The following is a 109,819-nucleotide window of genomic DNA, read 5'->3' on the forward strand; positions in this document are numbered from 1 at the left end:
GCGGTCACTTCTTGATATCTCGCCAGAACTCCTTGTACAGGAGATAGAAGACACCGGTCATGACGATCAGGAAGAGGATCACCCAGACCCCCATCCGCTCGCGGTCCGCCCGGATGGGCTCACCGGCGTAGGACAGGAACGCCGTCAGCTGCGCGGTGACCTCGCGGTACTCCTCTTCGCTCAGCTTGCCCTCGGCACCCTCGATGATCTCGAAGTCGACGATGTTGCCATCGTCGTCCCTGACCGCTTTCTGATCACCCTGCAGGGCGAACAGGATGTGCGGCATGGAGGTGCCTTCCTGGACGTAGTTGTTGTAACCCACCTCGGCGTCTTCATCGACGTAGAAGGTGTTGAGGTAGGTGTAGATCCAGTCATCGCCCTCCACCCGGGAGGTCAGGGAGAGATCCGGCGGCGTCAGCCCGAACCAGTTCTCGCCGTCCTCGGGATCCATGGGCGAGATGATCGGCTCGTGCAACTCGAAGTTGCCGCGCATGATCTTCTCTTCGACCCAGTCCTCGTCCTGGCCGACGTCATCGGCCAGCCGCTGGTAGCGCAGGTACTCCACCGAGTGGCAGCCGACGCAGTAGTCGGCGAAGAGTTCGGCGCCCTTGCGGATGGACTCCCGGTCGTGATGGCTGATGTTCGGCTCCATCATCCCCACCTCGGCCTTCACCGCGCCGGTGAAGGCCAGGGTGAGGAATGCGCCCAGTGCGATTCCGGTCTTCTTTTTCATGCTCATGTCAGACGGTCACCCTTTCCGGAACAGGCTTCGTCTTCTCGAACCCGTAGTAGGTGTAGACCCAGAGGAAGACGAAGAACCCGAAGTAGATCACGGTCGAGATCTGGCTCAGCAGGATCGGCAGGCCCGTGGGCTCCTCCATCCCGGCCCAGGTCAGCACCAGGAAGGACACCGTGAAGGCGGTCAGCGCGATCTTGAAGCCGAGACCGCGATAGCGGATGGACTTCACCGGGCTGCGGTCGATCCAGGGCAGGAAGAGCAGGATGCCAGGCGCCGCCAGCATGACGATCACGCCCAGGGCCTCGCTCGGGATCGACTGCAGCATGGCGTACCACGCCGTGAAGTACCAGATCGGATGGATCACCTCGGGCGTCTGCAGCGGGTTGGCCTCCTGGAAGTTCGGCGCCTCGATGAAATAGCCGCCGAAGGTCGGCGCGAAGAACATCACCGCGCAGAACAGGATCAGGAAGATGCCCCAGCCGAACATGTCCTTGACCGTGACATACGGGTGGAACCCGACACCGTCGATCGGCTTGCCGTTCTTGTCCTTGTTCTGCTTGATCTCGACGCCGTCGGGGCTGCTGGAGCCGACATGGTGCAGGGCGACGATGTGGACGAAGACCAGCGCGATCAGGACCAGCGGCAGTGCCACCACATGGAGGGCGAAGAGCCGGCCCAGCGTCGCCTCGTTGACGACGAAGCCGCCCTGCAGCCAGATCACCAGCTCGTCACCGACCACCGGGATGACACCCGCCAGGGCGATGATCACCTGCGCCGCCCAGTACGACATCTGCCCCCAGGGCAGCACGTAGCCCATGAACGCCTCGGTCATCAAGACGAGGTAGATGAGCACGCCGGTGATCCAGAGGAGTTCGCGCGGCTTCTTATAGGAGCCGTAGAGCAGCCCCCGGAACATGTGCAGGTACACGACCAGGAAGAACGCCGATGCGCCCGTCGTGTGCATGTAGCGCATCAACCAGCCCCAGTCCACGTCGCGCATGATGAACTCCACTGAGGAGAATGCGCGCTCGACGGAGGGCTGGTAGTAGAACATCAGCCAGATGCCGGACACGATCTGGATCACAAGGACCAGGATCGAGAGCGATCCGAACAGGTACCACCAGTTGACGTTCTTGGGGACGTAGTACTCGGTCATGTGGTACCGCCAAGTACTCGTCATGGGATAGCGGTCATCCATCCACTGCTGCAGACCGCTGAGATTGAGACGGTTCATCACGCCGCGCCCTCCTCTTCGTCTTCGGTATCCTCGCCGATGACGAGCTTAGTGTCCTCCGGGAGCCGGTCCTGCGGCACCGACAGCTCCCCGGTCCTGGTCCCCCGCACCCGACACGCCCGCCCGTCGCGGCTCCCTGCCGTGTCCGGGGATACGGGGTATACAAGCAGCGCGTAAGCTTCGTACATCGCATCGCCGGGCGTCAAGGCAGCGACTGGCCGCCCGGACACCCCCGGGTTTGCCGATAGGCTATTACATTGACCGTGATACGTCATGTCTAGGCCGGGTTATCGATCTCCACGTAGTGGTGGTCCAGGCCGAGGGCTTCGGCCAGATGCGACCCCAGCGCCTGCACGCCGCTGCGCTCGGTGGCATGGTGCCCGGCGGCCAGATAATGGAGCCCCCGCTCCCGGGCGACGTGGGTGGTGGGCTCCGAGAGCTCGCCGGAGATAAAGGCGTCCACGCCGAGATCCGCCGCCTGGTCGATCAAGCCGTCGGCCCCGCCACTGCACCAGGCGACCCGGCGGATGGCCGCCGGCCCCCCGTCGACGTGAAGCGGCGCCCGACCCAGCGCCTGCTCGAGCCGCGCGGCGAAGGCCACCGGGGTTTCCGCCCCGGGCAGCGCCCCGGACCAGAGCAACCCGGGCACCCCCTTGGCAGCGTGCCGGCCGTCGGTCTGCAGCCCCAGCAGGCGCGCCAACCCGGCGTTGTTGCCCAGCTCGGGGTGCACGTCCAGGGGCAGATGGTAAGCGAAGAGGTTGACCCCCGCCCCGATAAGCCGCCGCAGACGGCGGGCCTTCATGCCCACCACCCGCGGATCCTCGCCCTTCCAGAAGTAGCCGTGGTGGACGATCAAGGCGTCGGCGTCGAGATCGCACGCCGCTTCCACCAGGGCGGCACTGGCGGTCACCCCGGTGACCACCGTGGCGATCTCCTCGCACCCTTCCACCTGCAGGCCATTGGGCGCGTAGTCGGTGTACTCAGCCGGGGTGAGCAGCTCGTTCAGGTATGCTTCAAGGCGGTTTCGATGCACCATGTTCCCGATTCTCAATGCAGGCGTTCTTCATGAGGCTAGCAGGACGATCCGGGTGGCGGCCATTGGGCCTGCAGGGGCCCGAGTGGATCCGCTTTCTTGTCGGCTACACCGGGCTGGGCCTGGTCTTGGCACTGGTCATCGTGTGGGTCAACCCCGACCTACTCGGGCCGCTGACGCCGCGCGTCGAGATCACTGCGGACGACGACCGCGAGACCCCGCCGCCGGCGCGACCAAATGACGCACCCGAGGCCATCCCCACCGGGCAGGGCCCGGTTTCCTATGCCGACGCCGTCGAGCGGGCCGCGCCCGCGGTGGTGAACATCTTCACCGTCAAGCAGGTCACCGAGCAGCTGGTACCGCCCGGGTTCGATGATCCGCTGTTCCGGCGCTTCTTCGGCGAGCCGCCCACCCGCGAGCGCCAGCGCACCGAAACCAGCCTCGGCTCCGGGGTCATCGTCGCCGAAGACGGTTACGTCGTCACCAATCACCACGTCATCGACGAGGCCGATCAGATCCAGGTACTGCTCGCCGACGGGCGCCAGAAGGCGGCCACGGTGGTCGGCCGGGACCCGGAGACCGACCTGGCGGTACTGCGCATCGAGGCCGAGCGGCTGCCGGTGATCACCTTCGCCCGGGACGAGCGGGTGCGCGTCGGCGATGTCGTGCTGGCCATCGGCAACCCCTTCGGCGTCGGGCAGACCGTGACCCACGGGATCATCAGCGCCACCGGACGCGACCAACTGGGGCTGTCGACCTTCGAGAACTTCCTGCAGACCGATGCCGCGATCAACCCGGGCAACTCCGGCGGCGCGCTGGTCGACGCCGAAGGCCGGCTGGTGGGGATCAACACCGCGATCTTCAGTGGCAGCGGCGGCTCCCAGGGCATCGGTTTTGCCATTCCAGCGGGGATCGCCCAGGCGGTGATGGCCGACCTGATCCAGTACGGCCGCGTGGTACGCGGCTGGCTCGGGGTGCAGGCGCAGCGACTGACGCCGGCGCTCGCCGAATCCTTCGGGCACCCGCCGGATACCGAGGGCGTGGCGATCACCCACGTCCTGCCCCGGGGCCCGGCGGATCAGGCCGGCCTGCAGGCCGGCGATATCATCATCCAACTCGGCGAACAGCGCATCCGCGACGTCCAGGACCTGCTGCAGGCCGCCAGCGAGGCGGCACCCGGTACCGAGATGGAGGTCGCCGGCTACCGCGACCAAGAGCCGTTCTCGACCTCCGTCACACTGGGCGAACGCCCCGACATGCAGCAGCCCAGCCGACCCGGCCGGCGCTGAGGGGCCCCGCCCGCCGCCCCCGAAGACGGGCGCGGCGGGCGCCCCTTACACCGCGACGGCAAACGTCTCGGCCAGCGCCTCGAGGAAGCGGTTGTTCTCCTCCGGCCGGCCAACGGTCACGCGCAGGCAGTCTTCCAGGCGCGGATGGCTGCCATGCAGGCGCTTGATCAGCACCCCTCGATCCAGCAGCCCGCGGTGAACGGCGTCGGCACTGCCCTGAGGAACGCGGAAGGTGAGGAAGTTGGTCTCGGTCGGGGCCACGTACTCCACCCCGGGCACCGCCGGCAGCTCCTCGACCAGACGGGCCCGCTCGGCGAGGACATGGGCCACGGCGCGGTCCAGTGCCTCCTGGTGCTCGACGGCGAAGGCGGCACTGGCCTGCGCCAGGCTGCCCAGATTGTAGGGCAGACGGCCTTTCTCCAGCTGCTCGATCCAGGCCGGATGACCGATCAGTACCCCGACCCGCAACCCGGCCAGGCCGACCTTGGAGAGGGTGCGTAGCACCATACAGTTGGGGAACTCGAGCACCCGCGGGAGGAAGCTGCTGTCGGCGTAGGGTGCGTAGGCCTCGTCGACCACCACCAACCCGTCGCTCTGCGCCACCAGCTCGGCCACGGCATCGAGGTCCAGGCCGTTGCCGGTGGGATTGTTGGGGTGGGCCAGGTAGGTGACCGCGGGACAATGCACCGAAGCGGTCTCCAGGGTGGCCGGGAGGTCGAGCCCGAACTCCGGCCCCAGGGGCACTTCCACGTACTCGGCCCCGGTGAGGTTGGCGATGATCCGGTACATGGCAAAGCTCGGCCCCGGCGCCATGACGGTGCGCCCGCTGCCGGCCACTGCCAAATCGATGAGCTGGATGAGTTCGTCGGAGCCATTGCCGAGCAGCAAATCGGCACCCTTCGGCACGCCCAGGCTCTCGCGCAACAGCGCCTTCAGCTGCCGCGCTGCCGGATCCGGGTAGCGGTTTACCGCCACCGAGCGCATCCGCTCGAGCCAGGCCTCCTCCAGGGCCCCGGGCCAGGCCCAGGGGCTCTCCATGGCGTCGAGCTTGATCGCCCTGCCCGGCTCGGCGACCTGATAGGCCTCCAGCGCCTGCACCTGCGGCCGCACCCAACGGGCGACCCGCGCCTCGACCTCAGTCACCGTTGCTCTCCTCCGCCTGACCACGATACTCCGCCGACCGGGCATGAGCGGTCAGCCCCTCGCCGCGGGCCATCACTGCGGCGGTTCCGGCCAGCGCCGCGGCGCCGGCGGGGGAGCAAGCCAGGGTGGTGGAACGCTTCTGGAAGTCATAAACCCCCAGGGGCGAAGCGAAGCGCGCTGTCCGCGAGGTCGGCAGCGTATGGTTGGGGCCGGCGCAGTAATCACCCAACGACTCGGCGCTGTAGTGCCCCAGGAAGATCGCCCCGGCGTGGCGGATCCCCTCGGCCAACCGGTCGGGCTCGGTAACGGACAGCTCTAGGTGCTCGGGGGCCACATAGTTGGCCACCCGCTGCGCCTCCTCAAGATCGCGGACGCAGATCAGCGCCCCGCGCTCGGCCAGCGAGGTGCGGATGATCTCGGAGCGTTCCATGTCCGGCAGCAGGCGCTCCATGGCCGCCTGCACCTGGTCGAGGAAGACGAAATCGGGGCAGACCAGCAGGGCCTGGGCCTCCTCATCGTGCTCGGCCTGGGAGAACAGGTCCATGGCGATCCACTCGGGGTCGGCCTGACCGTCGCTGATGATCAGCACCTCGGAGGGGCCGGCGATCATGTCGATGCCCACCACCCCGTAGACCCGTCGCTTGGCCTCGGCCACGTAAGCATTGCCGGGACCGACGACCTTGTCCACGGCGGGCACGGTCTCGGTGCCGTAAGCCAGCGCCGCCACCGCCTGCGCCCCGCCCAGGGTGAAGATGCGGTCGACCCCGGCGACGTGGGCAGCGGCCAGCACAAGCGGCGACAGCTCACCCCCCGGGGCCGGAACAGTCATGACGATCTCCTGCACCCCGGCCACCCGGGCGGGGACGGCATTCATCAGCACCGACGAGGGGTAGGCGGCCTTGCCGCCGGGGACGTAGACGCCGACCCGGTCGAGGGCCGTCACCTGCTGGCCGAGGCGATTGCCGTCGGCATCCTCGTAGACCCAGGACTCCAGGCGCTGGCGCCCGGCGTAGTCGCGAATCCGCGCGGCGGCCTGTTCCAGCGCCTCGCGCATCTCGGGGGCCACCTGCTCGTGGGCCGCCGCCACCTCCTCGGCTGGAATCTCCAGGGCCGCCATCGAGTCCACCTCCCGACCATCGAACCGCCGGGTATAGTCCAGCACGGCTGCGTCACCGCCGGTGCGCACGCCCTCGACCACCTCGGCGACCCGCTGCTCGATGGAAGCGCCCGGATGACTGCCCCAGCTCGTCAGGGCATCGAGGCTGTCCCAGAAGTCGGGTTGCGTGGTGCTCAGCCGCTTGATGTCGACCATGGTTCCCCCTCGCGATAAAGCTAACTGGTGTCCTTGGCGCGCGCCGCCGCAGCCAGATCGTCGATCAGCGTCCCCAGCCTGCGCGGGCTGGTCTTCAGCGACGCCTTGTTGACGACCAACCGCGAGCTGATCGGCATGATCTCCTCGAGCGGCGCCAGCCCGTTGGCGCGCAGGGTGTTCCCGGTGTCGACCAGGTCCACGATGAGATCGGCCATGCCAACCAACGGCGCCAGCTCCATGGAGCCGTAGAGTTTGATGATCTCGGCCTGGCGGCCCTGCGCAGCGAAGTGCTGGCGCGCCAGATGGACGAACTTGGTGGCCACGCGCGGACGACGCCCGGGGGGCGGACCGTCCGGCGGCCCGGCCACCATCAGCCGGCACCGGGCGATGCCCAGATCCACCGGGTCGTAGAGGCCGTCACCACCGTGCTCGAGGAGCACGTCCCGCCCGGCCACGCCGAGGTCGGCGCCGCCGTGCTCGACGTAGGTCGGCACGTCCGAGGCGCGCACCACGAGCAGCCGCACATCCTCGCGGTTGGTCCCGATGATCAGCTTGCGGCTGGCGTCCGGATCCTCGGCGGGCTCGATCCCGCAGCGGGCGAGCAGCGGCAGGGTCTCTTCCAGGATGCGTCCCTTGGACAGGGCCAGGGTCAGGATTCGGCTCATGGTATTCGGTCGGTCTCCGTCGTCAGTCGGGGACACGCTGGATATCGGCGCCGAGCTGCGCCAGCTTCTCCTCGATACACTCGTAGCCCCGGTCGATATGGTAGATCCGGTCCACCCGCGTCTCTCCCTCGGCCACCAGCCCGGCCAGCACCAGGCTTGCCGAGGCGCGCAGGTCGGTGGCGATCACCGGTGCTGCGGTCAGCTGCTCGACGCCGCGGATGCGCGCCCGGGGGCCTTCGATCTGGATGTCGGCACCCATGCGTTGCATCTCCAGGCAGTGCATGAAGCGATTCTCGAAGACGGTCTCGGTCACCGTCCCGACCCCGGTGGAGATCGCGTTCAGCGCGCAGAACTGCGCCTGCATGTCGGTGGGGAACCCGGGGTACGGAGCGGTCTCCAGGTTCACGGCGCGGGGGCGACCATCCATGCGCAGCGTCACCCAGTCGCGCCCGGTGGCCACCTCCGCTCCGCTCTCGCGGAGCTTGCCCAGGACCGACTCCACGAGCTCCGGTGCGGTATCCTTGAGCCGCACCTCACCACCGGTCATGGCCGCGGCCACCAGGTAAGTGCCGGTCTCGATGCGATCCGGCAGCACCCGGTGGTGCACCCCGCGCAGGGTCTCAACCCCTTCGATGGTCAGGGTCGACGTGCCCGCCCCCTGGACGTGCCCGCCCATGGCGTTGATGCAGTCCGCCAGATTGATCACCTCGGGCTCGCGGGCGGCGTTCTCCAGCACCGTGGTACCACGGGCCAGGGCGGCCGCCATCATCAGATTCTCCGTGCCGGTGACCGTCGAGACATCCATGCGGATGTGCGCCCCCCGGAGTCGGTCGGCGTGCCCCTTGATGTAGCCATCGCGCACCTCGATCTCGGCGCCCATGGCGCGCAGCCCATCCACGTGGATGTTGACCGGACGCGAGCCGATGGCGCAGCCGCCGGGCAGCGACACCTCGGCCCGGCCGAAACGCGCCAGCAACGGCCCGAGCACCAGGATCGAGGCACGCATCGTCTTGACCAGCTCGTAGGGGGCCCGAAAGCTGTCGATGGTCGCGGTGTTGACCTCGACCTCCATCCCCTCGTGCACGGTCAGCTCCACGCCCATGCGCCCGAGCAGCTCCATGGTGGTGGTGACGTCGTGCAGGTGCGGGATGTTACCGACGGTGGTCGGCCCGTCGGCCAGCAGGGTCGCCGCCATGACCGGCAGGGCCGCATTCTTCGCTCCGGAGATACGGATGTCGCCGCGCAGGGGGTTGCCGCCGCGGATGAGCAGTCGCTCCATCGGCCTACCCCGCCTTCTGCTGTTGCTCGTGCTCCGGGGGCGTCAGGGTCCGCATGGAGATGGCGTGCAGGGTATCGTCATCGATGTGGGCGCGCAGGGCGCGATTGACCAGGCGGTGGCGCTGGATGCGCGACAGCCCCTGGAAGTCGGGGCTGACGATGAAGGCACGGAAGTGGCGACCGTCACCACTGACCTCCACCCGAACATCGCTGAGCTGTTCCTGGATCAGGCGTTCGATCTCTTCTGGCTGCATCATGGGGCGATCCCCTCCGGAAACGGACCGCGGGCTCCCCGCGAAGGCGGACGATTATAGCGGATTCAGGCCGGGACGTCGGCGATTTCCAGCACCGACCCGGCCCCACTGGCCCGGACAATGGCCAGCATCTGCTCGGGAACATGGCAAAGGCGCAGCCGCCCGCCCCGCCCCCGGGCTTGCCGGGTCCAGTCGATCAGGAGCGCAACACCGGCGCTGTCGGTCCGCTCCACCTCGGCCAGATCGATCTCGCAGGCCCCGCCCTCAACGGCGAACCGCTCCATGCCCTGCGCCCACAGCTCCCCCACGGTATCGAGCTCCAGGCGCCCTGTAACCCGCCAGCGCCCGTCGGCACCGTTGACGAGGGCCGCGCGGGTCATTCGAAACCGATGTCCCGGTTGCGCTGTGCCATCTCCTCGATCACGGTCTCGAGATCCTTGTCCCGCAGGCGCGACCGGAAGTCCTCGCGGTAGTTGTGGATGAGGCTGACGCCCTCGGCGGTGACATCCACCAGCTTCCAGGCCTCCTCCCGCTCCTCCAGTCGATAGAGGATGCGCGCACGGCTGTCGCCGGAACCGACCTCCATGCCCACCTGGACACCGCCGTCGCGCTGCCGGCTGCCCAGGATGCGCACGTCGACGCCCGTGTAATCCTCCATGCTGGAGGCGTAAGTCCTCAGCAGGCTGCGCTGGAACTCGGTGACGAAGCGCTCGCGGGTCTGCGCGTCGGCGTCCCGCCAGTGCGGCCCGAGAATGCGCGCACCGATCCGGTCGTAATCGATGTGTGGTTCGACCACCGGGGCCAGCTTCTCGTAGAGGGCCACCGGATCGCCAACGATTTCCTCGCCGTGCTCATCGAGCACCCGCATCACCTCGTCGGTCACCTCCTGCACCACCTGCCGCGGGTCCGGCTTGGCCACCGCCTGCCCGGCAGCGAGCGCCAGCACCAGCACCAGCCCCAAGGCCAGTGCCAGATCCCGGGTCCACCGATTCGCCTTGAACATCGCTCCTGCCTCCATCGCGCTTGGCGAACTCAGTCCTGCATGCCGGTAACGAACTGGCCGATGATCCGCTCGAGAACCACGGCCGACTGGGTCTCGGTGATCCGGTCACCATCGGCCAGGGGCTCGGTCTCCCACCCCGGCTCCAGCCCCACGTACTGCTCGCCGAGCAGACCGGAGGTGTAGATGGCCGCCGCACTGTCCGCCGGGATGGCACCGAAGCGTTCGTTGATGCGCATCTTGACCTCGGCCTGGTGGCTGTCCGGATCGAGCCGAATCGCCTCGACCCGCCCCACCCGAACCCCGGCCATGCTCACCGGCGCCTTCTCGCGCAGGCCGCCGACATTGTCGAACTTGGCCGTAACGTGGTAGCCGGGCGGCTGGCGCAGCTCGGTCAGGCCGCTGACCTGCAGGGCCAGGACCATCATCGCCGCCAGGCCGATGGCCACGAACACCCCGACCCAGATCTCCACGAGCCGCTGACTCATACCCTTGCTCCGTCAGTCGAACATCAGTGCGGTGAGCAGGAAGTCGAGCCCGAGCACCGCCAGCGAGGCGTGCACCACACCGAGGGTCGTCGCCCGGCTGACGCCACTGGAGGTCGGCACCGCCATGTACCCCTTGTGCAGAGCGATCCAACCGACCAGAAAGCCGAAGACGACGCTCTTGATCACGCCGTTCAGGATATCATCCTGAATGGTGACGGCGTTCTGCATGTTGGACCAGAATGCCCCGCCATCCACTCCAACCATGCCCACCGCCACCAGATAGCCGCCGAAAACGCCCACGGCACTGAACACGGCGGCAAGCAGCGGCACCGCCAGCAGGGCGGCGAAAAAGCGCGGCGCCAGGATGCGTCGCTCCGGGTCCACCGCCATCATCTCCATGCTCGAGAGCTGCTCGGTGGCCTTCATCAGCCCCACTTCGGCGGTCAGCGACGAGCCGGCCCGCCCGGCGAAGAGAAGCGCAGTGACCACCGGGCCAAGCTCGCGGACCAGCGACAGGGCGACCATCGTGCCCACCGCCTCGGTGGCCCCAAAGTCCGACAGGGTGTAGTACCCCTGCAGGCCGAGCACCATGCCGACGAACAGCGCCGAGACCAGGATGATCACCAGCGACAACACGCCCACGGCGTAGATCTGTTCGACGAGCAACCGCGGACGCACCACCACCTCGGGAGCGGCCCGCAGGATCCGCCCCATCAGCAGCACCGCCTCACCCAGGCCACGCAGCCCGTTCAGGGTCCGCTGCCCCAACGCCTGGAACAGACCGGTCATCGCCGCCCCCCGCCGATCAGCTCGTCGGCCAGCCCGGGCGCCGGATAGTGGAACGGCACCGGCCCGTCCGGCCGGGCATCAATGAACTGGCGCAGCGACTCCGACTGCGCCTCCTGCAGGGCCGCCGGGGTGCCCTCGGCGATGACCGCCCCGTCGGCCAGTACGTAGACGTAATCCGCGATGGCCAGGGTCTCCTGGACGTCGTGGGAAACCACCACCGAGGTCAGGCCGAGGACATCGTTGAGCCGCCGAATCAGGTCCACCAGCACCCCCATGGTGATCGGGTCCTGGCCGGCGAAGGGCTCGTCGTACATCACCATCGCCGGATCCATGGCGATGGCCCGGGCCAGGGCCACCCGCCGGGCCATGCCGCCGGAGAGCTCCGCCGGCATCAGCTCCCGGGCGCCACGCAGCCCCACCGCCTCGAGCTTGAGCAGAACCAGGGTCTCGAGCAGGGATTCGGGGAGCCGGGTGTGCTCACGCAGCGGGAAAGCCACATTCTCGAAGACTGACAGGTGGGTGAACAGCGCCCCGCTCTGGAACAGCACCCCCATGCGCCGACGCAGGCGATAGAGCGCCTGGCGACCGAGGCGGGGCACCTCCTCGCCCATGACCTCCACCGAGCCGGCCCCGGGCCGGAGCTGACCGCCCAGCACGCGCAGGAGGGTGGTTTTGCCCGTGCCACTCGGGCCCATGATGGCGGTCACCCGACCCCGCCGGATGTCGAGGTCCACGCCATCGAAGATCGCCCGGCCGCCGCGCTCGACCCGCAGGCCACGCACCCGCGCCAAGATCTCGTCGCCGGTGTCTGCGACGCCCATCAGCCTACTCGGTTCTGGAAAAGGGACCGGCAGTATCCATCCCCGCGCCGGGGTGGTCAATTCTGCCCCGGGGGTTGTCCGATCCGGCGAACAGATGTCGTAGAATGGACGGATGACGCCCATGCGCACCCTGATCGAACGGCACCAAGGCGCCCCGGAAGAAGGCGACGAGCGACTCCGGGCCCTCGGTCGCGCCGTCCTGCAGCTCGAGGCCGATGCCGTCGCTGCCCTCGGCGAGCGCATCGACCAGCCTTTCAGCGAAGCGTGCCGGCACATGCTCGCCTGCCGTGGACGGGTGATCGTCACCGGGATGGGCAAGTCCGGGCACATCGGCTCGAAGATGGCCGCCACCCTGGCGAGCACCGGGACACCGGCGTTCTTTGTCCACCCCGGCGAGGCCAGCCACGGCGACCTGGGCATGGTCACCCCCGACGATGTGGTCATCGCGCTGTCGAACTCCGGCGAGACCGACGAGCTCACCGCCATCCTGCCGCTGATCAAGCGCCTCGGGGTGCCGCTGATCGCCCTCACCGGACGTCCGGAGTCGACCCTGGCCCGGGCTGCCTCGGTCCACCTGAACGTCGGCGTCGAACAGGAGGCCTGCCCTCTCGGGCTGGCGCCCACGGCAAGCACGACGGCCACCCTGGCCATGGGCGACGCCCTCGCCGTCGCACTGCTCGATGCGCGCGGCTTCACCGCCGAGGACTTTGCCCGTTCGCACCCCGGCGGCAAACTCGGACGCCGGCTGCTGCTCCATATCGAGGACATCATGCAGACCGGCGAGCGCATCCCCCGCGTCGCCCCCGGAACTGCTCTCCGTGACGCCCTGCTGGAGATCAGCCGCAAGGGGTTGGGCATGACCGCCATCGTCGACGAGGAGCAGCGGGTGCTGGGCATCTTCACCGACGGCGACCTGCGCCGGACCCTGGACCGCGGGGCCGACATCCACCAGACCCCCATCGAGGCGGTGATGAGCCTGAGCCCGCAGACCGCGTCACCGGATCTGCTCGCCGCCGAGGCCGCCGAGCGCATGGAGCGCCACCGCATCAATGCCCTGCTGGTCACCGACGCCGAGGACCGGCTGGTGGGCGCCCTGAACATGCACGACCTGCTGCGCGCCGGAGTCGTATGAGCACCACCCCGCCCCGCCCCTACTGCGACGCACCCACGCCGGACGTCCTGCGCCGGGCCGAGCCGGTGCGCCTCGCCCTGTTCGACGTCGATGGCGTCCTTACCGACGGGACCGTCTTCGTCGGCGGCAGCGGTGAGCCGCTGCAGGCGTTCCACATCCACGACGGGAAGGGGCTGCGCATGCTCCAGGACGCCGGTATCGAGGTGGGCTGGATCACCGCCCGCGGGGGGCACTCGGTCATGCGCCGGGCCGAGGAGCTCGGGGTCCGCCACGTCCTGCGTGGCCGCTCGGACAAGGGCGACGCCCTGACCGAGGTGGCCGAGCGCCTCGGGCTCGCCCCGGAGGCGTGCGCCTACACCGGTGACGACCTGATCGACCTGCCGGCGATCCGCCGGGCCGGTTTCGGGGTCGCCGTGGCCGACGGCCACCCCCAGCTGCACGCCCAGGCCGACTGGGTCACTGCACGCCCCGGGGGGCGCGGCGCCGTGCGCGAGGTGGCCGAGCTGATCCTGCACGCCCAGGGCCACCTTGAACCGATGCTGCGCCGGGCGGAAGGCTGAGCCATGCGCCGCGGCTCCCTCTACCCCCTTGCAGCCCTCGCCCTGACCGTCCTCCTCGGTCTGCTGCTTACCCGCGACCCGGCGCCGCCGGCCCCGGAGACCGCTGCCCCTCCCGAAGAGCGCCCGGACTTCTTCCTCGAGGGGTTTACCATGGTTGATTTCGACGAGCAGGGGCAGCGCCGTGCGGCCCTTTCCGGGCGCACCGGCGAGCACTTCCCCGGCCGCGGCGAACTCGAGATCATCGACCCCGACCTGCGCATGCGCTCTCGCGACGGCGTCCTCTGGGAGGCCCGTGCCCCCTTCGGCATCGCCGAACGCGAGGGCGGGGAAGTCCGCCTGTTCGAAGAGGTGGACATCCGTCGTCCGGCCCAGCAGGCGCGTCCGCCGCTGGATATCAACACCCACAACCTGCTGGTGGACCTGCGCGCCGGCGAGGCGCGCACCGTCGAGCCGGTCACCGCTCGCGAGCCGGCCGGCACCCTGCGCGGAACCGGGATGACCCTGGATTACCGCGCGGATCGCCTGCGCCTGCACGCCGACGTCCGGGGGTCGTATGGAGCGTACTGACGCCGCCAGCCGTATCCGCGTGGGACTGCTCGTCGCCGCGACCCTGCTCGCCGCTGCCCTGCCGGCAACGGCCGTGGGCCAGCGCGACGAGGCACCGATCGAACTGGAGGCCGACCGGGTGGATGTCGACGCGGTCGCCGGAGTCAGCGTCTACGAGGGCGACGCCGTGCTCACGCGGGGCGAGATGCGCATCACCGGGGATCGCATGGAGGTCTACACCGACGAGGACGGCGACCTGAGCCACGTCTACGTCGACGGCACGCCGGCCACCTACCGCTACCACCCCGAGAACCAGCCTCGCCCCGTGCATGCCGAGGCGAAACGCATGGAGTACTACTCCCGCGGTCCCGAACGTGCCCATTTCCAGGGCGATGCACATCTCTGGCAGGGGGATGCTCAAGTCACCGCCGAGACCATCGACGTCGACCTGGAGGGGCAGGTCATGAAGGCCCGCGGCGCCGAGGGGCAGCGGGCGCGGACCATCCTGTATCCGGCACGGCGCGAGGAGGAATGACCCGTTGGTGACGCTGCGCGCGGAGGGGCTGAGCAAGCGCTATCGCGGCCGCACCGTGGTCAACGGCGCGGGGCTGGAGGTCGCCGACGGTGAGATCGTCGGCCTGCTCGGCCCCAACGGGGCCGGCAAGACCACGTGCTTTTACATGGTCGTCGGCCTGGTGCAGGCCGACGAGGGGCGAATCACCCTGGAAGGCGACGACCTCACTCGGTTGCCCATTCACGCCCGGGCCCGATTGGGCATCGGCTACCTCCCCCAGGAACCCTCGGTCTTTCGTAAACTGAGCGTTGCGGATAACGTACGGGCCATCCTGCAGCTGCGCGACGACCTGGACGGCACTGAGCGCGAGCAGGAGCTGGATCGCCTGCTCGAGGAGTTCGGCGTGACCCACGTGCGCGACTCCCCGGGGATCGCCCTGTCCGGGGGCGAGCGCCGGCGCGTGGAGATCGCCCGCGCCCTCGCGGCGAATCCGCGGTTCATACTGCTTGATGAGCCATTCGCCGGGGTCGACCCCATCTCGGTGGGCGAGATCCAGCGGATCGTCCGCCAGCTGGCGCAACGGGGTATCGGCGTGCTGATCACCGACCATAACGTGCGCGAGACGCTGGGCATCGTGCAACGCGCCTACATCCTCAGTGACGGCGAGGTGCTGGCCGCCGGGGACGCCGAGAGCGTGCTGGCCAACCCGCGGGTACGCGAGGTGTACCTGGGCGAGGACTTCCGCCTGTGAGTGACGGACTACGGATGCTTCAAGCACAACGGACACGGCCATGAAGCAGTCGCTTCAGCTACGCATCGGTCAGCAGCTGACCATGACCCCGCAGCTGCAGCAGGCCATCCGGCTGCTGCAGCTCTCCAGCCTGGAGCTGCGCACCGAGATCCAGCAGGCCCTGGAGTCGAACTTCATGCTCGAGCTCGATGAGGAGGCCGAGCCCGGGCAGGAGCAGGAGCAGCAGGAAACGGAACCCCACGAGGACGAGGCACCGGCCAGCGAACCCGCCGGCGAGGACATCCCCGAAGACCTGCCCCTGGACACCTCCTGGGACGACATCTACGACGGCAGCACGGCACTGAGCGCCCCCGGCGACGAGGGTGCGCAGCGCGACACCCTCGACAACCGGCCGGCCGCCTCCGACAGCCTCCAGCAGCACCTGCACGCGCAGATCGAGCTCGAGGCCTTCTCCGCCCGGGAGCGCTCCATCGCCGAGGTCATCGTCGACGCCGTCGGCGACGACGGCTACCTGACCCAGAGCACCGAGGATCTGCTGGCCGGCTGTCCGGCCGACGAGCAAGTCAGCGCCGAGGAGCTAGAGGCGGTCCTGCAGCGTGTCCAGCGGCTCGACCCGACCGGCGTTGCCGCCCGCGACCCTCAGGAAGCGCTGTGCGTCCAGCTCGAGCAGCTTCCCGAGGACACGCCCTGGCGTGCGGAGGCGCAGCACGCCCTCCTCCACCACCTGGAGCTCATCGCCGAACGCCGCCATGACGACCTGGGCCGCGCCCTGGGGGTCGGCGAAGATGCCCTCGGCGGCATCCTCGGTCTGATCCAGAGCCTCGATCCACGCCCGGGCTCGCAGATCAGCGACACAACCCCGGACTACATCATCCCCGATGTCCTCGTCGTGCGCCGCGACGGCGTCTGGCAGGTGGAACTCAACGGCGAGACCGCCCCCCGCTTGCGCGTCAACGCGTATTACGCCAGCCTGATCCGCAGAGCGGACCGCAGCGCGGACAACCACTGCCTCCGCAACCATCTCCAAGAGGCGCGCTGGCTGATCAAGAGCCTGCGCAGCAGGAACGAGACCTTGCTGAAAGTGGCCAGCGCCATCGTAGAGCGGCAACAGGGGTTCCTCGACCACGGCGAGGAGGCGATGCAACCACTGGTTCTGCGCGAGATCGCCGAGGCGGTGGAGATGCACGAGTCCACCATCTCCCGCATCACCACCAACAAGTACATGCACACCCCGCGGGGCACCTTCGAGTTCAAGTACTTTTTCTCGAGCCACGTGCAGACCAGCGACGGCGGAGAGGCTTCGGCGACGGCGATCCGGGCGCGGATCCGCCGGCTGATCGCCGAGGAGGATCGGGCAAAACCGCTGAGTGACAGCGCGATTGCGCGTATCCTTCATGAGGAGGGGATCCAGGTGGCGCGTCGGACGGTCGCCAAGTACCGGGAGTCCCTGTCCATCGCATCGTCGGCGGAGCGCAGGGAGGCCCGGGGGCGCTGAGGCCCCCGGCTCCGCCGGCGGCAAAGGGGTTCAGGAGGCGGTATGCAGATCAAGCTCAGTGGGCATCATGTCGAGATCACCCCGGCCCTCCGGGCGCATGTGAACGAGAAGATGCAACGCATCCAGCGCCACTTCGACCACGTCATCGATACCGAGGTGATCCTCACGGTGGAGAAGAAGCAGCAGAAGGCCGAGTCGGTCATCCACATCGGGGGTGGCGGCGGGCGCGTTTTTGCCGATGCCATCGAGGAGGATCTCTATGCAGCCATTGACGTGCTCGTGGACAAGCTTGACCGTCAGGTCCTGAAACACAAAGAGAAGGCCGTCGATCAGCGACGGCAGGGCGCGTCCCTCAAGGCCAGCCTTTAAGGCGGCGGGACGCGGTTCAGCGGGCCAGCCGATCGGACACTCCATGGACATCGAGCAACTCATCACGCCGGAACGTGTTCGCTGCGAGAGCGGCATCGAGGACAAGGAGCAGGTGCTCCTGCGCATAGGCGAGCTGATCGGGGCCAGCGGCGACGGCCTCGACGCCCGGGAGATCAGCAACCGGTTGCTGGCCCGTGAGCGACTGGGCAGCACGGGCCTGGGGCACGGCGGCGCCGCGCCCCACGCCCGCATCGACGGGATCGACCGCGCCATCGGGGCCCTCATCCGCCTGGACCGGGGCATCGATTTCGACGCCTTCGACAAGGCACCGGTGGACCTGCTCTTCGCCCTCGTCGTACCCGAGCACTTCACCGACGAGCACCTGCAGATCCTCGCCAGCCTTGCCGAGATGTTCAGCGACAGCAGCCTGTGCGAGCGGCTGCGCCGCTCCTCGGACGGGGACGAGCTGCAGATGGCCCTGCGCGAATGGCAGTCGCACGCCGACCCATCGTGAACGCGGCCGAGAACCGGCCGGTCATCCCCGGCCTGCTGATGGCGGTCCACGGCCGCGGGATCCTGCTGGAGGGCCCCAGCGGCGTGGGCAAGAGCGACGCCGCCCTGGCGCTGCTCGACCGTGGTCACGCCCTGGTGGCCGACGACGCCGTACAGCTGCGCCGCGACGGTGATCGCCTGCTCGGCGCCGGTCCGCAGCAGGGGCGGGGCCTGCTCTGCCTGCGCGACCTCGGCCTGGTGGACATCACCGAACTCTACGGCCCCGCGGCGCTGCGCAGCGAGACCGCCGTGGCTCTGTGCATCCAGCTCCAGCGCGCTCCCGGCCCCACCGAAGCCGAGGCCGCCCTGCACGGCCGGCGCGATCACCGCGAACTGCTCGGCCTGGCCCTACCCCGGGTGACCCTGACCGACAGCGAACGCCGGCCGCTGGCGCCGCTGATCGAGGCCGCCGCCGGCCGCCTCGTCGCGGAGGTCGCAACACACCAGCGCAGCGGCCGGAACCACGGGGTGCCGGCATGAGCGAACTGCGCCTGATCGTGGTCAGCGGCCTGTCGGGCTCGGGCAAGAGCGTCGCCCTGCACACCCTGGAAGACGCCGGTTACTACTGCATCGATAACCTGCCAGTGAGCCTGATCGGCGAGCTGGCCCGCTACGCGCAGAATCGCGACGCACCCACCGGCGAGCGCTTCGCGGTGGGGCTGGACGCCCGCAACCCGCCCCGCGACCTGCAGCGCCTGCCCGAGACGCTGACTGCGCTGCGCGAGCAGGGCATCGCCACCGAGGTGCTGTTCCTCTACGCCGAAGACGCCATCCTCATGCGCCGCTATAGCGAGACCCGGCGGCGCCACCCCCTGGCCGAGGGCGATCAGCCGCTGGCCGACGCCCTGCGCGCCGAGCGCGCCCTGCTCGAACCGCTGCGCGAGGTGGCCGACTGGAGTATCGACACCTCGCGGACCACGGTCCACGACCTGCGCGGGCTGATCTCCGAGCGGGTCGCGGGCGAGCGCAGCGGTGTGTCGGTGCTGGTCCAGTCCTTCGGCTTTAAGCACGGCATCCCCACGGACGCCGACTACGTCTTCGACGCCCGCTGCCTGCCCAATCCACACTGGGAGCCTCGGCTGCGCGCCTACACCGGCCGCGATGACAGCGTCCGCGCCTTCCTGGAGGCGCAGCCCGAAACCGAGACCCTGTTCGACCAGATCGACACGATGATTCGCCACTGGCTGCCGGTCCATCAGCAGTCAGGGCGCAGCTACCTGACCGTGGCCATCGGCTGCACCGGCGGGCAGCACCGTTCGGTCTACCTCGCCGAGCGGCTGGCCGCAGCACTGCAGGCTGACTGCAGCCACGTGACCCTGCGCCACCGGGAGCTGTCATGAGGGTCGGACTGCTCATCGTCGCCCACCGACACATCGGCTCGGAGATCCTGGCCACGGCCTCGCGCACGCTCGGCATCTGCCCGCTGCAGACCGAGTCGCTGGAGGTCTTCAACGAGGACGAGCGCAACGAGCTACTCGAACGCGCCGGCGCCCTGATCACCCGGCTCGACCAGGGGGCCGGAGTCCTCATCCTCTCCGACGCCTACGGCTCCACCCCCTCCAACGTCGCCGTGGCGGCCGGCACCGACCGCCACTGCCGGGTGGTCACCGGCCTGAACCTGCCGATGCTCCTGCGCGTCTTCAACTACCCCGGGCGATCCCTCGACGAACTGGCCGAATCCGCCGCTGCCGGCGGCCGAGCCGGCATCATCGCGGTCGGTGAAGGAGCCCCGCCGTCATGATCGAGCAACAAGCCACCATCACCAACCGCCTCGGACTCCACGCCCGGGCCGCCGCCCGTTTCGTGACCATCGCCAGCGAGTACGAGAGCGAGATCCACGTCCGCTACGGGGACAAGCGCGTCAACGGCAAGAGCATCATGGGACTGATGATGCTCGCCGCCGGCCATCAGGCCACGATCACCATTGAGGCCGAGGGCGCGGACGCCGAGGCCGCCCTCGAGGCCCTAACCCGTCTGGTGGCCGAGGGCTTCGGCGAGACCGAGCACGGTTGACCCGCGCCCGGCACCGGACGCTCACTGCCCGGCGACGGTCATCTCCTCGACCAGGATCGAGCCACAGCGGATGTTGCCGCGCCGGTCCACGTCGCCGCCCACCGCCTGGATGCCGGCAAAAAGATCGCGCAGATGGCCGGCGATGGTGATCTCCTGGACCGGGCGGTCGATGGCCCCGTTCTCCACCCAGAAACCGGCGGCACCACGGGAGTAGTCGCCGGTGACCAGGTTGACCCCCTGGCCCATCAGCTCAGTGACCACCAACCCGCGGCCCATGCGCCGGAGCAGGGCGTCGAAGTCCTCATCGCCGCCGCTGACCTCCAGGTTGTGGACGCCGCCGGCGTTGGCTGTGGTCTCCAGGCCCAGACGGCGGGCGGAGTAGCTGTCCAGCACATAGCGCTGCAGCACCCCGTCCTGCACCAGCGCCGACTCGGTGGTGGCCACCCCTTCCGCATCGAACGCCGTGCTGCCCAGCGCCCGGCAAATGTGCGGCCGCTCGACCATATGCAGCCAGGCGGGGAAGAGCTGCTCGCCGGCGCTGTCGACCAGGAACGAAGCCTGCCGGTACAGGGCACTGCCCCGGACCGCCGAGACCAGATGGCCCACCAGCCCGCGGGCCACGGGAGCACGGAAGAGCACCGGTACCCGTTCGGTGTTGAGACTCTCGGCGCCAAGCCGGGCCACGGCGTGCTCTGCCGCCTGGCGCCCCACAGCCCGGGCCTCCTCCAGAGCCGCGGGGTCGCGGGCCACGCTGTACCAGTGGTCGCGCTGCATGGCCTCGCCGCGTCCGGCCACCGCCACGCAGTGGATACCGTGGCGCGACTCCGGCAGCACCGAAAAGAAACCGTGGCTATTGCCGTAGGCGTGCAGGCCGCGGTGGATGCTGACCCCGGCACCCTCGGTGTTCTCGATACGCCGATCGGCCTCCACCGCCGCCGCCTCGCAGTCGCGGGCGAGCTCCACGGCGTCGTCCGCCGACAGGGGCCAGGGGTGATCGAGGTCGAGGTCCGGCGGGTCCACCGCCATGCGCTCGGCCGGTGCCAGACCGTTCGCAGGGTCCTCGGAGGTGTAGCGGGCGATGTCGCAGGCCGCCTGCACGGCTTCGCGCACCGCCTGCTCGGACAGCTCCCCGGCCGAGGCACTGCCCTTGCGGCCACCGAAGTACACGGTGACCCCCATATCCCGGCCACGGTGGTGCTCCAGGGTATCGATCTCACCCTTGCGAACGTTCACCGAAAGGCCGATGTCGCCGGAGCAGGCCGCCTCGGCAGCATCGGCCCCGTGCCCGCGGGCCTCGTCGAGGGCCTGCTGCACCAGACCTTCCAGCGCTGCCGGGGCGGGTAGTTCGTTGCGGGGATCCGGCATGGATTCGCCTTCTCCGTTGTCAGTTGGGTTTCCAGGCGACGGCGCGGGGCGATCAGGCCTGGGTGCCGCCGACGGTCATGCCGTCGACCCTGAGCGTTGGTTGGCCGACCCCCACGGGGACGCTTTGCCCCTCCTTGCCGCAGACCCCGATACCGCCGTCGAGCTTCAGGTCGTTGCCCACCATACTCACCCGTGTGAGCACATCCGGCCCGTTGCCGATGAGGGTCGCGCCCTTGACCGGGTGCTGGATACGCCCGTTCTCGATCCAGTAGGCCTCGCTGGCCGAGAAGACGAACTTGCCCGAGGTGATGTCCACCTGGCCGCCGCCGAAGTTCACCGCGTACAGCCCCCGGTCCACCGAGGCGATGATCTCGTCGGGGTCGTGGGGACCGGCGAGCATGTAGGTATTGGTCATCCGCGGCATGGGCAGGTGGGCGTAGGACTCCCGGCGGGCATTACCGGTGCGCGCCATGCCCATCAGTCCGGCATTCTGCCGGTCCTGCATGTAGCCGGTGAGCACCCCGTCCTCGATCAGGGTGTTGCACTGGCTGGGGTGGCCCTCGTCATCGATGTTCAGCGACCCCCGCCGATGGGCGATGGTACCGTCGTCGACGACGGTGCACAGCGGAGAGGCCACCCGCTCGCCAATGCGGTCGGTGAATGCCGAGGTCCCCTTGCGGTTGAAATCCCCCTCCAGGCCATGGCCGACGGCCTCGTGCAGGAGCACCCCGGGCCACCCGGGACCGAGGACCACGGGCAGATTCCCCGCCGGCGCCTCTTCGGCCTCGAGGTTGACCAGCGCCTGACGGGCCGCCTCGCGGGCATAGGCCTCGACACGCTCCGGCTCGACGAAACGCGTGTAGTCGTAACGCCCGCCCCCACCGGAAGCCCCGCTCTCGCGGCGCTCGCCGGCGGCCGCCAGCACCGAGACGTTGAGCCGGACCAGCGGGCGGATATCCCCGGCCCAGCCGCCCTCGGAGTTCGCCACCAGGATGGTGTCGTGGGCACCGGCCAGGCTCACCACCACGTGGACGATGCGCGGGTCGACGGCACGCGCCGCGGCCTCGGCACGGTGCAGCAGGGCCACTTTGTCGTCCGCGCTGAGGCTCGCCAGCGGATCATCGCCGTGGTAGAGCCCGCCCACGGCACCGCTGCGGAAGGCGGCCAGGCTGCGGCTCTGTCCGCTGCGCGCCACCGCACCAGCAGCCGAGGAGGCATCCAGCAACGCCTCCAGACCAATCTCGTCGCAGTAGGCGAACCCGGTCTTCTCGCCGCTGACGGCACGTACACCCACACCGCGGTCGATGCTATGGCTGCCCTCGCGGACGATGCCGTCCTCAAGCACCCAGGCCTCGCGCCGGGCGGCCTGGAAATAGAGATCGGCGAAGTCCACGCCTGGGCGCAGCAGGCGGCTGAACACCTGACCGAGGCGCGCCTCGTCGAGTGCGGCCGGCGCCAGCAACCGCTCCTCGGCTTGACGAAGCGGGTCCGGGGTCGCAGTAGCGGCTTCGGCGTGGTTCATCATTCGGTCACCTACAACTTGCGGTGAAGGAGGGCCGGGAAACGCTCCCGGATCTCGTGCAGGCGGCTCAGGCTCACCTCCACGGTGATCACCCCGGCGCCGCGTTCCAGGCTCTTCATGACGCGCCCCCACGGGTCGACGATCATGCTCTCACCGTGGGTCTCACGGCCATTGACGTGGTAGCCGCCCTGATCCGACGCCACCACGTAGCAGAGATTCTCGATGGCCCGGGCACGGACCAGCACGCTCCAGTGCGCCTCGCCGGTCACGGCGGTGAAGGCCGATGGAACCGCTAGGATCTCTGCCCCCTGGGCGGCCAGCTCGCGGAATAGCTCCGGGAAGCGCAGGTCGTAGCAGACTGCCACGCCGAGCCGCCCGAGCGGCGTCTCCACCACCAACGGGGTCTCCCCGGGCTGCTGGGTGTTCGATTCCCGATAGGCCTCGCCTGGAGCCACCTCTACATCGAATAGATGAATCTTATCGTAGCAGGCCAGGCGGCTGCCATCGGGACCGTAGACCGTCGCCGCCGGCCGGATGCGCTCAGGAGTCGCGCCCTGCAGCGGGATGGTGCCGCCGACCAGCACGATTCGGTGGCGACGGGCCTGCTCGGCTAGGAACGCCTGGATGGGACCGTTGCCCTCGGCCTCGGCGTGCTTGAGCTTGTCGGTGTCCTGGTAGCCCATGATGGCGAAGTTCTCGGGCAGGACCACCAGCTCGGCCCCGGCCTCGGCGGCCTCGCCGATGAGCCGTTCGGCCTCCTGGAGGTTGGCCTCGACGTGGGGGCCCGAGGCCATCTGCACCGCCGCCAGGTTGTGACGCCGGGACTGGCCGTTCTCGGAGAGCCCTCGGGCTCGATTAGCGCTGTGTTGCATCCTCGACTCCAAGCCTGATGACGCGGGGCTCGTGCCACGGCCCCGCCACGCGATAGCGCACCGCCGCTGCCCGGTCCACCCCCTCGCCCAGCAGTTGATCGGCCAGGAAACCGCCGGCAGCCCCCACCCCGCCGCCGAGCAGCGCCCCGAGTAGCGGCAACGTCGCCCCGAGGCGCGGCTCGACAACGACATGATTATCGTAGACACGCTGCGCCAGATTCATGTTCCCCGATATGGTAACGCGCGCCGCCGGTCCGGCGATGCGCAGATCATCGACGTGGGCGTAGCCACCGGCAGCGGTCACCCGGCCGCTGATGCGATCGAAGGCAAAACCCTGCCCGGAGAGGTCGGCGAAGTCGAGCAGGATCCGCCTCGGCAGCATACGCAGCCCCAGCAGCCCCACCACGCGCCCGGCGCCCGGATCCACGTCGGTGATGCGCCCGTCGTTCATGCGCACCCGCACCGCGCCCACCAGATCGGCCAGCTCCACCCCCCACGGAGCCTGGGGCCAGCCGAGCTCGGCGGAGATGTCGACGTCCGCCACTGTCACCGCCCGCGGTGCCTGCAGCAATCCGAGCAGATCCCCCACATCGCCGCTGCGCAGCCGGCCCCGCAGTGCCGTTCCGGTGGGCCGCCACTCCCCGCTGGTCACCAGGTGCAGCGTGGGCCCGCGGATACTGGCTTCATCCATGTACAGCACCTCGCCGCGGGGGCGCAGCCGGACTCGACCGGCACCGGCCACGCGGCCGGCGAGACGCACACTGGCCACGTCGATATCCACCTCGGGCCAAGCCGCCGCGCCGGGCCCGGCCATGCGGGGACGGGGGTCAGCCAGGTCCGGCCCGGCATCCGGGGCAGCCTGCGGCACCGGCAGATCCAGGTGATCCAGGTCGGCCCGGACCCGCCGCAACGCCTCGTCCCAGGTGACCTGACCGCTGATCAGATCGCCGCGCAGGGCCAGCTGCCCGGGCTGATCGGCATACCACTCCGCCGCCAGCGTCTGGTCGCCGTACCCCCGTGCGCCGACGGTCAGATCGCCGACGCGCAAGTGGCCACGCAGCGGCAGCGGCGGCCGCCAGGCCGCGCCCTGCGCACCCAGACCGGACAGACCGTCGCCGGCCTGCCCGATCAGCCAGCGCCGCCAGGCATCGAGGTCCAGCTCGTCGATCCGGCCCTCGACGACACTCCCGCGGGTCGGCAACCTCAACGCACCGGGGCCGAAGCGCAGGGCCAGCGACCGCGGCAGGCCGTCTTCGCCCGCCGCCGCCCCGGCGCGCATCAGCTCCTCACCGTAGCTCAGCCAGTACGACTCGAGCCCCCCGGCCGAGAAGCCCAAGTCCGCCTGCACGTGGCGGCGCTCGTCGCGCTCGACCCCGAACGGTGCCGGCAGGGCCATCTGCGTGCCTGCGAGGCTCGAGCGCACCCGCAGGCTCATCTCCGGCCTCTGGAGGTGCGGCTGGAAGGCTGGCAGGCGGGCACGGACCGACCACGGGGCGGCACCGCTCAGCCAGGCCGGATCCTCGGCCAGCCCCTCGAGCAGGCTCGCTGGCGTGCCATGACCGGCGGCGTCGAGGAGGATGCGCGACCGCCCTTCCACGGTGGCGGTACGCACCCCAATCGACAGCGGTTCGCCGCCCCAGCGGCCGGTCAGCTCCCCGGCGCTGCGTATGCCGGCGGCATCGAAGCTCAGGGCACCGGTCAGTGCCTGGGCATGCACCCAGCGATCGATGCCCGCATCGACCCCGTGGAGCTGCACCCGGCCGTCGAGCAGGACCGTCTCGGGGTGAACCATCTCCAGGGGCACGGCCAGATCCAGGTCGAGGGCCATCGGGCCGCTGGCGTACAGCGGCACCGGATCGCCGAGCCACTCGCGCCCCAGCGGAGAGCCGGCGAGGAAGCCCAGACCACCACCGGCATCGCCCTCGCCTCGACCGCGCACGGTGAGGATGGGCTCGCGCAGATCGTGGATACCCACCGCCACGTCGCGCAGTTCCACCCCGTTGGTGTACCCGCGACCGGTGATGGCCATGCTGGCGTTATGGAAGCGCAGGTCGGCGTGGATGCCGGTCAGCCGCGGCCAACCGCGGTCGTAACGCAACTGGCCACCGCGCACCCCGGCACGGACGTCGAAGACACCGTCACCGGCGTCGAAGGGGAAGCGGTCGGGACGGCCGAAGAAGAGCAGCTCGGCACCGTGGGCGGTGCCGCCGAGCAGGCCGTCCTCCAGCCACTCGACCACCTCCGGTGGCGTGACCCCGGCCGGCACGTAGGCGGGCACCCGCTCGATGGGGATTTCATCGGCGCTGGCGCGCAAGAACAACCGCGGGGTGTCACCATCGCCGCCGGTGAGCGACCCGCGCCCGCTGGCGCGGGTATCGGCGTTCTCGACAAACACCCGCGGCAGCTCGACGGACCAGCGCCCGTCGGGCTGCCAGCTACCGCCGAGCACTGCCCGGGCCCGGCCCACGGCGACATCCTCCCGGAACAACCAGGGCAGCTCGAGCGCCGTCTCGGCCGCGGCCAGTTCAGCGGTCCAGTCCCGCCCGGCAAAGCGCGCCTCGGCGGCCAGGTTGTCGACTCCCGGCGCCGGCCGCCGCGGCTCCATGCCCAGGTCACGACCGCGCAGATTGCCGTGGAGAGCATCGGCCCGGCCGTCGGCCAGCTCCAGCCAGAGCCGACCGTCGAGGATCCCGGAGGCACGCGTATCGGTCAGGACGGCTGCCCAGGGAGCCACGGCGACCCCGTCAAACGCCGCATAAACGGTCGCCGCGGCGGGCGCCTGCAAGGGCAACCGGGCGGCCAGCTGCAGCCCCCGGCCCGGCCCAGCCTCGTCCCCGGCGCTGCGCAGGCCGAACTCCAGCGCCTCGGCGTCGCGGCGTCCGGCCAGCTCGAAACGGACACGCTCCCCGGCCGTACCCCGGCGGGGGATCAGCTCCACGGCGGCATCGCGCAACGCCACACGCCGCGGGACCGCCCGCAGGTCCAGCGCCGCCGCCCCTTGCTGCACCCCGTCCCCCAGCCCCGGCACGGACCAGCCATGCCGGTCCGCCTCCACGGTGACGCGCAACCCCGCCGCCGACACGGCGGCCCACCGGAGCGCGCCGGCACGCAGGCTCTCCAGCGGCGCAGGGGTCAGCGTGGTCCGCTCCAGGGTGATCGGCGCCTCGTCCCCGACCCGCACACCGGTCAGCTCGATCCCCGGCCACAGGCCGCGCCAGACCAGATCAGCACTGTCCACGGCCACCGGCGCCCCGAGGGCCTCGGCAGCCAACCGTTCCACCGGCGCGTTCAAGTTGGGGGCCAGCCAGACGGCCAGACGCAGTGCTGCAGCGCCGAACAGCGCCGCCAGCAGCACCAGGCGCAGGCCGCGCAGCACGCGCGGGCCGAAGCGGCGCATCAGGGCAACCATAACGACGGATTATACGGGAATGACGTCGTACTGGTCGGCCACGTAGAGGGACTCGACCTGCAGCTCGATGGGTCGCTCGATGAACTCCTCAAGCTGCGCCAGGCTGGTGGATTCCTCGTCGAGTAGCACCTCAACGACCGACGGCGCGGCCAGCACGATCACCCGCTGCGACTCGAACTGGCGCACCTCGCGCAGGATCTCGCGGAAGATCTCGTAGACCACCGTTTCGGCGCTCTTCACCGTACCCCGGCCACCGCAGGTCGGACACGGCTCGCAGGTCACCTGCTCGAGGCTCTCCCGCGTCCGCTTGCGGGTCATCTCCACCAGCCCCAGCGAGGAGACGGCACCGATCTGCGTCTTGGCGTGATCCCGCTCGAGGGCCTTTTCCAGGGCACGCAGAACCTGGCGGCGGTGCTCGGCGTCGGTCATGTCGATGAAGTCGACGATGATGATGCCGCCGAGGTTGCGCAGGCGCAGCTGCCGGGCGATGGCCTGGGCGGCCTCCAGGTTGGTCTTGAAGATGGTCTCATCGACGTTGCGATTGCCGACGAAACCACCGGTGTTCACATCGATGGTGGTCATCGCCTCGGTCTGATCGATGATCAGATGCCCGCCGGACTTGAGATCCACACGGCGCGACAGAGCGCGCTCGATCTCCTCTTCAACCCCGTAGAGATCGAAGATCGGCCGCTCGCCGGCGTAAAGCTCCACCCGCTCGGCAACATGGGGCAGCAGGTCCTTGCAGAAGTCACGCAGGCGAAGGTAACCCTCGCGGGAGTCCACCCGAACCCGCTCCAAGTCCCGGGTGGCCAGATCCCGCAGGGCACGCAGCAGCAGGGGCAGATCCTCGTGGACCAGGGTCCCGGGCTGCGCCTCGCCGGCGCGCCGGCGGATGCTCTCCCAGAGCCGCACGAGGAAGTCGTGGTCGGCGCTCAGCGCCTCGTCCGCGGCCCCCTCGGCCGCGGTGCGGAAGATCAGCCCGGCCTCCCCGCGCTCGGCGTCGAACCCCTGAGCCACCGCACGCAGCCGCTCGCGCTCGGCCTCCTCCTCGATCCGCGCCGAAATGCCCACGCCCGCGGAGTGCGGGGTCAGGACCAGGTAGCGCGAGGGCACGGTGATCTGCGTGGTGAGCCGGGCCCCCTTGTTGCCGATCGGGTCCTTGATGACCTGCACCAGCAGCGCCTGCTGCTCGCGCAGCAGCCGGTCGATGGGGGGTGGGGGTCCGCCGGATTCGCGCTGCAGATCCGAGACGTGCAGGAAGGCGGTGCGCTCCAGCCCGGCATCCACGAAGGCTGCCTGCATACCGGGCAGCACGCGGCGCACCTGGCCCAGGTAGATGTTGCCCACCAGCCCGCGGCGGCGGGCCCGCTCCAGGTGGACCTCCTGAAGGACGCCGTTCTCGACCAGGGCCACCCGCGTCTCGCGGGGGGTGAGGTTGATGAGGATCTCCTGGCTCACGCGCCCCCTACCAGCGCTCGCGCCAGGGGATCTCGAGCTTGTCGAGCAGCAGCGTGGTCTCGTAGAGCGGCAGCCCCATGACCCCGGTGTAACTACCCTCCAGGTGTTCGACGAAGACCCCGCCCCGGCCCTGGATGGCGTAGGCCCCCGCCTTGTCCACCGGCTCGCCGCTGGCCCAGTAGCGGGCCCGCTCCTCGGCGGTGATCTCGCGCAGGGTCACCTGGCTGACCGACAGCCGGGTGGCCTCGCGATCGTCGACCAGCGCCACCCCGGTCACCACCCGGTGGGTCTGCCCCGACAGGCGCTCGAGCATACCGTGGGCGTCGGCCTCGCTGGCGGGCTTGCCAAGGATCTCACCGTCGAGGACCACCGCGGTATCCGCGCCGAGCGCCGGCGCCTTTTGCTCAGCAGCGGCGTAGCCGCGCCGGGCCTTCTCCAGGGCCATGCGCAGGACGAACATCTCGGCGCCCTCACCGGGCTCCGGGGTTTCGTCGACGGCGACCGGCAGCGTGTGATACCCGATACCAATGCGCTCGAGCAATTCGCGCCGGCGGGGCGACCCGGATGCGAGGATGATGTAAGGCTCCATTTCCCTAGACCTTGTGGCGGTGCGCTCAGGTTCGATGATACGGATGCCCGCTGAGCAGCGTCCAGGCGCGGTAGACCTGCTCGGCGACCAGCACCCGCACCAGCATGTGCGGAAGGGTCAGCGGCGACAGCGACCAACAGGCATCGGCGCGCTCGCGGACCGCCTCACTCAGCCCGTCGGCGCCGCCGATGACGAAGGCTGCCTCGCCACCCTCGTGGCTCCAGCGCTCCAGGCTGCGCGCCCACTGCCGGGTGTCGCGGGGCTTGCCGGCCTCGTCCAGGGCCACGCAGACCGCCCGCGACGGCAGCGCCCGGAGTAGCCGCTCGCCCTCGCGCTCGCGGGCGTGGGGGTCGTCGTTGCCGCGCCCGCCGGCACTGACCTCGTGCAGTTCCAGACGCCACCCCCTGCCCAGGCGCCGGGCGTAGTCCTCGAAACCGTCCCGCACCCAGCGCGGCGGCTTCTGGCCTACTGCGACGAGGTGGAGGCGCACGCCTCGTCCATCTCCCACATGCGCTCAAGCCGGTAGAAATCGCGGCTCTCCCGGGTCATGACGTGGACCACGGCATCACCCAGGTCGATCAGCACCCACTCCGAGTTCGGCTCGTCGCCCTCCACGCCCAGCGGCGTCAGCCCGCTGGCCTTGGCGTCGTCGACCAGGCTGCGCGCCACCGCGTGCACGTGGCGACGGGAGGTGCCAGTGGTGACCACGATCAGGTCGGTCACCGGCGTGCGCCCGCGGACATCAATGGCCACCGTGTCCAGGGCCTTGATCCCGTCGAGGGACTCGCGGATCCGTTGCTCCAGCTCTTCCACCACCATGACGACCTCTTACAACTGCGGATAGCCGTACCAGCCCGCCTCGACCACCCGCTGCCGCACCGCCTCGGGCAGCAGATAGCGCACGGACCGACCCACGGCCAGGAAACGGCGGATCCCCGTGGCGGAGATATCCACCGGTGTCACCGCCTGGAACAGGATGCGCCCGGCCGGGCTATGACGCAGGCCCGCCGGCTCTTCGGTGACGCGGTCGGCCACTTCCTCGGCAAGTGCTTCGGGCAGCGCGCCGCGCACGCCGGGCCGCTCAGTGACCACGACGTGGGCACGCTCGAACAGCAGCCGCCAGCGCGACCAGCCCGGCAGGCCCAGGAACGTGTCGTAGCCAAGGATCAGACAAAGCGAGACCCCGCCCAGCTCGGCTCGGAGCTCGGCCAGCGTGTCGACGGTGTAGGAGGGGCCGTCGCGATGGAGCTCGCGCTCATCGACACAGGCGCTGGGATTGCCCGCCACGGCCCGGCGCACCAGCTCCGCCCGCTGCTCCGGCCCGACCCGCGGGCGAGCGCGGTGGGGCGGGATGCGCGCCGGGATCAGGCGCAGCTCGGAGAGTTGTACCGCCTCGCGGACCTCCTCAGCCGGGCGCAGGTGACCGTAGTGGATCGGGTCGAACGTGCCACCAAGCAGGCCAATGGTGCGCAGCGGTTGTCTCACGCGGCGACTCACCTCGCTGTCAGCTGCGGACGTGGCCGTCACCAAGGACGATCCACTTCTCGGTGGTCAGCCCTTCCAGCCCCACCGGGCCGCGGGCGTGGAGCTTGTCGGTGCTGATCCCGATCTCGGCACCGAGGCCGTACTCCTGACCGTCGGCGAAACGGGTCGAGGCATTGACCATCACCGAGCTGGAATCCACCTCGCGGAGGAAGCGCTGGGCCAGCGGATAACTCTCGGTGACGATGGCCTCGGTATGCCCGGAGCTATAGCGCTCGATGTGCGCCACGGCCTCTTCGAAACCGTCCACCACTCGCACCGAGAGGGTCGGCCCCAGGTATTCGGTAGCCCAGTCCGCTTCCGTGGCAGGTACAGCCTCGGCGAGCCGGTCCCGGGTGCGCTGGCAGCCGCGCACCTCGATCCCGGCCTCGCGCAACTGGCGGCCGATCTCCGGGAGGACGCGCCCGGCGGCGGCCTCGTCCACCAGCAGCGTCTCCATCGTGTTGCAGGTGCCCAGGCGCTGCGTCTTGGCATTGACGGCGATGGCCACTGCCTTGTCGGTATCGGCCGCCCCGTCGATGTAGACGTGACAGACCCCATCGAGGTGCTTGATCACCGGCACCCGCGCCTCGCGCGCGATGCGCTCGACCAGGCCCTTGCCGCCGCGCGGGACGATCACGTCCACCGACTCGGGCATCTGGATCAGGGCGCCGACGGCATCCCGATCCGTGGTCGCGACCACCTGGACGCCGTCGCCGGGCAGCCCGGCATCTTCCAGCCCGGCGCGGATCTGCTCGGCGATGGCCCGATTGGAACGGATCGCCTCGGAGCCGCCGCGCAGGATGGTGGCGTTGCCCGACTTGATGCACAGCCCGGCGGCATCGGCGGTGACGTTGGGACGAGACTCGTAGATGATGCCGATCACCCCGATGGGCATGCGCATGCGGCCGACCTGGATCCCCGAGGGCCGCGCGGAGAGTTCGCGCACCGCGCCAACCGGGTCCGGCAGCCCGGCGATCTCGCGCAACCCGTCGGCCATACCCTGGATGCGCCCCGGGGTCAGCTCCATGCGGTCGATCAGGGCCGGATCGAGCCCGGCCTCGCGGGCAGCGTCCAGGTCCGCGGCGTTGGCCGCGGCGATGGCCTCGGCACCCGCCTCGATGCGGGCGGCAATGGCTGCCAGGGCGCTGTTACGCGCCCCGGTGCCGGAACGTGCCAGGGCACGCCCGGCCGCCCGGGCCTGCTGCCCGACCCGCCGGATGGTCTCGGTGATGTCGCTCGACTGCTCTGCACTCATCGGGTTTGCTCAAATGGCCTCGATCAGGAACAGGGTGTACCTTCCGGCACTATTTTGCCATGGCACGCGCCAGGCGAGAGACCAGGGCCCGCAGCTGCTCCCACGGCTCCCCCGGCGGGAGCCCCTTGATCGCCCGATCCACCCGGTGGCAGCGCTGCAGCAACTGCCGCCAGGTGGCCACCGGGCGCCGGCGGGCGGCATTGCGCAACCGCGCGGCCCGGCGCTTCCAGATCCGCTCGCGCTGCAGCACGCCCTCGTCGGCGCCGGCCGCCAGCCGTGCCGCCACACGGATATCCCGGGCCAGGGCCCAGAGGATCAGCGGAGGCTGCACGCCCTCCTCCTCCAGCGCGGCCAGAACGCGCAGCGCCCGCGTCCACTCCCCGTCCAGGGCAGCGTCGGCCAGATCGTCCACGGTATAGCGGGCGCTGTCGGCCAGGGCCCCGGCGGCCGTCTCGACATCCACACCGCCCCCGCTGCCGACGAGCAGGCGCAGCTTCTCCACCGCCTGGTCCGCAGCCAGCAGGTTGCCCTCGGAGCGCTCGGCGATGAGCGCCGCCGCCTCGGGGTCCGCCTGCAGCCCGGCGCGGCGCAGCCGCTCGGCCACCCAGCGCGGCATGTCGCGGCCCGGCACCGGCCAGCAGTAGACAAAGATGCCGGCCCCGGCCAGCGCCCGCGCCCACGCCGCCTCCCGGGCCGAACGCTCCAGGCGGCCACTGGTCACCAGCAAGACGGTGTCCTCCGGGGCGTCGCGGCAGTAGGACTTGAGGGCCTCGGCCCCGTCGCGCCCGGGCTTGCCGCCGGGCATGCGCACCTCCAGGAGGCGGCGATCGCCGAACAGCGACAGGCTGCCCGCAGCCTCGGTCAGCCGCCCCCAGTCGAACCCGGCATCGACATCGAGCACCTCGCGCTCGGCGTGCCCGGCCTCGCGGGCCGCACGGCGCACGGCGTCGGCGGCTTCGCGCTGGAGCAGCGGCTCCTCCCCGGCGATGAAGCAGACCCGGGGCAGCACCCCGCGCTCGAGCTGGCGATGCAGGGTCTCCGGCCGCTCGGCCATCAGCGCAGAGCCTGGAGCCGCAGCATCAGCAAGCGCACGGCGTCGGCTCGCAGCTCCTCCTCCAACTCCGCCTCGCGGGCCCGGCGCTCGTCGGCCCCGCCGTCCGGATCGGCAAAGGTGCGCTGGGCATCCAACGAGGTGCGCTGGATTCGCGTCTCGCCCTCGGCATCGACCACGCTGTAGTCGATGGTGTAGGTCAGCCGGTAGTCGAGCACATCACCGCCGGCCCCGACCGAGGCGGTGTCGCGGCTGCTGCCCCGACCGTGCAGGGTCAGCACCCACTCGGCACCGGCGGCGCTCTCGGTGTACTGCCCGCCGCCCCCCTCGATGGCGCGGCGCACCTCGCGGCGCAGCTCGCTGCTACCCGCCTCGTCCACCACCTGAATGACCCGGTCGTCCAGCGAGATCCCGCCCGGGGCGCCACGCAGCTGCCAGCCGCAGGCGCTCAGCGCCAGGGCCAGTACTGCCACGCCCAGCAGCCCGACCACCCCCTGGGACCGGTTCCGCCACGATAATCGCATCCGCACCCCCTGGCGGCGGAAGGCCGCTACTTGGCCACCACGTTGATGAGCTTGCCGGGGACGAAGACCACCTTCCTGATCTCCTTGTCGGCCACGAAGCGCTGCACGTTGTGCTCGGCCAGCGCCGCCTCCCGGGCCTGCTGCTCATCGGCGTCGGCGGGCAGGGTGACGTGGCCGCGAAGCTTGCCGTTAACCTGGACCACCAGCTCCACCTCGTCACGGACCAGCGCCTGCTCGTCCGCCTCGGGCCAGGCGGCCTCGACCACCGGGGCCGTATGGCCGAGCTCGAACCACAGGTGGTGGCAAAGGTGCGGGGTGATCGGCGCCAGGATCAGCACGGCTGCCTCCAGCCCCTCCTGCATCACCGCACGGCCAGCGTCGCTGTCGTCCCCGGCCTTGCCCAAGGCGTTGCACAGCTCCATCACCGCCGCGATGGCGGTATTGAAGGTGAAGCGCTTGCCGATGTCATCGGAGGCCTTGGCGATGGTCTCGTGAACCTTGCGCCGCAAATCGCGCTGGGGGTCGCTGAGCGCCTGCGGATCCAGCGCCGGCGCCGAACCGCGTGCGACGTGATCGCGCACCAGGCCATGGAGGCGGCGCAGGAAGCGGTAAGCGCCCTCGACCCCGGAATCCGACCACTCCAGGGACTGATCCGGCGGCGCCGCGAACATGGTGAACAGGCGCACGGTATCGGCGCCGAAACGTTCGACGAGCTCTTGGGGGTCGACGGTATTGCCCTTGGACTTGGACATCTTGGTCCCGTCCTTGAGCACCATGCCCTGGGTGAGCAGCCGGGTAAACGGCTCATCGGAGCTGACCAGCCCCTCGTCGCGCAGCACCTTGTGGTAGAAACGCGCGTAAAGCAGATGCAGAACGGCGTGCTCGATCCCACCGATGTACTGATCCACCGGGGCCCAGTGGTCCGCCCGCTCGTCGAGCATGGCGCTGTCCTGATCGGCGCAGGCGAAGCGGGCGAAGTACCAGGACGACTCCATGAAGGTGTCGAAGGTGTCCGTCTCACGCTGCGCCGCACCGCCACACTCGGGGCAGGTGGTCTCGTAGAACGACGGCATGGACTTGATCGGCGAGCCGCTACCGCTGATCGCCACGTCCTCGGGCAGCGTCACCGGCAGCTGATCGTCGGGAACGGGGACCGGGCCACAGTCGGCACAGTGGATCATGGGGATCGGGGCGCCCCAGTAGCGCTGCCGCGACACACCCCAGTCGCGCAGGCGGTACTGCACCCGACGCTGGCCCCGCCCCTCGCCCTCGAGGCGCTCGGCGATGGCCACGAAGGCGCGATCAGAGGGCATGCCGCTGAACGGGCCGGAGTCGGCCAACACGCCGTAGTCGCTGAAGGCACCGGCGGAGATGTCCAGCTCGCTGCCGTCGGCCGGGTGCACGACGGGCCGGATGGGCAGCCCATAGGCGCTGGCGAACTCCCAGTCACGCTGATCGTGGGCGGGCACCGCCATGACCGCGCCGGACCCGTACTCCATGAGCACGAAGTTGGCAACCCAGACCGGGATCCGCTCACCGGTGAGCGGATGCACGGCCTCGAGCCCGGTGTCGGCGCCGCGCTTCTCGCGGGTGGCCAGATCGGCCTCCGCCGTGCCGCCCGAGCGGGCTTCGTCAACCAGCTCGGCGATGGCCGGGTTGCCCTCGGACAGCTCCAGGCTGATCGGATGCTCCGGCGCCAGGCCCATATAGGTGACCCCGTAGAGGGTGTCCGGGCGCGTGGTAAAGACGGTCAGCTGCTCGTCGCGACCGGCCAGATCGAAACTCAGCTCGACGCCCTCGGAACGGCCAATCCAGTTGCGCTGCATATTGCGCACCTGCTCGGGCCACCCTTCGAGCTCATCGAGCGCCTCGAGCAGCTCGTCGGCGTAGTCGGTGATACGCAGGAACCACTGCGGGATCTCGCGCCGCTCGACCAGGGCCCCGGAGCGCCAGCCCCGCCCCTCGATCACCTGCTCGTTGGCGAGCACGGTCTGATCCACCGGGTCCCAGTTCACCGCCGCGGTATCGCGGTAGACCAGCCCCTTGCGGTAGAGCCGCGTGAACAGCCACTGCTCCCAGCGGTAGTAGTCGGGATCGCAAGTGGCCAGCTCGCGGGACCAGTCGTACCCAAAGCCGAGCCCCTTGAGCTGCTCGCGCATGGCGGCGATGTTCTCGCGGGTCCACGCTGCCGGTGGCACCCCGCGCTCCATGGCGGCGTTCTCGGCGGGCAGTCCGAAGGCGTCCCAGCCCATGGGCTGGAGGACGTTGTAGCCCTGCATGCGCTTATACCGGCTGACCACGTCGCCGATGGTGTAGTTGCGTACGTGGCCCATGTGCAGCCGTCCGCTGGGGTACGGGAACATCGACAGGCAGTAGTACTTGGGGCGTCCGGTGTCCTCGCGCGCCCTGAAGGTCTGCTGCTGCTCCCAGTAGGCCTGGGCCTCGGCTTCGATCTCTTTCGGTCGGTACTGGTTGTCCATCGGTGTCTGTCGCTTTCCCGGGCAGGTGAGCCGTGCAGGATAACGGAGCCACGTCCCGGGGTTCTAGTTGCGCGGCCCCCGGATCCGCCGGGCAGGCTCGCATCCGGCAAGCAATCTGCACATCGGTCGGCGTTGCTAGTACCTTGGTACCCAGTACCCGAGGTGCGATGGCATCGACCCGACACGGAGGCCGCATGAGCAAAAAGTCCGACCCGGAACACCAGGCGGGCCACCTGCCCACCAGCTACGAGCGCATGCTCACCCGCCTGCGCGAGCGCTTCGCCAGCTGCGAGGATGGCGGCCCGCGCCTGGCCCAAGCCCTGGAGGAGGTCAAGCGAGCCATGGTCGCCGACGGCGAACTGCCCCGCGCCGACGCCGACCGGGTGGGCGACGCCCTGCAGCGCGACCTGGAGGAGGCGGGCGCCTGGCTGGCCGACCGCAGCCACGACCACCCGCTGCGCGACTGGCTGCGCATGGACCTACAGATGCTGGAGAGCTGGCTGTGGGACGCCTTTTCCTCGGTGGCCGACCGCACCAGCATGGAACTGCGCGGATTCGTAACCACCGGCGAGCCCAGCCTCTACCACACCGACGAGATCGCCGGCCCCGGCGAACTGGCGTGCATCGCCTGCGGGCGCACCATCACGCTGCAGCGCCCCGGCCACATCCCGCCGTGCCCGGGCTGCGAGCACACCGAGTTTGTACGCACGGCACACCGCGACGCAGAGCGGTAATGTGTTGACGGACAAGACGCGGAGGTGGCCCGTGGCGAGGGACGGGCCACTCGGACTCGGCGCGATTCACTGCGCCATGAAGCAGGAAACAACGGAAAAGGGAGGGGAGATGGAGCGGGTGATGGGATTCGAACCCACGACCCCAACCTTGGCAAGGTTGTGCTCTACCACTGAGCTACACCCGCTGTGTCGTTACGGGTGCGCATTCTACAGGCATCGCCGCCGGCGTCAACCCCCTTGTTTCTGCAGGCAATGGCGAGGGCCGGGGCTCGCGTGCCACGGCCACTTGAAACCCCGCCCCGAAGCGGGTAATGCTGAGCAGAACTGGACCCGGGGCCTGGAAGCCGTATCGGCCCGTGCTCCCCGTCCAAGCCGAACCGGCCGCCCCAGGGAGGCGCCATGAAGTCCGCCCCGATTCCCGATGACGAACACATCCGGCTGGCGGCACTGTACAGCTACCGCATCCTCGACACCGAGGCCGAGGCGGCCTTCGATCGCTGTGTCCGCACCCTCTGCCGAATCTACGACGTACCCATCGCCGCGGTCTCCTTCGTCGACCGCGACCGGCAGTGGTTCAAGTCGGCCCGCGGCCTAGAAGACTGCGAAACCCCCCGCTCCATCTCGTTCTGCGGTCACGTCATCGCGGAAGGGGGGCTGCTGGTGGTCGAGGACGCGCGCACCGATCCGCGCTTCCACGACAATCCGCTCGTCACCGGCCCTCCCGGCATCCGCTTCTACGCGGGTGCCCCACTGGTCACGCCCGCCGGGCAACCCGTCGGGGTCCTCTGCATCCAGGACCGCGAACCGCGCACGATCAGCAAGGAGGAGCTGATCCCGCTGGAGGATCTGGCCGATCTGCTCATCGCGCAGCTCGAGCTGCGTCACCGCGAGAACGAGCAGCGGCTGCGCCGGCAGCTGGAGCACCGGCAGCGCGAGCTCGAAGCCATCTTCCAGGCGGCCACCTCGGTCAGCCTGATCAAGACGGACCTGGAGGGGATCATCGAGGAGACGAGCACCGGCACCGAGGCGCTCTTCGGGTATGCCCGCCACGAGTTGGTCGGCCGGCCGGTCTCGCTGGTCCACCTCCCCGAGGACCGCTTCCACCCGGAGGCCATCATCGAGCACCTCCGCCACGATTCCACCCCGGTGCGCCGCGAGATGGAGCTGCTGCGCAGCGACGGCACCACCTTCCCGGCGGTCTTCTCGGTCCACCCGATCACCGATAGCGACAACAACCTCATCGCCACCCTGAGCGTGACCTTCGACATCAGCGATCAGAAGTGGGTGGAGCAGCAGCTGGAGCAGGCCCTGCGCGCCAAGAGCGACTTCCTGAACGCCATCAGCCACGATCTGCGCACCCCGCTGAACGCGCTGATGGGGTTCTCCCAGCTGCTCGCCGAGACGGACCTCACGGCGGAGGAGCGCAGGCGCTACGCCGAATACTGCCAGCGCGGCGGCGAACGACTGCACGGGCTGATCGACTCGCTGCTGGAGCTCAGCCAGCTGCAGAGTGGCCGCCTACAGGCGCATACCGAACCGCTGGACCTCCCCTCGCTGATCGAGGGGCAATGCGCCCTCTATCGGCCGACCGCGCGAGCGAAGGGCATCGATCTGATCTGCCGAGTCGATGCCGGGCTCCCGCGCTGGGTGCGGGGCGACCGGACGCGACTGGAACAGGCGCTCTCCAACCTCATCGATAACGCCGTCAAGTACACCACGGCCGGCGGGGTCACCGTGACGGCCCGCCCCGAGGGCGAACAGCTGGCCTTTGCCATCGAGGACACCGGCCCCGGCATTCCCGCGGCGACGCGAGACCAAGTTTTCGCGGCCTTCGATCGGGGCGACTACGAAGGCGAGCAACCGGGGCACGGGCTCGGGCTGGCCATTACCCGGGAAGTCGCGCAGATGATCGGCGGCGACCTCCACCTGCACAGCGTCGAAGGCCGGGGATCGACCTTCACCCTGACCACCCCGCTGGAGGCGCTGGACGACCGGCGCGCCTCCCGGGCGCAGCGCCCGCCGACAGAGACGACGGAGCGCCCCCCGCCCGGTCTACGCATCCTGGTCGCCGAGGACGAACCGACCAACGCCATGCTGGCGCAGACCCTTCTGGAACGGATGGAGGCCCGGGTCACCGTAGTCGAGGACGGCGCGAGCGCGCTGCGCACCTGGCGCCAACACCCCTTCGACCTCCTCCTGCTCGACCTGCAGATGCCCGGTCTCGACGGCCTGCGGCTGACGCGGGCAATCCGCGACGAGGAGGCCGAGGGCCGGGACGCGCCCCCGGTCCCGATCGCCCTTTTCACGGCCCACGCGCGCAGCGAGGTGGAGCAGCAGGGCTTCGAGGCCGGTTGCGACGAATTCCTCACCAAGCCGGCCCGCCGGTCCGATCTCGAGGCACTGCTGGTGCGCCTGGCGCCCCGGGACCCTCCCTGACCGGCTGCACGCCCGCACCGGAGCACCGCTGGCGGCCCCGCCAGGCACGGCCGCCAGCGGCAGACCCTCGGCGTCGAGCCTGGTCTCCCCCCCGCACGGACCGAGGAGCCAGGCCCAGGGATGGTCAACGGATGCCCACCCGCCCATCACGCGGTAGAATCAGGGGTATCGCGACCGTAACCCTACGGATCATCCACCCCTGTTCGTTAACGCGGCGGAGCTATGGCCCAGTACGTCTTTACCATGAACCGGGTATCCAAGGTGGTACCCCCCAAACGACAGATCCTCAAGGACATCTCGCTATCCTTCTTCCCGGGCGCCAAGATCGGCGTTCTCGGGCTCAACGGGGCGGGCAAGTCGAGCCTGCTGCGCATCATGGCCGGCGAGGACCAGGAGTTCGACGGCGAGGCGCGGCCGCAGCCTGGCATCAAGATCGGCTACCTGCCCCAGGAACCGAGGCTCAATGACGACAAGGACGTGCGCGGCAACGTCGAGGAAGGCGTAGCCGAGACCAAGGCCCTGGTGGATCGCTTCAACGAGGTCTCCGCGCAGTTCGCCGATCCGGAAGCCGACTTCGACGCCCTGATCGCCGAGCAATCCAAGCTGCAGGACCAGATCGAGGCCGCCGGCGCCTGGGACCTGGACCGCAAGCTGGAGCAGGCGGCCGACGCCCTGCGCCTGCCGCCGTGGGACGCCTCCGTGGCCAATCTCTCCGGTGGCGAGCGCCGCCGGGTGGCCCTGTGCAAGCTGCTGCTCTCGGCGCCGGACATGCTTCTGCTCGATGAGCCCACCAACCACTTGGACGCCGAGAGCGTGGCGTGGCTGGAGCGCTTCCTCCACGAGTTCCCCGGCACCGTGGTGGCGGTGACCCACGACCGCTACTTCCTGGACAACGTGGCCGGCTGGATCCTCGAGCTCGACCGCGGCGAGGGCATCCCCTTTCAGGGCAACTACTCCGCGTGGCTCGAGTACAAGGAGAAGCGGCTACAGCAGGAAGCCCGCGAGGAGCAGGCCCAGCGCAAGGCGATCCAGCAGGAGCGCGAGTGGGTCCAGCAGAACCCCAAGGGCCGCCAGGCCAAGAACAAGGCGCGCATCAAGCAGTTCGAGGAGCTGCAGTCCCAGGAGTTCCAGAAGCGCAACGAGACCCAGCAGCTCTACATCCCGCCGGGGCCGCGCCTGGGCGACAAGGTGATCATCGCCGACGGGGTGCAGAAGGCCTTCCGCGGCGAGCTGCTTTACGAGGACCTGAGCTGCATCATCCCGCCGGGGGCCATCGTCGGCCTGGTCGGCCCCAACGGCGCCGGCAAGACCACGCTCTTTCGCATGATCACCGGCGAGGAGCAGCCCGACGCCGGCTCCATCGAGGTCGGCGATACGGTGGAGCTCGCCTACGTGGACCAGAGCCGGGACGCGCTCAACCCGGAGAACACCGTCTGGCAGGAGATCTCCGGCGGCCACGACTACATCCGGGTGGGCAACTACGAGACCCCATCCCGGGCCTACGTGGGCAAGTTCAACTTCCGCGGCTCCGAGCAGCAAAAGCGCGTCGGCGACCTCTCCGGCGGCGAGCGCAACCGGGTGCACCTGGCCAAGCTGCTGCAGAGCGGCGGCAACACCCTACTCCTCGACGAGCCGACCAACGATCTGGACGTGGAGACCCTGCGGGCCCTCGAGGATGCGCTGCTCACCTTCCCCGGCTGCGCCCTGGTGATCTCCCACGACCGCTGGTTCCTGGACCGGATCGCCACCCACATCCTGGCCTTCGAGGGTGAGAGCCGGACGGTCTTCATCGAGGGCAATTACCAGGACTACGAGGCGGACCGCAAGAAGCGCCTCGGCGAGGAGGCCGCCCAGCCCCACCGCATCAAGTACAAGCGTCTGGGTACGGGCTGAGGGATCTGGCGACAGGCTGGTGGCGGCGGGCCTCGCTGCCACCAGCCCCGCTACAACCGGGAGCCTGCCCCTGAAACCCTCCTTCTGAGCCCGACCCGCTGAACGCTGACTACTGTTTCAAGGCCTGATCGATGTCGGCGAGGATGTCGTCGACGTGCTCCAGGCCGATGGACAGCCGGACCAGATCCCGCGACACCCCGGCGCTCTCCAGCTCCTCCTCATTGAGCTGGCGGTGGGTGGTGCTCGCCGGATGGCAGGCCAGGGACTTGGCATCGCCGATGTTCACCAGCCGCGTGATCAGCTGCAGCGCATCGATGAACTGCGCCCCCGCCTCGAAGCCGCCCTTCACCCCGAAGCTCAGGATGCTGGCCGCCCGTCCGCCCATGTAGCGATCGGCCAGCGGCTTGTACGGGCTGTCCTCCAGGCCGGCGAACTTCACCCAGCTCACCCGCGGATGGGACTGCAGGTACTCGGCCACGCGCTGGGCATTTCCGCAGTGCCGGTCCATGCGCACCGGCAGGGTCTCGATCCCCTGCAGCAGCTGGAAGGCGTTGAACGGCGACAGCGCCGCACCCATATTGCGCAGCGGCACCACCCGGCAGCGGGTGATGTAAGCCGCCTCGCCCATGTCCTCGGTGTAGACGACGCCGTGGTAGGAGGGGTCCGGCTCGACCATCATCGGGAACCGGTCGCCGTGCTTAGCCCAGGGGAAGCGGCCGGAGTCGACGATCACCCCGCCCACCGTAGTGCCGTGACCGCCCATGTACTTGGTCAGGGAGTGGATGACGATATCCGCCCCGTTATCGATGGGCCGCCACAGGTAGGGCGTCGGCACGGTATTGTCGACCATCAGCGGGATGCCGTGGCGGTGGGCGATCGCGGCCAGCCGCTCGACATCGACCACTTCACCGGAGGGGTTGCCGACGCTCTCGCAGAACAGCGCCTTCGTCCGCTCGTCGATCTGCGCCTCCATCCGCTCGTAATCGTCCTGGGCGGCGAAGCGCACCTCGATGCCGTGGATGGGCAACGAGTGGGCGAAGAGGTTGTACGTACCGCCGTAGAGCCGCGAGGTGGAGACGATGTTATCGCCGGCGCGGGTAATCGCCTGGATGGCGTAGGTGATCGCCGCCATGCCGGAGGCCACCGCCAGGCCGCCGATGCCCCCTTCCATAGCCGCCACCCGCTGCTCGAGCACGGCGTTGGTCGGATTCATGATCCGCGTGTAGATGTTCCCTTCCACCTTCAGGTCGAAGAGATCCGCCCCGTGCTGCGTGTCATCGAAGGCGTAGGAGGTGGTCTGGTAGATGGGCACCGCCACCGCCCGGGTGGTCGGATCGGGGGTGTAGCCGGCATGGACGGCCTGGGTCTCAAGTTTCACCGCGGATGACTCCTTTGCCACGTTCCGGATCGGGCGCCCCCGCCGTTACCGGCTCGCGGGCGCGCGTGCGCTCATTAAAAGTGGCATCGCCATTGCGGGGAATCAAGCAACCGGCGGCGCTAAGCTTATGCCTCGGCGCCCTGGCGGACGGCCTCCGCCGCGGCGACGTTGAAATCCGCGGCGGCGGTTGAGATACTGGCGTGATAACGATTATCCAACCAGGCACCCATCCCCGCGCCGGGCCGCGCGAGTGCGCGCCCTCTTCTCCGTCTTCCCACGCAAGCCGTATCCGGGCTGCAGCCTCGCGGCGGCATAGCGCGCGGGCGCCTGAAGAACCCGTGAGCCACAGAGCGAACCGTTAGACCATGACCGATCGTAGCCAACAGCTTCGCGACCAGCTCGCCCAGCGCATCCTGATCCTCGACTGCGGGATGGGCACCGAGATCCAGAAGTACCCGCTCGAGGAGGCCGACTTCCGCGGCGAGCGTTTCACTGATCACCCCTCGGAACTCAAGGGCAACAACGACCTGCTGGTCCTCACCCGGCCCGATATCATCCGCGACATCACGCGGCAGAACCTCGACGCCGGTGTGGACATCGTCGAGACCAACACGTTCAACTCCCAGGTTCTCTCCCAGGCCGACTACGGCGCCGAGCATCTGGTCGACGAGCTGAACATCGAGGCGGCCCGGCTCGCCCGCGCCGTCTGCGACGAAGTCGAGCAGGAGACCGGCATCCCGCGTTTCGTCGCCGGCACCATGGGCCCGACCGGCAAGACGGCCTCCATCTCCCCGGACGTCAACAATCCCGGCTATCGCGACATCACCTTCGACCAGCTGTTCGAAGCCTACGCGCAGCAGGCCCGGGGCCTCCTCGAAGGCGGCGCCGATCTGATCCTGATCGAGACAGTCTTCGACACCCTCAACGCCAAGGCGGCCATCTACGCCCTCGAGGAGGTCTTTGAGGAATCGGGCCGGCGCCTGCCGGTGATGATCTCCGGCACCATTACCGACGCTTCCGGCCGGACCCTGTCGGGCCAGACCGCGGCGGCCTTCTGGAACTCGGTGCGCCACGCCCGGCCGATCTCCGTCGGCCTGAACTGCGCCCTCGGCGCCGAGGACCTGCGCCCGCACCTGCAGGAACTGTCGAAGATCGCCGACACGCACATCTCGACGCACCCCAACGCGGGCCTGCCCAACGAGTTCGGCGAGTACGACCAAAGCCCCGAGGAGATGGCGAAGATCGTGCGCACCTTCGCCGAGGAGGGGCTGATCAACATCATCGGCGGCTGCTGCGGCACATCGCCGGCGCACATCGCCGCCATCCGCGAGCAGGTCAAGGATTTCGCCCCGCGTCAGGTACCGGAAGCGGCGCCCGACGTCATGCGCCTGTCCGGGCTCGAGCCGTGCAACATCGGCAACGACTCGCTGTTCGTGAACATCGGCGAGCGCGCCAACGTCACCGGCTCGGCCCGCTTCCGCCGCCTGATCAAGGAGGGCGACTACGAGACCGCCCTGGAGGTGGCCAAGGAGCAGGTGGAGAACGGCGCCCAGATCATCGACATCAACATGGACGAGGGCATGCTCGACTCCAAGGATGCGATGATCGACTTCCTCAACCTGGTCGGGTCCGAACCGGACATCTCCCGGGTGCCGATCATGATCGACTCCTCGAAGTGGGACATCATGGAGGAGGGACTCAAGCGCATCCAGGGCAAGGGCCTGGTCAACTCCATTTCCCTCAAGGAGGGCGAGGAAGCCTTCCTGCAGCAGGCCCGCAAGCTCAAGCGCTACGGCGCCGCCGCCGTGGTCATGTGCTTCGACGAGAAGGGGCAGGCCGACACCTACGAGCGGCGCCTGGAGATCGCCGAGCGGGCGTACAACACGCTGGTCAATGACGGCTTCGAGCCCGCGGACATCGTCTTCGACCTGAACATCTTCGCCGTGGCCACCGGCATCGAGGAGCACAACAACTACGCCGTCGACTTCATCGAGGCGACCCGCTGGGTCAAGGAGAACCTGCCCCACGCCAAGATCTCCGGCGGCCTGTCCAACCTCTCCTTCTCGTTCCGCGGCAACGAGCCGGTCCGCGAGGCCATGCACTCGGTCTTCCTCTACCACGCCATCAAGGCGGGACTGGACATGGCCATCGTCAACGCCGGCCAGATCGAGGTCTACGACGAGATCGACAAGGAGCTGCGCGAGCTCTGCGAGGACGTCATCCTCAACCGCCGCGACGACGCCACGGACCGCCTGCTGGAGCTGGCCGACCGCTACAAGGGCCAGGGCGGCAAGAAGAAGGAGGAGGACCTCTCCTGGCGCGAGGAGCCGGTGGAGAAGCGCCTCGAGCACGCCCTGATCAAGGGCATCACCGACTACATCGACGTGGACGTCGAGGAGGCGCGGCAGCGGCACGAGCGCCCGATCCAGGTGATCGAGGGACCGCTGATGGACGGTATGAACACCGTCGGCGACCTCTTCGGCGAGGGCAAGATGTTCCTGCCCCAGGTGGTCAAGTCCGCCCGCGTGATGAAGCAGGCGGTGAGCCACCTCCTTCCCTACATCGAGGCCGAGAAGTCCGGTGACGATGAGCCCGCCGGCCGGGTGCTGATCGCCACCGTCAAGGGCGACGTCCACGACATCGGCAAGAACATCGTGGCGGTGGTCCTGCAGTGCAACAACTTCGAGGTCCACGACATCGGCGTCATGGTCCCCACGGAGACCATCCTGCAGAAGGCCAAGGAGGTCAACGCCGACATCATCGGCCTCTCCGGGCTGATCACGCCGTCGCTCGACGAGATGATCGGCGTGGCCCAGGAGATGGAGCGCCAGGGCTTCACCTGCCCGCTGCTCATCGGCGGTGCCACCACCTCACGGGTGCACACCGCCGTGAAGATCGCGCCCAACTACTCGGCGCCCAGCATCTACGTCAAGGACGCCTCGCGCGCCGTTGGCGTGGCCTCCAAGCTGGTCAGCGAAACCCAGGCCGAGCCGTACAAGCAGGAGCTGGCCGCTGAGTATCAACAGGTGCGCGAACAGCACGAGGCCCGGCAGCAGAAGACCAAGTGGGTCTCCTTCGAGCAGGCCAAGAAGAACGCCACGCCCATCGACTGGTCGACCCACCGGCCTCAGGAGCCCGAGAAGCCGGGAGTCCAGGTACTGGACGACTACCCGCTGGAGGATCTGGTCGAGCGGATCGACTGGACGCCGTTCTTCGCCGCCTGGCAGATGCGGGGCCAGTATCCGAAGATCCTCGATGACGAGAAGCAGGGCGAGGAGGCGCGCAAGCTCTTCGACGACGCCCAGGCGATGCTGCGGCGGATCATCGACGAGAAGTGGCTGACCGCCCGCGCTGTGTTCGGCCTCTTCCCGGCGAACAGCACTGGCGAGGATACCGAGGTTTACGCCGACGAGGCACGCAGCGAGGTGCTGGCCACGCTGTGTCATCTGCGCCAGCAAACCGAGAAGGGTGAGGGCAAGCCGCACCAGTCCCTGGCCGACTTCATCGCGCCCAAGGAAAGCGGCGTGCCGGACTGGATGGGCGCCTTCGCGGTCACCGCCGGGATCGGCATCGACGAGCACATCCAGCGCTTCGAGGCCGCCGGTGACGACTACAGCGCCATCATGCTCAAGGCCCTGGCCGACCGCCTGGCCGAGGCGTTCGCTGAGCGCCTGCACGAGCGGGTGCGCAAGGAGTTCTGGGGCTACGCCGCCGACGAGAACCTGTCCAACGAGGACATGATCAAGGAGCGGTACCAGGGCATCCGCCCGGCACCGGGCTACCCGGCCTGCCCCGACCACACCGAGAAGGACCGCCTCTGGGAGATCCTTAACGTCGAGGAGAACATCGGCCTGAGCCTGACCGAGTCCAAGGCCATGGTCCCCACCGCTGCCGTGTCCGGTTGGTACTTCGGCCACCCGGAGGCCAAGTACTTCGGCGTCGGGAAGATTTTCCAGGACCAGGTGGAGGATTACGCCGAGCGTAAGGGGATGTCCCGCAAGGAGGCGGAACGCTGGCTGGGGCCGAACCTCGGCTACGACCCCGAGGACTGAGGGGAACCGCCCGTCAAGACCCCTCGCCCGCCGAGACGGGCGAGGGGGCCTGCCCACTGCAAGCTCTGGGAATCAGGGACGGGGTCCCGGGGCATCACGCACCGCCTGGCAGGCCGCGAACGCTACCCCCTACCCCTGCCCCCCTCAAGAGCATTACGTCGCCTGGAACCGCGAGGCGACCTCATCCCAGTTCACGACATCCCACCACGCCTCGACGTAGTCCGGCCGCCGGTTCTGGTAGCGCAGGTAGTAGGCGTGCTCCCAGACATCCAGGCCGAGCAGCGGCGTACCCTGTTTGGGCGCCACGTCCATGAGCGGGTTGTCCTGATTGGGGGTATCGGTGATCTCCAGCCCTCGCGAGGTCTGGATCAGCCACGCCCAGCCGGAGCCGAAACGCCCCAGCGCGGCTTGCGTGAACTGCTCGCGGAACTGATCGAAGGAGCCGAAGGCCGAGTCGATGGCCGTGGCCAGATCCCCCGACGGCTTGCCGCCGCCGTTGGGCGACATCACCCGCCAGAACAGGTCGTGGTTCCAGTGTCCGCCCCCGTTGTTGCGGATCGCCAGAGGCAGGCTCGAGACGCGCGCAAGCAGATCCTCCAGCCGCTGCCCCTCGTGCTCCGTCCCCGAGACGGCATCGTTGAGCTTGGTAACGTAGGTGTTGTGGTGCTTGGTGTGGTGGATTTCCATCGTCTGGGCGTCGATGGAGCGCTCCAGATCGCCGTAGTCGTAGGGCAGATCGGGGAGTTGATAGGCCATCAGGATCTCTCCTTTCCTTCGCGCGGTCGTGACGTCCCTGCGCTTTGTGCCAGGGCGTACAAATCCATCATGGGGGGCCGAGGGGCACGGCATCAATCCCGCGGATTCTGGGTTGTCTCCGCCCGCCGCTATCGGGAGCCCGCCCGGGGGACACTATAGCCGTTATGGCCGCTCGGGCATCGAGCAGTCTGATCAACCCGCGGCGCCGCGTATTCAGGCGTCCTTCCCGCGCCCGGTCAGGCGTCGCCGCAGGAAGGCCCCCGCGACGAACAGCACGGCCACCCCGAGCAGGACCACCACGGCCCGGGTATCGATCTCCCCGCCCCGGGCGGCTGCCTCGACCGCGCTGTAGATCGCCAGCGAGAAGACCCCCCACTTGATCCCCAGCCCAACCACCGTGGCGACGACGAAGGTCTTCAACGGCAACCCCAGCCAGCCGGCCCCGTAGTTCAGCGGCGGGTGCGGAAAGCCGGGCAGGGCCCGGATGGCGCACTGGCTGAGGAAATCGCTGTTGCCCCGGAGCACCCGGATCCAGCGGCTGTCCGCCGGCACCGCATCACGGCCCAGCAACCACGCCACCCCGTACGCCCCCAGGGCGCCCAGGGTACTGCCCGCCACCAGCGTGAGCGTGGACATCCAAGGCGGGTAGAACGGGGCGACGACCCAGAGGAAGAGGCTGCCCGGCAACGCCAGGGTGAACAGCGCCGCCTGCAGCACGACGACCACCAGCAGCAACCAGGGACGTTCGACCAGGAGCTCGCCCCAGGCGACAACGTCCTCGGCATCCCAGGGCCCCCACACGGCCACCGCCAGGCCGCTGAGCAGCAGCAGCGCGAGCAGGAAGGGGCGATACCCCGGCCACCAGCGCACCGAGGGTTGGGGAAGACGCAAGCGCATGGCGCCCGATGCTACTACGAATCGGGCCGCGAGGGGCGCGGGCGCCCCCCCGGCGTATACCGCACCCGCACCCGGTTGCCGGGCGGGAAGTAGCTCAGTTCGTCACACAGTGAGCGCACCAGCAGGATGCCCCGGCCCGCACCGATGGGCGCCCCGTGGCCGCCGCCGCCTTCCAGAATGCGCCGGTAGTCGAACCCCTCGCCGGAATCCTCCACCTCGATCTCGATCCCGTATCCGCTGCCGTCGGCGGCGTCGCACTGCACGCGCAGGCGGATCTCGCCCTCTCCCAGCGCCTCCAGCGCCCTGGCGCGCTGCTGGTAATAGGCCTCGAAGCCATCCGGGTCTCTCTTGAGCGCCGAGTCGAGCCCGAGCACGCCGTGCTCCAGGGCGTTGGTGAAGAGCTCGGCGATGACCACGTAGAGGCTCTGCCGGTCCTCCTCCAGCGCCCCGAGTTCGGCGAGCAGATTCATGATCGGCGGCACCGGATTGACGTGGGCCAGGGTCGCGGCGTCCAGGACCAACTCGCTGTACCAGTTCTCGGCGGCGGCCGCCCCGTAGCCGCCCATCGCCCCCTCGGCCAGCAGCCGGTCCAAGTCCACGGAGACCAGGGTGGTATCGTCGCCCTGCTCGTCCCCGGCCCGGAAGGCTCCGACAGCTTCCAGCAAGGCGCCGAATCCGGCAGCGGGATCCCCACTGCAAAGCGCTGCCTCGATGCGCTCGTTGCCGAAGAGCCGCCCGCCGGCATCGGTGGCCTCAACGATGCCGTCCGAGCAGGCGTAGGCGTGGAGCCCGGAGGTCAGTTCCAGGTAGGCCAGCTGCCGGCGCCCCGGCGCGGTATCGCGGATCACCCCCAGGGGCAGGTCCACCGACGGGAAGCGCTGCACCACCTCACCGCCGCGCAGGACCCAAACCGGCGGCATGCCGGCGTTCCACACGCCGAGCCGGCGATTGTGGCAGTCCACCTCCAGCAGCGCCGCGGTGAGGAACATATCCGCCGGCAGGCTCCGGAAGAGCTTCTCGTTGACGTCGTCGAGCAACTCGGCGGGGTGTGCCCCCCGCCCGACCCGGTCGTAGAAGACCGCCGCCAGCCCGGGCACACCGACCGCCGCGCCGATCCCGTGGCCGGTGAAGTCCCCGATAAGGATCAGCAGATTGCCGTTGGGCCGGCGGGCGGCCAGCAGGATATCGCCACTGAGGATAGCCGCCGGCTGATAGTGGTAGCGCACCCCCGGCGCCTGAAGGTCACTGGAGGCCGTAGCCCGGGCGACGATGCGCTCGGCGGTCTCCTGCTCGCGCTCGAGCCGCTCCTGGTGGCTGCGCAGCGCGTCGCGCTGGGTGACGACAGTGTGGTAGAGGGCCCGGGTGCGCAGCCAGGAGTCGATCTTGGCGTTGAGCTGCACCCGGCTGATGGGCTTGGTGACGAAGTCATCGCCGCCGGCCTCGACACACTGCGCCAGCCGCTGCTCATCGGTCAGGGCGGTAACGAAGAGCACCGGGATGAACCCCCCGGTATCCATGGCCTTGATCTGCCGGGTGGCCTGATAGCCGTCCATCCGCGGCATCATGATGTCCATGAGGATCATGTCCACCGGCTGCTCGCGGAAGCGGGCCACCGCCTCCTCGCCATCGGCCGCCGTAATCACGTGAAAGCCCCGCGCCCCGAGGATCGCCTCGAGGAGCATGGTGTTCACCGGCTCGTCATCAACCACCAGAAAAGTGGGCAGCGCCTGTTCGGCCAGCCTGTCCATGGTGCCCCCCGTTTCCCCGCCCCCGGCGCCGTCCACGCGGCCTACTCCTGGATGGTGAACAGGCGCTGGAAGTTGGCGATCTCGAGGATCTTGCGCACCTCGCGGGAGCAGTTGCGCAGCACCACCTCGGCGCCCTGATCGCTGGCCGACTCCCGCAGCAGCAGCAACATGCCGAGGGCGGAGCTGTCCATGTATTCGGTCTCAGAGAGGTCGATCACGTAGCGACGGACGCCCTCCTCCCCCTTGTAGGCCTGGCGAAAATCCTTGTGCAGGCTGAAGTCGAAGAAACCCTGGATCGCCATGACGAGGGTTTGCCCCTCGTCCTCGCGCTCGGTTCGGATGCCCATCGTTACGCTCCTGCTTTGCTGTCGGTGTCGAATTCGCGGGGCGCCGCGGGGCTCAGAAGAGCTCCACGTCGCCGTGATCCATGGACTGCTGCTCGACCTTGCGCTGGTTCGCCCGCGCCGCCTCACGCTCCTGGCGCTGCTGGGCCAGCCGTTCGCGGGCCTCCCGAAGGCGTGCTGCGTACTGGCTGCCGTGGACGTCGTCGGCAGCGATGGCCTGAAGGACATTGCGTACCCCGTCGAGGTAGTCATCCAGCCCCTCGACGCCGGCGCGCGAGCCATCCACCAGCTGCGTCACAATATCCTCGAACTGCAGCGCGCGAACGGCGTCGGCCACATGCTGATCGATCTGCCCGCTGACCTGGGAAATGCGCGTGACCTGCTGCTCCACCTGCTGATCCACATCCTGCAGGCTCTTCATCATCTCCGAGATCTGGTCCTTGGTGGAGAGGGTCACATTCATGTCGTTGGAGGCCATCTCGCCGACCTCGGTGCGGGCTTCCTCCACCAGCTTGGTGATCGTCTTGACCTCCTCGCCGATCTGCTCGTTGAACTGATTCGCCTTCTCGGAGAGCTTGCGCACCTCCTCGGCGACCACCGCGAAGCCGCGACCGGACTCCCCGGCCCGGGCCGCCTCGATGCTGGCATTGAGGGCGAGCAGGTCGGTCTGGCTGGCGATCCCTTTGAGGTCGGCAAGCAGCTCGTGGATCCGCCCCATCTGCGCGACCATGTCGTCGATGCGCTCGACGGTCTTCACGCTGCGCCGGCTCATGTCGACGATCATGTCGACGTAGTTGTTCAGGAAGCTCTCGGTCTCGCGGACAAACTCGGAGATACCGAACTGCTCCACCGCGGAGTCCCCGCCGGTCTGCTCGATCACGGCCCGGGCAAGGCGCTCCTGCTCATCGGTGGCCTGATCCATGCCGTTGAAGCTCTGGTTCAGCGACTGCACGGCATCGCCGACCAGCCCGCGGATCTGCTCCAGGTCGCTGTTCACCGTACGGAACTCGGCGTTGAGGCTGTCGTCGATGTCGTAGAGCAGATCGCGCAGGGCGTCCTCCAGATCCTCCACGGTATCCGTCGCCTCGTTCCAGCCCGTCTCGCGTCGGCGCAGGTAGCCGACCACGGCCCAACCGCTGGCGCCGAGCAGCACCGCCAGCGGCCCCGTGGCCGGCCAGGCGTAGGCGATCGCCATGGCTGCCACGGTTAGCGCGGAGGGCGCACCGTAGTGGCGCAGCCACGCCGTCTTCGGGTGGTAGACGATGGACTCGCCGTCGCGATCCTCGGCAACCTCGACCATAGTCACCTCTCCTGGGTGGGGTGGGAGGGCGGCGCCACCGCCGCCAGGATCGCCTCGGCGATCCGCTCCAGCGGCAGGACCTGATCCGCGTGGCCGGCCTTGACGGCGGCGCCCGGCATCCCCCAGACGACACTGCTCGCCTCATCCTGGGCGATGGTAACGGCCCCGGCAGCCTGCATGCGCCCCAGTCCGGCGGCCCCGTCACTGCCCATGCCGGTGAGCAGCACGCCCACGGCGTTGCTCCGGGCCGCCCGGGCCACCGAGTCGAACAGAACGTCCACCGAGGGCCGGTGACGATTGACCAGTTCGTCCTCGGTGATCCGGCAGATGTACTTGCTGCCGTCGCGGTGGAGTTCAAGGTGGTAGCCACCGGGGGCGATGTAGGTGTGCCCCGGGAGCACACGCTGGCCGTCTCGCGCCTCGTGGACCGAGACGGCGCAGATGTGATCGAGCCGTTCGGCAAAGGCCGCCGAGAAGCCGGGCGGCATGTGCTGGGTAATCACGGTGGCCGGGGCGTTGGGCGGCATCACCTCGAGCAGCCGCTGCACCGCCAGCGTACCACCGGTGGAGGCACCGATCGCCACCACCTTGTCCGTGGTGCGCTGATGCGGCTGCGGCGCGGCACCCCGGGGCTGGCTGTGCCCCGGCCGCACCCGGGCCCGCGCGGCGGTACGCACCTTGGCAATGATCTCCTCGGCATACGCGTCCAAGGTGTGGCTGACATCGGTGCGCGGCTTGGTTACGAAGTCGACGGCGCCGAGTGCCAGCGCCTCAAGGGTCTCCTCGGCGCCCTCCTCGGTCAGCGAAGAGACCATGACCACCGGCATCGGGCGCAACCGCATCAGGTTGCGCAGGAAGGTGATGCCGTCCATGCGCGGCATCTCGACATCCAGGGTCAGGACGTCGGGGTTGAGCTGCTTGATCTTCTCGCGGGCGTCGTAGGGATCCCGCGCCGTGCCCACCACCTCGATGTCGTCGACACCGGCGAACAGCTCGGTGAGCATCCGGCGGATGAGGGCGGAGTCATCAACAATCAGTACCCGGATCATGCGCCCCCCGTTAGAACAGATCCACGTCGCCGGACACGGGGCGCTCGTCGATCTCGTGGAGGTAGTGCTCCTCGCGCCGGACCACGGTATCGTTGCGCGTGCTCATCAGCTTCTTGGAACGGGCCCGACCACTCTCGGGATAGTACTGCACCTTGCGCGGGTACTCCCCGCCGAGATCCTGCGCGATCACGCGGAGCTGCTCGGTACGGACGTATTCCAGGGCGAACTCGATGTTCCGCTGGCCGACGTCGGTCATCCCCGCCATGACCCGGCCGCCGCCGAAGAGCTTGACCTCCAGCTCATCGCGACTGCCCCCGGCGGCGAGGATGCGATTGATCAGCTGCTCCATGGCGTGGTTGCCGTAGCGCGTGGCGGTGCTCAGTGGATCACCCTCCCAGTGGTGCGGGTCGCCACCTCGGATCGGCAGCATGAAATGGTTCATCCCGCCGATGCCCCGGCGGCGATCGCGGATACACGCCGAGACGCAGGAGCCGAGCACGGTGACCACCATCTCCGGGCCCCGGGTCACGTAGAACTCGCCGGGCAGGATCTTGGCCGCAAAGGCTTCATGCTGCGGATCCCAGTACCGGTTGATGTGCTCGAAACCGGGCAGGCACTCGGGCAGCTCCACGCCGCGGTTGCGCCAGGAAGCACGGCGCAGTTCAGTCCTGCTTGCGGTAGATGGTGCGGCCATGGGATTCGAATCGCTCGCTGACCCGCCACAGGGTCTCGGAATGCCCGATGTAGAGCCAGCCCCGGGGGGCCATGGCTCGGTCCATGCGGTCGAACAGCCGGCGCTGGATCTCCTTGTTAAAGTAGATGATCACGTTGCGACAGAAGACGATGTCGAACGGCTCCCGGAACGGCCACTCATGCAGAAGGTTCAGCTGCTGGAACTCGACCAGCCGGCACACCTCCGGGCGGACGCGGACCATGCCCTCCTTGCTGCCCTTGCCGCGCAGAAAGTGCCTGCGCAGGCGCTCCCGGCTCAGCCCGTCGACGCGCTTCTGATCGTAGACCGCGCGGCGTCCGCGTTCGAGTACGTTGCTGTCGAGATCCGTGCCAAGGATCTGGACCCGATCAGCAGCCCGATCGCCGAAGACCTCCCGGGCCACGATGGCCGCCGAGTAGACCTCCTCGCCGGTTGAGCAGCCCGCCGACCAGATGCGAACGGTGCCGGAGGACGCCTCGAGCACCCCGGCCAGGTGCTCGAAGTGGTGCGCCTCGCGGAAGAACGCCGTGAGGTTGGTGGTCAGGGCATTGACGAAGTGCGCCATCTCCTGGCGCTCGGGGTCGTCGAGCAGCAGCTTGCGGTAGCTCGCGAAATCCCGCAGCCCGAGGGCCCGGAGGCGGCGCGCCAGGCGCGAGTAGACCATGTCGCTCTTGGCGTCGCTGAGCTGGATCCCGGTCTCGCGTCCCACGGTCTCGCGGATCCACTCGAAGTCCTCTCGCGTAAAACGGAACTCACGCTCACCACTCACCGACGCCCTCCTGGCTGCCCGTCACAATCGCCCTCCCACCGCGCCTCAGAACTCTTCCCACTCGCCGTCGTTCACCTCGGTGCTCGCGGTGCGCCGGCCCCCGCCGTTGCCGGCCGTGCTGCGGCGTTGCTGACTCGTGCCGCTGGTGCGCTGCTGCCCGCCGGAACCGCTGGTGCGCTGTCCGCCGGCACCGGTGCCGGTACGCGAGCCACTCTGCCCGGCCCGGGCGCCGCCGCCCGCCTGGCCCTTGGCCTGGCCCGTCGCCTGCCCGCTCTTCTGGCCAGCGTGGCCGGAGCGGTTCGTCTTGGCGCCACCGCCTTTCGGGGTCTCCTCGCCGCCGCCGAAGAAGGACATCAATTCCACAAGGTTGTCCGACTGCTCGTCCAGGGACTCGGCCGCGGAGGCGGCCTCCTCCACCAGGGCGGCGTTCTGCTGGGTGACCTCGTCGAGCTGGCTGACCGCCTTGTTGATCTCGTCGATGCCCGAGGACTGCTCCTCGCTGGCCGCGGAGATCTCGGCGACCTTGTCGGTCACCGTCTGCACCGCCTCGAGGATCTCCTTGAGGGTCTCGTTGGACTCGTTGACCAGGCGGGTGCCGTCCTCAACCTTCTCACCGCTGTCGTTGATCAGCTTCTTGATGTCCTTGGCCGCGGTGGCACTGCGCTGGGCCAGGTTGCGCACCTCGGCGGCCACCACCCCGAAGCCGCGCCCGTGCTCGCCGGCGCGGGCCGCCTCCACGGCGGCGTTGAGGGCGAGCAGGTTGGTCTGAAAGGCGATCTCGTCGATGACCGTGATGATGTCCGAGATCTCGCGGCTCGATTGCTTGATCGCCCCCATGGCCTCGACCACTTGGCCGGAGATGTCCTGTCCGCGCTCGGCCCGCTCACGGGCCGAGGTGGCGAGCTGATTGGACTCGCGGGCGTTGTCGGCGGTCTGCTTGACCGTCGAGGTGAGCTCCTCGATGCTCGAGGCGGTTTCCTCCAGGGAGCTGGCCTGCTCTTCGGTCCGCTGGGAGAGATCCTGGTTGCCCTGGGCGATTTCCGAGGAGGCGCTGGCGATGCCGTTGGCGGTCTCGCGCACGCTGTCCACGGTCCGGCGCAACACATCGATGGTCGAGTTGACCCAGTCCTGGAGCTGGCCGAAGTCGCCCTTGAACTCGCCCTGCATCTGCTGGGTCAGGTCCCCCTTGGAGACCAGTTCCATGACCCGGATGACCTCCCGCACCGGGGCCTGCGTAACGTCGAGGACCATGTTGATGTCCTCGCTGAGGGTCCGGATGAACCCCTCGGACATCTCCGAGGTCTCCACCCGGTGACTGAGCTCACCGGCCTGGATCCGCTCGATCAGCGCCTCGACGTCGCGCTGCGCCTTCTTCTCGTTGTCGCGCCGGTGCCAGTCCTCGGTGATGTCGAACCACTCCAGCGTATTGCCGAGGAAGTTGCCCTCCTCGTCGTCCTCGCCGGTGATGTAGACGTTGAAACGCAGCTCGCCGACGTGCAGCTCTTGGTGCAGGGCGTCGTCGCGGATCCGCTGCATCTGCCCGGCCACCGAGCGCAGCTGCGGGAACAGGTCGAAGAGCGAGAGCCGATCCTCCAGATCCCGCGAGGTGAAACCGGGGTTGACCGCAACGATCTGCGCCTCGTGCCGCGCAAGCATGGCCTGCATCGGCTCGTTGACGTAGTGGATCGTGCCGTCCGGGTTGGTCATCAGGAAGGCCGTGGTCGCGGTGTGCATGGCCTTCTTGGCCCGGTAGTACTCGATGTACTCCTCCCGGTCGACGGTGATCGTTCTTTTCTGGTCGCTGCTCGCCATGGTGCTCTCCCCGCTGTCTGACTGCGTCTGCGCTACCTGCTGGTGCGCCGGCGCCGCGGCCGGCTCCTCGCCCTGTGCCTCCGTCGGCGCTCCGGCGGCTGACGCCTCCTCGGGTGCCGACGGCTGTTCCGTGTCGTCCTTCATCCATGCCAGGGGATCGCGACCGAGCTTCTTCTCGCCGCCACTTTTCCTGTCGCCGCCGCTCGATCCGCTGCTTTTCGCCACGGCTGCTCCTCCTCTACGCTTCGGCCGCCGGCTCAAAGACCCGGTGTTGCTCCAGGTCCTCGGCCAACGCCCGGTAATCCTTCGCCCCGTTGCTCTCGGGGCGGTACTCGAAGATCGTCTGCCCGAACCCGGGTGCCTCGGCCAGGGCGACGTTGTCGCGCACCGCCGTCTTCAGGACCTGGCCCGGGAAGTACTCCTTGAGCTTGCCGAGTACCTCCTTGGGCAGGCGGCGCTGACCGTTGTAGCGGGTCACCAGGACGTACTTGCGGGTGTGGATACCCAACCCCCGCTCGACCCGCATCAGGGTGCGCATGAGCCCAGCCAACCCCTCCAGGGCCAGGTAGTCGCAGGAGACCGGCATCACCACCTCGTCGGTAGCGAGCAGCGCGTTGATCGCCAGCAGTCCCGACGAGGGCGGGCAGTCGATGACCACGTAGTCCGGGAACGGGTCGAGCCCCGCCACGGCCCGCTGCAGCAGCCAGCCGCGCTCGCGCCCACCGACCATCTGCTCCACCTCGGGCAGACGCGGCCCCGGCGGCACCAGACGGACCCTCTCCCGGGCGGGCTGCAGGCGCTCGGCCAGCGGCACCTGATCGAAGAGGACGTCATCGAGCCCCGGATCGAGGCCCTCAAGCCCCAGGCTGGCGGCGAAGTGGCCCTGGGGGTCGAGGTCGATACCCACCACATCGCGCCCGGCCCGGGCCAGGGCGTGGGCGACGTTCACCGAGGAGGTGGTCTTGCCCACCCCGCCCTTCTGGTTCAGAAAGCAGGTAACGCGCGATCCGGCTGCGCTCATTCCCGCTCCCCACGCGCCCGGTCCATCTCATCGGCGAGCTGCTCGAGCAGACCCACGACCTGGCGAGAGTTGTCGGCCAGCTGCTCCAGCTCACCGGCCGCGGCGTCCACCTCGCCCTGGCTGTAGAGCTTGGCGGCCTGCTTGCCGTGCTCGTGGACCGCCCGGTGCGGCGTCTCGATCTCGACGAAGGCGGGCAGCTTGCGGATCCACGGCTCCTCCACCAAGTCGTACCACTTGCCCAGGCGACAAGCGTGGTGGTCGGTGAGCTCGCGGTGATCGACATCCTCACGCCCGGCGAGCATCGCCGCGATGCGCCGCTTCCACATCACGTGGTCGAACTTGCTGCGCTCGATGAAGTAGCGCGGCAGATTGAGCTCCTCCTGACGCCCGATCTGCTCGGTGAGGATGGCGTTGGACTTGCCGAGGGCCTCCAGCGTGTGCTCCACGTCCGTGACGTTGCGCTCGGTCCGGTCCGTGACCGCGCTGATCGACTCGGCCACGTCGGTCACCGCGCCCTTCTGCTCGTTGATCACCGAGGAGACGTTGTGGATGTGCTCGGTGACCCCGCGCATGCGCTCGGCCACCTGCTGCATGGTCTCCCGCGTCTCTCCCGTGGCCGAGCGGCCCCGCTCGACGGCACCGCCCATCTCCTCGACGGAGGCGGAGATGGCCTCGGTTTCGTCACGAAGAGTCCGGATGCGCTGGGCGATGTCCACCGTGGCGCTCTTGGTCTGGTCCGCGAGCCGCCGCACCTCCTGGGCGACCACCGAGAAGCCGGCGCCGGCCTGCCCGGCCCGCGCCGCCTCCACCGAGGCGTTGAGGGCGAGCATATTGGTCTGGAAAGCGATCTCCTCGATCAGCTCGATGATCGAGCCGATCTCGTTGGAGGCCTGGTTCAGCTGCTTGACCCGCTGCGAGGCAGTCTCGGCCAGGCCGGCGATCTCCTGAACGGTCTGGTCCGTCTGCTGCGAGGCCTTGTCGCCGGAATCCACCAGCTCCTGCACGCGCTCAGTCTCGGTCGCCACCGCAGCGCTGTTGTCCGCGATGGTGTCCACACTGGCCGCCAGCTCCTCGGCGGTGGAGGCGATGGTCTGGCTACGCTCGCTGGTCTCGCGGATGGTCATGCGCATCCCGGATGCCGCAACCAGGCTCTCGGCCGCCTCGCCGGCCAACTCCACGGTCTCGCAGAGCTGACGGGTATCCCGGTCGAGGAGCTGCTCGGCGAGACGGCGCAACGCCTCGGAGACCGGACACTGCCCCGGGGGCACGCTGGCGTAATCGCCCTCCGCGATCTGCTCCACGATCCCGACCAGCTCCTCGACGCGCTCCGGAGGCAGCCAGCCGGCCTGCTCGAGGGCGTCGCGATCGGTCTCCAGCGGCGCCCCGGCACCCATTTCAGTCGTTGCCATGCTCCGTGCCTCCTTCGCTGTCCGCGCGAACCACCGCGGCGATCCGGCTCTGATCGTCGGCGATGGCCAGATCCTCGTCGCTGAGCAGCTCGTCGACATCGAGGATGATGACCATCTTGTTGTCGTCCACCGTGGCCAGCCCGCGGAGGAAATTGGTGCGCAGCGCTGCGCCGAACTCCGGGGCCGGCCGGATCTGCTCGGACTGGAACGTGTAGACCTCGGAGAGGGCGTCCACCACCAGCCCCATGATCCGCTCACGACCGCCCGCCGAAACCACGCGGACCATCACCACCACGGTGAACTTCGAGTACTCCTGGGCGGACATGCCGAAGCGTTCGCGCAGGTCGATGACCGGGACGATGGTGCCGCGCAGGTTGATCACGCCCTTGACGTAGTGCGGCGTGTTGGGGATGGGAGTGACACGCTGCCAGCCCTTGATCTCCTGCACCCGCAGGATGTCCACACCGTACTCCTCCTCCCCGAGCGTGAAGGTCAGGTACTGGTCCCCGTCGGCCGCCGCCTGCATGGCATCGACGGTATCCGCCCCGCTGCCGAGCGCGGCGGCCTTGCGGTCGTCTCCGAGGGTTCCGTGCTCGCTGTCCTGAGTCATGACTGCTCTCCGCTTGGAAACTGGGGGATCCCGGACACGAAGGGCTCAGGCGGCCTCATCGCTGTCCTCCCGGTCGGGGATGTAGGGCTGACGCCGGCCACCGCGGCTCATCTCGATCAGTCCGGCGATATCGAGGATCAGCGCCACGGTGCCGTCGCCGAGGATGGTCGCCCCGGCGATGCCGGGCACCTGCAGGTAATTGGCCTCCAGGCTCTTGATCACCACCTGCTGCTGATCGAGCAGGTCGTCGACGAAGACACCGAGGTAGGTGTCCTCGTCCTCAACGATCACCATCAGCCCGCCTCCGAGTTCACGACGCACCGGCTCGGTGTCGAAGAGCTCGTGCAGCCGGACGATAGGCACGTAGCCCTCGCGCCAGTGGTAGACCTCGCCGCGGCTGGTCACGCGGCTGACCTTGCTGGCGTCCACCTGCAGCGACTCGATGACCGAGACCAGCGGGATGATGTAGGTCTGATCCCCCACCCGGAAGAGCTGCCCATCGAGGATGGAGAGCGTCAGCGGCAGGGAGATGGTGATCGTCGTCCCCTGGCCGTGGGTGGAGCGCACATGGATGTTGCCGGAAAGGGAGCGGACGTTGCGCTTGACCACGTCCATACCCACGCCGCGGCCGGAGTACTCGGTGGCCTGGTCGTGGGTGGAAAGCCCAGGGTGGAAGATCAGGTCGTAGATCTGCTCGTCGGCCAGCTCGCTGCCATCTTCCACCAGGCCGGCGGCACGGGCCTTGCCAAGCAGCTTGTCGCGGTTGATACCGCGACCGTCGTCGGCGATCTCGATGATGATGTTGCCGCCCTTGTGGTACGCCTCGATGGTGATGGTGCCGGTCTCCGGCTTGCCCGCGGCGGCGCGCTCCTCCGGTAGCTCGATGCCGTGGTCGACGCTGTTGCGAACCAAGTGGACCAGGGGATCGATGATCTTCTCCATCACCGTCTTGTCCAGCTCGGTCTGCTCGCCCTCCATCTGGAAATCGACGGCCTTACCCAGGGCACGGCTGGTGTCGTGGACGATGCGCGGCAACCGCGAGTAGGCGAAGCTGATCGGCACCATGCGGATGCGCATGACGTTCTCCTGCAGCTCGCGGGTGTTGCGCTCGAGCTGCGCGAGGCCGTCCTGGAGTTCTTCCAGACGCTCGGCGGTGAACTCCTTGCCGATCTGGCTGAGCATCGATTGGGTGATCACCAGCTCGCCGACCATGTCGATGAGCGCGTCGATCTTCTCGGTGTCGACACGGATGGAGCTGCTGCTCCCGCCCCCACCCGCGCCGCCCCGGCGTGCGGCCGACTTGCGACCCTCGCCACCGGCCGGCGCCGCGGCCTCTGCGCCGGCGGCCGGCTCGGCGGCGACAGCCGCGGCCGCGCCGCCCTCGGCCGCCGCGGCGGGTTCCGTCCCGGCAGCCTCAAGGGGACGGATCTCGAGGCGGGCATCGTCCTCGACCCACTCGAAGACCTCGCGCACCGCCGCCTCGGTCACGTCGGCGTAGAGGCGCAGCGTCCAGGCCAGCTGACAGGTTTCCGGGTCGAGCTGCTCGAAGGGCGGCAACCCCGAGGTGTCGCACTCGACCTCGAGCTCGCCGAGATCCTGCAGCGCCAGAAACAGGCGCCGCGGGTCGTTGCCGGTAGCGAAAAGGTGCGGCTGCGGCTCGAAGCGGATCCACCACCCGCCACCGCCGGACGGCGGGGTCGCGTCTCCGCCGCCGCCCGCGCTGCCACGATCACCACCCGTATCCCCGGCGGGGCCGGAAGCCCCGGATGCCGTACCAGTGGGGGTCTGACCCAGCTGCTCATCGAGCTGACGCTGCGCGGTGCTGATCGCATCGGCGTCCAGCGCCTGATCGCTCTGGATCGCCGCGAGCATGCTGCGCAGGCAATCGACTGCATTGAGCAGCACGTTCACGGCGTCCGGTGTGACCGCCTGCTGACCGTCGCGCAGGCGGTCGAGCAATGTCTCCATGCGGTGGGTGAAGTCGGAGACGGCGGTCAGGCCGAAGGTCCCGGCACCCCCCTTGATCGAGTGCGCGGCACGAAAGACGTTGTTGAGGGTCTCCGGATCCGGACGCTCCGGGTCGAGTTCCAACAGGCCCGACTCCATGGTGTCCAGCCCCTCGAAGCTCTCCTCGAAGAAGGTCTGCAGGAACTGGCTCAGATCTACGCTCATCGCTCGCCCCCCCGTCGGGCGCTCCGGGCGCCTTCCGTCAGCGCACCACCTTCTTGATCGTGTTCACCAGCTGGTCCGGATCGAAGGGCTTGACCAGCCAGCCGGTGGCTCCGGCCGCTTTGCCCTCCTGCTTCTTTTCCGGTGCCGACTCGGTGGTCAGCAGCAGGATCGGCGTAAACTTGAAGGTAGGCAGCCCGCGGAGTTCACGGACCAGTGTGATGCCGTCCATCTTCGGCATGTTCACGTCCGTGATCACCAGGTCGAAGCCGCCCGCCTTGGCCTTGGTCAATGCGTCCGTGCCGTCCACCGCTTCGGTGACCTCGTAGCCCTGCTGCTTGAGGGTGTAGGTCACCATCTGCCGCATGGAGGCGGAATCATCGACCGCCAGGATCTTCGCCATCGTCTCGTTCCCTTAGTCTGTCGGGGTTAGCGGGCTGCGCCGCCGGGCCCGAGTTCATCGGTCAGGCCGAGATCGGCGGCAGCCTCGGTGACCGGGGCCGGCGCCCCCCCGCCCTGCCACGACCAGCCGGCGCGGCTCGCCGCCGCCCGTGCGAAGGCAGCGAGCAGCTGGACGCCGGCGGCGTCAACCTGCTGCAGCCGTGCACCATCCAGTGCCACGGGCTGCCCGGAGGACAGCGCGTCGGCCAGGGTCTCTTTGAGGGTCGCCGCCACGGTGATATCGAGCTGTTCGCCCAGATCGATGTGCTGGTGGGCCGCCATGATGTCCCTACGCGTTTGCCGGTTGTCCGTTGAGATTGCCCGTCATCATCGCTAACGGCAAGAGGCGGCATTAACTTGAGTGGCATACCTCACCGCCACAGCGCCACACGCGGGGGATCAGGAGGTGCGCGCGCGCCGCGCGTCGATGGCGGCCTCGAGCCGCTCGGCGGCCCGCTCGAGTTCGGGCAGACAGCCCCAGGCCGTTTGCAGATCGCCGGTGCGGGCAGCATCGTCGAGGCGACGGGCGCACTCCCGTGCCTCGACGGCGCGCACACTGGCCAGAGCCCCCTTGACGGGGTGAGAGATCGCGTGGACCGCCTGCGGATCACCCTGCTCCAGGGCTTCGCGCAGGGCCGCCAGGCGAGACGGAAGGTCTTCCTGCATGCGCTCGAGCAGCATGTCCGCCAGCTGCTCATCGCGACCGAGATTGTCGAGCAACTCTTCCAGGTCGATGACGGGGTGATCGGACATGGGCCGGCTCCTCTGCTTCAAGATCGGGCGGCGGGCTGCCAGCCTTCGCGCAGCCGCGGTAACAGCCGCCGGAATGCCTCGGTGCCGGCGCATTGCAGCCACTCGAAGGCCACCATCTCAGCCCCCGCCACCACCACACCGGCCTGGCGCATGCGGGCCAGGGCGAGCTCGCGATCCGCGGGCCGGCGCGAGCCGACCGCCTCGGCGACGGCGAAGACCTGGTGACCGGATTTTTGCAAACCCAGTGCCGTCTGCAGGACGCAGACGTGGGCCTCCGTGCCGGCGATGACCACCTGCTCCGGCAGGCGGATACCGGCGGCTTCGGGGTCGCGGGTCCAGGCGAAGTGCATCTTGGTATGACGCCGGGACGCCGGCACCGAGCGGGCGAGCGCCGCAACGGTCGGGCCGAGGCGTTCCGGATACTGCTCGGTCGCGTGGACGGGCTGGCCGAGCTCGTGGGCGACCCCCGCCAGCCAGTCCGCGGCGGCGACCACCTGCTCGCCGCCATCGATGGCCGGCAGCAAACGCTCCTGGAGATCGATCAGCAACAGAGCGCTGCGCGCCGGGTCGATCAGCGTATCCGTCATCGCGAGAACATCACTCCCACACCAAAGCGAACCTGCGGCTGGCTCCTGGTGGCCGTCGCCGGTGGCCAGAGGTGGACGTCCTCGGTGGCGACCACCGGATAGGTCAACGCCTGCTCACCCACCCGTCCGGTGCGTAGGGCATCCACCGCACCGCGCACCGTGATCAACCGCCCGGGGCGGTAGTCGGCGCTCTCCAGGAAGCCCGGGTAATCCACTAGGAAACGCCCCTCGGGCGAGGCCGCCGTGCGGGGTCGCTGGGCGCGATCCAGCGGGTACCCCACCACCTCGAGCCGGGTCGTCTCTTCCAAGTGTTCCACCTGGAGGATACGCCCTGCCCAGAGGACCTGGCTACCGATGACTGCCTCGCCGGCGGCAGCGGCCTCGCGCGCGGTCAGATCGGCCATCAGGTCATCATTACGCTCGAAGGGCGCCCCGGTGGCGCAGCCAAAAAGGGCTACGCCTGCCACCGCCGCCAGCAGGAGCCAGCGCGCCGCGCGGGCAGGGGACCGTCCCAGGGACAGCGCCACGGCAACCATCACCAGTACGGCCGCCGATAGGGCCCGTAGTAGTAGGGATACCCCGGATGGCGGTACCAGGGATCGCCATACCAGGGGTCGTACCACGGATCGTAGCGATAGGAGCGCGGCGTGGTGCGCTTGGGATCGGCCGGCTCCTGCCAGAGGTGATGGGCTTGGACCGCTACCACCGGGTAGGTGTAAGCGTACTCCCCGATGGCCCCCTTCACGGTCCCATCCAGGGAACCGGAGACGGTGAACTGCCGGCCGGGCGCGTAGAGGGTCGGCTCAAGAAAGCCGTCCACCCGCGCCAGGAACCGCCCCTCGGTGCGGTCGGCATCGCGCGGCTCGCCGCCGCGGCGCAGGGGACGCTCGACGATCTCCAGCCAGGTGGCGTCGGCCTCGTTGCGCACCTCGACGATCTCCCCGCCCCAGCGCACCCGCTCGCCGTCGTGGGCGCTGGCGCCATCCGCACGCACCTGGGCTAGGGAGGGGGCTTCGTCCGGAGCAGTGCGTACCGGGTCGGGCACGGTGCCCGCACACCCTAGCAACAGCCCGGCCGCCACCACCGGCAAAAGGATTCGGATGGACACCACGGCCACCTCCCTGGGAACGGGCTTGTCCCCCCTTAGTATACAAAGCCGCTAGCCGGCAGCCAGCGCCCGCCAGCGGCGCACCCACCGCGGCAGCAGGCCGTGACGGGGGGCAACCAGCAGCGCCACCAGGAACAGCGTTGCGGAAACCAGCACCATCGCCCCGCCCGAGGCGACGTCGAAGTGGTAGGCCAGATAGAGCCCCACGACCGCGGCAGTGACACCACAGAAGGCGGCCAGGACGATCATGCGGGTCAGCCGGTCGGTGAGCAGGTAGGCGGTCGCCCCCGGCGTGATGAGCATGGCCACCACGAGGATGATGCCCACCGTCTCCAGGCTGGCGACGATGGTCAGGGTCAGGAGCAGGATCAGGCCGTAGTGGATCACGGCCGTATTCATGCCCAACGCCCGGGCGTGGATCTCGTCGAAGGTGTAGGCGAACAGCGCCTTGTAACCCAAGGCCACGGCCAGCAGCGCGATCACACCGGCGCCCAGGGTGAGCAGCAGCGCCGCGCGGTCCACACCCAGCACGTTGCCGAAGAGCACGTGCATCAGGTGGGTGGAGGTGGCCACCTGGCTGATGATCACCACCCCCAAGGCAAACGCCGCCGTGAACATGATGCCGATGGCGGTATCGGACTTCAGGCGGGTGGTCCGCTCGATGAAGCCGATCCCCAGCGAGGTCAGCGCGCCAGCCAGGAAGGCGCCGATGAAGAACGGCCAGCCGAGCAGGTAGGCGATGGCCACCCCGGGCAGCACCGCATGGGAGATGGCATCCCCGAGCAGGGCCCAGCGCTTGAGGACCACGAAGCAGGAGAGCACCCCGCAGACCAGCCCGACGGCGATGGCGGTGAGCAGGGCGCGCTGCATGAACTGATAGCTGAACGGCTCGGCCAGCGGCTCGGGCAGCAGACCCACAACGGCCATCAGTCCAGCCAGCAGGAAGTCGATCACGGCCTCCGCCCACGCCATCAGTCCGCCTCCTGAAGCCCACGGGCGAAGAGCGGATCGGCGGCACGCAGAAGCGAGCGCTCGTCGGTCATGACCTCTTCCGGAGGCCCCGAGGCAATCACCGAACGATTGAACAGCACCAGCCGATCGGCGTGGCGCCGCGCCCCGGCGATGTCGTGGGTAACCAGTACCACGGTTCGACCGGCGGCACGCAGATCGCGCAGCACCTCGAAGATCAGTGCCTCGCTGGAACGGTCGACCCCAACCAGCGGCTCATCGAGGAGCAACAGCCGCGCCTGCTGCGCCAGGGCACGCGCGAGCAGCACGCGCTTCTTCTGCCCCCCGGAGAGTTCGCTGATGTGCCGGTCGGCCAGCTCCGCCATGGCCGTCGCCGACAGCGCCTCGGCCACCGCCTCGTGGTGCTCCGCCCCAAGCAACCGCCGCGGCAGCCAGCGCTGCACGCCGGAGCGGCGCAGACTCGGGTAGCGGGCCGAGAAGATCACGTCACGCACCGAAGCGGGGAAGTCCCAGTCGAGGGTCTCGTGCTGCGGCATGTAGGCCACGTCCCCGGCACCGCGCGCCTGACCGGGCGCCCGACCGCCGATGCGGATGCGCCCGCAGCGCGGCCGGATCAGGCCCATGATCAGCTTGAGCAGCGTGGACTTGCCGGCACCGTTGGGGCCAACGAGGGCCACCAGCTCACCGGCGGGAATGCGCAGATGGGCATCCGCCACTGCATCCACGCCGTGATAACCGGCACAAAGCCCCTCGGCCTCGATGGCCGCGACGCCTTCACCACGCCCCGCCCCCGCCGCTGGTCTACCCGCGTGATCCGCCAAACCGCCCCGCCCTACTCCGTCAGCGCGCGGACGATGGTCGTCGCGTTGTGGCGCATCAGCTGCAGGTAGCTGGCGGCCGGACCATCCGGTCCGCTGAGCGAATCGACGTAGAGGGGACCAGCGATCTCGGTGCCGGTCTCGTCGGCCACCGATCGGACGTGGCGATCCGAGATGGTGCTCTCCCAGAACACCGCTGCCGGCTGCCACTCGCGGACCCGGTCGATGACCCGCATGATCTGCCGGGGCGACCCCTCCTGCTCGGCGTTGGTGCCCCAGATCCCATCGTGCTCGAAGCCAAAGGCGTCGGCGAAATACGGGAAGGCCGCCTCGCTGGTGACCAGGAAGCGCCGCCCCTCGGGGACGGCCTCGAGGCGCTCCTTGAGCTCCTCGTAGAGCGCCTCCAGCTCGTCCCGGTAAGCGGCCGCATTGTCGCGGTAGACGTTCTTGCCCTCGGGGTCGAGCTCGATCAGGGCGTCGCGGATGGCATCCACATAGCCCTCGACGGCGCGCGGATCCATCCACAGATGCGGATCCGGATCGCCCTCAAAGTCGCCGGTACGGATCGGCAGGGTCGCATGACCAGAGCGCTCGGCCACGGCAATAACCGGCACGCCATCCCCGGCAGTGGCACGCACCTGGCGCATCCACTGCTCCAAGTCGTAGCCGTTGTAGAAGACCAAGTCGGCCCGCTCAAGATCCCGGAAGTTGCTCGGCTGCAGCTCCCACTCATGAACCTCGGCGTCCAACGGGGTGAGGCTGCTGACCGTCACCCGCTCCCCACCGACCTGCTCAACCAGGTCCGCCAGAATGGTAAAGGTGGCAGCCACACGCAGCTGCTCCGCGGCCGCGGCGCTCCATGGGATCAGCACCAAAGCGGCAGCTAGCCCCAGCAACCCGTGCCTAGCGCGGGCCACCCGCCAGCCACGCCTGCCCCCAGGCGTAACCGGCCCCTTCGGCTTGTCGATGTCTTTCATGCTGGTCAGTTTCCCTGCTGCGATCGCCCACGTCCAGCCACCCGCGCCGACGCCCGTGGCAGCCACAGCACGACTGATTGGCCGCCGGGCGGCGCGCACTGCGGGCGATCCGGCTACGGAGCGCGGTTGCGGGCTTCATGGCTACACCTTTGAACGCTTCTAATCTTTGATTCTTACTTTAGAAGCTCTCAAAAGAGATGTCAACACGCCCGCAGGGCTACGCCCCGGTACCCGGCGACCCGGCCCAGCGCAGCGCAAGACGGGTGGCGGCATCCGCCTCCGCAGGCGGTGGCGCCTCGCCGCGGGCAGCCGGTGCCAACTCCTTGGCCACACGCTTACCGAGTTCGACCCCCCACTGGTCGAACGGGTTGATCCCCCAGACGCTCGCCTGGACAAAGACCCGGTGCTCGTGCAGCGCGAGCAACCGCCCCAGCGTAAAGGCATCGAGCCGACGGAAGAGGACCAGCGTGACCGGTCGATTGCCCTCATAGCGGTGATGTTCGGCCTCCGGCCCTTCTCCCCGAGGGGCCTGCCCCTGGCACAGCGCCTGGACTTGCCCCAGGGCACTGGCCAGGTTCAGCCCGGCGTGGCGCCCGGGCAGCCCGCTCTCCTCCACCGGGACCAGAAACTCGGCGATCACCCGGCCGGTGCCCTGGTGCAGCCACTGGAAGAAGGAGTGCTGCCCGTTGATGCCCACCTCGCCCCAGCAACTCGTGCCGGTGGGGTAATCGACCGGCTGCCCGTCCCGCGTGACCGACTTGCCGAGGCTTTCCATATCCAGCTGCTGCAAATAGGCGGGCAACCGGCGCAGCCCCGGATGGTAGGGCAGCACCACATGCCCGGTGGCGCCGCGCAGGCTGATCTGCCAGACCCCGAGGAGCCCCAACAGCAGCGGGATGTTCCGCGCCGCCGGCGCACTGCGAAAGTGCTCGTCCATGGCGCGCATGCCGCGGCGCAACTCGTTGAAGCGTTCCATGCCGATGACCGCCGCCAGTGGCAACCCCATGGCCGACGGTAGCGAGTAGCGCCCGCCGACCCACTCCCAGATCCGGAAACGGCGCTCGGCGGGGATGCCGAACTCGGCCATGGCGGTATCGCTGGCCGAGATGCCGACGAACTGCTCAGGCACCGGACGCCCGGCCTCGGCTTCCAGCCACGCCCAGGCGGTCCGGGCGTTGGTCAGTGTCTCCAGGGTGGAGAAAGACTTGGAAGCGACACAGAAGAGGGTCTCAGCCGGATCGATACGCTCCCAGACAGCCGCCAGCTCGCGGCCATCGACCCCGGAGACGGTATGCAGCCGCAGCGGCTCGTCGCCATCGGCCAGGGCCTGGTGGGACATGGTCACTCCGGCCTCGGAACCGCCGATCCCGATATTCACCACATGGCGCAGCGGCCGGCCGTCGTAGCCACAGATCCCGCCCCCGCGCAGCGCCTCAACGAAGGCGCCCATGCGCCTCAGCTCCTCGTGGACCGCCGGGATCACGTCCTCGCCGTCCACCCTCACGCAGGCGTCGGGACTGCTGCGCAGCGCCGTGTGCAGGGCCGGCCGACCCTCCGACTCGTTGACCGTCTCTCCCGAGAACAGCGCCTCGATGCGCTGGGGCAGCCCGCGCTCCTCGGCCAGGCGCAGCAGCCGCTCCCAGGTGGCATCGGTGAGCGGGTGGCGCGAAAGGTCCACGCGCAGATCGTCGTGGTCCAAGCAGTACCGCTCGGCGCGTCCCGGATCGGTCTCAAGGAGCGCACCGGCGTGCCCGGCATCATCCTGGTCAAGCAACTCTTGCCAGACCGGAGAGTGCGTCAGCGCGGTCGTCATGCACGGTCCATCCTCTATCGCCTCACACACCCTCGGTCATCGAGGCAGCCGCCGCCGGTTTCAAGCCCCGCGGCACCCCCGCCTAGAGGGGGCGGCGGATGCTCTCGCCCCGCCCCATACCGTAGTAGGTAAAGCCGAGGGCCTCCATCATCGATGGCGGGTAGACGTTACGCCCGTCGAACACCACCGGTTGGCGCAGGGCATCGCGGATACGTTCGAAATCAGGGCTGCGGAAGACCTGCCACTCGGTGCAGACGATCAGCGCATCGGCGTCCTCCACGGCATCGTAGAGGTTGTCGCAGAGTTCCAGGTCCTGGCGGTTGCCGTAGACGCGCTCGGCCTCATCCATCGCTTCGGGGTCGTAGGCCTGCACCCGCGCGCCGGCTTCCCAGAGCGCCTCCATGACCACACGGCTGGGGGCCTCGCGCATGTCGTCGGTATTCGGCTTGAATGCCAGCCCCCAGAGACCGAAGGTACGCCCGGCAAGATCTTCCCCGAAGTGGGCGTGCAGCCGACGCACCAGCAACCGCTTCTGCCGGTCGTTGACGTTCTCCACCGCCTCAAGCAGCTCGGGCCGGTAGTCGTACTCGTGGGCGGTGTGTGTCAGTGCCTTGACATCCTTGGGGAAACAGGAGCCGCCGTAGCCACACCCCGGGTAGATGAAGTGGTAGCCGATCCGCGGATCGGAGCCCATCCCCACCCGAACCTGCTCGATGTCGGCCCCCAGGCGCTCGGCCAGGCTAGAGAGCTCGTTCATGAAGCTGATCTTGGTCGCCAACATCGCGTTGGAGGCGTACTTGGTCAGCTCCGCGGCGCGCACATCCATGGTCAGCAGCCGGTCGTGGTTGCGGTTGAACGGGGCGTAGAGGGCCTTCATCAACTCGCCGGTGCGCGGATTGTCGGTGCCCACGATGATGCGGTCCGGCTTGACGAAGTCGTCGATGGCCGCCCCCTCTTTGAGGAACTCAGGGTTGGAGACGACGTCGTACTCGAGCTGCTCCCCACGGGCGGCGAGCTCCTCGCCCAGGGCGGCGCGCACCCGGTCCGCCGTGCCCACCGGCACGGTGGATTTGTTGACCACCACGCGGTAGTCGTTCATGTGCTGACCGATGCTGCGGGCCACGGCGAGCACATGCTGCAGATCCGCCGAGCCGTCCTCGTCCGGCGGCGTGCCCACGGCGATAAACTGGAACAGCCCGTGGTGAACCCCTTCGGCGGCGTCGGTGGTAAAGCGCAACCGGCCCTCCTCCTGGTTGAAGGAGAGCATCTCGTCGAGTCCCGGCTCATAGATGGGAACCTCGCCGCTCCGAAGCTGCGCCACCCGTTCCGCGTCGATATCAACACAGACGACATCGTTGCCGGCATCGGCGAAACAGGTCCCGGTAACCAGACCCACGTAGCCGCTGCCGAAGATCGTGACCTTCATGATTCACTCCACTCCATGAGGGGCCTGCTCTCAGACCCCGTAAAACGCTCGATACCAGGCCACAAACCGCGGCAGCCCCTGCTCGAGTTCCGTGCGGGGCTGCCACCCCGTGGCGGCGGTCAGATCGTCGATCTCAGCACACGTCGCGGCCACGTCCCCCGGCTGCATGGGCAGCTCCCGGCGCTCCGCCCGGCACCCGCAGGCCTGCTCGAGCACCGCGATGAAATCCTCGAGGGCCACCGGCCGGTGATTGCCGATATTGTAGACCCGGTAGGGGGCATTGCTGCGCGCCGGGTCCGGAGCATCGGTGGAGAATGCCGGGTCCGGCTCCGGCAGGGTGTCCATCACGCGCAGGACGCCGTCGACAATGTCGTCGATGTAGGTAAAGTCACGGCGCATGCGCCCGTAGTTGTAGACCTCAATAGGCTCCCCGGCGAGGATCGCCCGTGTGAACTTGAAGGGCGCCATGTCCGGGCGCCCCCAAGGGCCGTAGACGGTGAAGAAGCGCAGGCCGGTCACCGGCAGGCGATAGAGGTGCGCATACGTGTGCGCCATCAGCTCGTTGGACTTCTTCGTGGCCGCATAGAGCGAAACTGGATGGTCCACGTTGTCGTGGACCGAGAACGGCATGCGCGTATTGGCGCCGTAAACCGAACTCGACGAGGCGTAGACCAGGTGCCCGGCGTCGTGGTGGCGACAGCCCTCGAGGATGTTGCCGAAGCCCACCAGGTTGCTGTCCAGATAGGCGCGCGGATTGTCCAGCGAGTAGCGCACCCCGGCCTGAGCGGCCAGATGGATGACGCGATCGAAACGCCCCTCGCGGAAGAGCGCGTCGATACCCGCGGCATCGGCGAGATCGACGCGGGCGAAGTAGAAGTCCCCGCCGCAGCGGCGCAGCTCGTCGAGGCGCGCCTGCTTGAGGGTGACGTCGTAGTAGTCGCAGAGGTTGTCGATGCCGACGACCTGATGGCCCGCCTCGATCAGCTGCCGGGCCACATGCATGCCGATGAAACCGGCCACGCCGGTGACGAGGATTCGCACGGGTATCCTTCCTCTCGCGCAGATGGACCGGGGATCAAACGGGCTCTAGCGTACCCGACGCCCCATGCGCCGTACAGGGCGGTGGCTCAGGTACCCGACGCGTCGCCCCCCGGCCGGGCCAGCACCAAACAGGAGGCGCGCCCGCCGTGCTCGGCGAGGGTTTCGAAGCGCTCCAGCTCGAGGCCAGCGGCCCGGAGCTGGGCCCGGAACGGCTCCTCATAAGTCACGCGCCCGAAATCGATGCTGGTCAGGCGCCTGAGCATGGGCTTGAGGCGCTCGAGCCACGGAGCACGCCGCCGCTGGATGGTCTGGGTGAACACCAGGCGTCCTCCCGGACGCAGGAGCTTGCAGCCGTGGCGCAGGGCCCGCTCCGGCTCCGGCAGGAGCATGAAGCTGGCCGAGAAGTAGACCGCGTCGTAGGGCCCGCCATGATGGTCGTAGACGGACTCGTGGCGAAGCGTGACCCGATCGGCCACCGCGGAGGCGGCAACCCGGCGGCGGGCCCGCTCGATGTAGTCGCCGTCGATATCGACCCCGGTCACCCGCAGATCCCGCTCGCGCAACTGCCCGGCGTTGGCCAGCAAGGCGCCTGCCGTCCCGACGCCGACATCCAACACATGCGCCCCCGCCGGCAGCTGCTCAAGCACCGCCGCGTACCAGCGGGCGGTAAGCCGGAGGATCAAGGCGTCGTAAACGGCACTGCGGATGCCTCGCATGGGGGGCCTCACGGGTGGCGGCTGACTGCTGCGGGCCGGCGAGCGCCCGTACCGGACCGCCGCGCCGACCGCCCGGGATCCTACCAGATCCGCCACTCGCCCTGATCCGTCCGCACCAGTTCCAGCTCGTCCTTATGCTCCATGGTGCTGCCCGGCTCCACCTGGCCGGCCTGGCGCAGGGCGAACCCCCACAGCGAGAGGACCATCTCCAGGCTGTCCAGCGGCGTATCGGTACTGAAGGCCCGGTCGCCGAAGGCCCCGGGATCGCGCAACAACTCGACACCATCCTCGGTGATGGCCACCTCCTTGCGCACGCGGATCAGGTAGGAGCCGTCGTCGCGCTCGTGGGTGGAGACCAGCTCGAAGTCCACCAACTCGAAGACCTTCACGTCGCCGAGGTAGAGCTCGGAGTCGTCCTCGAACAGCAGCTCGCGAACCTCCTGCTCGGTGGGGCCGGACTGGCCGCGCTCGCAACCGGCGGCCAGCAGCGCCAGGACCAGGATCAAAACGGACCAGCGAATGCACCGCTTCATGCTCATCTCCTCCAGAGGAACCCAAACCCGTACCGATGCGTGATCGCCCAGGATCGCACCGGCGACGCGCATCCGACAGCCGAGCCAAAGGCGCACGGCTCGCCGCCACCCCCTAGCGTAGTGGCATACTGGCCCGGCCCGCGGGACGGAACCCCGCCGGCCAACCCGAGCCGCCAGGAGCGAGGATGGAACACCTGCACCCCGAGGAGCTGATCCGGACCGGTTCGCGCATCGTGGAGCGGCTGCGCCAGCGTAGCGTCTGCGTCCCCATCCCGGAGCGCGCCATGGCGCGCACGGTCACCGGGGTCCGGGACCCCAGCCTACGCCACCTGGCCCTGCGCATCCGCCAAGGTGGGCGCATCGTGGTCAGCGGCGAGAAAAGGAAGGGGGTGTGGATCCCCTTCTCGGTGACCTTCATCGCCGTGGCGCCACCGCCGGGGACCGCCGGTCCCTGCGTAGAGCTGCACCTCGAGCGCACCACGCCCTTCTTCGCTGCCCCCTTCGTCCTGAAGGCGCTCGGCCGCATGCCCGAGATGGAGATCATCGGCGCCCGGGCCCGCGTGCACATCCACCGGTGGCTCGATCAGCAGGAGTGGTCCGGCCCGCTGCCCACAGGCGTCTTCAACCGGGTCTGTGTCACGGAGGTACGCACGGACGCCGCGAAGCGCCAGCTGCTGGTCACCCTGTCCCTGACGGAATCCGGCCAGTAAGCGGGGCCTGCACCGCACGCCCGGCAACGCGGGCGAGAGAACCCGGGGCTATCAACCAAGACCGTTGTTGACGCTCGAAAGCGGGGTAAGCAGAGGCGGAGCGCCCGCCCGATGGGGGCGCTCCAGCCTTGGGATCCCAGAGTTCTTTACAGAACCTGGTGTATGTACCTCAAAACGGGATGTCGTCGTCGAAATCCGCCGGCGCCTCCTGCATGCCGCCGCCGCTACCGCCGCTGCCGCCGCCGGCGTCCCCCGCTGGGGCCTGGGCCGGGCGCTGCTCGCCGCCGCCCATCGGGGCACCACCACCGCCGCTTCGGCTGTCGAGCATCTGCATCTCGTTGGCGACGATCTCCGTGGTGTAGCGGTCCTGGCCATTCTGATCCTGCCACTTGCGCGTCTGCAGGCGCCCCTCGATATAGACCTTGCTGCCCTTGCGCAGATACTCGCCGGCGATCTCGCCAAGCCGGTTGAACATGACCACGCGATGCCACTCGGTGCGCTCCTGCTGCTCACCGGTCTGACGGTCGCGCCAGGTATCCGAGGTTGCCAGGGCGAGATTGGCCACCGCGCTACCCGACGCGGTATATCGAACCTCGGGGTCCCTCCCCAGGTTGCCGATCAAGATGACCTTGTTGACACCTCTGCTGGCCATGGCCGTGCTCCTCCAAAAAAAATGCTTTACTGAACAGTGGGATCGAGAACCGCTGGGCGGTCGGGCGAGCAGGGTGCACACCCTCCTTGTGCGTCACCCCGCAGGTGGCCTCAATGTAAAGGTTTTGCCGGCACGGCGAAACCGACCCCCTTGGCACCGGCAACCTGACAGGATGCCGGCGGCGCGATACCGTAGAGGGTTCGCCCGCTATCCCGCGTCGAGAGCAGCATGGACCATATCCGCATCCGCGGCGCCCGCACCCACAACCTCGATAACCTGGATATCGACATCCCGCGCAACCGCCTGGTGGTGATCACCGGGCCCTCGGGTTCCGGGAAGTCGTCGCTGGCCTTCGACACCCTGTACGCCGAAGGGCAGCGGCGCTACGTCGAGTCCCTCTCGGCCTATGCGCGGCAGTTCCTGTCGATGATGGACAAGCCCGACGTGGACCACATCGAGGGTCTCTCCCCGGCGATCTCCGTGGAGCAGAAGTCGGCGTCCCACAACCCCCGTTCCACGGTGGGCACCGTCACCGAGATCCACGACTACCTGCGCCTGCTCTTCGCCCGCGCCGGCACCCCCTACTGCCCCGAGCACCAGGTGGCGCTGGAGGCGAGCAGCGTCTCGGAGATGGTCGATCGCATCCTCGCCGAGCCCGCGGGCACCAAGATGATGCTGCTCGCCCCGGCAGCCGACTGGCACCCGGACGAACAGCAGCGCACGCTGGAACAGCTGCGCAGCCAGGGCTACATCCGCGTGCGGATCGACGGCCGGGTCGTCGAGCTCGACCCGCTACCCCAGCTCGATGGGGACTGCAAGCACGACATCGAGGCGGTGATCGACCGCTTCCGCGTGCGCGACGACCTGGCCGGGCGGCTGGCCGACTCCATCGAGACGGCGCTTCGCATCGGCGAAGGCGTCGTACGGGCCGCCTGGATGGACGCGCCCGAGCGCGAGCCGCTGGCCTTCTCCGCGCAGCCGGCCTGCCCGCAGTGCGGCCACGCGGTGGAGCCGCTGGAGCCGCGCATGTTCTCGTTCAACAACCCGGAAGGCGCCTGCCCGACCTGCGACGGCCTGGGGACACAGCACTTCTTCGACCCGGAGCGGGTGGTCAGCCGCCCCCAGCTCACGCCCGCCGAAGGAGCGATCCGCGGGTGGGACCGGCGCAACCTCTACTACTTCGCCATCCTGGAGGGGCTGGCCGCGCACTACGGATTCAGCCTCGAGACCCCGTGGGCCGAACTGCCGGAGCCGACCCGCGACTGCATCCTCTACGGCTCGGGGGACGAGCCGATCACCTTCCGCTACCCCGGCCGCAACGGTCACACGGAGCGGGTCCACCCCTTCGAAGGTGTCATCCCCAACCTGGAGCGACGCTTCCGCGAGGCCGACTCCGCCACGGTGCGAGAAGAGCTGGGCCGCTTCATGGCGCAACGCACCTGCCCGGAGTGCCGCGGCGGACGGCTCAACAAGCGCGCCCGGAACGTGCGGGTGGAGGGCTACAACCTGCCAGAGATCGCGGCGCTGCCGATCCATGTTGCCCGCGAGCGTGCGCGGGCCCTGGAGCCGGAGGGCGCCCGCGGGGCCATCGCCCGGCCAATCCTCGAGGAGATCCGGCAGCGTCTCGGGTTCCTGGAGGATGTGGGGCTGGGCTACCTGACCCTCGACCGGGCGGCGGAAACGCTATCCGGCGGGGAGGCCCAGCGCATCCGCTTGGCCAGCCAGATCGGCGCCGGCCTGGTGGGAGTGCTCTACGTCCTCGACGAACCCTCCATCGGGCTCCACCCCCGTGACCACGGCAGGCTACTCGACACCCTGCGCCGGCTCCGCGATCTGGGCAACAGCGTCATCGTGGTCGAGCACGAGCAGGATGCCATGCGCGCCGCCGATCACATCATCGACATGGGGCCCGGAGCGGGCGTCCACGGTGGCACGGTCGTGGCCGCGGGCCCGCCACAGGCGGTCGCCGAGCACCCGGATTCGGTCACCGGTGCCTTCCTCAGCGGCCGGCGCAGCATCCCGCTGCCGCAGCGCCGGCGACCGCCGGAGGACGAACGCTGGGTGCGGATCACCGGCGCCCGCGGCCACAACCTGCAGGACGTGAGCGCCGAAATCCCCGTGGGCCTGCTGACCTGCGTAACCGGGGTGTCCGGTTCCGGCAAGTCGACGCTGATCAACGACACCCTCTACCGCAGCGCCGCCCGCGATCTCAACGGCGCCCAGACCAGCCCTGCGGAGCACGACGGCCTCCAAGGGCTTGAGCACTTCGAGAAGGTGGTGGATATCGACCAGAGCCCCATCGGCCGGACGCCGCGCTCCAATCCGGCGACCTACACCGGGGTCTTCGGCCCGGTGCGCGAGCTCTTCGCGGCCACGCCCGAGGCACGGGCCCGTGGCTACAAGCCGGGGCGCTTCTCGTTCAACGTCCAGGGCGGGCGCTGCGAGGCGTGCCAGGGTGAGGGCGTGGTGCGCGTCGAGATGCACCTGCTGCCGGATCTCTACGTAGCCTGCGATAGTTGCCACGGCACCCGCTTCAATCGCGAGACCCTGGAGATCCGCTACCGCGGCTACACCATCCACGAGGTCTTGGAGATGACCGTGGACCAGGCCCACGACTTCTTCGAGGCGGTCCCCGGCATCCGGCGCAAGCTTGAAACCCTGCGCGAGGTGGGCCTGGGCTACCTGCGCCTGGGGCAGAGCGCGACGACCCTCTCCGGCGGCGAGGCGCAGCGCGTGAAGCTGGCCCGGGAGCTCTCCCGGCGCGAGCACGGCCGCAACCTCTACATCCTCGACGAGCCGACCACCGGGCTGCACTTCGCCGACGTGGAGCAGCTGCTGGCGGTGCTCCAGCGCCTTTGCGACCACGGCAACACAGTGGTGGTGGTCGAGCACGATCTGGACATCATGCGCTGCGCGGACTGGATCATCGACCTCGGCCCGGAGGGGGGCGACGGCGGCGGGCAGGTCTTGGCGGCCGGCCCGCCGGAGACCGTCGCCACCGCAGAGGCATCCCACACCGCCGCCTACCTGGGCCCGCTGCTCGGCGGCTGAGCGGCCCGGCTCAGCGCCCCGGCGCCGGCGCCGGCTCCAGCCCTCCGCCGGGCAGCACCGTCCGGCGCAACCGCAGACTGTTGGTCACCACCAGCAGGCTCGAGAGGCTCATCGCCCCGGCGGCCATCATCGGCGAGAGGAGCACACCGAAGAACGGGTACAGCGCCCCCGCGGCCACCGGCATCAGGGTCACGTTGTAGACGAAAGCCCAGAACAGGTTCTGCCGGATGGTCCGGAAGGTCTGACGGGCCAGTCCCAGACCGCGCGCCACGCTGCGCGGATCGCCGGCCATGATCACCACGTCGCCGGCCTCGATGGCCACGTCGGTGCCCGTGCCCACGGCCACCCCCACGTCCGCCCGCGCCAGGGCCGGCGCGTCGTTGATGCCGTCACCGACGAAGGCCACGTGCCGCCCCTCGGCCTGTAGATCCCGGATCGCCGTCTCCTTGTCCGCTGGCAGCACCTCGGCGCGCACCTCGCGGATGCCCAGCTCGGCGGCCACCGCCTCGGCGGTGGCGCGGTCATCGCCGGTGAGCATCACCGTGCGCAGCCCCAGCCCCTGCAGGGCCGCCACGGCGTCCACCGCGCCATCTTTGATCGGGTCGGAGACCGCCACCAGACCGGCGACGCGACGGTCGACGGCGACGTACATCGGCGTCCGCCCACGCCGGGCCAGGGCGTCGGCCTCCGCCGCCTGATCCGGCTCGATGTCCGCGCCCAGCTGCTCCATATAGCGCCGCGCGCCGACGGCCACATCGGTGCCGGCGACCCGACCGCGGATACCGAAGCCGGCCACGGCCTCGACCTGCTCGGCGGCCGGTACCGCCAGCCCCCGCTCCTGCGCGGCCGCCACCACGGCCACACCCAACGGGTGCTCGCTGTGCGCCTCCACGGCAGCGGCCTGCGCCAGGACCTCGTCGTACTGCCAGTCGCCGCCGGGCACCAGCTCCGTCAGGGCGGGACGCCCCTCGGTCAGGGTCCCGGTCTTGTCCAGGACCACGGTGTCGATCCCCGCCGAGGCCTGGAAGGCAGCCCCCCGGCGGAAGAGGATGCCCTGCTCGGCCCCCCGCCCGGTGCCCACCATGATGGCCATGGGCGTGGCCAGACCCATGGCGCAGGGGCAGGCGATCAGCAGGACCGCCGCGGCCACGACCAGGGCGTGATCGATACCGAACCCCAGCATGGTCCACAGCACCACCGCGCCCAGTGCCAGGAAGATGGCCCCCCAGACGACCACCCCGGCCACCCGGTCCACCAGGGACTGGATGGGCGGCTTGGAGGCCTGGGCCCCCTCGACCATGCGCACGATCTGGCCAAGGACGGTGTCGCCCCCGACCCGGGTGGCCCGGAAGGCAAATGCGCCGCTGCCGTTGATGGTGCCACCGATGACCTCGTCCCCGGCGCCCCGGGCCGTCGGCACCGGCTCGCCGGTGACCATGGACTCGTCGACGTAACTCGAGCCCTCGATGACCTCGCCGTCCACCGGCACCCGTTCGCCGGGGCGCACCAGCACCCGCTCGCCGGGCTGCACCTCCTCCACCGGGACCTCGCGAACCGCGCCATCGCGCTCCACCCGGGCCGTCGGGGCCTGCAGGGCCATCAACCGCTGAATAGCCTGGGAGGCCCGCCCGCGGCTCTTGAGTTCGAGGTAGCGCCCGACGAGAACCAGCGTGATGATCACGCCGATCGCCTCGAAATAGACGCCGCGGGCCTCCTCGGGAAACAGCCCGGGGGCAACCAACACCGCGGTGGAGTAGCACCACGCCGCCGAGGTACCGAGCATCACCAGGGTATTCATCTCGGGGGCCAGCCGGCGCAGTGCGGGCAAGCCGTGGCTGAAGAAACGCCGCCCCGCCCAGGCCAACACCGGCGTGGCCAGCGCCCACTCGACCCACAGCCAGGCCCGATCCGGCGCCAGTGCCGCCATGGCATCCGCCAGGGCCGGCCAAAGCATCGGGCCCATGGCCACCAGGACCAGCGGGACGGTCAGTGCAGCGGCCAAAACCAGATCACGCCACAGACCGCTCAGCTCCCGATCGCGACCCGCAGCGGCGGCCTCGTCACTCTTCCGCGGCGAGGCCCGAAACCCACCCCGGGTCAGGGCCTCAGCGATCGTAGCGGGACTCACACGGGCCGGATCGTAGGCGATGCTGGCCCGTTCGGTGGCAAGGCTGACGGAGGCTTCGCTGACCCCCGGCAGACGCTGGGCAATGCGCTCCACCCGCGCCACGCACGAGGCGCAGGACATGCCCTCAACGCTCAGTTCAACGCGCGCCTCGGCCAATCAGCCTCCTCGCGCCCGAATATCGGGACGCTAATCGTCGGTCACCATACCGGTAAAGCCCAGCTCTTCCAGGCGCTGGGCGACCATCGCCGGATCGGGACGCCCTTCCACGGCGGCCTCGTCGTCCTCAGCGCTGACGCTGACCACCCGCTCGACCCCGGGCAGGCTCTCCAGAGCCTCGCGCACCGAGGCCTCGCAATGGGCACAACTCATGCCCTCAATCCGGATTCTGACCGTTTCCATGACTCGCTCCGTCTGCTTGGACCCGTTGCTCCAGCCTATCGACTTTCGCGTGCAACTCGCGCAGGTGGCGGAGCATCTCCTCGCGCTCGTCGTGCGCTTTCTGCTCCGTGGCCACCCGTTTCTCTTCCTCTTCTTCCCAGTGCAGGGACTGCATGCTATTGACGATGATACCGATGAAAAGGTTCAGAACGGTAAACGCTGAAACCAAGATGAAGGTCACGAAGTAGAACCAGGCCCCGGTGTGCTCCTCCATGACGGGCCGCGCGATGGCCTCCGACCAGCTTTCCAGCGTCATCACCTGGAACAGCGTGTACATGCTCGCGCCGATGCTGCCGAACCAGTCCGGGAAGGTGTCGCCGTAGAGTTCGGTACCCATCACGGCGAAGACGTAGTAAACCAGCCCGAGCAGCGCACCGATCCAGCCGATGCCCGGCAGCGCGCGCAGCAGCGACTCGACGATCACCCGCAGCCGCGATACCTGAGAGAGCAGGCGCAGCAGGCGCAGGATGCGCAGCGCGCGGAGCACCGTGTAGGCGCCGGCGTCGGGCACCAGAGAGATGGCCACGATACCGAAATCGAACAGGTTCCAGGGCCCGCGGAAGAAGCGCGGCCCCCACGCGACGACCCGCAGCGTGATCTCCACGACGAAGAAGGCGAGGATGATCTCGTTGATCAGCGGGATGGCGCCGCGGCTCCAGGCCACCAGGTCGTCGGAGGTCTCCAGCCCCAGAGTGACACCGTTGATGCAGATCACGGCAATGACCGTGTTCTGGAAAAGCGGCGCCTCGACCAGCGCCTGCAGGCGCGCGTGCCATTTCCGGAGCGGGGAGCGCGCCCCCGGCTCGCGGCCACTTGAAAAAGCCAAACCCGCCTCCATCCTTACTGTTACGGACGGGGACGCCGCCCACCGGGCCCCGCTCCGAAGAACCCCCCAGTATAACCAGACAGGAGGTGATGCGTATGGCCATCATGCGTTACGACCCCTGGAGCACGCTGCGCGACCTGCAGAGCGACCTGGACCGGATCTTTGCACCGGGCTCGGCTCGCCCAGGCGCCATGGCGCAAGCCGGCGACGACAACGGCGAGACCGCCAGCAACTGGCTGCCGGCCGTGGATATCCACGAGGATGAGCAGAACTACGTGGTCCACGTGGACCTGCCCGGCGTCTCCCCCGAGGAGATCGAGGTAGCCATGGACAACGGCATGCTGACCATCAAGGGCCAGCGCGAGTCCGAGGAGAGGGAGAGCGGCGCCAACTGGAAGCGCATGGAGCGGGTCCGCGGCACCTTCTTCCGCCGCTTCACGCTGCCCGACAACGTGGACGCGGAAGGGATTCAGGCCCGCGCCCGCAACGGCGTCCTGGAGGTGACGGTCCCCAAGCGCCAGGAAGAGCCCGCCAAGCGCATCCAGGTCCAAGCCGACGACGGGTAACCTCCGGCGCGCCGACCACTCCACCGGCCGCGGCCCCGCCGCGGCTTTTTTCGTGCCGGACCGCGCCCATCGACGACGTCGGGCGGGGGTTCCCCGACGGCGTGGCGCATCGCATACTGCCAAGGATGAAGGATCGAAGCTCGACAACGGCGATCGGCCTCGGATCGCTGCTGCTCGCCGCCCTGATGGCGGGCGGCTGCACCGGCTACGGGCAACCACCCGCCGCGGAGCAGGCCGAGCCGCGGCCGGATTACAGCGATCCCCGCCAGTGGCCCGGCGGATATCAGATGGACCCGGACGCCGGCGACCGCCAGGCCCGGGAGGAGATGCGTGCGACGGGCACCGAGATGCGCAACCTGGGCCGCGACGGCGAACTCGAGGCCGGCTTCCGCGAACTCCAGCAGGGCATCCGCCAAGAGCAGTCGGAGATCCTCGGCACCTTCCCGGAGATCTACGGCCGCGACGCCTGGCGGCGCTTCCCGCAGCGCTAGGCCCGGGGCGCTGCGAACCTTCTAGGCGTCACGCCCGTGGGGGACCACCACCACCGGGCAGGTCGCGTGCTGAAGCACCTGGTGGCTCACCGAGCCGAGCAGCAGCCCGGCAAAGCCGCCGTGGCCCCGACTGCCCACCACGAACAGCTCGGCATCCTGCCCCGCCTGGTCGAGCAGCGTGCCGACGATCCCATGGCGCTCGGCGTGCACCACCTCCTTACGGATCTCGACGCCCACGGGGACCTCGCCGACCCCGTTGACCGCCCGATCGAGGATCGCCTGCGCTTCCGCCTCCAACTCCGAGGCGGCGGGGGCAACCAGAACGCCGAGATCGGAATCCAGGTAGCGCCGGTCGATGACGTAGACCGCGCGTACCGGGCACCGGCGCAGCGCCGCCTCATTGACGGCCCAGTTCAGGGCACGCTGCGCGCCTGTGGAGCCGTCCATGCCAACCACTATCGAACTCATAAGTCCCCCTTGGGTCGTGCAGGCTGTTTTTCGGCGTACCGTGTGAATTATAGTCCGTTAACCACCGGCACAGACTACGGGGAAAGGAAGGCGAAATGAATGCCATCTGGCTTGCGGTTGCCGTTGTCGCCCTCTACATCTTCGGTTGGCTCTGGTACTCGCGATTCCTGGCGGAGCGGATTTACCGCCTGGATCCGCGTTTCACCACCCCCGCCCACCGCTACCGGGACGGCGTCGACTTCGTCCCCACCAACAAGTGGGTGCTCTGGGGGCACCACTTCACCTCGGTCGCTGGCGCCGCGCCCATCGTCGGGCCGGCCATCGCCATGTACTGGGGCTGGGGACCAGCGCTGGCCTGGGTGGCCCTGGGGACCGTCTTCGCCGCCGGCGTGCACGACTTCGGCGCCCTGGTGCTCTCCAACCGCCACCGCGGTCAGTCGGTGGGCACCATGGCCAACCGCCTTATCGGCCGCCGCGCCAAGCTCCTGTTCCTGTTCATCATCCTGATCCTCATCCTGATGGTGAACGCGGTCTTCGCCTGGGTGATCGCCAACCTGTTCATCAGCAACCCGGCGGCCGTCCTGCCCGTGGTCCTGCAGGTGCCGGTGGCGATCTGGATCGGCTACATGGTCCTGCGCCGCGGCGGCAGCCTGCTGGTGCCGTCGCTGATCGCACTGGTGATCATGTACGGAACGGCGATCCTCACCACGCACTACGAGTTCCTGCAGATCGACCTGGTGCGCTGGTTCGGCGGCGAGGGCGAGATTACAGCCCTGTTCGGGCTGGAGGCCACGCCGGCGAGCTTCCTGGTGTGGATCCTGGTCCTGCTGGCCTACGTCTACTTCGCCAGCACCCTGCCGGTGTGGAAGCTCCTGCAGCCGCGGGACTACATCAACGCTCAGCAGCTGGTCGTCGGCCTGGGCATCCTCTACCTCGGCCTGTTCGTGATGCAGCCCGAGGTCACGGCCCCGGCCTACAACACCGAGGCGACCACCTCCTGGTTCCCGCTGCTGTTCATCACCATCGCCTGCGGCGCCATCTCCGGCTTCCACGGCCTGGTGGCCTCGGGGACGTCCTCGAAGCAGCTGGACAAGGAGACCGACGCCCGCACGGTGGGCTACCTGGGGGCGCTCGGCGAAGGCACCCTGGCGCTGATCACCATCATCGCCGTAGCCACGCTGTTCGCCAGCACCGCCGAGTTCACCGACAGCTACTCGAGCTTCGCCGCCGCCGGCCAGGCCGGTGTCGGCAACTTCGTCGAGGGGGCTTCGCAACTGGCCGGCGGCATCGGCATCCCCTCCGACGTGGCCGCCACCATCGTCGCCCTGATCATCGTCTGCTTCGCCGCCACCACGCTGGACTCGGCGGTGCGCCTGCTGCGCTATATCATCGGCGAGCTGGGCACCGAGTACCGCATCCCCAACCTCACCCGCCGCCACGTGGCCACCTCGCTGGCCGTGGGCCTGACCGCTTTCCTGGTGCTGGTCCCCGACGGCGGCGAGGGGCTCGGCTCCGGCGGCTATCTGCTCTGGCCGCTGTTCGGCACCTCCAACCAGCTGCTGGCCGGGATCACCCTGATGCTGATCTCGCTGTGGCTTTACCGGAAGGGCCGCAGCCCCATCCCGACGCTGATCCCGATGGTCTTCCTGCTGGCGATGACCATCTGGGCGATGACCGAGCAGGTGGTCCTCGAGTGGTCCGGCCTGCGCGAAGCCGACGCCGAGTGGCTGCTCTTCGGCCTGGGCGCGGTGATCCTCGGCTTCGCCATCTGGATCCTGCTCGAGGCGGTGCGGCTGTTCCGCAGCCGTGACGAACTCGAGGCGCTGCGGGACCCGGCCGACGAAGAGCCGGAGCGCGAGGGGCGGTCATGAGCGCCACGGACGGCTCCTGGTGGGAACGGCTTCAGCAGCTGCTGCGCGGCTACGATCAGTCGCTGCGCCTCGGCCACGACGCCGAGGTCAAGCGGGAGCTGCAGGACCAGGAGGACCTGATCCTGCTGATGCTCTTCGGGGAGGCCATGGGCCTCCCCAACCCGGCCTCCTACTACACCCTGGAGCTCTACCCGGCACTGATCGAGTCTTACCATGAGTGGCACCAGCGCATGGGGATGGATCACTCGCCGCTGGACCACATCCGGTGCTGCTGAACGACGAACCGCGGGAGGCCAAGCGGTGATCAGCGAACCGATCCTGTTCTTCTCCGGCAAGGGCGGCGTGGGCAAGACCACCACGGCGGCCGCCCATGCACTGGCCGCGGCGGACAGCGGGCAACGGGTCCTGCTGGTCTCCACCGACCCGGCCCACAACCTGGGCGACGCCTTCGGCCGCCCCCTCGGCGGGGAGCCCACCCGCGTGGCCGGGAACCTCGATGCCATCGAGATCGACCCGGATGCCGAGTGCGCCCGCTACATCGAGCAGGTCAAGCAGAACATCCGGGCCACGGTCCGCTCGACCATGATCGAGGAGGCGGAACGGCAGATCGACATGGCCGGCCGCGCCCCCGGGGCGTACGAGGCGGCCCTGTTCGACCGCATGGTGGGGATCCTGCTGGACGAGGCGCACCCGGGCGAGGCGCAGGGCTACGATCAGGTGGTCTTCGACACCGCACCCACGGGGCACACCATCCGGCTACTGACCCTGCCGGAGCTCATGGGCGCCTGGGTAGACGGCCTGCTGCGCCGGCGCACGGAGCACAACCGCGAGCGCTCGCAGTGGCTCGGCGATGGCGAGGTGCCCGAGGATCCGCTCTACGATCTACTCAGCGAGCGGCGCCGGCGGATCGCGGCGGTCCGCGATCTGATGCTGGATCCGGCCATGACGGCCTTCGTCTTCGTCCTCACCCCGGAACACCTGCCGGTGGAGGAGACGCGGCGCGCGCTGGCGGAACTCGACAGCCACCGCTTGCGGGTGGGGGCGCTGGTGATCAACAAGGTGCTGCCGGAGGAGGCGGACGGCACCTTCGTCGCCCGCCGCCGCGAGGCCGAGGCGGAGCACCTGGCGGCGATCGAGCAGCACTTTGCCGATCGGCGGCGCTACTACGTGCCGCTTCGCGCCGCCGACGTGCGCGACCTGGACGACCTCCGTGCCGTTGCCGGGCATCTGCGGGACTGACCCCGGCGCGGGGGAGGCCCCCTGGTCCGCCGGCGTCATTGAGCGCGCCGAGCAGCGCAGCCGGCGCGGGGGCCAGCGCGAACCTTTGCGGGTTCGCGCTGGTCAGCGAGGTTTTGTCCGAGCGGCGCGGCAGCGCCGCGAGTTAAGCGAGCGGCCCCGCGCCGGTGAGCAGCGCAGGGAACCCCGCAGGGGCGCGCTCGTTCGACGCCGGCGGACCCGGGGCATCCCCCGCGCCGGGGTCAACCCGCTGCGCCGAGATCGAGCACCGTGGCCCCGCTGGTCGCCCGGGCCTCCAGATCCGTGTGGGCCTGCGCCGCCTTCTCCAGCGGGTAGCGCCGCCCCACCCGGGGCTCGATCACGCCCTGGGTGAGCGCATCGAAATACGCCGAGGCGCCGGCCAGCAACTCGTGGCGATCGGCGATGTAGTGGAACAGCACCGGACGGGTCAGGAACAGCGACCCCTTCTGCGCCAGCAACCCCGGCTCAATCGCCGGCGGCGCCCCAGAGGCATTCCCGTAGCTGACCATCAGACCCAGCGGGCGCAGGCAGTCCAGCGACCCCTCAAAGGTGGCCGCCCCCACGGAGTCGTAGACCACGTCCACACCCCGGCCACCGGTGATCGCCTCGACCTTCTCGCGGAAGTCGTCCCGGGTGTAGACAATCGGATGGTGGCAGCCGTGCTCCGCAGCCACCTGCGCCTTCTCCTCATCGCCCACGGTGCCGATCACGGTGGCCCCGAGGGCGTCGGCCCACTGGCAGAGGATCTGCCCCACGCCGCCGGCGGCGGCATGGACCAGCAACGTGTGCCCACGGCGGACCGTGAACGTGCGGTGCAGCAGCAGCCAGGCGGTCAGGCCGCGCAGGGTGGTGCCGCCGGCCACCGCATCGTCGATCTCGTCGGGGACCGGAATCAGCCGTTCCGCCGGCAGGATGCGGGCCTCGGCGTAGGCCCCCGGCGGCGGCGTGGCGTAGGCCACGCGCTCGCCCACCTGCACCTCGCGGACCCCCTCGCCAACCGCCTCGACCACGCCGCTGGCCTCCACGCCGATGCCGTGCGGCAGTCGCGGCAGCGGATACAGCCCGCTGCGGTGGTAGCAGTCGATGAAGTTGACCCCGCAGGCAGTCTGGCGGAGCAGCACCTCGCCGGCGCCCGGGGCGGGCACCTCAACCTCTTCGACCTGCAACTGCTCGGGGCCACCCGTTTGCTGGATGCGGACGGCGCGGGCCATGGCGTCCTCCTGTTGGCCGGGGCGGGAGCCGCTCAGGCGTCGTCCCCCAACCCTCTGACATAGTCCCGGAAATCCGGGCCGAGCTCCGGGTGCTCGAGCCCGTAGGCCACGGTAGCCTGCAGGTAGCCGAACTTGCTGCCGCAGTCGTAGCGCTCGCCGGCGTACTCGTAAGCGTACACCGGCTCCTCGGCCATCAGCGAGACGATGGCGTCGGTCAGCTGGATCTCGCCGCGGTGATCGGGGCGGGTCCGATCCAGGTGGTGGAAGATGTTGCGCGAGAGGATATAGCGCCCGACCACCGCCAGGTTGGACGGCGCCTCGGCGGGGCTGGGCTTCTCGACCATGGCGCTGACGGCGGTGACACCGTCGCCGACGGTCTCGCCCTCGACGACGCCGTACTTGTCCGTCTCGGCCTGCGGGACGCGCTCGACGCCGAGCACCGAGCCGCCTCGCCAGGCCGCCACTCCGGCCATTTGGGCCAGGGCCGGGGCGTCGTCGCCGGCATTGATCAGATCGTCGGCGAGGATGACGCCGAACGGCTCGCGACGACCGACCGCCGGCCGGGCACAGGCCACGGCGTGACCGAGCCCCAGGGCTTCGCCCTGGCGGATGTAGATGCAGCTCACCCCCTTAGGCACAGTATCCTTGACCAGCTGGAGGAGCTTCTCCTTGCCCTTGGCCTCGAGCTCCCGCTCAAGCTCGGTGGCGGTGTCAAAGTGATCCTCGATGGCGCGCTTGGTGCGGCCGGTCACAAAGACGAGGTACTCGGCCCCGGCGGCCACCGCCTCCTCCACCGCGTACTGGATCAGCGGCTTGTCGACCACCGGCAGCATCTCCTTGGGACTGGCCTTGGTGGCCGGCAGGAAGCGGGTGCCGAGCCCGGCAACCGGGAAGACAACAGTTCGGATCGGGTAGTTGGCGCTCAAGATTCGACCTCCTGACGTTGTTCGGTCTTTCCCTGTCCGGCGGCCGGCCGGCCCCTGCGCTCCGGCCGGCGGCGCTACCGGATAAGGTACGGGCCGATCTCAGCCAACCCAAGCCCGCGCGTTGCGGAACATGCGCAGCCAGGGGCCGTCCTCGCCCCACTCGGGCGGATGCCAGGAGTACTGCACGCTCCGGAACACCCGCTCGGGGTGCGGCATCAGGATCGTCGCGCGGCCGTCGTCGCTGGTGAAACCGGTCATCCCCCCGGCCGAGCCGTTGGGATTGGCCGGATAGGCATTCGCCGGCCGGCCGTCGCCGTCGATGTAGCGCAGCACCGGCCGGGCCGCCGCCGCGTCGCCGGCGCTGAAGTCCACCCGACCCTCGCCGTGGGCCACCGCCAGCGGGAGGCGCGAGCCGGCCATGCCGCGCAGCAGCACCGAGGGCGAGTCCACCACCTCGACCAGGGCCAGACGCGCCTCGAACTGCTCCGAGCGGTTGCGCACGAAACGCGGCCAGGCCCCGGCGCCGGGGATGAGATCGCGCAGATGGGCGAGCATCTGGCAGCCGTTGCACACGCCCAGGGTGAAGGTATCCGGACGGTGGAAGAAGGCCTGGAAGGCCTCCCGGGCGCCGTCGTGGAAGCGGATGCTCTTGGCCCAGCCGCCCCCTGCACCGAGGACGTCGCCGAAGGAGAAGCCGCCGCAGGCGGCCAACCCGTGGTAGCCGGTCAGGTCGTCGCTGCCGCCGAGGATATCGCTCATGTGGACGTCTACGGCCTCGAACCCGGCGGCATGGAAGGCCGCAGCCATCTCCACGTGGCCATTGACGCCCTGCTCGCGGAGCACCGCCACGCGAGGCCGCGCTCCGGTGGCGATGTACGGGGCCGCCACATCCTCGGCCGGATCGAAAACCGCCTGCGTAGCGGTCAGGCCGGGATCGTCGCTGTCCGGGATGGCGTCGAAGGCCTCGGCGGCGCACTCGGGGTCGTCGCGCAGGGCCTGCATGCGGTAGCTGGTCTCGGCCCAGATCCGCTGCAGCTCCCGCCGGGGCCGATCCAGCAGCGCGCCCCCCGCGCCGTGGACCACCACTCGATCGTCCGCACGCGGCTGCCCCAGCCGGCGCACCCGGACGCCCTCCGGAGCATCGGCGGCGGCGGATTCCAGGGCATTGGCCTCGGCAGCGGTCAGCTGCAGGACCAGGCCGGGCTCCTCGCTGAAGGCGGCAGACAGGAGCCCGTCCGGGCCCTCGCCGGAAACGGCGTCCAGATCCACCTCGAAACCGCACCGCCCGGCGAAGGCCATCTCGCAGAGGGTGACCAGCAGGCCGCCGTCGGAGCGATCGTGACAGGCCAGGATGCGCCCCTCGGCGAGTAGGTCCTGTACGTGGTCGAAGGCCCAGCGCAGCGCCGCCGGGCTGTCCAGATCCGCCGGGCGTTCGCCGATGCGACGGTAGACCTGCGCCAGGGCGGAGCCGCCGAGACGATGCCGCTCGCCGCTGAGTTCCAGCGCCACCAGAACGGTGTCCGGCTGCGGCTGCAGCTGCGGCGTGACCGCCCGGCGCACGTCGGCAACCGGGGCGAAGGCAGAGACCACCAACGAGACCGGCGCCGTTACCGAGCGCTGCCCGCCGGCTTCCTCCCAGACCGTGCGCATGGACAGCGAATCCTTCCCCACCGGGATGGCCACCCCCAACTCCGGGCAGAGATCCCGACCCACGGCGGCCACCGTGTCATACAGCGCGGCGTCCTCGCCGTCGTGGCCGCAGGCAGCCATCCAGTTGGCGGAGAGGTTCACCGCAGCAAGCCGCCCCACCCCGGCAGTGGCCAGGTTGGTCAGGGCCTCGGCCACGGCCAGCCGACCGGAGGCCGGGGCGTCGAGGATGGCCACCGTGGGCCGCTCGCCCACCGCCATGGCCTCGCCGGCATAGCCGCGATAGTCCGAGACGGTGATCGCGCAATCGGCCACCGGCACCTGCCAAGGGCCGACCATCTGATCCCGCACCACCTGCCCAGTGACGGTCCGATCGCCGATGGTAATCAGGAACTCCTTGGACGCGACGGCGGGCAGCTGCAGCACCCGCTCCAGCGCCTCGACCACGGTCACCCCGCCCAGATCCAGCGGCGCTCCGGCCACAGCCCGGCGGCGGACATCGCGCAACATCTTGGGTGGTTTGCCCAGGAGCAGCTCCATGGGCAGGTCCACCGGCGTGTTGTCGAAGTAGCCGTCGCCGACGACCAGCTCGCGGGCATCGGTGGTCTCACCCACCACGGCGTAGGGGCAGCGCTCGCGGGCGCACAGCGCCTCGAACTCGGCCAGCCGCTCGGGGTCCACAGCCAGGACGTAGCGCTCCTGGGACTCGTTGCACCAGATCTCCAGCGGCGACATGCCCGGGTCGTCGATGGGGATCGTACGCAGCTCGACGCGCCCGCCGCGGTCGGCATCGTCGAGGATCTCGGGGATGGCGTTGGACAGGCCGCCGGCGCCCACGTCGTGGATGGAATGGATCGGATTGCCGTCGCCGCGGGCCGTGCAGGCGTCCAGCACCCCTTGCGCGCGCCGCTGCATCTCGGGGTTGTCGCGCTGCACCGAGGCGAGATCCAACGCCTCGTCGCCGCTGCCGCTGGCCACCGACGAGGCCGCCCCGCCGCCCAGCCCAATGAGCAGGGCCGGTCCGCCCAGCACCACCACCGGCGTCCCCGCAGGCAGATGGCGCTTATGGACGTGATCGTCGCGGATGTTGCCCATGCCGCCGGCGATCATGATCGGTTTGTGGTAGCCACGCACCTGCTCGCCGCCGCCGACCGCCGGCGCGGCGAGCTCCAGCGTGCGGAAGTAGCCGCTCAGCGCCGGCCGCCCGAACTCGTTGTTGTAGCCGGCTGCCCCCAGGGGGCCATCGAGCATGATCGCCAGCGGCGAGGCGATCCGCCGCGGCCGGGCTTCCGGGCCTTCCCACGGCTGCTGAAAGCCGGGGATGCGCAGATTGGACACCGAAAAGCCGGTCAGCCCCGCCTTGGTGCGACCACCGACGCCGGTGGCCGCCTCGTCACGAATCTCGCCGCCGGCACCGGTGGCGGCACCGGCGAACGGCTCGATCGCGGTCGGGTGGTTGTGGGTCTCGACCTTCATCACCAGGTGAGCCGGCTCAGGGTGTTCGCGGTAGCATCCGTCGGCCCCGGCGTGCAGGCGCCGGGCCTCGAAACCGGCGGCCACGGCGGCATTGTCGCTGTACGCCGAGAGCACGCCACCGGGGCTGGCCTCGTGGCTGCGGCGGATCATGGCGAACAGCGACTGCGGCTGCGCCTCACCGTCGATGACCCAGTCGGCGTTGAAGATCTTGTGCCGGCAGTGCTCCGAGTTCGCCTGGGCGAACATCATCAACTCGACGTCGGTGGGGTTGCGCCCCAGGCCGTCGTAGCTCTCGAGCAAGTAGTCGATCTCGTCCTCGGCCAGCGCCAGACCCAGCTCGGCATCCGCCCGGGTCAGCGCCTCGCGCCCGCCGCCAAGGACGTCGATCTCGGCCACCGGGCGCGGCTGGCTGTCCCGGAACAGCGCCTCGGCCTCCTCCGGGCCGTCGAGCACGGCATCGGTCAGCGGGTCGTGGATCGCCGCAACAACGGCCTGACGCCCAGCTCCGGTCAGGGGGCCGTCGCTGATGATGCGAAACAGTGTGCCACGCTCGATACGCTCGACATCGCTGAGCCCACAGTTGCGGGCGATGTCCGTAGCCTTGCTCGACCACGGCGAAACGGTGCCGGGGCGCGGCACCACCAGAAGCGTGGTCACCTCGCCGTCGGCACCGGCCGGCGCCGGGTAGTCGGCCCCGTAGTCGAGCAGCTGCAGCAGAACCTCGTGCTGCGCTTCGGAAAGGGGCCGTTCAGTGGCCACGAAGTGGCAGTGCATGGCGTCGACGGCGTGCACCGCCGCACAGGCGGTGCGCAGCTCGTCACGCAGCTTGTCGAGGCGGAAGGGGGAGAGGGCGCGTTTTCCGGGAATCTGCAACATGGTCAGTAGAGCTGGCGATCGAGCAGGGTCAGCAGCCGTTCGGCGACCGCTTGTGCGGCCGGCTCGCCGTCCTCGTCGAGGACCCTGGCCACCACCTGCCCGTCCTCACGGGCGATCTGGATACGGAAGCGCTGCGGCGCGGTGTCGATGCGCTCGGCCCCGCCGAACCAGCGCGCGAACAGGCCGGGCTGCTCGATCTCCTCGTCCGCCCGCGGCTCGTAGCGGATCAGGTAGTAGAGCTCGTCGCGCTGGCGCTCGAGCACGGTGAAATCCAGACGATTGAGCGCGGCGCCGGTACCGGTCCAGGCCTGATTGATCCCCATCCCCAAGGCGAGCCGCGGATCGCCGTCGACCTCGGTGAGCCGCGAGGGGATGGTGCGCTCGACGTCCACCGGCAGCTCCTCGTCGGCGTCCGGCTCCGCGGCCGGCGGCTCCGCTGCGGCGGGGTCCGGCTCACCGACCAGATCCGGCGGGATGACCAGGTGGTCGGGGTACTCGGCCTCGTCGCGGGTCAGCGGGTCGGTGGCACAGGCGCCAAGCAGCCCGGCGGCGAGCAGCGCCACCGGGAGCCAGCGCACGCCCCTGGCGGTCGCTCCCCTCACAGCAGACCGGCGTCGATCATCGCCTGCCGGACCCGCGCCTGACCGGCGTCGGTCAAGCGGGTCATGGGCAGCCGCATACCCGAGTCGGCCATGCCGAGCCGCTCCACCGCCCACTTGACCGGCACCGGGTTCGGCTCGCAGAACATCGCCTGGTGCAGCGGCGTCAACCGCTCGTTGATGGCCTCGGCGCTCTCCATGTCGCCACTCAGCGCGGCGGCGCAGAGCTCGCGCATCTGCCGCGGCGCCACGTTGGCGCTCACCGAGATGACCCCCTTGCCGCCGACGCGCATCATGCCCAGCGCGTTGAAGTCGTCACCGGCGAAGATATCCAGCCGATCGCCGCAGAGCCGGATCACCTCCTCGGCGCGCTCGACCGTACCCTGCGCCTCCTTGAGGCCGAACACGTTGGGCAGATCGGCCAGGCGGGCGACGGTCTCGGGGAGCATGTCGCAGCCGGTGCGCCCGGGCACGTTGTAGAGGATCTGCGGGATCGGCACCGCCTCGGCGATGGCCGTGAAGTGCTGGACCAGCCCCTCCTGGGTGGGCTTGTTGTAGTAGGGCACCACCAGCAGCGCCGCGTCACAGCCGGCTTCCATCGCGCTGCGGGTCAGCTCGATGGCCTCCCAGGTCGAGTTGGCGCCGGTGCCACCGATGACCGGGATCCGGCCCGCAGCGGCCTCCACCGTGGCGCGGATGACGTCCCGGTGCTCTTCGTAATCGAGGGTGGCCGACTCGCCGGTGGTGCCGACGGCCACGATGGCGTCGCTGCCCTGCTCGACGTGGAATTCGACGAGCTGCTTGAGCGCCTTCTCGTCCACGGCGTCCCGAATTCCATCCTGCGCCTTCATCGGGGTGACCATCGCCACCATGCTGCCGCGGAACATCACCACCTCCGTCATCGGTCTCGAGTCAGATCGGCAAGGGACTCATGGTACTAAGCGGGGTGCGCGGCGCCAAGCAAGGATGACGCCGGGCGGCGCGCCCCATCCAGGCCAAGTTCCGTGCTAGACTGCCGCCGCACACCCAAGCAGGGCGAGCAGTGCGATGCACAACCTGATGGTCATCACCGCCCTCGGGCACGACCGCCCGGGCATCGTGCGCGAGTTGGCCGGCGCGGTTACCGAAACCGGCTGCAACATCGCCGACAGCCGCATGAGCGTGCTCGGCGGCGAGTTCGCCATGATCCTCATGGTTTCCGGGCGCTGGAACGAGTTGGCCAAGCTCGAGACCAGCCTGCCCCACTCGGCGCGGCGTATGGGCCTGGAGATCCATATCCAGCGCACTGAGCCGGCTAGCACCGGTGAGCAGCTGCTGCCTTACTCGGTGGAGGTCGTCGCCCTCGATCACCCGGGGATCGTCGCCGAGCTCGCCAACTTCTTCGCCACGCGCGAGATCAACATCCGCGACATGAACACCGCCAGCTACGCGGCGGCGCACACGGGCACTCCGATGTTCTCGGTCTACCTGACCGTGGACGTCCCGGCCGGCGTACACATCGCCAGCCTGCGCGACGAGTTCATGGACTTCTGCGACCAGTTCAATCTGGACGCCATCATGGAGCCGGCCAAGTAGCCGTCGCCCCGGAACAAGCAACCCCGGCACGGGGATGAAACCGCCATGAACCAGCCGCTCGCCGAACGCATCTACGTGCTCGACACGTCGGTCCTGGTGCACGACCCGACCGCACTGTTCCACTTCGAGGAGCACGACGTCTGCCTGCCCTCGGCGGTGCTCGAGGAACTCGACGCCGCCAAAGAGGGGCTCTCCGAGGTGGCGCGCAACGCCCGCCAGGTCAGCCGCTTCCTCGACGACCTGCTCGCCGGCCACACCCCCGGCTCTCTGCACGACGGCGTCGCCCTGGGCAGCGGCGCCCCGGGCGAGCCGTCCGGGCGGCTGTTCTTCGAGACCGAGGGCCACGGCCGCGGCGACTCGGCCATCCTCGCCGCCGCCGGACGTTTGCGCGAGGGCCGGGCGCAGACCCCGGTCCTAGTCTCCAAGGACATCAACCTGCGCATCCGCGCCCAGGTGGCCGGCATCGCCGCCGAGGACTACGAGAGCGACCGGGTCATCGACGACGTCGATCTGCTGCCGACGGGCGTCGAGGCCATCCCGGCGGACGTGTGGCAACGGGCCCGCGCCCACGAGCGCGGCTACCGGGTACCGGTGCCCGAGGACACCGTGTGGCGGGTCAACCAGTGCCTCTACGCCGAGGACGGCTTCGAGGGTGTGGTGCGCGGCTTCGAGGACCGGCACGCCGTGCTCGCGCCGGTGGCCGATTTCCGCGAACGCAACGCGGTCTGGGGTGTCCGGGCCCGCAACCGCGAGCAGAACTTTGCCCTGCACCTGCTCATGGACCCGGAGATCGACCTGGTCTCGCTGCTAGGCGCCGCCGGCACCGGCAAAACCCTGCTCACCCTGGCCGCCGGACTGGCGCAGACCATGGACCAGGGCCGCTACCGCGAGGTGATCGCCACCCGGGCCACCGTGGCCATCGGCGAGGAGATCGGCTACCTCCCGGGCACCGAAGAGGAGAAGATGACCCCCTGGATGGGGGCGCTGATGGACAACCTGGAGGTGCTCAGCGCGCCGGACAGCGGGCTTGGCGGCGACTGGGCGCGGGCGGCCACCGCCGACCTGCTCCACTCCCGGGTGCGCATCCGCTCGATGAGCTTCATGCGCGGGCGGACCTTCCTGGAGAAGTTCGTCATCCTCGACGAGGCGCAGAACCTCACCGCCAAACAGATGAAAACCCTGATCACCCGGGCCGGCCCGGGCACCAAGGTGATCTGCCTCGGCAACATCGGCCAGATCGACACCCCCTACCTGACCGAGAGCACCTCGGGGCTGACCTACGTGGTCGACCGCCTCAAGGACTGGCCCCACAGCGGCCACGTGACCCTGCGTCGGGGCGAGCGCTCGCGGCTGGCCGATTACGCCTCGGACGTCCTCTGACCCGCCGCGGCCACGGGGAACCCGCCCGGCTCAGGGCACCAACTCCTCCTCAACCCCCGCGGACTCTTCATCCGGCGGTTTGCGCCGTCGCACCCAGGCCTTGATGATCGCCTGGATGAAGGTGGCCAGCGGGATGGCGAAGAAGATCCCCCAGAACCCCCAGATCCCGCCAAAGACCAGGATGGAGACGATGATCGCCACCGGGTGGAGGTTGACCACCTCAGAGAAGAGCAGCGGCACCAGCACATTGCCGTCGAGGACCTGAATGATCGTGTAGGCCACCAGGACGTAGACCAACTCCTGACTGACCCCGAAGTGGAAGTAGGCGATCAGCGCCACCGGCACGGTCATCACGAAGGCGCCGATATAAGGGATGATCACCGACAACCCGGTGGCCACCGCCAACAGCATGGCGAACGGCAGACCGAGGACCGAGAACGTGATGTAGGTCACCGCCCAAACGATCACGATCTCGATGAACTTGCCGCGGACGTAGTTGCCGATCTGCTGATCGACGTCGAGCCAGACCTCCGAGGCGAAGGCGCGGTGGCGCGGCATATGGTTGCTGACCCACTGCAGCAATAGCCGCTTGTCCTTGAGCAGGAAGAAAACCAGGAAGGGGACCAGCACGGCATAGATGACCAGGGTGCCGAGGATCATCAGCGACTGCACGGTCACCGAGGCCACCACCCGCTGCCCCAGATCGGTGATCTCGCGCCGGGCGGTATCCAGCATCTCGCGGATCTGAGCCTCGGAAAAGAGCTGCGGGTAGTGTTCGGGCAGCTGCAGGAGCAGCATCTGCCCCTGGGCGAGGATCGCCGGCAACTGATCGACCAGCTGCCCCACCTGGCGGTAGAGCAGCGGGATCAGCGCGAATAGCACCAGGATCAGGAAGGTGGTGAGGAAGAGGATCACGATCACCACCGCCAGCATCCGGGGCACCCCAAAGCGCTCGAACGCCCGCACCACGCCCTCGAGCAGATAGGCGATGACCACGGCGGCGATCACCGGCGCAAGGATGCTGCCAAGCATCAGCAGCGCCCCTAGGCCGACCACCATGAGGATGATGAAGGCAGCGATCTGAGGATCGTTGAATGTGCGGCGCAGCCAGCTACGTATCAGCTCCAAGGGCGCATCTCCTTCGCGGATCGCGCATTGATGATAACGTAGCCGGATCATCCTTGCGCCCGCGGGAACTCGCATCCGCGGCGCCCGGTCTCATCATATGACCATGCTCGATCGCCTCCTCCGAACGGCCTCGGCCCTGCTGCTGGCTGCGCTACTGCTCACCGCCCCGGCTCTGCAGCCGGCCCAGGCGGACGGCGTCCAGCTGCCGCAGCTCGGCGTACCCGGCGCCGAAGCCCTGCCCGTGCACAAGGAACGCGAACTCGGCACCGAAATCATGCGCCAGGTCCGGCAGCACCTGCCGCTGCACGAGGACCCGGAGACCAACGAGTACCTGCAGAACCTCGGGCAGCGCCTGGCGGCGCACAGCAACGAGCCGGGGTTCGGCTACAGCTTCTTCCTGGTCGAGGACGACCAGATCAACGCCTTCGCCCTGCCCGGTGGGTTCATCGGGCTGCATACCGGGCTGATCCGCGAAACCCGCACCGAGAGCGAACTCGCCGGCGTGCTCGCCCACGAGATCGCCCACGTCACACAGCGCCACATCGCCCGGCAGTACGCCCAGTCGCAGCAGCTCAATCTGCAGACCGCCGCCGCGGTCCTGGCCGCCATTCTGGTCGGCTCGCAGAACCCTCAGGCAGGCAGCGCCGCAGCCATGGCCGGCATCGCCGCCCCCATCCAGCAGCAGCTGAGCCACTCCCGCGCCCACGAGCAGGAGGCCGACCGGGTCGGCCTGCACAATCTGGTCGCGGCGGGTCTCGACCCGCACGGCATGCCCGGATTCTTCGAGCGTCTGGCCGAGGCCTCCCGCTTCGCCGAGGATCCGCCGGAGTATCTCAGCACTCACCCGCTGACCGAGCGGCGCCTCAACGAGGCGCAGCGCCTGGCCGAACGCCTCGAGGGTGGCGCCATCTATGAGAGCGGCCACCACGCCTTCATCCGCGCCCGGCAGCAGGTCTTCACCCACGAGGACCGCAGCACCAGCGCGGTGGCGTTCATGCAGGACCAGCTGCGGCGCAGTGCCGACAACCCGACCGCGCGGGCCGCCGCCCTCTACGGCCTGGCCCTGGCACTCTCCCGCGAGTCGGGCCAGCACGCCCAGGCCCTGGCACTGCTCGACAGCCTCAGCGCCATTGAGGGCGAGCGGCTCTACGTGCTCCTCGGCCGCGCCGAGATCCTGCGCGCCGCCGGCGACACCGAGCAGGCGCTGGCCACCTACCGTGAGGCCCGCTCCCTCTACCCGGGCAGCTGGGCCACCACCTACCGCCTGGCCGAGACCCTGCTGGCGACCGACGACGCCGAACAGGCCCGCCGGGTGCTGGCCCGCGCCGCCCGCGGGTCCGGCGGATCGCCGCAGCTGCTCCGCCTGCTCGCCGACGCCGCCCACGCCTCCGGGCGCGAGGCCGAGGGCTACATCGCCCTGGCCGAGCACTATCGCGCCCGCGGCGAGCAGAACCTGGCCGTGGCTCAACTGAACAACGCCATTCGCCACGCCGGCGAGGATCGCTACCAGCGCGCCCGCGCCGAGGCGCTCAAGGAACGCTGGACGCAGCGCAGCGCGGACTAGCCAGTGGTTCCGCGGACTTAGTAGACTGCCGCGGCACCCTGGGAGCGCGCTAATGGCGTCCGGCGAAGCCTTCGACAGCGACTGGATCCTACGCATGAACGATGCCACGCCCGTCGGCGTGCTTTGGCGCGCGCTGGAGGCCGACGGTGGCACGCCGGGGCCGGCCTGCGCGGCCGCCTTCGGCAGCCTGCGCGCCCAGCTCGACACCACCCTGGCCGGCCTGAACACCGTGCCCGGCGCGGCCAGAACAGGCGACCCCCCCGAAGACGAACACCCCAATTGGCTGGCGCCGTGGCTGCAGACCCTCGCCCGGCTCGGCCCCTGGCAGCACGGCCTCGAGCGCACCCAGGGACTGCAGATCGCCCTGGACCGCTACCTGCACGCCCACGCCCAGTGCGCCCGGATCCTGCTCGAATCGGCCCGCACTGGGCTCGACACCCTGGAGCAGCACCTGCAGACAGCCGCACAGGACCCACAGCAGTCGCTACCGGAGAGCTACCGGGCGCTTTACGAGTGGTGGCTGACCGACAGCGAGGCCTGCTACGAGCAGACCCTGGCCTCACAGCAGTGGGCCTCGGCCTTCGGCCGGCTGACCAACGCCACCACCGAGCTCGTCGGCCGCTACCAAGAGCAGCTCGACACCGGGCTGCGCACCCTGGACCTGCCCAACCGGGATGACTTCCTCGATACCCAGCGCCGCCTGGTCGAGCTCGAGCGCGGCCAGCGCCGCACGGCGCAGGGCGACGAGCTGGCCGCCCTGCGCGAAGAGGTGGCACGCCTGCGCGAAGAGGTGAAGGCCCTGCGGGCCGAACGCACAGCAGGGCGACGGGAGCAGTGATGGCCGAGAACCCACCCGACAGCGGCCTGACCGACTGGCAGCGCCGCCTGATCGAGACCCTCGAGCAGGGGGCCGAGCTACCCGTGGACACCCGGGGCGCAACCCCCTTCACCCTCCACGCCGAACCGGGGCCGGGCATGCACCTGCGCCGCTACGCCCCGGCGCGCAGCACCGGCCAGCGGCCGGTGCTCATCGTCTACTCGCTGGTCAACCGCCCCTTCATCCTCGACCTCACCGAGCGCCGCTCGCTCATCGCCGCCCTGACCCGGGCCGGCCACCCGGTCTACCTCCTCGACTGGGGCTACCCGAAGGGCGCCGACCGCTTCCTGGGCCTGGCGGACTACATCGACGAGTTCCTTGCCGCGGCGGCCGCAGAGGTGGCCACCAGCGAGGGCGCCTCCCCCGACCTGCTCGGCGTCTGCCAGGGCGGCGTCTTCGCGCTGTGTCTGGCCGCGCTGCAGCCGCACCGCGTCCACCGGCTGGTGAACCTGGTGACCCCGGTGGACTTCCACACCCCCGGGGACAACCTCAGCCGCATGGCTCAGGAGGTCGACTTCGACCAGGCGACACAGACCCTCGGCAACATCTCGGCGGAGTGGCTCAACGGCGTGTTTGTCGCCCTCAAGCCCTACCGCCTGCTCGCCCAGCGCTACATGGACCTGCCCGAGCTGGCCGGCCACCCGGAGGCCCTCCACGACTTCCTGCGCCTGGAGCGCTGGATGTACGACAGCCCCGACCAGGCGGCCACCGCCTTCGCCGAATTCGGCCGCGAGTGCTACCAGCGCAACGGGCTGCTGCGTGGCACGCTGACCCTTAACGGCCGGCCGGTGCACCTGGGCAACATCGAGCACCCGACCCTCAATGTCTACGCCGAACAGGACCACCTGGTCCCGGCCGATGCCGCGCGCGCCTTGCGGGACCACATCGGCTCAACGGACTACGGCGAACTGGCCTTTCCCGGAGGGCACCTGGGCGTGTTCATCAGCCGCCGAGCCCACGCCGAACTCCTGCCACGGATCGTGGCCTGGCTGGCGGAGTAGACGCCGATGATGCAGCGCCGCATCGAGAATGCTTGCAGCCGACGCCCGGCGTCACCACAATCTCCAGCCCATACCGGGTGCGGTTGAGCCGGGGCTGCGCCCAAAAAAAACCCCCTCAGAGAGGGGGCAAGGAGTTGGCGACAATTGTCTCCGGGGAGGAGACGCCGCCAGGAGGAGACCGGCTAACAAAACTTTGGCTCCTTCAGGAGCCTCACCGCAGGCCCGCTTGGCGCCTGGCCGCCGGAGTCCGGCGCGCCGGGTGGGCCGCGGCATTGTTGCTACGCAACATGATAGCCCCGTCACATTGGGCTGTCAAATACTGCCCGCCCCTGAGCAATCGCTGATCACCGGGGCGGGCCAAACCGGCTCAGAAGCTGCAGAACTGACCACCGTTGACCGGCACATTGGCGCCGGTGATGTAGCCCGACTCGTCCGCTACCAGGAAGCCGATCACCCGCGCGATCTCACCGGGCTCGGCCATGCGGCCCGCCGGGATCTGCGAAACGATCTGCTCGCGCACGTTATCCGGGATCGCCGCCGTCATGCTCGTCGCCACGTACCCGGGTGAGACGGTGTTCACCGAGACACCCTTACGTGCGTTCTCCTTGGCCAGCGCCATGGTGAAGCCGTGCATGCCGGCCTTGGCCGCGGAGTAGTTCGCCTGACCGAACTGCCCGGTCTGACCGTTCACCGAGGCGACATTGACGATGCGCCCGAAGCCGCGATCCCGCATGCCGTTGAGGAGCTGGCGCGTGACGTTGAACACGCTGTCCAGGTTGATGTCGATGACATCCTGCCAGTCCTGGTGCTCCATCTTGTGGCAAAAGGCGTCACGGGTGATGCCGGCGAGATTGACCAGCACCTCCACCTCGCCGTAGGCCTGCTTCATCTGTTCGGCCATGCGCTGGCAGGACTCGTAATCCGCCACGTTGCACTCAACGTAGCCGACCTCGTAGCCCTCCTCGCGCAGCTGCGCCTGCCAATCCTCAACGCGCTCCGCCTTGGCGTCCACGCAGGTGGTGACCACGCGATATCCCTGCGCGGCGAGTTCGCGACAGACAGCGGTGCCGATGCCACCGTTGCCTCCGGTTACCAGGGCCAAACGACCTGCCATATCGGTATTCCTCGCTTTTCTGCAATGGACTTGCACGCAGCGGGCGCACGGCCGGATGCCGCGCTGCACCACTTTTGTGCATCGCAGCATATGCTGCGCCTAAGAAGCTTATGCTGCGCCGCAGCGAGTGTCAACGCGGGCCGGCAAGCCCGGCCAACGACGGCGCAGGGCGGAATCTGGAGGGGTTACGGGAGACCTGCGAAATCACCCGGCACAGCGCACCCTGGAAAGCCGGAAAGCCTTGGCGGGGTCAGTTATTCAGCTTTACTGATCCTGGCGGTGGCGACCGGGGCCCCGGTTGGAGGCGGGCGGATCCTCGAACCCGCCGCTGCCTTCCTCGTCACGGCTGCCTTCCTCGTCGCGGCTGCTGTCCATCCCGCTCATCTGGCGCCACAGGGCCAGGTTACGCTCGGCGAACTGGGTCATGATGTTCATGGGGTTATGGTCCATGAACTCGCGGGTACGCTGCTGGAAGACGCGCTGCTGATCCGCCCAGAGCTCCAGGCTCTTCTCCAGATAGCTGGTGAGCATGTTCTGCATGTTGCCGCCGTAGGCCCGGATCAACTGGGCCAGCAGCTGGCTGGAGAAGATCGGCTCGCCCTCCTCCTCCTCCTCGCTGATGATCTGGAGCAGGATGCTGCGGGTAATGTCCTCACGCGTCTTGGCGTCGACGACCTGGAAGTCGACACTCTCGAGCACCAGGCGCTTGACGTCGGCCAGGGTGATATAGCTCGAGATCGCCGTATCGTAGAGGCGGCGGTTGGGGTACTTCTTGATGATCCGGGTATCTGACATTCAGGGCCTCCGGCGCGGGCAACCGAACCCTATGCTGCGGTGCGTAGAGTGTCAAGCGAGTTGCTAACATGGGGGAGAACTTTCACGCGGCGCTGGCCCGACCCCCCAGGCTGGCCCCACCGAACCGCAACCGAGGTTTCTCATGGGCAACGCCGACCGGGTGGCCACACTGGAGCGGCTGGGTGATTCCGAGACCCTGCCCGCCCTGCCCTACGTCGCTCACGACATCCTTGTGGCCACCAGCCACAACGAGGTCAACATCAGTGATGTCGCCGAAACCCTGGCCCGCGAGCCGGGCCTGGCGGCGCGCATCGTGGCCATCGCCAATTACGCCTTCTTCTCCCGGCGCGAGACCGTCTACTCGCTCGAGCAGGCGATCATGCGCATCGGGCTCAACCGGGTACGCGTGCTCGCCACCTCGCTGCTGCTCAACGAACTCTTCCGGACCGCCCAGTGCCCACACTTCCAGCTGCAGCGCTATTGGCACGAGGCCCTGGGCACCGCCTTCTGTGCCGCCCGCCTCGCCCCCGATGCCGCGCCGCGCGAGAGCCGCGACGCCGCCTATCTGGGCGGCGTCCTGCACAGCATCGGCCTGCTCCTGCTGGTCCACATCTTCCCGCAGACCATGGATGAGATCCTCGCCGAACATGAGGCGGACCCGGAGCGCTCGCTGGCCGGACTGACCTACCAGGCGCTCGGCTGCGACTGCGGCGAGGCCGGCGCACTGCTGTTGCGCGAGTGGTCGATCCCCGAGCCGATCGCCGTCGCCACCGAGAACGCCCACCGCGACCGCTACGAGGGCCCCCACGCGGACCTGGTGGCCACCATCCGGTTCGCCAACGAGTGGCTGCAACGGGGCTTCGATCCGGAGCAGTGCGCCGACGCCCCGCCCATCCCGCAGCGCAAACTCGAACGCGTGAGCACCGCCTGCCGCGAGGAGTACGAGGCCCTGGCAGCCTTCGCGCAGCTGCTCAGCGGCGACGACTGACCGCCGCCGCGGGCCCTCCGCCTTCGGCCAGTGACAGGAAGCCGGCGGCCTTGTCCTCCGTCTCCTGCAGCTCGGCCTCGGCGGTGGAGTCCGCTACCACGCCCCCGCCGGCCCAGTAGGTCATGGTCCCGCCGCGACAGGTGGCGGTCCGAATGGCGATGCTGGTGTCCATGCGCCCGTCCAGCCCCAGATAGCCGATGGCCCCACAGTAAACACCGCGCGGCCCCGGCTCGAGCTCGGCGATGATCTCCATGGCCCGGCGCTTCGGCGCACCGGTGATGGAACCGCCGGGCAGGCAGTCACGCAGTAGATCGGTGGCACACCGCCCCGGCGCCAGGCGCCCGGTCACGGTGCTGACCAGATGGTGCACGCTGGCAAAGCGTTCCGCCCGGCACAGCGAGGGCACCCGCACGCTGCCCACCGCGCACCCCTTGCCCAGGTCGTTGCGCAGCAGATCCACGATCATCACGTTCTCGGCCCGGTCCTTGGCACTGCCCAACAGATCACGCCGGGCCGCCGCATCCTCAGCCGGATCGGCCGCCCGCGGCCGGGTGCCCTTGATCGGCTCCGTAGTCACTCCCCCATCGCCATCGAGATGCAGGAAACGCTCCGGCGACAGGCTGAGCACATCGCCCCCGGGGAAGCGCAGCCACGCCGCGAACGGTGCCGACGAAGCGGCGCGCAGGGCGAGGTAGGCGGCCCGCGGATCGCCCCGGTAGGGCACCGAGAAGCGGCGGGCCAGATTCACCTGATAACAGTCGCCGGCGTGCAAATACGCCTGCACCCGCCGGAAGGCGGCGGCGTACCCGTCGGCCTCCGGTTCGCGCCGGAGCGCTCCGGCCGTGGACCACGGCTGCACGCTGCCACCCGCCTCCCGGCGCCGCGCCATATCGGCCAACCAGTCCTCATCGAGGCGCCGCCCCACCGCCATGCTGCAGCCGTGATGATGGTCGGTGATCACCGCCTGCTCGTAGATGCCCACCGCCATCTCGGGCATGCCGGGATCCGGTCCCCCCACCCCCATCAGCCGCCGCCCCAGATCGTAGCCGAAATACCCCACTGCACCGCCAGTGAACGGCCAGCGGCCATCGACCGGCAGCGGCCCGAGGGCATCGAGCTCGGCGGCCAGGTGCGCCAGCGGATCGCCGCCGCGGCGCTCCACTCGCCCGCCGCGGCGGATGGTGGTCTGCCCGCCGGCGGCGACCAGGGTAACCGTCGGCCGGGCGACGAGGATGTCGTAGCGCGCTCCGGCGCAGCCACCGTGGCCCGAATCGAGCCACGCCGACCACGCCTCGCTGCCAAGCGCGCGCATGGCCGCGGGTCCATCAGCGATATACGGCAGGGTTCGGATTCGCAGGGGTGCAGACACAGTGATGGTGCTCCGGACAGATCAGATCGTTTAACCTCACAACGACAAAAAAAACCTACGGTCGACGGAGGAGAACCATGAGCGATCAAGGCGCCGCCGCATTCTACGATGCCCGCCCCTGGGAGCGCTGCTACGGCACCCATCACGGCACCGACCCGACGCTGCAGGAACTGACCACGGTGGCGGACATCGCCCGGCGGCGGGCCGAGCAAACCCCGCGGCTGCCTGCCTACACCGCCTGCCTGGAGAACGGCCTGCATGCCAGCCTGGATTTCGCCACCGTCGACCGCCTGGCCGACTGCTTCGCCGCCTGGCTGATCGCCGAAGCCGGGATCCGCCCCGGCGACCGGGTGGCGCTCCAGATGCCCAACTCCCTCCCCTACCCGATCGCCGTCTTCGGCACTCTGCGCGCCGGCGCGGTGCTGGTGAACATCAACCCGCTCTTCACCCCGCGGGAGATGCAGCACCAGCTGAGCGACAGCGGCGCACGCGTGCTGGTCATCGTCGATCTCTTCGCCGACAAGCTCTCCGGCGCCCTGACCGGAACCGCGGTCGAGGAAGTGGTGCTGACCGGCATCGCCGACCTCTTCCCCTGGCTCAAACGCGGACTGGTCCACGGCGTGCTGCGGGCCAAGCGCGAGATCCCGGCAGCACCGCCGAACGCCCGCCGGCTCGGCGCGGTCCTGAGCCGCGGCGAACACCTGGGCCCGCAGCCCTGGCCCGAGCGCGGCGCCGACGACCTCGCCCTGCTGCAGTACACCGGCGGCACCACCGGGCTACCCAAGGGCGCAGAGCTGCGCAACCGCAACATCCTCGCCAACCTCGGCCAGATCAGCGCCATGGCCGGCGACGCCATCCGCCCGGGGCAGGACGTGGTCCTGACCGCGCTGCCGCTCTACCACATCTTTGCCTTCACCTTTAATCTGCTGACCTTCCACCACTACGGCTGCCGAAACATCCTCTGCCCCTCGCCGCGACCGGTGGACAAGCTGCGCAAGGCCTTCGAACAGTTCCCGGTCAGCAAGTTCTCGGCGGTCAACCTGCTCTTCCACGGCCTGCTGCAGGCGGAGTGGTTCCGCAACAACCCGCCAAGGCACCTGGATTTCGCCATCGCCGGCGGCACCGCCCTGCACCGCAGCACCGCCGAACAGTGGCGGTCGCTCCTTGGCCACACCCCACTCGAAGGCTACGGACTGACCGAGACCAGCCCGGTCCTGGCGGTGAACCCGCCCCACGGCGAGAACCGCCTGGGCAGTGTCGGGGTTCCACTGCCCGGCACGGATGTGCGCATCGTCGACGACAACGACCAGCCCGTCCCCCAGGGCCAGACCGGCGAGATCGTCGGCCGCGGCCCGCAGGTGTTCGAAGGCTACTGGCAACGCCCCGAGGAGAACCGCCTGGCACTGCGCGGAGGATGGTTCCACACCGGTGACATCGGCTACATGGACAGCGACGGCTACATCCACATCGTCGACCGCAAGAAGGACATGATCGACGTCTCCGGCTTCAACGTGTACCCCAATGAGGTCGAGGAGGCCCTCGCCGAGCACCCGGCCGTGGCCGAGGTCGCCGTAGTCGGCGCGCCGCGGGGCGAGGCGGGCGAAACGGTGGTCGCATTCGTGGTCACGCCCGGCGACGAGGAACTCACCGAGCCGGAGCTGATCGACTTCGCCCGGCAGCAGCTGACCAACTACAAGGTACCCCGGCGGGTGATCTTCCGCGACGCCCTACCCAAATCCGCCGTGGGTAAGCTACTGCGCCGCGACTTGCGCGAGGACGCCCGGGCCGTGATCGAGCCGGCCGCGGCGTAAGCGGCTCCTCGGAGCCGACCCGGCGGGCGTGGTATCCTGACGCGCTCGAGCGACCTCCCGACGAGCAAGCCTGTAGAGGATCCATGGCTGGACACAGCAAGTGGGCCAACATCAAGCGCCACAAGTGGGCGCAGGACGCCAAACGGTCCAAGATCTTCACCAAGCACATCCGCGAGATCACCGTCGCGGCGCGCCTTGGCGGGCCCGACCCGGAGATGAACGCGCGGCTGCGGCTGGCCCTGGACCGCGCCTTCGCGGTGAACCTGCCCAAGGACCGCGCCGACGCCGCCATCAAGAAGGGCGCCGGCCTGGAGGAGGCGGAGGCCTACGAGGAGATCCGCTACGAGGGCTACGGCCCCGGCGGCTCGGCGATCATGGTCGACTGCATGACCGACAACCGCAACCGCACCGTCTCCGAGGTTCGCCACGCCTTCAGCAAGCACGGCGGCAAGATGGGCACCGACAACTCGGTCGCCTATCTCTTTCAGGAGCGCGGTGTGCTGATCTTCGCCCCGGGCACGGACAGCGACCAAGTGCTCGAAGTCGCCCTGGAGGCCGGCGCCGATGACCTGGTAGAGAACGACGACGGCTCGCTGGAGGTGCTCACGACCCCGGAGGCCTACCGGGGCGTGCGCGATGCGCTGATCCAAGCCGGGCTGGAGCCGGCCCAGGCGGACGTGACCCAGCGCCCGGACCTGACCGTACAGGTCGAGGGCGAGAACGCCCGCAGCACCGCCAAGCTGATCGAGCGCCTGGAGGATCTGGACGACGTGCAGCACGTCTACACCAACGCCGACCTGCCGGCGGAGGCCTACGAAGAAGGCTAGGCGATGACCCGCATCCTCGGCATCGACCCCGGCTCGCGGGTCACCGGCTACGGGATCGTCGACGACGGCCGACCCTGTCGCCTGGTGGCTGAGGGGACGCTGCGCCTGCCCCGGCAGTCTGGACTGGCCGAGCGACTGGGCCGCATCTTCGACGGCCTGGCCGGGCTGATCGCAGAGCACCACCCCGACGAGGTCGCCCTCGAGCAGGTCTTCGTCCACCGCAACGCCGACACCGCGCTCAAGCTCGGGCACGCCCGCGGCGCCGCGCTGACCGCCTGCGTCCACGCCGGACTGCCGGTGGCCGAGTACGCGCCGGCGCGGATCAAGCAGGCCGTCGCAGGCAGCGGCCGCGCCGACAAGGGCCAGGTGGGCTACATGGTCCGGGCGCTGCTGCGTCTGCGCACCAACCCGGCCGAGGACGCCGCCGACGCTCTGGCCGCCGCCCTCTGCCACGCCCATCACCGCAGCGCGCCGCTGGCGCAGGCCGCCTCCGGAGCCCCGCGATGATCGCCCGACTGCGCGGTACCCTGCTCGAGAAGCGCCCCCCCACCCTGGTGGTCGAGGTCAACGGGCTCGGCTACGAGGTCGAGGCACCGCTGTCCACCATCGAGGCCCTCCCCGAGACCGGCCAGGAGGTCATTCTGCATACCCACCTCAGCGTCCGCGAGGACGGGCAGACCCTGTTTGGCTTCCGCGCGCGCGCCGAGCGCGACCTGTTCCGGCGGCTGATCCGGGTCTCCGGGGTGGGGCCCAAGCTGGGCCTGGCCCTGCTCTCCGGTGTCGACGGCGAGGAGCTGGTCCGCTGCGTCCGCGACGACGACCCCAAACGGCTGACTCAGGTACCGGGAATCGGCCGCAAGACCGCCGAGCGACTCATCGTCGAACTGCGCGACCGACTCGAAGGCATCGCCTCCGGCGGCGCCGGCACCGCCACGCAGCAGGCCGACCAGCCCGCAGGCGGGGATGACCCGGTGGGCGAGGCCGTTGAGGGCCTCGTCGCTCTGGGCTACAAACCGCCCGAAGCCTCGCGCATGGCCCGCGGCGCGGCCGAGCCGGGCCTTGGCTGTGAAGCGATCATCCGGCGTGCGCTTCAGCGCGCCGTGCCGCGAGGGGGGTGATCATGAGCGACGAACACGGACCGCCCGAGCGCATCATCGACGCTGCCGGCAACGGCGAAGAGGCGGCGCTGGAGCGCGCCCTGCGCCCGGTGAGCCTGGACGAGTACGTCGGCCAGGCCGGGGTGCGCGAACAGCTGGAGATCTTCATTCACGCCGCCCGGGGGCGCAACGAACCGCTGGACCACACCCTGCTCTTCGGCCCGCCGGGGCTGGGCAAGACCACGCTGGCCAACATCATCGCCACCGAGATGGGCGCCAACCTCCGCCAGAGTTCCGGACCGGTCCTCGACCGCCCCGGTGACCTGGCGGCCATCCTGACCAACCTCGAGCCCGGCGACGTCCTGTTCATCGACGAGATCCACCGGCTCTCCTCGGTGGTCGAGGAGGTGCTCTACCCGGCCATGGAGGATTTCCGGATCGACATCGTCATCGGCGAGGGGCCGGCAGCGCGCTCGATCAAGCTCGACCTGCCGCCATTCACCCTGGTCGGGGCCACCACACGGGCCGGCCTGCTGACCTCGCCGCTGCGCGACCGCTTCGGCATCGTGCAGCGCCTCGCCTATTACCCGGTGGACGAGCTGACGCGCATCGTCGAGCGCTCGGCCGGCCGACTGGGGGTCAGCGCCGAGGCGCACGGCGCCGCTGAGATCGCCCGCCGAGCCCGCGGCACGCCCCGGGTGGCCAACCGCCTGCTGCGCCGGGTGCGCGACTTCGCCGAGGTGCGGGCCGACGGGCGGATTACGCAGCAGGTCGCCGCGGACGCCATGGAGCTGCTCGACGTCGATCGCAACGGCCTCGACGAACAAGACCGGCGCCTGCTCGAGGCGGTGGTCCACAAGTTCGGCGGGGGCCCGGTCGGGCTGGACAACCTCGCCACCGCCATCGGCGAGGAGCGCGGCACCCTGGAGGACGTGGTCGAGCCGTACCTGATCCAGGAGGGCTACCTGATGCGCACCCCGCGCGGCCGGGTGGCTACCGAGCACGCTTACACCCTGCTCGGTGTGCCCGGGCAACCAACCCGCTCCGGCGACCTGTTCGGGTAACTCGCCGGGAGCGCGGACCGGGCGACGACGCCCCCGGCACTTGTCATTCCAGTGGAACTTGTTTCTGTAACTAGCTGTCGTTAAATTCGATCCTCCGGCCCTGCCAGCGCGAACGACAACCATGACCGCCGACGTCTCTGTCATCCGTCTCATCCTCGACGCCAGCCTGCTGGTGCAGGCCGTGATGCTGTCGCTGATCCTCGCCTCGATCACCTCGTGGGCGCTGATCCTCTACAAGCGCCTGATCCTCAAGCGCGCCGAGCAGACCGCCATCCGCTTCGAAGAGGAGTTCTGGGCCGGCGGCAACCTGGCCGAGATCTACCGCCGGCTCAGCGACGAGGGCCCCGGCGAGCACGCCGGCATGGAGCGTATCTTCCGCGCCGGCTTTCAGGAGTTCTCGCGCATGCGCAAGCAGAGCGGAGCCCCGCCGGCGGCAGTGGTCGAGGCCGCCCATCGCGCCATGCGCGTATCGGTCAGCCGCGAACTGGACAACGCCGAGCGCCACCTGCAGTTCCTGGCCACGGTGGGCTCGGTCAGCCCGTACGTGGGGCTGTTCGGGACCGTGTGGGGCATCATGAACTCGTTCCGCGCCCTGGCCGGGCAACAGCAGGCGACCCTGGCCACCGTGGCGCCGGGCATCGCCGAGGCCCTGATCGCCACCGCCCTGGGGCTGTTCGCGGCCATTCCGGCGGTCATCGCCTATAACCATTACGCCAACCGCGCCGAGCGGCTCGCCAACCGCTACGAGACCTTCGTCGAGGAGTTCACCAGCATCCTCGAGCGGCATACGCATGCGGCCGGCGCGGCGCCGGCCAGGTAGGAGGGCACGCCTTGGCACGGGTGACACCGACCGGGACACGCCGCAGCCGTCGGCGGCCAATGTCGGAGATCAACGTCGTCCCGTACATCGACGTCATGCTAGTGCTGCTGGTGATCTTCATGGTCACCGCACCGCTGCTCTACCACGGCGTCGACCTGGATCTGCCGCAGGTGAGCAGCTCGCCGCTGGACGAGGACGAAGCGGAGCCACTGATCGTCAGTGTCGACGCCGAAGGCCGGGTCTACCTCAACCTTGCCGACGACCCTGAGGAGCCCCTCTCCCGGGGAGAGCTCCTGGAGCAGGTCGGCGGGATCATGAGCGACGATCCGGAGCGACGCGTGCTACTGCGCGGCGACCAGCAAGTGGCCTACGGCGAGGTCGTGGCCCTGATGGCCGAACTCCAGGCAGCCGGGGTGCCGAGTGTGGGACTGATGAGTCAGCCACCGGACAACGGCCCGGCCCCCGACGCGGGATGAGGCCCTGCCCATGCGCTGGCTGAGAGTGCCAACCCCCAGACTGCCGCGCCGGCTGGCGAGCAGCCCGTCGCGTTTTGTGATCTACTCCACCCTGGGGCATGTGGCGGTATTCACGGTGGTGGGTGCGAACTTCGCAACCTGCACCCGCACCCCCGAAGCCCCCTCGTTCGACGGCCCGGTCATCGAGGCCACCGCGGTGGATAGCGCCGCCGTGGAGGCGGAGATGGAGCGGCGTCAGGAACCGGAGCCCGAACCGGAGCCGGAACCCGAGCCGGAGCCCGAGCCAGAACCGGAGCCGGAACCAGAGCCCGAGCCGGAACCCGAGCCAGAGCCCGAGCCGGAGCCAGAACCGGAGCCGGAGCCCGAGCCAGAGCCCGAGCCCGAGCCCGAGCCAGAGCCAGAGCCAGAGCCGGAGCCGGAGCCGGAGCCCGAGCCGGAGCCGG

The 109,819-nt window shown here is 69.2% G+C and carries 106 protein-coding genes, 1 tRNA gene and 1 pseudogene; 38 read left to right on the top strand and 70 right to left on the bottom strand.

What is annotated here, in order from left to right:
* Positions 1-4 precede the first annotated feature (4 nt).
* From LRF89_RS05125 to LRF89_RS05140, 4 genes are all read right to left on the bottom strand, one after another.
* Positions 5-739, bottom strand: coding sequence for a cytochrome c1 (locus LRF89_RS05125; protein WP_201242362.1), 735 nt, complete (start codon positions 737-739; stop codon positions 5-7).
* A gap of 1 nt (position 740) precedes the next feature.
* Positions 741-1,973 carry a cytochrome b gene (locus LRF89_RS05130; protein ID WP_238636686.1) on the bottom strand — a complete coding sequence of 411 codons (1,233 nt, stop codon included), beginning with the start codon at positions 1,971-1,973 and terminating at the stop codon, positions 741-743.
* Entirely contained in the window at positions 1,973-2,161 is a 189-nt protein-coding gene (locus LRF89_RS05135) for a hypothetical protein (RefSeq protein ID WP_201172609.1), read from the bottom strand. Before LRF89_RS05135 ends, LRF89_RS05130 begins: the two co-directional genes overlap by 1 nt.
* An 89-nt stretch (positions 2,162-2,250) precedes the next feature.
* Positions 2,251-3,009: a Nif3-like dinuclear metal center hexameric protein gene (locus LRF89_RS05140; protein ID WP_201172616.1), complete on the bottom strand. Its 759-nt coding sequence runs from the start codon at positions 3,007-3,009 to the stop codon at positions 2,251-2,253.
* Positions 3,010-3,038: 29 nt separating this feature from the next.
* Between LRF89_RS05140 and LRF89_RS05145 the strand changes: the two genes are divergently transcribed.
* Positions 3,039-4,295 (top strand): trypsin-like peptidase domain-containing protein, encoded by a 1,257-nt coding sequence (locus LRF89_RS05145; RefSeq protein ID WP_238636687.1) that lies wholly within the window; start codon positions 3,039-3,041, stop codon positions 4,293-4,295.
* A 45-nt stretch (positions 4,296-4,340) separates the two neighbouring features.
* Here the strand turns inward: LRF89_RS05145 and hisC are convergent, their stop codons facing one another.
* The 10 genes from hisC to LRF89_RS05195 form a co-directional block, all read right to left on the bottom strand.
* Positions 4,341-5,438, bottom strand: coding sequence for a histidinol-phosphate transaminase (gene hisC / locus LRF89_RS05150; protein ID WP_238636688.1), 1,098 nt, complete (start codon positions 5,436-5,438; stop codon positions 4,341-4,343).
* The gene (gene hisD, locus LRF89_RS05155) at positions 5,431-6,750 is read right to left on the bottom strand and encodes a histidinol dehydrogenase (protein ID WP_238633536.1); all 1,320 of its coding nucleotides are present in this window, start codon (positions 6,748-6,750) and stop codon (positions 5,431-5,433) included. Before hisD ends, hisC begins: the two co-directional genes overlap by 8 nt.
* 20 nt (positions 6,751-6,770) lie before the next feature.
* Entirely contained in the window at positions 6,771-7,415 is a 645-nt protein-coding gene (gene hisG, locus LRF89_RS05160) for an ATP phosphoribosyltransferase (protein WP_201172634.1), read from the bottom strand.
* 22 nt (positions 7,416-7,437) lie between these two features.
* On the bottom strand, positions 7,438-8,694 hold the full coding sequence (murA, locus tag LRF89_RS05165) for a UDP-N-acetylglucosamine 1-carboxyvinyltransferase (RefSeq protein ID WP_201172646.1): 1,257 nt from the start codon (positions 8,692-8,694) through the stop codon (positions 7,438-7,440).
* Positions 8,695-8,698: 4 nt separating this feature from the next.
* Positions 8,699-8,950, bottom strand: coding sequence for a BolA family protein (locus tag LRF89_RS05170; protein ID WP_201172648.1), 252 nt, complete (start codon positions 8,948-8,950; stop codon positions 8,699-8,701).
* Positions 8,951-9,012: 62 nt separating this feature from the next.
* Complete coding sequence (locus LRF89_RS05175; RefSeq protein ID WP_201172651.1) at positions 9,013-9,327, bottom strand: STAS domain-containing protein; 315 nt, start codon at positions 9,325-9,327, stop codon at positions 9,013-9,015.
* Entirely contained in the window at positions 9,324-9,950 is a 627-nt protein-coding gene (locus LRF89_RS05180; protein ID WP_238636689.1) for an MlaC/ttg2D family ABC transporter substrate-binding protein, read from the bottom strand. Before LRF89_RS05180 ends, LRF89_RS05175 begins: the two co-directional genes overlap by 4 nt.
* Positions 9,951-9,979: 29 nt before the next feature.
* Positions 9,980-10,435 carry an outer membrane lipid asymmetry maintenance protein MlaD gene (gene mlaD / locus LRF89_RS05185; RefSeq protein ID WP_201172657.1) on the bottom strand — a complete coding sequence of 152 codons (456 nt, stop codon included), beginning with the start codon at positions 10,433-10,435 and terminating at the stop codon, positions 9,980-9,982.
* A gap of 12 nt (positions 10,436-10,447) precedes the next feature.
* On the bottom strand, positions 10,448-11,224 hold the full coding sequence (gene mlaE / locus LRF89_RS05190; protein WP_201172660.1) for a lipid asymmetry maintenance ABC transporter permease subunit MlaE: 777 nt from the start codon (positions 11,222-11,224) through the stop codon (positions 10,448-10,450).
* On the bottom strand, positions 11,221-12,045 hold the full coding sequence (locus LRF89_RS05195) for an ABC transporter ATP-binding protein (RefSeq protein WP_201172663.1): 825 nt from the start codon (positions 12,043-12,045) through the stop codon (positions 11,221-11,223). Before LRF89_RS05195 ends, mlaE begins: the two co-directional genes overlap by 4 nt.
* Before the next feature lie 112 nt (positions 12,046-12,157).
* On the opposite strand from LRF89_RS05195, the gene LRF89_RS05200 reads away from it, so the two are divergent.
* Genes LRF89_RS05200 through LRF89_RS05255 form a run of 12 tightly spaced genes read left to right on the top strand, consistent with a single transcriptional unit; the run spans position 12,158 to position 19,977 of the window.
* Positions 12,158-13,177, top strand: a complete 1,020-nt coding sequence (locus tag LRF89_RS05200) for a KpsF/GutQ family sugar-phosphate isomerase (RefSeq protein WP_238633531.1) — start codon at positions 12,158-12,160, stop codon at positions 13,175-13,177.
* Complete coding sequence (locus tag LRF89_RS05205) at positions 13,174-13,737, top strand: KdsC family phosphatase (protein WP_238633530.1); 564 nt, start codon at positions 13,174-13,176, stop codon at positions 13,735-13,737. Before LRF89_RS05200 ends, LRF89_RS05205 begins: the two co-directional genes overlap by 4 nt.
* A gap of 3 nt (positions 13,738-13,740) precedes the next feature.
* Positions 13,741-14,304: an LPS export ABC transporter periplasmic protein LptC gene (gene lptC / locus LRF89_RS05210; RefSeq protein ID WP_238636690.1), complete on the top strand. Its 564-nt coding sequence runs from the start codon at positions 13,741-13,743 to the stop codon at positions 14,302-14,304.
* On the top strand, positions 14,291-14,818 hold the full coding sequence (lptA, locus tag LRF89_RS05215) for a lipopolysaccharide transport periplasmic protein LptA (protein WP_238636691.1): 528 nt from the start codon (positions 14,291-14,293) through the stop codon (positions 14,816-14,818). Before lptC ends, lptA begins: the two co-directional genes overlap by 14 nt.
* A gap of 4 nt (positions 14,819-14,822) precedes the next feature.
* A complete protein-coding gene (gene lptB / locus LRF89_RS05220; RefSeq protein WP_201172693.1) occupies positions 14,823-15,548 on the top strand; it encodes an LPS export ABC transporter ATP-binding protein in 726 nt (241 codons plus the stop codon).
* A gap of 40 nt (positions 15,549-15,588) precedes the next feature.
* Entirely contained in the window at positions 15,589-17,043 is a 1,455-nt protein-coding gene (locus tag LRF89_RS05225) for an RNA polymerase factor sigma-54 (protein WP_201172695.1), read from the top strand.
* A 42-nt stretch (positions 17,044-17,085) separates the two neighbouring features.
* Positions 17,086-17,412: a ribosome hibernation-promoting factor, HPF/YfiA family gene (gene hpf, locus LRF89_RS05230; RefSeq protein WP_201172697.1), complete on the top strand. Its 327-nt coding sequence runs from the start codon at positions 17,086-17,088 to the stop codon at positions 17,410-17,412.
* Between the two features lie 43 nt (positions 17,413-17,455).
* Entirely contained in the window at positions 17,456-17,926 is a 471-nt protein-coding gene (locus LRF89_RS05235; protein ID WP_238636692.1) for a PTS sugar transporter subunit IIA, read from the top strand.
* Complete coding sequence (locus LRF89_RS05240) at positions 17,899-18,444, top strand: HPr kinase/phosphorylase (protein WP_238636693.1); 546 nt, start codon at positions 17,899-17,901, stop codon at positions 18,442-18,444. Before LRF89_RS05235 ends, LRF89_RS05240 begins: the two co-directional genes overlap by 28 nt.
* Complete coding sequence (rapZ, locus tag LRF89_RS05245) at positions 18,441-19,304, top strand: RNase adapter RapZ (RefSeq protein WP_201172705.1); 864 nt, start codon at positions 18,441-18,443, stop codon at positions 19,302-19,304. The genes LRF89_RS05240 and rapZ overlap by 4 nt, the downstream gene beginning before the upstream one ends.
* Positions 19,301-19,705 (top strand): PTS sugar transporter subunit IIA, encoded by a 405-nt coding sequence (locus LRF89_RS05250; RefSeq protein WP_201172708.1) that lies wholly within the window; start codon positions 19,301-19,303, stop codon positions 19,703-19,705. The genes rapZ and LRF89_RS05250 overlap by 4 nt, the downstream gene beginning before the upstream one ends.
* A complete protein-coding gene (locus LRF89_RS05255; RefSeq protein WP_201172710.1) occupies positions 19,702-19,977 on the top strand; it encodes an HPr family phosphocarrier protein in 276 nt (91 codons plus the stop codon). The genes LRF89_RS05250 and LRF89_RS05255 overlap by 4 nt, the downstream gene beginning before the upstream one ends.
* Before the next feature lie 21 nt (positions 19,978-19,998).
* On the opposite strand, the gene pmbA is transcribed toward LRF89_RS05255, so the two are convergent.
* The 13 genes from pmbA to leuS are packed head-to-tail and all read right to left on the bottom strand — an operon-like array spanning position 19,999 to position 36,026.
* Entirely contained in the window at positions 19,999-21,342 is a 1,344-nt protein-coding gene (gene pmbA, locus LRF89_RS05260) for a metalloprotease PmbA (RefSeq protein ID WP_201172712.1), read from the bottom strand.
* 52 nt (positions 21,343-21,394) lie between these two features.
* The gene (gene tldD, locus LRF89_RS05265; RefSeq protein ID WP_201172723.1) at positions 21,395-22,867 is read right to left on the bottom strand and encodes a metalloprotease TldD; all 1,473 of its coding nucleotides are present in this window, start codon (positions 22,865-22,867) and stop codon (positions 21,395-21,397) included.
* Positions 22,868-22,875: 8 nt separating this feature from the next.
* On the bottom strand, positions 22,876-23,736 hold the full coding sequence (locus LRF89_RS05270) for a carbon-nitrogen hydrolase family protein (RefSeq protein WP_201172726.1): 861 nt from the start codon (positions 23,734-23,736) through the stop codon (positions 22,876-22,878).
* Positions 23,720-27,133, bottom strand: a complete 3,414-nt coding sequence (locus LRF89_RS05275; RefSeq protein ID WP_238635066.1) for a YhdP family phospholipid transporter — start codon at positions 27,131-27,133, stop codon at positions 23,720-23,722. Before LRF89_RS05275 ends, LRF89_RS05270 begins: the two co-directional genes overlap by 17 nt.
* Before the next feature lie 21 nt (positions 27,134-27,154).
* Complete coding sequence (rng, locus tag LRF89_RS05280) at positions 27,155-28,603, bottom strand: ribonuclease G (protein WP_201172738.1); 1,449 nt, start codon at positions 28,601-28,603, stop codon at positions 27,155-27,157.
* A 7-nt stretch (positions 28,604-28,610) separates the two neighbouring features.
* Positions 28,611-29,192 (bottom strand): Maf family protein, encoded by a 582-nt coding sequence (locus tag LRF89_RS05285; protein WP_201172741.1) that lies wholly within the window; start codon positions 29,190-29,192, stop codon positions 28,611-28,613.
* 25 nt (positions 29,193-29,217) lie between these two features.
* The gene (gene rlmH, locus LRF89_RS05290) at positions 29,218-29,682 is read right to left on the bottom strand and encodes a 23S rRNA (pseudouridine(1915)-N(3))-methyltransferase RlmH (RefSeq protein ID WP_201172744.1); all 465 of its coding nucleotides are present in this window, start codon (positions 29,680-29,682) and stop codon (positions 29,218-29,220) included.
* Positions 29,658-30,011, bottom strand: coding sequence for a ribosome silencing factor (gene rsfS, locus LRF89_RS05295; protein ID WP_201172753.1), 354 nt, complete (start codon positions 30,009-30,011; stop codon positions 29,658-29,660). Before rsfS ends, rlmH begins: the two co-directional genes overlap by 25 nt.
* Before the next feature lie 9 nt (positions 30,012-30,020).
* Positions 30,021-30,677 (bottom strand): nicotinate-nucleotide adenylyltransferase, encoded by a 657-nt coding sequence (gene nadD / locus LRF89_RS05300; RefSeq protein ID WP_238636694.1) that lies wholly within the window; start codon positions 30,675-30,677, stop codon positions 30,021-30,023.
* Between the two features lie 19 nt (positions 30,678-30,696).
* Entirely contained in the window at positions 30,697-31,971 is a 1,275-nt protein-coding gene (locus LRF89_RS05305; protein ID WP_201172757.1) for a glutamate-5-semialdehyde dehydrogenase, read from the bottom strand.
* A gap of 49 nt (positions 31,972-32,020) precedes the next feature.
* On the bottom strand, positions 32,021-33,025 hold the full coding sequence (holA, locus tag LRF89_RS05310; RefSeq protein ID WP_201172759.1) for a DNA polymerase III subunit delta: 1,005 nt from the start codon (positions 33,023-33,025) through the stop codon (positions 32,021-32,023).
* The gene (locus tag LRF89_RS05315; RefSeq protein ID WP_201172762.1) at positions 33,025-33,546 is read right to left on the bottom strand and encodes an LPS-assembly lipoprotein LptE; all 522 of its coding nucleotides are present in this window, start codon (positions 33,544-33,546) and stop codon (positions 33,025-33,027) included. Before LRF89_RS05315 ends, holA begins: the two co-directional genes overlap by 1 nt.
* Before the next feature lie 26 nt (positions 33,547-33,572).
* Positions 33,573-36,026 carry a leucine--tRNA ligase gene (leuS, locus tag LRF89_RS05320; RefSeq protein WP_201172772.1) on the bottom strand — a complete coding sequence of 818 codons (2,454 nt, stop codon included), beginning with the start codon at positions 36,024-36,026 and terminating at the stop codon, positions 33,573-33,575.
* A gap of 194 nt (positions 36,027-36,220) precedes the next feature.
* Here leuS and LRF89_RS05325 point away from each other — a divergent pair, with 194 nt between their 5' ends.
* The gene (locus LRF89_RS05325) at positions 36,221-36,760 is read left to right on the top strand and encodes a zinc ribbon-containing protein (RefSeq protein WP_201172774.1); all 540 of its coding nucleotides are present in this window, start codon (positions 36,221-36,223) and stop codon (positions 36,758-36,760) included.
* A gap of 110 nt (positions 36,761-36,870) precedes the next feature.
* Here LRF89_RS05325 and LRF89_RS05330 read toward each other — a convergent pair.
* Positions 36,871-36,945: transfer RNA gene (locus tag LRF89_RS05330), tRNA-Gly, on the bottom strand.
* A gap of 214 nt (positions 36,946-37,159) precedes the next feature.
* On the opposite strand from LRF89_RS05330, the gene LRF89_RS05335 reads away from it, so the two are divergent.
* Together LRF89_RS05335 and ettA are read left to right on the top strand one after the other, a co-directional pair.
* Positions 37,160-39,196, top strand: coding sequence for a hybrid sensor histidine kinase/response regulator (locus tag LRF89_RS05335; RefSeq protein WP_238635069.1), 2,037 nt, complete (start codon positions 37,160-37,162; stop codon positions 39,194-39,196).
* A 222-nt stretch (positions 39,197-39,418) separates the two neighbouring features.
* Positions 39,419-41,089 carry an energy-dependent translational throttle protein EttA gene (ettA, locus tag LRF89_RS05340; RefSeq protein ID WP_201172781.1) on the top strand — a complete coding sequence of 557 codons (1,671 nt, stop codon included), beginning with the start codon at positions 39,419-39,421 and terminating at the stop codon, positions 41,087-41,089.
* Positions 41,090-41,198: 109 nt separating this feature from the next.
* Here ettA and LRF89_RS05345 read toward each other — a convergent pair whose 3' ends face one another.
* Complete coding sequence (locus LRF89_RS05345) at positions 41,199-42,467, bottom strand: O-acetylhomoserine aminocarboxypropyltransferase/cysteine synthase family protein (RefSeq protein WP_238636695.1); 1,269 nt, start codon at positions 42,465-42,467, stop codon at positions 41,199-41,201.
* A 365-nt stretch (positions 42,468-42,832) separates the two neighbouring features.
* Between LRF89_RS05345 and metH the strand changes: the two genes are divergently transcribed.
* The gene (gene metH / locus LRF89_RS05350; RefSeq protein ID WP_238636696.1) at positions 42,833-46,519 is read left to right on the top strand and encodes a methionine synthase; all 3,687 of its coding nucleotides are present in this window, start codon (positions 42,833-42,835) and stop codon (positions 46,517-46,519) included.
* A gap of 153 nt (positions 46,520-46,672) precedes the next feature.
* Here metH and LRF89_RS05355 read toward each other — a convergent pair whose 3' ends face one another.
* The 27 genes from LRF89_RS05355 to LRF89_RS05485 all read right to left on the bottom strand — a co-directional run bounded on the left by LRF89_RS05355 (position 46,673) and on the right by LRF89_RS05485 (position 72,297).
* Positions 46,673-47,275 carry a superoxide dismutase gene (locus LRF89_RS05355; protein ID WP_201172804.1) on the bottom strand — a complete coding sequence of 201 codons (603 nt, stop codon included), beginning with the start codon at positions 47,273-47,275 and terminating at the stop codon, positions 46,673-46,675.
* A 213-nt stretch (positions 47,276-47,488) separates the two neighbouring features.
* Entirely contained in the window at positions 47,489-48,172 is a 684-nt protein-coding gene (locus LRF89_RS05360) for a TVP38/TMEM64 family protein (protein WP_201172806.1), read from the bottom strand.
* 14 nt (positions 48,173-48,186) lie between these two features.
* Entirely contained in the window at positions 48,187-49,920 is a 1,734-nt protein-coding gene (locus tag LRF89_RS05365) for an ATP-binding SpoIIE family protein phosphatase (protein WP_238636697.1), read from the bottom strand.
* A gap of 41 nt (positions 49,921-49,961) precedes the next feature.
* Positions 49,962-50,267, bottom strand: a complete 306-nt coding sequence (locus tag LRF89_RS05370; RefSeq protein WP_201172810.1) for an STAS domain-containing protein — start codon at positions 50,265-50,267, stop codon at positions 49,962-49,964.
* Between the two features lie 52 nt (positions 50,268-50,319).
* Positions 50,320-51,564, bottom strand: coding sequence for a methyl-accepting chemotaxis protein (locus tag LRF89_RS05375; protein ID WP_201172813.1), 1,245 nt, complete (start codon positions 51,562-51,564; stop codon positions 50,320-50,322).
* 2 nt (positions 51,565-51,566) lie between these two features.
* Complete coding sequence (locus tag LRF89_RS05380) at positions 51,567-52,613, bottom strand: protein-glutamate methylesterase/protein-glutamine glutaminase (RefSeq protein ID WP_201242334.1); 1,047 nt, start codon at positions 52,611-52,613, stop codon at positions 51,567-51,569.
* Positions 52,614-52,623: 10 nt separating this feature from the next.
* A complete protein-coding gene (cheD, locus tag LRF89_RS05385) occupies positions 52,624-53,307 on the bottom strand; it encodes a chemoreceptor glutamine deamidase CheD (RefSeq protein WP_201172818.1) in 684 nt (227 codons plus the stop codon).
* Positions 53,276-54,094: a CheR family methyltransferase gene (locus LRF89_RS05390; RefSeq protein ID WP_201172820.1), complete on the bottom strand. Its 819-nt coding sequence runs from the start codon at positions 54,092-54,094 to the stop codon at positions 53,276-53,278. The genes cheD and LRF89_RS05390 overlap by 32 nt, the downstream gene beginning before the upstream one ends.
* A 45-nt stretch (positions 54,095-54,139) precedes the next feature.
* Entirely contained in the window at positions 54,140-56,131 is a 1,992-nt protein-coding gene (locus LRF89_RS13560; protein ID WP_201172822.1) for a methyl-accepting chemotaxis protein, read from the bottom strand.
* 13 nt (positions 56,132-56,144) lie between these two features.
* Positions 56,145-56,927, bottom strand: coding sequence for a ParA family protein (locus LRF89_RS05400; RefSeq protein ID WP_238635073.1), 783 nt, complete (start codon positions 56,925-56,927; stop codon positions 56,145-56,147).
* Positions 56,924-58,336 carry a methyl-accepting chemotaxis protein gene (locus tag LRF89_RS05405; protein WP_238635074.1) on the bottom strand — a complete coding sequence of 471 codons (1,413 nt, stop codon included), beginning with the start codon at positions 58,334-58,336 and terminating at the stop codon, positions 56,924-56,926. Before LRF89_RS05405 ends, LRF89_RS05400 begins: the two co-directional genes overlap by 4 nt.
* Positions 58,323-58,862, bottom strand: a complete 540-nt coding sequence (locus tag LRF89_RS05410; RefSeq protein ID WP_201172849.1) for a chemotaxis protein CheW — start codon at positions 58,860-58,862, stop codon at positions 58,323-58,325. The genes LRF89_RS05405 and LRF89_RS05410 overlap by 14 nt, the downstream gene beginning before the upstream one ends.
* Positions 58,863-58,991: 129 nt before the next feature.
* Positions 58,992-61,118 (bottom strand): chemotaxis protein CheA, encoded by a 2,127-nt coding sequence (locus LRF89_RS05415; RefSeq protein ID WP_201172828.1) that lies wholly within the window; start codon positions 61,116-61,118, stop codon positions 58,992-58,994.
* Positions 61,119-61,155: 37 nt separating this feature from the next.
* Positions 61,156-61,518, bottom strand: a complete 363-nt coding sequence (locus LRF89_RS05420; RefSeq protein ID WP_201172831.1) for a response regulator — start codon at positions 61,516-61,518, stop codon at positions 61,156-61,158.
* Positions 61,519-61,544: 26 nt separating this feature from the next.
* Positions 61,545-61,838, bottom strand: coding sequence for an STAS domain-containing protein (locus LRF89_RS05425; RefSeq protein ID WP_201172833.1), 294 nt, complete (start codon positions 61,836-61,838; stop codon positions 61,545-61,547).
* A 117-nt stretch (positions 61,839-61,955) separates the two neighbouring features.
* Positions 61,956-62,309: an Hpt domain-containing protein gene (locus LRF89_RS05430; RefSeq protein ID WP_201172835.1), complete on the bottom strand. Its 354-nt coding sequence runs from the start codon at positions 62,307-62,309 to the stop codon at positions 61,956-61,958.
* A gap of 17 nt (positions 62,310-62,326) precedes the next feature.
* Entirely contained in the window at positions 62,327-62,896 is a 570-nt protein-coding gene (locus LRF89_RS05435) for an isochorismatase family protein (protein ID WP_201172837.1), read from the bottom strand.
* Positions 62,893-63,432 carry a Slp family lipoprotein gene (locus LRF89_RS05440; RefSeq protein WP_201172839.1) on the bottom strand — a complete coding sequence of 180 codons (540 nt, stop codon included), beginning with the start codon at positions 63,430-63,432 and terminating at the stop codon, positions 62,893-62,895. The genes LRF89_RS05435 and LRF89_RS05440 overlap by 4 nt, the downstream gene beginning before the upstream one ends.
* A complete protein-coding gene (locus LRF89_RS05445) occupies positions 63,432-64,007 on the bottom strand; it encodes a Slp family lipoprotein (protein ID WP_238633505.1) in 576 nt (191 codons plus the stop codon). The genes LRF89_RS05440 and LRF89_RS05445 overlap by 1 nt, the downstream gene beginning before the upstream one ends.
* A gap of 48 nt (positions 64,008-64,055) precedes the next feature.
* The gene (locus LRF89_RS05450; RefSeq protein WP_238633504.1) at positions 64,056-64,976 is read right to left on the bottom strand and encodes a metal ABC transporter permease; all 921 of its coding nucleotides are present in this window, start codon (positions 64,974-64,976) and stop codon (positions 64,056-64,058) included.
* Positions 64,976-65,794 carry a metal ABC transporter ATP-binding protein gene (locus tag LRF89_RS05455; protein WP_201242327.1) on the bottom strand — a complete coding sequence of 273 codons (819 nt, stop codon included), beginning with the start codon at positions 65,792-65,794 and terminating at the stop codon, positions 64,976-64,978. The genes LRF89_RS05450 and LRF89_RS05455 overlap by 1 nt, the downstream gene beginning before the upstream one ends.
* 11 nt (positions 65,795-65,805) lie before the next feature.
* Positions 65,806-66,768, bottom strand: coding sequence for a metal ABC transporter solute-binding protein, Zn/Mn family (locus LRF89_RS05460; RefSeq protein ID WP_238636698.1), 963 nt, complete (start codon positions 66,766-66,768; stop codon positions 65,806-65,808).
* Between the two features lie 217 nt (positions 66,769-66,985).
* Positions 66,986-68,581 carry a glucose-6-phosphate isomerase gene (pgi, locus tag LRF89_RS05465; protein ID WP_238636699.1) on the bottom strand — a complete coding sequence of 532 codons (1,596 nt, stop codon included), beginning with the start codon at positions 68,579-68,581 and terminating at the stop codon, positions 66,986-66,988.
* Positions 68,582-68,663: 82 nt separating this feature from the next.
* Positions 68,664-70,007, bottom strand: a complete 1,344-nt coding sequence (locus LRF89_RS05470) for a UDP-glucose dehydrogenase family protein (RefSeq protein ID WP_201172875.1) — start codon at positions 70,005-70,007, stop codon at positions 68,664-68,666.
* A gap of 30 nt (positions 70,008-70,037) precedes the next feature.
* Positions 70,038-71,048, bottom strand: coding sequence for an SDR family NAD(P)-dependent oxidoreductase (locus tag LRF89_RS05475; protein ID WP_201242323.1), 1,011 nt, complete (start codon positions 71,046-71,048; stop codon positions 70,038-70,040).
* Positions 71,049-71,134: 86 nt separating this feature from the next.
* A complete protein-coding gene (locus tag LRF89_RS05480; RefSeq protein WP_201172999.1) occupies positions 71,135-71,755 on the bottom strand; it encodes a methyltransferase in 621 nt (206 codons plus the stop codon).
* 89 nt (positions 71,756-71,844) lie between these two features.
* Positions 71,845-72,297, bottom strand: coding sequence for a hypothetical protein (locus tag LRF89_RS05485; protein WP_201172883.1), 453 nt, complete (start codon positions 72,295-72,297; stop codon positions 71,845-71,847).
* Positions 72,298-72,482: 185 nt separating this feature from the next.
* Between LRF89_RS05485 and LRF89_RS05490 the strand changes: the two genes are divergently transcribed.
* Positions 72,483-73,007, top strand: a complete 525-nt coding sequence (locus LRF89_RS05490) for a hypothetical protein (protein WP_238636700.1) — start codon at positions 72,483-72,485, stop codon at positions 73,005-73,007.
* 169 nt (positions 73,008-73,176) lie between these two features.
* On the opposite strand, the gene ssb is transcribed toward LRF89_RS05490, so the two are convergent.
* On the bottom strand, positions 73,177-73,659 hold the full coding sequence (gene ssb, locus LRF89_RS05495) for a single-stranded DNA-binding protein (protein WP_201172894.1): 483 nt from the start codon (positions 73,657-73,659) through the stop codon (positions 73,177-73,179).
* A gap of 228 nt (positions 73,660-73,887) precedes the next feature.
* Here ssb and uvrA point away from each other — a divergent pair, with 228 nt between their 5' ends.
* Entirely contained in the window at positions 73,888-76,710 is a 2,823-nt protein-coding gene (gene uvrA, locus LRF89_RS05500) for an excinuclease ABC subunit UvrA (protein ID WP_201172904.1), read from the top strand.
* Between the two features lie 10 nt (positions 76,711-76,720).
* On the opposite strand, the gene LRF89_RS05505 is transcribed toward uvrA, so the two are convergent.
* The 3 genes from LRF89_RS05505 to LRF89_RS05515 are packed head-to-tail and all read right to left on the bottom strand — an operon-like array spanning position 76,721 to position 80,102.
* Positions 76,721-78,994 carry a heavy metal translocating P-type ATPase gene (locus LRF89_RS05505; RefSeq protein ID WP_238633496.1) on the bottom strand — a complete coding sequence of 758 codons (2,274 nt, stop codon included), beginning with the start codon at positions 78,992-78,994 and terminating at the stop codon, positions 76,721-76,723.
* A 30-nt stretch (positions 78,995-79,024) separates the two neighbouring features.
* A complete protein-coding gene (locus tag LRF89_RS05510) occupies positions 79,025-79,237 on the bottom strand; it encodes a heavy-metal-associated domain-containing protein (protein WP_011814972.1) in 213 nt (70 codons plus the stop codon).
* Positions 79,212-80,102 (bottom strand): ion transporter, encoded by an 891-nt coding sequence (locus LRF89_RS05515; RefSeq protein WP_238633495.1) that lies wholly within the window; start codon positions 80,100-80,102, stop codon positions 79,212-79,214. The genes LRF89_RS05510 and LRF89_RS05515 overlap by 26 nt, the downstream gene beginning before the upstream one ends.
* 95 nt (positions 80,103-80,197) lie before the next feature.
* Here LRF89_RS05515 and LRF89_RS05520 point away from each other — a divergent pair, with 95 nt between their 5' ends.
* Together LRF89_RS05520 and LRF89_RS05525 are read left to right on the top strand one after the other, a co-directional pair.
* Positions 80,198-80,668, top strand: a complete 471-nt coding sequence (locus tag LRF89_RS05520; protein ID WP_201172908.1) for an Hsp20/alpha crystallin family protein — start codon at positions 80,198-80,200, stop codon at positions 80,666-80,668.
* 125 nt (positions 80,669-80,793) lie between these two features.
* The gene (locus tag LRF89_RS05525; protein WP_238636701.1) at positions 80,794-81,159 is read left to right on the top strand and encodes a hypothetical protein; all 366 of its coding nucleotides are present in this window, start codon (positions 80,794-80,796) and stop codon (positions 81,157-81,159) included.
* Positions 81,160-81,180: 21 nt separating this feature from the next.
* Here the strand turns inward: LRF89_RS05525 and LRF89_RS05530 are convergent, their stop codons facing one another.
* Entirely contained in the window at positions 81,181-81,627 is a 447-nt protein-coding gene (locus tag LRF89_RS05530; protein ID WP_238636702.1) for a universal stress protein, read from the bottom strand.
* Positions 81,628-81,722: 95 nt separating this feature from the next.
* Between LRF89_RS05530 and LRF89_RS05535 the strand changes: the two genes are divergently transcribed.
* Genes LRF89_RS05535 through LRF89_RS05545 form a run of 3 tightly spaced genes read left to right on the top strand, consistent with a single transcriptional unit; the run spans position 81,723 to position 84,737 of the window.
* On the top strand, positions 81,723-83,498 hold the full coding sequence (locus LRF89_RS05535; RefSeq protein ID WP_238636703.1) for a carbon starvation CstA family protein: 1,776 nt from the start codon (positions 81,723-81,725) through the stop codon (positions 83,496-83,498).
* A complete protein-coding gene (locus tag LRF89_RS05540; protein ID WP_201172916.1) occupies positions 83,495-83,773 on the top strand; it encodes a cory-CC-star protein in 279 nt (92 codons plus the stop codon). Before LRF89_RS05535 ends, LRF89_RS05540 begins: the two co-directional genes overlap by 4 nt.
* A 25-nt stretch (positions 83,774-83,798) precedes the next feature.
* The gene (locus LRF89_RS05545; RefSeq protein WP_238633491.1) at positions 83,799-84,737 is read left to right on the top strand and encodes an ArsA family ATPase; all 939 of its coding nucleotides are present in this window, start codon (positions 83,799-83,801) and stop codon (positions 84,735-84,737) included.
* Positions 84,738-84,976: 239 nt separating this feature from the next.
* Here the strand turns inward: LRF89_RS05545 and LRF89_RS05550 are convergent, their stop codons facing one another.
* The 5 genes from LRF89_RS05550 to dapA form a co-directional block, all read right to left on the bottom strand.
* On the bottom strand, positions 84,977-85,966 hold the full coding sequence (locus tag LRF89_RS05550) for a quinone oxidoreductase family protein (RefSeq protein WP_201172917.1): 990 nt from the start codon (positions 85,964-85,966) through the stop codon (positions 84,977-84,979).
* Positions 85,967-85,998: 32 nt separating this feature from the next.
* Positions 85,999-86,892 carry a UTP--glucose-1-phosphate uridylyltransferase GalU gene (gene galU / locus LRF89_RS05555; protein WP_201172918.1) on the bottom strand — a complete coding sequence of 298 codons (894 nt, stop codon included), beginning with the start codon at positions 86,890-86,892 and terminating at the stop codon, positions 85,999-86,001.
* 99 nt (positions 86,893-86,991) lie between these two features.
* Complete coding sequence (purL, locus tag LRF89_RS05560) at positions 86,992-90,891, bottom strand: phosphoribosylformylglycinamidine synthase (RefSeq protein ID WP_238636704.1); 3,900 nt, start codon at positions 90,889-90,891, stop codon at positions 86,992-86,994.
* Positions 90,892-90,893: 2 nt separating this feature from the next.
* Positions 90,894-91,469, bottom strand: coding sequence for an outer membrane protein assembly factor BamC (gene bamC, locus LRF89_RS05565; RefSeq protein ID WP_201172920.1), 576 nt, complete (start codon positions 91,467-91,469; stop codon positions 90,894-90,896).
* Positions 91,470-91,489: 20 nt separating this feature from the next.
* Entirely contained in the window at positions 91,490-92,377 is an 888-nt protein-coding gene (gene dapA, locus LRF89_RS05570; RefSeq protein WP_238636705.1) for a 4-hydroxy-tetrahydrodipicolinate synthase, read from the bottom strand.
* Between the two features lie 160 nt (positions 92,378-92,537).
* Here dapA and LRF89_RS05575 point away from each other — a divergent pair, with 160 nt between their 5' ends.
* Positions 92,538-93,065 (top strand): glycine cleavage system protein R, encoded by a 528-nt coding sequence (locus LRF89_RS05575; protein WP_201172925.1) that lies wholly within the window; start codon positions 92,538-92,540, stop codon positions 93,063-93,065.
* 45 nt (positions 93,066-93,110) lie between these two features.
* Positions 93,111-94,445 carry a PhoH family protein gene (locus tag LRF89_RS05580; protein ID WP_201172927.1) on the top strand — a complete coding sequence of 445 codons (1,335 nt, stop codon included), beginning with the start codon at positions 93,111-93,113 and terminating at the stop codon, positions 94,443-94,445.
* A 30-nt stretch (positions 94,446-94,475) separates the two neighbouring features.
* Here the strand turns inward: LRF89_RS05580 and LRF89_RS05585 are convergent, their stop codons facing one another.
* Entirely contained in the window at positions 94,476-95,573 is a 1,098-nt protein-coding gene (locus tag LRF89_RS05585) for an AI-2E family transporter (RefSeq protein WP_201172930.1), read from the bottom strand.
* Between the two features lie 97 nt (positions 95,574-95,670).
* Between LRF89_RS05585 and LRF89_RS05590 the strand changes: the two genes are divergently transcribed.
* From LRF89_RS05590 to LRF89_RS05600, 3 genes are read left to right on the top strand one after another with little or no spacing between them, the layout of a single operon-like run.
* Positions 95,671-97,137 carry a M48 family metalloprotease gene (locus LRF89_RS05590; RefSeq protein WP_238636706.1) on the top strand — a complete coding sequence of 489 codons (1,467 nt, stop codon included), beginning with the start codon at positions 95,671-95,673 and terminating at the stop codon, positions 97,135-97,137.
* 52 nt (positions 97,138-97,189) lie between these two features.
* Positions 97,190-97,975: a poly(R)-hydroxyalkanoic acid synthase subunit PhaE gene (locus tag LRF89_RS05595; RefSeq protein WP_201172939.1), complete on the top strand. Its 786-nt coding sequence runs from the start codon at positions 97,190-97,192 to the stop codon at positions 97,973-97,975.
* Positions 97,975-99,015, top strand: coding sequence for an alpha/beta fold hydrolase (locus LRF89_RS05600; protein ID WP_201172949.1), 1,041 nt, complete (start codon positions 97,975-97,977; stop codon positions 99,013-99,015). Before LRF89_RS05595 ends, LRF89_RS05600 begins: the two co-directional genes overlap by 1 nt.
* 367 nt (positions 99,016-99,382) lie before the next feature.
* Here the strand turns inward: LRF89_RS05600 and phbB are convergent, their stop codons facing one another.
* Positions 99,383-100,129: an acetoacetyl-CoA reductase gene (gene phbB / locus LRF89_RS05605; RefSeq protein ID WP_238636707.1), complete on the bottom strand. Its 747-nt coding sequence runs from the start codon at positions 100,127-100,129 to the stop codon at positions 99,383-99,385.
* Between the two features lie 264 nt (positions 100,130-100,393).
* Positions 100,394-100,924, bottom strand: coding sequence for a polyhydroxyalkanoate synthesis repressor PhaR (gene phaR, locus LRF89_RS05610; RefSeq protein ID WP_201172965.1), 531 nt, complete (start codon positions 100,922-100,924; stop codon positions 100,394-100,396).
* A gap of 142 nt (positions 100,925-101,066) precedes the next feature.
* Between phaR and LRF89_RS05615 the strand changes: the two genes are divergently transcribed.
* Positions 101,067-101,912 (top strand): HDOD domain-containing protein, encoded by an 846-nt coding sequence (locus LRF89_RS05615; protein ID WP_238636708.1) that lies wholly within the window; start codon positions 101,067-101,069, stop codon positions 101,910-101,912.
* Here the strand turns inward: LRF89_RS05615 and pabB are convergent.
* Positions 101,896-103,224, bottom strand: coding sequence for an aminodeoxychorismate synthase component I (gene pabB / locus LRF89_RS05620; protein WP_238636709.1), 1,329 nt, complete (start codon positions 103,222-103,224; stop codon positions 101,896-101,898). The genes LRF89_RS05615 and pabB overlap by 17 nt on opposite strands.
* A gap of 134 nt (positions 103,225-103,358) precedes the next feature.
* On the opposite strand from pabB, the gene LRF89_RS05625 reads away from it, so the two are divergent.
* The 8 genes and pseudogenes from LRF89_RS05625 to LRF89_RS05660 all read left to right on the top strand — a co-directional run.
* Positions 103,359-105,092 (top strand): AMP-binding protein, encoded by a 1,734-nt coding sequence (locus tag LRF89_RS05625; protein ID WP_238636710.1) that lies wholly within the window; start codon positions 103,359-103,361, stop codon positions 105,090-105,092.
* An 83-nt stretch (positions 105,093-105,175) separates the two neighbouring features.
* Positions 105,176-105,919, top strand: coding sequence for a YebC/PmpR family DNA-binding transcriptional regulator (locus LRF89_RS05630; protein WP_238634040.1), 744 nt, complete (start codon positions 105,176-105,178; stop codon positions 105,917-105,919).
* Between the two features lie 3 nt (positions 105,920-105,922).
* Positions 105,923-106,426, top strand: coding sequence for a crossover junction endodeoxyribonuclease RuvC (gene ruvC, locus LRF89_RS05635; RefSeq protein WP_201172980.1), 504 nt, complete (start codon positions 105,923-105,925; stop codon positions 106,424-106,426).
* A complete protein-coding gene (gene ruvA, locus LRF89_RS05640) occupies positions 106,423-107,037 on the top strand; it encodes a Holliday junction branch migration protein RuvA (RefSeq protein ID WP_201243146.1) in 615 nt (204 codons plus the stop codon). Before ruvC ends, ruvA begins: the two co-directional genes overlap by 4 nt.
* Before the next feature lie 2 nt (positions 107,038-107,039).
* Entirely contained in the window at positions 107,040-108,080 is a 1,041-nt protein-coding gene (gene ruvB / locus LRF89_RS05645) for a Holliday junction branch migration DNA helicase RuvB (RefSeq protein WP_201172985.1), read from the top strand.
* Positions 108,081-108,201: 121 nt separating this feature from the next.
* Positions 108,202-108,900 carry a protein TolQ gene (gene tolQ, locus LRF89_RS05650; RefSeq protein ID WP_201172987.1) on the top strand — a complete coding sequence of 233 codons (699 nt, stop codon included), beginning with the start codon at positions 108,202-108,204 and terminating at the stop codon, positions 108,898-108,900.
* Positions 108,901-108,959: 59 nt separating this feature from the next.
* Positions 108,960-109,376 (top strand): protein TolR, encoded by a 417-nt coding sequence (gene tolR / locus LRF89_RS05655; RefSeq protein ID WP_201172989.1) that lies wholly within the window; start codon positions 108,960-108,962, stop codon positions 109,374-109,376.
* A gap of 10 nt (positions 109,377-109,386) precedes the next feature.
* Positions 109,387-109,819, top strand: a pseudogene (locus LRF89_RS05660) (TonB C-terminal domain-containing protein); the annotation flags it as partial.

The organism is Halorhodospira sp. 9621 (assembly GCF_022228055.1).
GTDB lineage: Bacteria > Pseudomonadota > Gammaproteobacteria > Nitrococcales > Halorhodospiraceae > Halorhodospira > Halorhodospira halophila_A.

Coding starts and splice junctions, on each gene's coding strand:
- LRF89_RS05130 (WP_238636686.1), bottom strand. CDS start 1,973: ATGAACCGTCTCAATCTCAGCGGTCTGCAGCAGTGGATGGATGACCGC.
- LRF89_RS05580 (WP_201172927.1), top strand. CDS start 93,111: ATGAACCAGCCGCTCGCCGAACGCATCTACGTGCTCGACACGTCGGTC.
- cheD (WP_201172818.1), bottom strand. CDS start 53,307: ATGGCCGCACCATCTACCGCAAGCAGGACTGAACTGCGCCGTGCTTCC.
- rsfS (WP_201172753.1), bottom strand. CDS start 30,011: ATGGTGGTGGAAGAGCTGGAGCAACGGATCCGCGAGTCCCTCGACGGG.
- hisG (WP_201172634.1), bottom strand. CDS start 7,415: ATGAGCCGAATCCTGACCCTGGCCCTGTCCAAGGGACGCATCCTGGAA.
- LRF89_RS05270 (WP_201172726.1), bottom strand. CDS start 23,736: ATGCAACACAGCGCTAATCGAGCCCGAGGGCTCTCCGAGAACGGCCAG.
- tldD (WP_201172723.1), bottom strand. CDS start 22,867: ATGATGAACCACGCCGAAGCCGCTACTGCGACCCCGGACCCGCTTCGT.
- holA (WP_201172759.1), bottom strand. CDS start 33,025: ATGGCCGAGCGGCCGGAGACCCTGCATCGCCAGCTCGAGCGCGGGGTG.
- LRF89_RS05285 (WP_201172741.1), bottom strand. CDS start 29,192: ATGGAGCCTTACATCATCCTCGCATCCGGGTCGCCCCGCCGGCGCGAA.
- pabB (WP_238636709.1), bottom strand. CDS start 103,224: ATGCGCGCGCTTGGCAGCGAGGCGTGGTCGGCGTGGCTCGATTCGGGC.
- mlaD (WP_201172657.1), bottom strand. CDS start 10,435: ATGAGTCAGCGGCTCGTGGAGATCTGGGTCGGGGTGTTCGTGGCCATC.
- LRF89_RS05575 (WP_201172925.1), top strand. CDS start 92,538: ATGCACAACCTGATGGTCATCACCGCCCTCGGGCACGACCGCCCGGGC.
- LRF89_RS05460 (WP_238636698.1), bottom strand. CDS start 66,768: ATGAAAGACATCGACAAGCCGAAGGGGCCGGTTACGCCTGGGGGCAGG.
- LRF89_RS05520 (WP_201172908.1), top strand. CDS start 80,198: ATGGCCATCATGCGTTACGACCCCTGGAGCACGCTGCGCGACCTGCAG.
- LRF89_RS05375 (WP_201172813.1), bottom strand. CDS start 51,564: ATGGTCGAGGTTGCCGAGGATCGCGACGGCGAGTCCATCGTCTACCAC.
- LRF89_RS05615 (WP_238636708.1), top strand. CDS start 101,067: ATGGGCAACGCCGACCGGGTGGCCACACTGGAGCGGCTGGGTGATTCC.
- LRF89_RS05410 (WP_201172849.1), bottom strand. CDS start 58,862: ATGCAGGCGGCGGCCGACGGGGACCAGTACCTGACCTTCACGCTCGGG.
- LRF89_RS05415 (WP_201172828.1), bottom strand. CDS start 61,118: ATGAGCGTAGATCTGAGCCAGTTCCTGCAGACCTTCTTCGAGGAGAGC.
- hpf (WP_201172697.1), top strand. CDS start 17,086: ATGCAGATCAAGCTCAGTGGGCATCATGTCGAGATCACCCCGGCCCTC.
- LRF89_RS05405 (WP_238635074.1), bottom strand. CDS start 58,336: ATGGCAACGACTGAAATGGGTGCCGGGGCGCCGCTGGAGACCGATCGC.
- ettA (WP_201172781.1), top strand. CDS start 39,419: ATGGCCCAGTACGTCTTTACCATGAACCGGGTATCCAAGGTGGTACCC.
- LRF89_RS05600 (WP_201172949.1), top strand. CDS start 97,975: ATGGCCGAGAACCCACCCGACAGCGGCCTGACCGACTGGCAGCGCCGC.
- tolR (WP_201172989.1), top strand. CDS start 108,960: ATGTCGGAGATCAACGTCGTCCCGTACATCGACGTCATGCTAGTGCTG.
- LRF89_RS05305 (WP_201172757.1), bottom strand. CDS start 31,971: ATGAGTGCAGAGCAGTCGAGCGACATCACCGAGACCATCCGGCGGGTC.
- phaR (WP_201172965.1), bottom strand. CDS start 100,924: ATGTCAGATACCCGGATCATCAAGAAGTACCCCAACCGCCGCCTCTAC.
- LRF89_RS05525 (WP_238636701.1), top strand. CDS start 80,794: ATGAAGGATCGAAGCTCGACAACGGCGATCGGCCTCGGATCGCTGCTG.
- LRF89_RS05425 (WP_201172833.1), bottom strand. CDS start 61,838: ATGGCGGCCCACCAGCACATCGATCTGGGCGAACAGCTCGATATCACC.
- LRF89_RS05540 (WP_201172916.1), top strand. CDS start 83,495: ATGAGCGCCACGGACGGCTCCTGGTGGGAACGGCTTCAGCAGCTGCTG.
- LRF89_RS05140 (WP_201172616.1), bottom strand. CDS start 3,009: ATGGTGCATCGAAACCGCCTTGAAGCATACCTGAACGAGCTGCTCACC.
- pgi (WP_238636699.1), bottom strand. CDS start 68,581: ATGACGACCGCGCTGACGCACTCTCCGGTCTGGCAAGAGTTGCTTGAC.
- dapA (WP_238636705.1), bottom strand. CDS start 92,377: ATGTTCCGCGGCAGCATGGTGGCGATGGTCACCCCGATGAAGGCGCAG.
- LRF89_RS05595 (WP_201172939.1), top strand. CDS start 97,190: ATGGCGTCCGGCGAAGCCTTCGACAGCGACTGGATCCTACGCATGAAC.
- leuS (WP_201172772.1), bottom strand. CDS start 36,026: ATGGACAACCAGTACCGACCGAAAGAGATCGAAGCCGAGGCCCAGGCC.
- murA (WP_201172646.1), bottom strand. CDS start 8,694: ATGGAGCGACTGCTCATCCGCGGCGGCAACCCCCTGCGCGGCGACATC.
- LRF89_RS05255 (WP_201172710.1), top strand. CDS start 19,702: ATGATCGAGCAACAAGCCACCATCACCAACCGCCTCGGACTCCACGCC.
- LRF89_RS05175 (WP_201172651.1), bottom strand. CDS start 9,327: ATGACCCGCGCGGCCCTCGTCAACGGTGCCGACGGGCGCTGGCGGGTT.
- LRF89_RS05490 (WP_238636700.1), top strand. CDS start 72,483: ATGGAACACCTGCACCCCGAGGAGCTGATCCGGACCGGTTCGCGCATC.
- LRF89_RS05135 (WP_201172609.1), bottom strand. CDS start 2,161: ATGTACGAAGCTTACGCGCTGCTTGTATACCCCGTATCCCCGGACACG.
- LRF89_RS05380 (WP_201242334.1), bottom strand. CDS start 52,613: ATGATCCGGGTACTGATTGTTGATGACTCCGCCCTCATCCGCCGGATG.
- LRF89_RS05360 (WP_201172806.1), bottom strand. CDS start 48,172: ATGCGCTTGCGTCTTCCCCAACCCTCGGTGCGCTGGTGGCCGGGGTAT.
- phbB (WP_238636707.1), bottom strand. CDS start 100,129: ATGGCAGGTCGTTTGGCCCTGGTAACCGGAGGCAACGGTGGCATCGGC.
- lptA (WP_238636691.1), top strand. CDS start 14,291: ATGGAGCGTACTGACGCCGCCAGCCGTATCCGCGTGGGACTGCTCGTC.
- LRF89_RS05250 (WP_201172708.1), top strand. CDS start 19,301: ATGAGGGTCGGACTGCTCATCGTCGCCCACCGACACATCGGCTCGGAG.
- LRF89_RS05430 (WP_201172835.1), bottom strand. CDS start 62,309: ATGTCCGATCACCCCGTCATCGACCTGGAAGAGTTGCTCGACAATCTC.
- LRF89_RS05145 (WP_238636687.1), top strand. CDS start 3,039: ATGAGGCTAGCAGGACGATCCGGGTGGCGGCCATTGGGCCTGCAGGGG.
- LRF89_RS05625 (WP_238636710.1), top strand. CDS start 103,359: ATGAGCGATCAAGGCGCCGCCGCATTCTACGATGCCCGCCCCTGGGAG.
- tolQ (WP_201172987.1), top strand. CDS start 108,202: ATGACCGCCGACGTCTCTGTCATCCGTCTCATCCTCGACGCCAGCCTG.
- LRF89_RS05470 (WP_201172875.1), bottom strand. CDS start 70,007: ATGAAGGTCACGATCTTCGGCAGCGGCTACGTGGGTCTGGTTACCGGG.
- LRF89_RS05530 (WP_238636702.1), bottom strand. CDS start 81,627: ATGAGTTCGATAGTGGTTGGCATGGACGGCTCCACAGGCGCGCAGCGT.
- LRF89_RS05235 (WP_238636692.1), top strand. CDS start 17,456: ATGGACATCGAGCAACTCATCACGCCGGAACGTGTTCGCTGCGAGAGC.
- LRF89_RS05325 (WP_201172774.1), top strand. CDS start 36,221: ATGAGCAAAAAGTCCGACCCGGAACACCAGGCGGGCCACCTGCCCACC.
- LRF89_RS05225 (WP_201172695.1), top strand. CDS start 15,589: ATGAAGCAGTCGCTTCAGCTACGCATCGGTCAGCAGCTGACCATGACC.
- pmbA (WP_201172712.1), bottom strand. CDS start 21,342: ATGCCGGATCCCCGCAACGAACTACCCGCCCCGGCAGCGCTGGAAGGT.
- LRF89_RS05450 (WP_238633504.1), bottom strand. CDS start 64,976: ATGGCGTGGGCGGAGGCCGTGATCGACTTCCTGCTGGCTGGACTGATG.
- ruvB (WP_201172985.1), top strand. CDS start 107,040: ATGAGCGACGAACACGGACCGCCCGAGCGCATCATCGACGCTGCCGGC.
- LRF89_RS05590 (WP_238636706.1), top strand. CDS start 95,671: ATGACCATGCTCGATCGCCTCCTCCGAACGGCCTCGGCCCTGCTGCTG.
- LRF89_RS05535 (WP_238636703.1), top strand. CDS start 81,723: ATGAATGCCATCTGGCTTGCGGTTGCCGTTGTCGCCCTCTACATCTTC.
- LRF89_RS05420 (WP_201172831.1), bottom strand. CDS start 61,518: ATGGCGAAGATCCTGGCGGTCGATGATTCCGCCTCCATGCGGCAGATG.
- LRF89_RS05125 (WP_201242362.1), bottom strand. CDS start 739: ATGAGCATGAAAAAGAAGACCGGAATCGCACTGGGCGCATTCCTCACC.
- purL (WP_238636704.1), bottom strand. CDS start 90,891: ATGTTGCAGATTCCCGGAAAACGCGCCCTCTCCCCCTTCCGCCTCGAC.
- LRF89_RS05355 (WP_201172804.1), bottom strand. CDS start 47,275: ATGGCCTATCAACTCCCCGATCTGCCCTACGACTACGGCGATCTGGAG.
- ruvA (WP_201243146.1), top strand. CDS start 106,423: ATGATCGCCCGACTGCGCGGTACCCTGCTCGAGAAGCGCCCCCCCACC.
- lptC (WP_238636690.1), top strand. CDS start 13,741: ATGCGCCGCGGCTCCCTCTACCCCCTTGCAGCCCTCGCCCTGACCGTC.
- metH (WP_238636696.1), top strand. CDS start 42,833: ATGACCGATCGTAGCCAACAGCTTCGCGACCAGCTCGCCCAGCGCATC.
- LRF89_RS05180 (WP_238636689.1), bottom strand. CDS start 9,950: ATGTTCAAGGCGAATCGGTGGACCCGGGATCTGGCACTGGCCTTGGGG.
- LRF89_RS05240 (WP_238636693.1), top strand. CDS start 17,899: ATGGCAGTCGCACGCCGACCCATCGTGAACGCGGCCGAGAACCGGCCG.
- LRF89_RS05170 (WP_201172648.1), bottom strand. CDS start 8,950: ATGATGCAGCCAGAAGAGATCGAACGCCTGATCCAGGAACAGCTCAGC.
- LRF89_RS05365 (WP_238636697.1), bottom strand. CDS start 49,920: ATGGACAGGCTGGCCGAACAGGCGCTGCCCACTTTTCTGGTGGTTGAT.
- LRF89_RS05510 (WP_011814972.1), bottom strand. CDS start 79,237: ATGGAAACGGTCAGAATCCGGATTGAGGGCATGAGTTGTGCCCATTGC.
- LRF89_RS05550 (WP_201172917.1), bottom strand. CDS start 85,966: ATGGCCCGCGCCGTCCGCATCCAGCAAACGGGTGGCCCCGAGCAGTTG.
- LRF89_RS05275 (WP_238635066.1), bottom strand. CDS start 27,133: ATGCGCCGCTTCGGCCCGCGCGTGCTGCGCGGCCTGCGCCTGGTGCTG.
- LRF89_RS05200 (WP_238633531.1), top strand. CDS start 12,158: ATGACGCCCATGCGCACCCTGATCGAACGGCACCAAGGCGCCCCGGAA.
- LRF89_RS05440 (WP_201172839.1), bottom strand. CDS start 63,432: ATGGTTGCCGTGGCGCTGTCCCTGGGACGGTCCCCTGCCCGCGCGGCG.
- LRF89_RS05485 (WP_201172883.1), bottom strand. CDS start 72,297: ATGAAGCGGTGCATTCGCTGGTCCGTTTTGATCCTGGTCCTGGCGCTG.
- LRF89_RS05370 (WP_201172810.1), bottom strand. CDS start 50,267: ATGGGCATCCGAACCGAGCGCGAGGACGAGGGGCAAACCCTCGTCATG.
- LRF89_RS05315 (WP_201172762.1), bottom strand. CDS start 33,546: ATGCGATTATCGTGGCGGAACCGGTCCCAGGGGGTGGTCGGGCTGCTG.
- LRF89_RS05335 (WP_238635069.1), top strand. CDS start 37,160: ATGAAGTCCGCCCCGATTCCCGATGACGAACACATCCGGCTGGCGGCA.
- mlaE (WP_201172660.1), bottom strand. CDS start 11,224: ATGACCGGTCTGTTCCAGGCGTTGGGGCAGCGGACCCTGAACGGGCTG.
- ssb (WP_201172894.1), bottom strand. CDS start 73,659: ATGGCCAGCAGAGGTGTCAACAAGGTCATCTTGATCGGCAACCTGGGG.
- LRF89_RS05205 (WP_238633530.1), top strand. CDS start 13,174: ATGAGCACCACCCCGCCCCGCCCCTACTGCGACGCACCCACGCCGGAC.
- LRF89_RS05400 (WP_238635073.1), bottom strand. CDS start 56,927: ATGAGCGCAGCCGGATCGCGCGTTACCTGCTTTCTGAACCAGAAGGGC.
- hisD (WP_238633536.1), bottom strand. CDS start 6,750: ATGGTCGACATCAAGCGGCTGAGCACCACGCAACCCGACTTCTGGGAC.
- rapZ (WP_201172705.1), top strand. CDS start 18,441: ATGAGCGAACTGCGCCTGATCGTGGTCAGCGGCCTGTCGGGCTCGGGC.
- LRF89_RS05435 (WP_201172837.1), bottom strand. CDS start 62,896: ATGACGGATACGCTGATCGACCCGGCGCGCAGCGCTCTGTTGCTGATC.
- ruvC (WP_201172980.1), top strand. CDS start 105,923: ATGACCCGCATCCTCGGCATCGACCCCGGCTCGCGGGTCACCGGCTAC.
- uvrA (WP_201172904.1), top strand. CDS start 73,888: ATGGACCATATCCGCATCCGCGGCGCCCGCACCCACAACCTCGATAAC.
- LRF89_RS05195 (WP_201172663.1), bottom strand. CDS start 12,045: ATGGGCGTCGCAGACACCGGCGACGAGATCTTGGCGCGGGTGCGTGGC.
- LRF89_RS05630 (WP_238634040.1), top strand. CDS start 105,176: ATGGCTGGACACAGCAAGTGGGCCAACATCAAGCGCCACAAGTGGGCG.